General features: G+C 40.9%; 104 protein-coding genes, 2 tRNA genes, 1 pseudogene and 2 other annotated features (1 of these 109 running past the window's edge). Of the genes and pseudogenes, 34 read left to right on the top strand and 73 right to left on the bottom strand.

The genetic code is table 11. The features are described from left to right. Window positions 1-426 precede the first annotated feature (426 nt). Genes AAEY97_RS11060 through AAEY97_RS11070 form a run of 3 tightly spaced genes read right to left on the bottom strand, consistent with a single transcriptional unit; the run spans window position 427 to window position 4,282 of the window. The gene (locus AAEY97_RS11060; protein WP_350998853.1) at window positions 427-2,172 is read right to left on the bottom strand and encodes a sugar phosphorylase; all 1,746 of its coding nucleotides are present in this window, start codon (window positions 2,170-2,172) and stop codon (window positions 427-429) included. Between the two features lie 27 nt (window positions 2,173-2,199). After that, window positions 2,200-3,420 (bottom strand): glycosyltransferase family protein, encoded by a 1,221-nt coding sequence (locus tag AAEY97_RS11065; protein ID WP_101086416.1) that lies wholly within the window; start codon window positions 3,418-3,420, stop codon window positions 2,200-2,202. Window position 3,421: 1 nt separating this feature from the next. Further along, window positions 3,422-4,282, bottom strand: a complete 861-nt coding sequence (locus tag AAEY97_RS11070; RefSeq protein WP_157822787.1) for an HAD-IIB family hydrolase — start codon at window positions 4,280-4,282, stop codon at window positions 3,422-3,424. Window positions 4,283-4,960: 678 nt separating this feature from the next. On the opposite strand from AAEY97_RS11070, the pseudogene AAEY97_RS11075 reads away from it, so the two are divergent. Beyond that, window positions 4,961-6,121 (top strand): annotated as a pseudogene (locus AAEY97_RS11075) (IS3 family transposase). A 707-nt stretch (window positions 6,122-6,828) separates the two neighbouring features. Here the strand turns inward: AAEY97_RS11075 and ruvX are convergent. The 8 genes from ruvX to AAEY97_RS11115 form a co-directional block, all read right to left on the bottom strand. Next, the gene (gene ruvX / locus AAEY97_RS11080; RefSeq protein ID WP_102036446.1) at window positions 6,829-7,248 is read right to left on the bottom strand and encodes a Holliday junction resolvase RuvX; all 420 of its coding nucleotides are present in this window, start codon (window positions 7,246-7,248) and stop codon (window positions 6,829-6,831) included. Window positions 7,249-7,606: 358 nt separating this feature from the next. Beyond that, window positions 7,607-8,167: a YqgE/AlgH family protein gene (locus tag AAEY97_RS11085; protein WP_101086414.1), complete on the bottom strand. Its 561-nt coding sequence runs from the start codon at window positions 8,165-8,167 to the stop codon at window positions 7,607-7,609. A 33-nt stretch (window positions 8,168-8,200) separates the two neighbouring features. After that, window positions 8,201-8,530 (bottom strand): stress response translation initiation inhibitor YciH, encoded by a 330-nt coding sequence (yciH, locus tag AAEY97_RS11090; protein ID WP_059744130.1) that lies wholly within the window; start codon window positions 8,528-8,530, stop codon window positions 8,201-8,203. A 354-nt stretch (window positions 8,531-8,884) separates the two neighbouring features. Beyond that, the gene (hemH, locus tag AAEY97_RS11095; protein WP_162023652.1) at window positions 8,885-9,898 is read right to left on the bottom strand and encodes a ferrochelatase; all 1,014 of its coding nucleotides are present in this window, start codon (window positions 9,896-9,898) and stop codon (window positions 8,885-8,887) included. Between the two features lie 263 nt (window positions 9,899-10,161). Further along, the gene (locus AAEY97_RS11100; RefSeq protein WP_350998856.1) at window positions 10,162-10,695 is read right to left on the bottom strand and encodes a glutathione peroxidase; all 534 of its coding nucleotides are present in this window, start codon (window positions 10,693-10,695) and stop codon (window positions 10,162-10,164) included. Window positions 10,696-10,822: 127 nt separating this feature from the next. Further along, window positions 10,823-11,926: a putative porin gene (locus tag AAEY97_RS11105; protein WP_192115839.1), complete on the bottom strand. Its 1,104-nt coding sequence runs from the start codon at window positions 11,924-11,926 to the stop codon at window positions 10,823-10,825. Between the two features lie 281 nt (window positions 11,927-12,207). Next, window positions 12,208-13,320, bottom strand: coding sequence for a PilT/PilU family type 4a pilus ATPase (locus AAEY97_RS11110; RefSeq protein WP_192115838.1), 1,113 nt, complete (start codon window positions 13,318-13,320; stop codon window positions 12,208-12,210). Between the two features lie 12 nt (window positions 13,321-13,332). Continuing rightward, on the bottom strand, window positions 13,333-14,370 hold the full coding sequence (locus tag AAEY97_RS11115; protein WP_059744125.1) for a type IV pilus twitching motility protein PilT: 1,038 nt from the start codon (window positions 14,368-14,370) through the stop codon (window positions 13,333-13,335). A gap of 27 nt (window positions 14,371-14,397) precedes the next feature. On the opposite strand from AAEY97_RS11115, the gene AAEY97_RS11120 reads away from it, so the two are divergent. The 8 genes from AAEY97_RS11120 to AAEY97_RS11155 all read left to right on the top strand — a co-directional run bounded on the left by AAEY97_RS11120 (window position 14,398) and on the right by AAEY97_RS11155 (window position 21,974). Then, window positions 14,398-15,084: a YggS family pyridoxal phosphate-dependent enzyme gene (locus AAEY97_RS11120; protein ID WP_350998860.1), complete on the top strand. Its 687-nt coding sequence runs from the start codon at window positions 14,398-14,400 to the stop codon at window positions 15,082-15,084. Window positions 15,085-15,487: 403 nt separating this feature from the next. Further along, window positions 15,488-16,306: a pyrroline-5-carboxylate reductase gene (gene proC / locus AAEY97_RS11125; RefSeq protein ID WP_350998863.1), complete on the top strand. Its 819-nt coding sequence runs from the start codon at window positions 15,488-15,490 to the stop codon at window positions 16,304-16,306. 235 nt (window positions 16,307-16,541) lie between these two features. Next, on the top strand, window positions 16,542-17,090 hold the full coding sequence (locus tag AAEY97_RS11130; RefSeq protein ID WP_350998866.1) for a YggT family protein: 549 nt from the start codon (window positions 16,542-16,544) through the stop codon (window positions 17,088-17,090). 20 nt (window positions 17,091-17,110) lie between these two features. Next, on the top strand, window positions 17,111-17,410 hold the full coding sequence (yggU, locus tag AAEY97_RS11135; protein WP_101086406.1) for a DUF167 family protein YggU: 300 nt from the start codon (window positions 17,111-17,113) through the stop codon (window positions 17,408-17,410). 113 nt (window positions 17,411-17,523) lie between these two features. After that, a complete protein-coding gene (locus tag AAEY97_RS11140; protein WP_242445147.1) occupies window positions 17,524-17,922 on the top strand; it encodes a DUF4426 domain-containing protein in 399 nt (132 codons plus the stop codon). A gap of 167 nt (window positions 17,923-18,089) precedes the next feature. Further along, window positions 18,090-18,776, top strand: a complete 687-nt coding sequence (rdgB, locus tag AAEY97_RS11145; RefSeq protein WP_350998869.1) for an RdgB/HAM1 family non-canonical purine NTP pyrophosphatase — start codon at window positions 18,090-18,092, stop codon at window positions 18,774-18,776. Continuing rightward, on the top strand, window positions 18,777-19,916 hold the full coding sequence (gene hemW, locus AAEY97_RS11150) for a radical SAM family heme chaperone HemW (RefSeq protein ID WP_101086403.1): 1,140 nt from the start codon (window positions 18,777-18,779) through the stop codon (window positions 19,914-19,916). It abuts the gene before it with no gap. Between the two features lie 201 nt (window positions 19,917-20,117). Then, the gene (locus AAEY97_RS11155) at window positions 20,118-21,974 is read left to right on the top strand and encodes a DUF885 domain-containing protein (protein WP_101086402.1); all 1,857 of its coding nucleotides are present in this window, start codon (window positions 20,118-20,120) and stop codon (window positions 21,972-21,974) included. A gap of 454 nt (window positions 21,975-22,428) precedes the next feature. Here the strand turns inward: AAEY97_RS11155 and AAEY97_RS11160 are convergent, their stop codons facing one another. From AAEY97_RS11160 to trmB, 5 genes are all read right to left on the bottom strand, one after another. Continuing rightward, the gene (locus tag AAEY97_RS11160) at window positions 22,429-23,370 is read right to left on the bottom strand and encodes a LysR family transcriptional regulator (RefSeq protein WP_192115832.1); all 942 of its coding nucleotides are present in this window, start codon (window positions 23,368-23,370) and stop codon (window positions 22,429-22,431) included. Between the two features lie 410 nt (window positions 23,371-23,780). Then, window positions 23,781-24,593, bottom strand: a complete 813-nt coding sequence (locus AAEY97_RS11165) for a YggN family protein (protein WP_101086400.1) — start codon at window positions 24,591-24,593, stop codon at window positions 23,781-23,783. Window positions 24,594-25,067: 474 nt separating this feature from the next. Next, a complete protein-coding gene (gene glsB / locus AAEY97_RS11170; RefSeq protein ID WP_101086399.1) occupies window positions 25,068-25,982 on the bottom strand; it encodes a glutaminase B in 915 nt (304 codons plus the stop codon). 6 nt (window positions 25,983-25,988) lie between these two features. After that, the gene (locus AAEY97_RS11175) at window positions 25,989-26,315 is read right to left on the bottom strand and encodes a YggL family protein (RefSeq protein ID WP_101086398.1); all 327 of its coding nucleotides are present in this window, start codon (window positions 26,313-26,315) and stop codon (window positions 25,989-25,991) included. Between the two features lie 35 nt (window positions 26,316-26,350). After that, on the bottom strand, window positions 26,351-27,067 hold the full coding sequence (trmB, locus tag AAEY97_RS11180) for a tRNA (guanosine(46)-N7)-methyltransferase TrmB (protein ID WP_101086397.1): 717 nt from the start codon (window positions 27,065-27,067) through the stop codon (window positions 26,351-26,353). Between the two features lie 234 nt (window positions 27,068-27,301). Between trmB and mutY the strand changes: the two genes are divergently transcribed. After that, window positions 27,302-28,375, top strand: coding sequence for an A/G-specific adenine glycosylase (gene mutY / locus AAEY97_RS11185; protein ID WP_350978658.1), 1,074 nt, complete (start codon window positions 27,302-27,304; stop codon window positions 28,373-28,375). Window positions 28,376-28,409: 34 nt separating this feature from the next. Further along, window positions 28,410-28,688, top strand: a complete 279-nt coding sequence (locus tag AAEY97_RS11190) for an oxidative damage protection protein (protein WP_101086395.1) — start codon at window positions 28,410-28,412, stop codon at window positions 28,686-28,688. 90 nt (window positions 28,689-28,778) lie between these two features. On the opposite strand, the gene AAEY97_RS11195 is transcribed toward AAEY97_RS11190, so the two are convergent. Both AAEY97_RS11195 and AAEY97_RS11200 read right to left on the bottom strand, forming a co-directional pair. Beyond that, window positions 28,779-29,354 (bottom strand): YceI family protein, encoded by a 576-nt coding sequence (locus AAEY97_RS11195; protein ID WP_101086394.1) that lies wholly within the window; start codon window positions 29,352-29,354, stop codon window positions 28,779-28,781. Window positions 29,355-29,472: 118 nt separating this feature from the next. Next, entirely contained in the window at window positions 29,473-30,030 is a 558-nt protein-coding gene (locus tag AAEY97_RS11200) for a cytochrome b (RefSeq protein ID WP_182745080.1), read from the bottom strand. 1,009 nt (window positions 30,031-31,039) lie between these two features. On the opposite strand from AAEY97_RS11200, the gene AAEY97_RS11205 reads away from it, so the two are divergent. Both AAEY97_RS11205 and AAEY97_RS11210 read left to right on the top strand, forming a co-directional pair. After that, window positions 31,040-31,115, top strand: a tRNA-Phe gene (locus tag AAEY97_RS11205). Window positions 31,116-31,121: 6 nt separating this feature from the next. Further along, window positions 31,122-31,197 (top strand) — tRNA-Thr (locus AAEY97_RS11210). A 157-nt stretch (window positions 31,198-31,354) separates the two neighbouring features. Here AAEY97_RS11210 and AAEY97_RS11215 read toward each other — a convergent pair. The 3 genes from AAEY97_RS11215 to glnB form a co-directional block, all read right to left on the bottom strand. Continuing rightward, window positions 31,355-32,056, bottom strand: coding sequence for a SapC family protein (locus tag AAEY97_RS11215; protein ID WP_011638325.1), 702 nt, complete (start codon window positions 32,054-32,056; stop codon window positions 31,355-31,357). A 240-nt stretch (window positions 32,057-32,296) separates the two neighbouring features. After that, window positions 32,297-33,583, bottom strand: coding sequence for an NAD(P)/FAD-dependent oxidoreductase (locus tag AAEY97_RS11220; protein ID WP_101086391.1), 1,287 nt, complete (start codon window positions 33,581-33,583; stop codon window positions 32,297-32,299). A gap of 78 nt (window positions 33,584-33,661) precedes the next feature. Further along, on the bottom strand, window positions 33,662-34,000 hold the full coding sequence (glnB, locus tag AAEY97_RS11225) for a nitrogen regulatory protein P-II (protein WP_101086390.1): 339 nt from the start codon (window positions 33,998-34,000) through the stop codon (window positions 33,662-33,664). 424 nt (window positions 34,001-34,424) lie between these two features. Here glnB and AAEY97_RS11230 point away from each other — a divergent pair, with 424 nt between their 5' ends. Together AAEY97_RS11230 and AAEY97_RS11235 are read left to right on the top strand one after the other, a co-directional pair. Further along, a complete protein-coding gene (locus tag AAEY97_RS11230; protein ID WP_350998874.1) occupies window positions 34,425-34,946 on the top strand; it encodes a GspH/FimT family pseudopilin in 522 nt (173 codons plus the stop codon). 128 nt (window positions 34,947-35,074) lie between these two features. Beyond that, on the top strand, window positions 35,075-35,599 hold the full coding sequence (locus AAEY97_RS11235) for a GspH/FimT family pseudopilin (protein ID WP_350998877.1): 525 nt from the start codon (window positions 35,075-35,077) through the stop codon (window positions 35,597-35,599). Between the two features lie 49 nt (window positions 35,600-35,648). Here AAEY97_RS11235 and AAEY97_RS11240 read toward each other — a convergent pair whose 3' ends face one another. The 12 genes from AAEY97_RS11240 to murJ all read right to left on the bottom strand — a co-directional run bounded on the left by AAEY97_RS11240 (window position 35,649) and on the right by murJ (window position 49,585). Further along, window positions 35,649-35,954, bottom strand: coding sequence for a TapY2 family type IVa secretion system protein (locus AAEY97_RS11240; RefSeq protein WP_350998879.1), 306 nt, complete (start codon window positions 35,952-35,954; stop codon window positions 35,649-35,651). Beyond that, the gene (locus AAEY97_RS11245; RefSeq protein WP_502959456.1) at window positions 35,951-36,358 is read right to left on the bottom strand and encodes a type IV pilin protein; all 408 of its coding nucleotides are present in this window, start codon (window positions 36,356-36,358) and stop codon (window positions 35,951-35,953) included. Before AAEY97_RS11245 ends, AAEY97_RS11240 begins: the two co-directional genes overlap by 4 nt. 2 nt (window positions 36,359-36,360) lie before the next feature. Next, window positions 36,361-39,879: a pilus assembly protein gene (locus AAEY97_RS11250; protein ID WP_192114420.1), complete on the bottom strand. Its 3,519-nt coding sequence runs from the start codon at window positions 39,877-39,879 to the stop codon at window positions 36,361-36,363. A gap of 11 nt (window positions 39,880-39,890) precedes the next feature. Then, entirely contained in the window at window positions 39,891-40,310 is a 420-nt protein-coding gene (locus AAEY97_RS11255; RefSeq protein ID WP_192114457.1) for a PilX N-terminal domain-containing pilus assembly protein, read from the bottom strand. A 64-nt stretch (window positions 40,311-40,374) separates the two neighbouring features. After that, window positions 40,375-41,340 (bottom strand): PilW family protein, encoded by a 966-nt coding sequence (locus AAEY97_RS11260; protein WP_192114419.1) that lies wholly within the window; start codon window positions 41,338-41,340, stop codon window positions 40,375-40,377. Next, window positions 41,337-41,894, bottom strand: a complete 558-nt coding sequence (gene pilV, locus AAEY97_RS11265; protein ID WP_192114418.1) for a type IV pilus modification protein PilV — start codon at window positions 41,892-41,894, stop codon at window positions 41,337-41,339. Before pilV ends, AAEY97_RS11260 begins: the two co-directional genes overlap by 4 nt. Before the next feature lie 259 nt (window positions 41,895-42,153). Next, on the bottom strand, window positions 42,154-43,083 hold the full coding sequence (ispH, locus tag AAEY97_RS11270) for a 4-hydroxy-3-methylbut-2-enyl diphosphate reductase (protein ID WP_182744784.1): 930 nt from the start codon (window positions 43,081-43,083) through the stop codon (window positions 42,154-42,156). A 42-nt stretch (window positions 43,084-43,125) separates the two neighbouring features. Continuing rightward, window positions 43,126-43,569, bottom strand: coding sequence for an FKBP-type peptidyl-prolyl cis-trans isomerase (fkpB, locus tag AAEY97_RS11275; RefSeq protein WP_192114417.1), 444 nt, complete (start codon window positions 43,567-43,569; stop codon window positions 43,126-43,128). 2 nt (window positions 43,570-43,571) lie between these two features. Beyond that, entirely contained in the window at window positions 43,572-44,075 is a 504-nt protein-coding gene (gene lspA, locus AAEY97_RS11280; RefSeq protein ID WP_192114456.1) for a signal peptidase II, read from the bottom strand. A gap of 22 nt (window positions 44,076-44,097) precedes the next feature. Further along, window positions 44,098-46,920: an isoleucine--tRNA ligase gene (ileS, locus tag AAEY97_RS11285; RefSeq protein WP_350998885.1), complete on the bottom strand. Its 2,823-nt coding sequence runs from the start codon at window positions 46,918-46,920 to the stop codon at window positions 44,098-44,100. Between the two features lie 33 nt (window positions 46,921-46,953). Then, window positions 46,954-47,889 carry a bifunctional riboflavin kinase/FAD synthetase gene (gene ribF / locus AAEY97_RS11290; protein ID WP_101086379.1) on the bottom strand — a complete coding sequence of 312 codons (936 nt, stop codon included), beginning with the start codon at window positions 47,887-47,889 and terminating at the stop codon, window positions 46,954-46,956. Window positions 47,890-48,025: 136 nt separating this feature from the next. Continuing rightward, entirely contained in the window at window positions 48,026-49,585 is a 1,560-nt protein-coding gene (gene murJ / locus AAEY97_RS11295) for a murein biosynthesis integral membrane protein MurJ (protein WP_350998888.1), read from the bottom strand. Between the two features lie 261 nt (window positions 49,586-49,846). On the opposite strand from murJ, the gene rpsT reads away from it, so the two are divergent. Continuing rightward, on the top strand, window positions 49,847-50,113 hold the full coding sequence (gene rpsT, locus AAEY97_RS11300; protein WP_059744082.1) for a 30S ribosomal protein S20: 267 nt from the start codon (window positions 49,847-49,849) through the stop codon (window positions 50,111-50,113). A 526-nt stretch (window positions 50,114-50,639) separates the two neighbouring features. On the opposite strand, the gene AAEY97_RS11305 is transcribed toward rpsT, so the two are convergent. Beyond that, on the bottom strand, window positions 50,640-50,936 hold the full coding sequence (locus AAEY97_RS11305; RefSeq protein WP_011638342.1) for an ArsR/SmtB family transcription factor: 297 nt from the start codon (window positions 50,934-50,936) through the stop codon (window positions 50,640-50,642). 132 nt (window positions 50,937-51,068) lie between these two features. Here AAEY97_RS11305 and AAEY97_RS11310 point away from each other — a divergent pair, with 132 nt between their 5' ends. Beyond that, window positions 51,069-52,514, top strand: a complete 1,446-nt coding sequence (locus AAEY97_RS11310) for a M20/M25/M40 family metallo-hydrolase (protein ID WP_350998891.1) — start codon at window positions 51,069-51,071, stop codon at window positions 52,512-52,514. 92 nt (window positions 52,515-52,606) lie between these two features. Here AAEY97_RS11310 and yaaA read toward each other — a convergent pair whose 3' ends face one another. Together yaaA and AAEY97_RS11320 are read right to left on the bottom strand one after the other, a co-directional pair. Further along, complete coding sequence (gene yaaA, locus AAEY97_RS11315) at window positions 52,607-53,383, bottom strand: peroxide stress protein YaaA (protein ID WP_162023674.1); 777 nt, start codon at window positions 53,381-53,383, stop codon at window positions 52,607-52,609. Window positions 53,384-53,484: 101 nt separating this feature from the next. Continuing rightward, complete coding sequence (locus AAEY97_RS11320) at window positions 53,485-54,921, bottom strand: alanine/glycine:cation symporter family protein (RefSeq protein WP_101087192.1); 1,437 nt, start codon at window positions 54,919-54,921, stop codon at window positions 53,485-53,487. A 522-nt stretch (window positions 54,922-55,443) separates the two neighbouring features. Here AAEY97_RS11320 and AAEY97_RS11325 point away from each other — a divergent pair. The 5 genes from AAEY97_RS11325 to AAEY97_RS11345 all read left to right on the top strand — a co-directional run bounded on the left by AAEY97_RS11325 (window position 55,444) and on the right by AAEY97_RS11345 (window position 62,591). Then, on the top strand, window positions 55,444-57,810 hold the full coding sequence (locus tag AAEY97_RS11325) for a phosphoketolase family protein (protein WP_101086375.1): 2,367 nt from the start codon (window positions 55,444-55,446) through the stop codon (window positions 57,808-57,810). A 395-nt stretch (window positions 57,811-58,205) separates the two neighbouring features. After that, window positions 58,206-59,324 carry an OmpA family protein gene (locus AAEY97_RS11330; protein WP_192114412.1) on the top strand — a complete coding sequence of 373 codons (1,119 nt, stop codon included), beginning with the start codon at window positions 58,206-58,208 and terminating at the stop codon, window positions 59,322-59,324. A 295-nt stretch (window positions 59,325-59,619) separates the two neighbouring features. After that, complete coding sequence (tal, locus tag AAEY97_RS11335; protein WP_101086373.1) at window positions 59,620-60,573, top strand: transaldolase; 954 nt, start codon at window positions 59,620-59,622, stop codon at window positions 60,571-60,573. Window positions 60,574-60,588: 15 nt separating this feature from the next. Next, window positions 60,589-62,226, top strand: coding sequence for a glucose-6-phosphate isomerase (gene pgi, locus AAEY97_RS11340; RefSeq protein ID WP_350998896.1), 1,638 nt, complete (start codon window positions 60,589-60,591; stop codon window positions 62,224-62,226). Window positions 62,227-62,405: 179 nt separating this feature from the next. Next, the gene (locus tag AAEY97_RS11345; RefSeq protein ID WP_101086371.1) at window positions 62,406-62,591 is read left to right on the top strand and encodes a DUF3545 family protein; all 186 of its coding nucleotides are present in this window, start codon (window positions 62,406-62,408) and stop codon (window positions 62,589-62,591) included. A 132-nt stretch (window positions 62,592-62,723) separates the two neighbouring features. On the opposite strand, the gene AAEY97_RS11350 is transcribed toward AAEY97_RS11345, so the two are convergent. The 4 genes from AAEY97_RS11350 to thrA all read right to left on the bottom strand — a co-directional run bounded on the left by AAEY97_RS11350 (window position 62,724) and on the right by thrA (window position 68,204). Continuing rightward, window positions 62,724-63,266 carry a hemerythrin domain-containing protein gene (locus AAEY97_RS11350; protein WP_101086370.1) on the bottom strand — a complete coding sequence of 181 codons (543 nt, stop codon included), beginning with the start codon at window positions 63,264-63,266 and terminating at the stop codon, window positions 62,724-62,726. 183 nt (window positions 63,267-63,449) lie between these two features. Continuing rightward, window positions 63,450-64,733: a threonine synthase gene (gene thrC / locus AAEY97_RS11355; protein WP_350998899.1), complete on the bottom strand. Its 1,284-nt coding sequence runs from the start codon at window positions 64,731-64,733 to the stop codon at window positions 63,450-63,452. Between the two features lie 46 nt (window positions 64,734-64,779). Beyond that, entirely contained in the window at window positions 64,780-65,739 is a 960-nt protein-coding gene (gene thrB / locus AAEY97_RS11360) for a homoserine kinase (RefSeq protein WP_350998902.1), read from the bottom strand. Further along, window positions 65,736-68,204 carry a bifunctional aspartate kinase/homoserine dehydrogenase I gene (thrA, locus tag AAEY97_RS11365; protein WP_350998905.1) on the bottom strand — a complete coding sequence of 823 codons (2,469 nt, stop codon included), beginning with the start codon at window positions 68,202-68,204 and terminating at the stop codon, window positions 65,736-65,738. The genes thrB and thrA overlap by 4 nt, the downstream gene beginning before the upstream one ends. A gap of 62 nt (window positions 68,205-68,266) precedes the next feature. Beyond that, window positions 68,267-68,389 (bottom strand) — a sequence feature (Thr leader region). Window positions 68,390-68,932: 543 nt separating this feature from the next. Here thrA and slyD point away from each other — a divergent pair. Further along, the gene (gene slyD / locus AAEY97_RS11370) at window positions 68,933-69,487 is read left to right on the top strand and encodes a peptidylprolyl isomerase (protein ID WP_350998908.1); all 555 of its coding nucleotides are present in this window, start codon (window positions 68,933-68,935) and stop codon (window positions 69,485-69,487) included. 246 nt (window positions 69,488-69,733) lie between these two features. Further along, entirely contained in the window at window positions 69,734-70,111 is a 378-nt protein-coding gene (locus AAEY97_RS11375) for a hypothetical protein (protein WP_182744774.1), read from the top strand. Between the two features lie 273 nt (window positions 70,112-70,384). Here the strand turns inward: AAEY97_RS11375 and trpR are convergent, their stop codons facing one another. Continuing rightward, a complete protein-coding gene (gene trpR, locus AAEY97_RS11380; RefSeq protein WP_350998910.1) occupies window positions 70,385-70,663 on the bottom strand; it encodes a trp operon repressor in 279 nt (92 codons plus the stop codon). Between the two features lie 314 nt (window positions 70,664-70,977). On the opposite strand from trpR, the gene AAEY97_RS11385 reads away from it, so the two are divergent. Continuing rightward, window positions 70,978-71,427, top strand: a complete 450-nt coding sequence (locus AAEY97_RS11385) for a c-type cytochrome (protein ID WP_182744773.1) — start codon at window positions 70,978-70,980, stop codon at window positions 71,425-71,427. Window positions 71,428-71,530: 103 nt separating this feature from the next. On the opposite strand, the gene AAEY97_RS11390 is transcribed toward AAEY97_RS11385, so the two are convergent. Then, window positions 71,531-72,196: a cytochrome b/b6 domain-containing protein gene (locus tag AAEY97_RS11390; RefSeq protein ID WP_182744772.1), complete on the bottom strand. Its 666-nt coding sequence runs from the start codon at window positions 72,194-72,196 to the stop codon at window positions 71,531-71,533. A gap of 496 nt (window positions 72,197-72,692) precedes the next feature. On the opposite strand from AAEY97_RS11390, the gene hpf reads away from it, so the two are divergent. Then, on the top strand, window positions 72,693-73,046 hold the full coding sequence (hpf, locus tag AAEY97_RS11395; RefSeq protein ID WP_350998913.1) for a ribosome hibernation-promoting factor, HPF/YfiA family: 354 nt from the start codon (window positions 72,693-72,695) through the stop codon (window positions 73,044-73,046). Window positions 73,047-73,169: 123 nt separating this feature from the next. After that, window positions 73,170-73,291: a sequence feature (Phe leader region), on the top strand. Between the two features lie 58 nt (window positions 73,292-73,349). After that, on the top strand, window positions 73,350-75,296 hold the full coding sequence (gene pheA, locus AAEY97_RS11400; RefSeq protein WP_182744771.1) for a prephenate dehydratase: 1,947 nt from the start codon (window positions 73,350-73,352) through the stop codon (window positions 75,294-75,296). 106 nt (window positions 75,297-75,402) lie between these two features. On the opposite strand, the gene AAEY97_RS11405 is transcribed toward pheA, so the two are convergent. From AAEY97_RS11405 to ffh, 8 genes are all read right to left on the bottom strand, one after another. Next, window positions 75,403-75,747, bottom strand: a complete 345-nt coding sequence (locus tag AAEY97_RS11405; protein ID WP_011638362.1) for a hypothetical protein — start codon at window positions 75,745-75,747, stop codon at window positions 75,403-75,405. Window positions 75,748-75,877: 130 nt separating this feature from the next. Continuing rightward, window positions 75,878-77,017 (bottom strand): bifunctional chorismate mutase/prephenate dehydrogenase, encoded by a 1,140-nt coding sequence (gene tyrA / locus AAEY97_RS11410; RefSeq protein WP_162023684.1) that lies wholly within the window; start codon window positions 77,015-77,017, stop codon window positions 75,878-75,880. An 11-nt stretch (window positions 77,018-77,028) separates the two neighbouring features. Then, window positions 77,029-78,120 carry a 3-deoxy-7-phosphoheptulonate synthase gene (locus AAEY97_RS11415; RefSeq protein ID WP_011638364.1) on the bottom strand — a complete coding sequence of 364 codons (1,092 nt, stop codon included), beginning with the start codon at window positions 78,118-78,120 and terminating at the stop codon, window positions 77,029-77,031. 696 nt (window positions 78,121-78,816) lie between these two features. After that, the gene (gene rplS / locus AAEY97_RS11420) at window positions 78,817-79,170 is read right to left on the bottom strand and encodes a 50S ribosomal protein L19 (protein WP_011638365.1); all 354 of its coding nucleotides are present in this window, start codon (window positions 79,168-79,170) and stop codon (window positions 78,817-78,819) included. 33 nt (window positions 79,171-79,203) lie between these two features. Further along, window positions 79,204-79,950 carry a tRNA (guanosine(37)-N1)-methyltransferase TrmD gene (gene trmD, locus AAEY97_RS11425; RefSeq protein ID WP_350998916.1) on the bottom strand — a complete coding sequence of 249 codons (747 nt, stop codon included), beginning with the start codon at window positions 79,948-79,950 and terminating at the stop codon, window positions 79,204-79,206. A gap of 15 nt (window positions 79,951-79,965) precedes the next feature. Then, entirely contained in the window at window positions 79,966-80,496 is a 531-nt protein-coding gene (gene rimM / locus AAEY97_RS11430) for a ribosome maturation factor RimM (RefSeq protein WP_011638367.1), read from the bottom strand. A gap of 21 nt (window positions 80,497-80,517) precedes the next feature. Then, the gene (rpsP, locus tag AAEY97_RS11435; RefSeq protein WP_011638368.1) at window positions 80,518-80,769 is read right to left on the bottom strand and encodes a 30S ribosomal protein S16; all 252 of its coding nucleotides are present in this window, start codon (window positions 80,767-80,769) and stop codon (window positions 80,518-80,520) included. Window positions 80,770-80,998: 229 nt separating this feature from the next. Further along, window positions 80,999-82,372, bottom strand: coding sequence for a signal recognition particle protein (gene ffh, locus AAEY97_RS11440; protein ID WP_101086359.1), 1,374 nt, complete (start codon window positions 82,370-82,372; stop codon window positions 80,999-81,001). 281 nt (window positions 82,373-82,653) lie between these two features. Here ffh and AAEY97_RS11445 point away from each other — a divergent pair, with 281 nt between their 5' ends. Next, window positions 82,654-83,442: a cytochrome C assembly family protein gene (locus AAEY97_RS11445; RefSeq protein ID WP_101086358.1), complete on the top strand. Its 789-nt coding sequence runs from the start codon at window positions 82,654-82,656 to the stop codon at window positions 83,440-83,442. Between the two features lie 152 nt (window positions 83,443-83,594). Beyond that, a complete protein-coding gene (locus AAEY97_RS11450) occupies window positions 83,595-84,875 on the top strand; it encodes an HlyC/CorC family transporter (RefSeq protein ID WP_101086357.1) in 1,281 nt (426 codons plus the stop codon). A 61-nt stretch (window positions 84,876-84,936) separates the two neighbouring features. Here AAEY97_RS11450 and AAEY97_RS11455 read toward each other — a convergent pair whose 3' ends face one another. The 12 genes from AAEY97_RS11455 to rpoE form a co-directional block, all read right to left on the bottom strand. Continuing rightward, on the bottom strand, window positions 84,937-85,461 hold the full coding sequence (locus AAEY97_RS11455; RefSeq protein ID WP_162023685.1) for an Mpo1 family 2-hydroxy fatty acid dioxygenase: 525 nt from the start codon (window positions 85,459-85,461) through the stop codon (window positions 84,937-84,939). A 304-nt stretch (window positions 85,462-85,765) separates the two neighbouring features. Next, window positions 85,766-86,146 (bottom strand): holo-ACP synthase, encoded by a 381-nt coding sequence (gene acpS / locus AAEY97_RS11460; protein WP_350998920.1) that lies wholly within the window; start codon window positions 86,144-86,146, stop codon window positions 85,766-85,768. Further along, window positions 86,146-86,883, bottom strand: a complete 738-nt coding sequence (gene pdxJ, locus AAEY97_RS11465) for a pyridoxine 5'-phosphate synthase (RefSeq protein ID WP_162023686.1) — start codon at window positions 86,881-86,883, stop codon at window positions 86,146-86,148. The genes acpS and pdxJ overlap by 1 nt, the downstream gene beginning before the upstream one ends. 109 nt (window positions 86,884-86,992) lie before the next feature. Next, entirely contained in the window at window positions 86,993-87,706 is a 714-nt protein-coding gene (recO, locus tag AAEY97_RS11470; RefSeq protein ID WP_350998970.1) for a DNA repair protein RecO, read from the bottom strand. A 45-nt stretch (window positions 87,707-87,751) separates the two neighbouring features. Further along, on the bottom strand, window positions 87,752-88,756 hold the full coding sequence (gene era / locus AAEY97_RS11475; protein WP_101086352.1) for a GTPase Era: 1,005 nt from the start codon (window positions 88,754-88,756) through the stop codon (window positions 87,752-87,754). After that, complete coding sequence (gene rnc / locus AAEY97_RS11480) at window positions 88,753-89,433, bottom strand: ribonuclease III (RefSeq protein ID WP_101086351.1); 681 nt, start codon at window positions 89,431-89,433, stop codon at window positions 88,753-88,755. The genes era and rnc overlap by 4 nt, the downstream gene beginning before the upstream one ends. Then, complete coding sequence (lepB, locus tag AAEY97_RS11485; protein WP_101086350.1) at window positions 89,433-90,347, bottom strand: signal peptidase I; 915 nt, start codon at window positions 90,345-90,347, stop codon at window positions 89,433-89,435. Before lepB ends, rnc begins: the two co-directional genes overlap by 1 nt. Before the next feature lie 465 nt (window positions 90,348-90,812). Further along, the gene (lepA, locus tag AAEY97_RS11490) at window positions 90,813-92,603 is read right to left on the bottom strand and encodes a translation elongation factor 4 (RefSeq protein ID WP_101086349.1); all 1,791 of its coding nucleotides are present in this window, start codon (window positions 92,601-92,603) and stop codon (window positions 90,813-90,815) included. A gap of 417 nt (window positions 92,604-93,020) precedes the next feature. Next, the gene (locus tag AAEY97_RS11495) at window positions 93,021-93,491 is read right to left on the bottom strand and encodes a SoxR reducing system RseC family protein (protein WP_335692754.1); all 471 of its coding nucleotides are present in this window, start codon (window positions 93,489-93,491) and stop codon (window positions 93,021-93,023) included. A gap of 199 nt (window positions 93,492-93,690) precedes the next feature. Then, on the bottom strand, window positions 93,691-94,623 hold the full coding sequence (locus AAEY97_RS11500) for a MucB/RseB C-terminal domain-containing protein (protein ID WP_350998923.1): 933 nt from the start codon (window positions 94,621-94,623) through the stop codon (window positions 93,691-93,693). A gap of 40 nt (window positions 94,624-94,663) precedes the next feature. Continuing rightward, the gene (locus tag AAEY97_RS11505) at window positions 94,664-95,281 is read right to left on the bottom strand and encodes a sigma-E factor negative regulatory protein (RefSeq protein WP_350998926.1); all 618 of its coding nucleotides are present in this window, start codon (window positions 95,279-95,281) and stop codon (window positions 94,664-94,666) included. Window positions 95,282-95,307: 26 nt separating this feature from the next. Further along, window positions 95,308-95,886 (bottom strand): RNA polymerase sigma factor RpoE, encoded by a 579-nt coding sequence (gene rpoE / locus AAEY97_RS11510; protein WP_011638383.1) that lies wholly within the window; start codon window positions 95,884-95,886, stop codon window positions 95,308-95,310. Between the two features lie 234 nt (window positions 95,887-96,120). On the opposite strand from rpoE, the gene nadB reads away from it, so the two are divergent. Further along, window positions 96,121-97,737 carry an L-aspartate oxidase gene (nadB, locus tag AAEY97_RS11515; protein WP_101086345.1) on the top strand — a complete coding sequence of 539 codons (1,617 nt, stop codon included), beginning with the start codon at window positions 96,121-96,123 and terminating at the stop codon, window positions 97,735-97,737. A gap of 30 nt (window positions 97,738-97,767) precedes the next feature. On the opposite strand, the gene AAEY97_RS11520 is transcribed toward nadB, so the two are convergent. From AAEY97_RS11520 to nhaA, 5 genes are all read right to left on the bottom strand, one after another. Continuing rightward, the gene (locus AAEY97_RS11520; RefSeq protein ID WP_350998929.1) at window positions 97,768-98,241 is read right to left on the bottom strand and encodes a protein YgfX; all 474 of its coding nucleotides are present in this window, start codon (window positions 98,239-98,241) and stop codon (window positions 97,768-97,770) included. Next, complete coding sequence (locus AAEY97_RS11525) at window positions 98,222-98,470, bottom strand: FAD assembly factor SdhE (protein WP_192114398.1); 249 nt, start codon at window positions 98,468-98,470, stop codon at window positions 98,222-98,224. Before AAEY97_RS11525 ends, AAEY97_RS11520 begins: the two co-directional genes overlap by 20 nt. Before the next feature lie 29 nt (window positions 98,471-98,499). Then, window positions 98,500-99,423, bottom strand: coding sequence for a transcriptional activator NhaR (nhaR, locus tag AAEY97_RS11530; protein WP_101087191.1), 924 nt, complete (start codon window positions 99,421-99,423; stop codon window positions 98,500-98,502). A gap of 183 nt (window positions 99,424-99,606) precedes the next feature. After that, window positions 99,607-99,993 carry a hypothetical protein gene (locus AAEY97_RS11535; protein WP_101086342.1) on the bottom strand — a complete coding sequence of 129 codons (387 nt, stop codon included), beginning with the start codon at window positions 99,991-99,993 and terminating at the stop codon, window positions 99,607-99,609. Continuing rightward, window positions 99,990-101,165 (bottom strand): Na+/H+ antiporter NhaA, encoded by a 1,176-nt coding sequence (nhaA, locus tag AAEY97_RS11540; RefSeq protein WP_101086341.1) that lies wholly within the window; start codon window positions 101,163-101,165, stop codon window positions 99,990-99,992. Before nhaA ends, AAEY97_RS11535 begins: the two co-directional genes overlap by 4 nt. 216 nt (window positions 101,166-101,381) lie before the next feature. Here nhaA and AAEY97_RS11545 point away from each other — a divergent pair, with 216 nt between their 5' ends. After that, a complete protein-coding gene (locus AAEY97_RS11545) occupies window positions 101,382-102,233 on the top strand; it encodes a thymidylate synthase (protein ID WP_101086340.1) in 852 nt (283 codons plus the stop codon). Between the two features lie 81 nt (window positions 102,234-102,314). Here the strand turns inward: AAEY97_RS11545 and AAEY97_RS11550 are convergent, their stop codons facing one another. From AAEY97_RS11550 to rppH, 3 genes are all read right to left on the bottom strand, one after another. Next, on the bottom strand, window positions 102,315-103,115 hold the full coding sequence (locus tag AAEY97_RS11550; protein ID WP_101086339.1) for a sulfite exporter TauE/SafE family protein: 801 nt from the start codon (window positions 103,113-103,115) through the stop codon (window positions 102,315-102,317). An 87-nt stretch (window positions 103,116-103,202) separates the two neighbouring features. Next, window positions 103,203-105,443, bottom strand: coding sequence for a phosphoenolpyruvate--protein phosphotransferase (ptsP, locus tag AAEY97_RS11555; protein WP_350998933.1), 2,241 nt, complete (start codon window positions 105,441-105,443; stop codon window positions 103,203-103,205). A 24-nt stretch (window positions 105,444-105,467) separates the two neighbouring features. Beyond that, complete coding sequence (rppH, locus tag AAEY97_RS11560; RefSeq protein WP_011638393.1) at window positions 105,468-105,986, bottom strand: RNA pyrophosphohydrolase; 519 nt, start codon at window positions 105,984-105,986, stop codon at window positions 105,468-105,470. A 762-nt stretch (window positions 105,987-106,748) separates the two neighbouring features. Here rppH and mutH point away from each other — a divergent pair. Together mutH and AAEY97_RS11570 are read left to right on the top strand one after the other, a co-directional pair. Continuing rightward, window positions 106,749-107,417, top strand: a complete 669-nt coding sequence (gene mutH, locus AAEY97_RS11565; protein ID WP_350998936.1) for a DNA mismatch repair endonuclease MutH — start codon at window positions 106,749-106,751, stop codon at window positions 107,415-107,417. Window positions 107,418-107,941: 524 nt separating this feature from the next. Continuing rightward, window positions 107,942-108,964: an adenylate/guanylate cyclase domain-containing protein gene (locus AAEY97_RS11570; protein WP_174839649.1), complete on the top strand. Its 1,023-nt coding sequence runs from the start codon at window positions 107,942-107,944 to the stop codon at window positions 108,962-108,964. A 201-nt stretch (window positions 108,965-109,165) separates the two neighbouring features. On the opposite strand, the gene oxyR is transcribed toward AAEY97_RS11570, so the two are convergent. The 3 genes from oxyR to mnmL all read right to left on the bottom strand — a co-directional run bounded on the left by oxyR (window position 109,166) and on the right by mnmL (window position 111,908). Continuing rightward, a complete protein-coding gene (gene oxyR, locus AAEY97_RS11575; RefSeq protein ID WP_101086335.1) occupies window positions 109,166-110,083 on the bottom strand; it encodes a hydrogen peroxide-inducible genes transcriptional activator OxyR in 918 nt (305 codons plus the stop codon). A 194-nt stretch (window positions 110,084-110,277) separates the two neighbouring features. Next, window positions 110,278-110,643 (bottom strand): Hpt domain-containing protein, encoded by a 366-nt coding sequence (locus tag AAEY97_RS11580; RefSeq protein WP_101088857.1) that lies wholly within the window; start codon window positions 110,641-110,643, stop codon window positions 110,278-110,280. Between the two features lie 296 nt (window positions 110,644-110,939). Further along, window positions 110,940-111,908 (bottom strand): tRNA modification radical SAM protein MnmL/YtqA, encoded by a 969-nt coding sequence (gene mnmL, locus AAEY97_RS11585; protein WP_101088856.1) that lies wholly within the window; start codon window positions 111,906-111,908, stop codon window positions 110,940-110,942. A gap of 522 nt (window positions 111,909-112,430) precedes the next feature. Between mnmL and gltB the strand changes: the two genes are divergently transcribed. Next, window positions 112,431-115,343 carry the 5' portion of a glutamate synthase large subunit gene (gltB, locus tag AAEY97_RS11590; protein WP_101088855.1) on the top strand. It continues 1,536 nt past the right edge of the window, so the window shows 2,913 of its 4,449 coding nt (coding positions 1-2,913); its start codon is at window positions 112,431-112,433; its stop codon lies beyond the right edge, outside the window.

A 115,343-nucleotide genomic window follows, 5' to 3' on the forward strand; every position in this document is an offset into this window, starting at 1 on the left:
CTCTGGCGAACCTGCGAGCTGCTAGGACGCTACGCGGCTAGATGCTATAAAATCAACAGCCTAGTCGCGCAGCGAGTTAATCTGAGCTGCGAAGCTGTTTTAGCAGGACGTAGTCCGTCCTCTGGCGAACCTGCGAGCTGCTAGGACGCTACGCGGCTAGATGCTATAAAATCAACAGCCTAGTCGCGCAGCGAGTCAATCTTAGCTGCGAAGCTGTTTTTAGCAGGACGTAGTCCGCCCTCTGGCGAGCCTGCGAGCTGCTAGGACGCTACGCAGCTAGATGCTATAAAATCAACAGTCTAGTCGCGCAGCGAGTCAATCTTAGCTGCGAAGCTGTTCTAGCAGGACGTAGTCCGTCCTCTGGCGAGCCTGCGAGCTCCTAGCACCTAGCACCTAGCACCTAGCACCTAGCGGACATAGTCCGCCCTAGATACGTACATTACTAATCCACACGGTTTGGTAGGGTTGCAGTGACATGGTTTGGGTGATGTCTTCTATTGGTTGTCCGCTTAATAGATCAACCCAGTTTTCTGCAATAATAAGATTCAGTTCGTTAATGGGCAGATCGGTGATTTGGTCAGATACGTTACTGATACAAAAGATACTTTGTTTACGATTACGACTTTGACGCCAAAAACCAAATAGCTGTAATCCTAAATGTAAGGTGAATTGAGTGGCATTGGGATGAAATGCAATTTGCTGAGTACGGATATTGATTAAATTAGTCAGCTCGGTTAGCACTTGGTTATGATCGCTGTTGGCATCATTTAGTTGTTCAGTTAGTTGATTGAGATCCCAACGGTGACGGTTAATGGCTCGATTATGGGAAGTATTGGCCAGTTTTTCATAGTCGTTGCGGGTTCCCAGTAAACTGTGAATATAAATACCTGGAATTCCTTCAAGCGCTAACATGATGGTATGAGCACACACAAAACGTTGCATTCCCCATAGGTCTTTACCTTTGGTGGTTCCTTGTAACGCATCAAACAAGGCTATGTTCATTTCGTAAGGTTTTTGCAGGCCATCTTCTGTGGTTCTTGATGAAATTTGGCCACCGAACTGCTTCATGGTATCGACCAGAGTTTCAATCTCATCTTCATCGAGTAAGCCCTCTGCCGGGCGTAAACCAATACCATCGTGAGAAGCGATAAAATTAAAGTAAGTGGTGCCGTCTTGTGCGGGTGGCATACTCATAAGCCAGCGCTTTAAGTATAAGCAACTGCCGGTAATCAGGCTGTTGATCAACAAAGGCGGCAACGAGAAGTTATATATGCAATGTGCCTCGTTTGCATTACCAAAATAAGTTAAGTTTTGGGTGTTGGGAATGTTAGTTTCGGTAATGATAATGGCATCTTGTTGGGCGTGTTCAATTAATGTCCGCAATAAACGTACAACTTCATGGGTTTGCGGTAAGTTAATTGATTTATTGCCGACTATTTTCCATAGAAAAGCCACTGCATCGAGACGAAAAATACTCACCCCCGCATCTAAATATTGACGAATGATGCGGACAAACTCGATTAATACTTGTGGATTACGAAAATCAAAATCAACTTGATCATGACTAAAAGTACACCACACATGTTGAGTTCCGTTAGGTGTCTCTGTTGGTCTTAATAGTGCTGACGTTCTTGGCCGAACCACCGCACTTAAGTCATCATTTGGATTGGCAGTAAAGAAATAGTCATGGCCTACACCCTCACCTTTACAGAAATTATCAAACCATAAGCTTCGACTAGAACAGTGATTAATCACTAAATCTGACATCAATCGTCGTTTACTGGCGATTGCACTGATGTCTGCCCACGACCCAAGCCCTTCGTTAACACTTGAATAGTCGATAACCGAGAAACCATCGTCTGAACTGTAAGGGAAAAACGGTAAAATATGCACAGCATTGATGCAACTTAAATAGCTGTCGATAAATTGTGCCAGCGTGGTGAGTGGCCGCTCACCTTGTTGGATCACACTGTCACCATAAGTGATCATAATAATGTCTTTTTCAGACAAATGATTTACAAAGGGTTCGGGCACTTGACAATACTCGGTGATACGCATGATATCGATGAGCTGATCAGCCAATGCTGGCACACTTATGCTAATGTCGATATCGTTGTAAATACAGCTAAGTTGTTGCTGCAGCTTTTGCTGTAATCCTTCCATTACTGACATAGGGTGTCCTCTTGGTCGATTTTGATATTAGCTAAACTCGGCATTATCGGCTTCAACAGCAGCTTTAAGCTGTTCAAGCACGTCGGGCATGGCACTCACGACTCGGCTCCATGTTGGCATAAACGGGGTTTCCATTGGATTATCTAAAAAGCGTTGCCCTGCCGTGACAATATTTTGGGCAAACATTTCAACCGCTTTTTCTTCTAAATGTATATCGGTGGTTAAGCCATTCATTAATGCATCATTATGATAGGTTTCGACATAATCGAGGGCAATACGGTAATACGTTGCCTTAAGGGTTCGAAACGATTCGGTGCTAAAAGTATTACCTTGAGTGGCTAATTTTCGGAAAAATGCTTTGGTGATATCAATCGACATTTTAGACAAGCCCGCTTCTTCATTATCCAATGATAAGTCTTGATGTTTATGATCGTAATTGTCGGCAATATCGACCTGACAAATGCGATTATGGGCATAATTACGCTGCATTTCTGATAACACCCCAATTTCTAAGCCCCAGTCACTTGGAATACGTAGGTCGTTGAGCACGTCTCGTCTAAATGAAAACTCACCCGCTAATGGATAACGAAAACTGTCCATGTATTCTAAATATTCGTTGTAACCAACCACTTTTTTAAGCGCTTTAATTAACGGTGTTACTAATAGACGTGACACTCGGCCATTAATTTGCCCATTAGACACACGTGCATAATACCCTTTGCTAAATTCATAGTTAAACTGTGGATTAGCGACCGGATAAAGCAGTCTAGCGAGTAATGATTTTTCATAGGTCACGATGTCACAATCATGCAATGCAACCGATTCTGTTTTGCCTGAAGCCAAAATATAGCCCATGCAGTACCAGACATTTCGACCTTTACCCAGCTCTTTAGGGGCTAACCCTAACGCTTGTAGCTTTGCATCCAGCGCTTGTAAGCGCGGGCCGTCATTCCATAGTATTCGGTGGTGCTGCGGTAACTCACCAAAAAAGCTTAGCGCGTGTTTGTACTGCTTCAGATCGGCCCTATCTAATCCAATTACAATTTCGGATAAATACGGCACCTGTTTTAATTTACTGACAATATCTTTAAGTGCGGCGCCTTCTAGCTCTGAATACAGAGATGGCAAAATTAATCCTAACGGACGCGTTTTTGAAAACTTGATTAAGTCTTGCTCAAGCTCTTCATGGGTACGTCGGGTTAAATTATGCATTGTGGTGACAATGCCATTTTGATAAAAGTCGGCCATGTTACGCCCCTCCAAATGGTAGTTGGTTTAGCTGCGATTCAGCCGATGAAGACAATAGAGTTTGCTTGATGCATTCGGCCCAACCTTTAGGGCCGCACTCACTGCTTTGAATACTTTGTTTTTGGGTCGTTAATATGGGAAATGGATGAACAGGTGACTTAATTTGTATTGCAAGATCAGCGGCTTCGAGCATGGCATTATCATTACCACTGTCGCCGAGTGCAATAGTAGTCACTGGAGCGCTATATTGCTTGGAATAGATATCGGCTAACCATTTCATTGCCTTGCCTTTATCGCTATCTCCGCCCACATGTAGAAAGCGTCCCCCCTGCAGGGTATGTGCACCAACGCTTGTCATCAACTCAATAAAGGCTTGTTTATTAGCTTCATTGCCTTGCCAAAGTACTGGCTCTGCATAATGCCTAATCAAAGCCAATTTGGCATTATCGGGTGACAAATCGGTTATCTCACATAACTCTTCAACTGATAAAGATGAAAAACCAATAAAGTCATCGTTAAATGCCTGTGCATGTTGGTTTAATAATTCAAGCCAGTATTGTCGCGGCTGACAAAACTCTTTTATCCAATAATATCCTTGGGTAAATGTCCCCTCTGGCTGTTGGTCAAAGTACCCAATTGGAATATAAACGACTGCACCATTTTCAGATATAAACGGTGAGTTAAACCCGATGGTTTGTTGTAACTTCACCATTTCAGCAAAGGTTTTACTGGTATTAGCGATAATAGGAATATGGCGTTCATTCAATGCTTCAATCACTTCAATTGCATGACTAAAACTATAGTCAAAATGGTCCAGTAAAGTGCCATCTATGTCGGTAAAGATAAGTGGTCGTGTTGTCATATCGTATCCCTTTTCAATCATTGAATGCTGACTATCAAGAACGGTTATCTAGCGGTATAAACGATAACGAGCGGTGACGAGCGATATCAAGCGGTGACAAGCTTAAAGCCTAGAAGCTAATTCGCTGCGCGGCTAGATTCTATAAAAGTTGAAAGACAACGTTCACCCGTTTCCACACCATCCGTTTGTTATCGCCCTCACTTGTTATCGCCTCTCATGGCTCTATTCGTAAGCGCAGCGTTCGCTTGTTATCGCCCGTCATAGCTCCATCAGTAAGCGCAGTTCGCTTGTTATCACCTGTCATAGCTATTTCTGTTGTTGCTGTTACTCAATTAACTGATTAGGTAGATTCAGGATATGTGCCAAACGTAATAACTTTGCACCTTAATGGCACAAATAGCGTTTACCCATTGATATTTTTGATATTATTTTCAGAATAAAAACGATGATGTGAAAAGGTGTATTGACCAGGATAAGAAGATATGTGCAACAATGAATAAAAATCGCACCATTTTGGGGCGAAAAGAAAAGATGATGAGCGGTAAAGTGTGGTAACAAGCGATAGAAAGAGATGGCGAGCGATTGAAAGCGATTGAGCCTAGATGCTAGAGTGTAATGGTCTAATGAAACTGTAGAGATTTATAGCTTAAAATAAGCAAAATCTTAAAGGTATTTATCATGATTAGAAAAACGAAAATCACTGTCAGCCCTCTTCAAAAATTAGAATATGCCAAGCTGATGGTCGAACAGGGTTACACGAACAAGCAAATTGAAGATATGTCAGGTGCGGGTAAATCTGCTGTGTCTCGATGGAAAGTGCAGTACCAAGCTGAATTAGCCGGTAAAACACCAGAAAATACCAAAGCATTAACTGAAGACCAACGAAGAATTCAACTCCTAGAAGCCCAACTAAAACAAGCAATGAGGGATAATGATATCTTAAAAAAGGCTGCAGCTTTCTTCATTCGAGACAATCAAAACTTAAAATGATGCGCGAAGTAAAGAAAGCAAACCCAGGCTTTAGAATGAGTGAGTTGTGCCGCGTATTCGAGATCAGTTGCAGTAGTTTTTATTACAAACCGATACCACAAAGTGTTGAAAAACAGACTCTGATACAATTTGTAGAGCAAGCCTTCTCTGATTCAAATGCGACGTATGGCAAACGTCGAATACAGGCCGACTTATTAGATTTAGAGTGTAAAGTCGGGGTTTACGCCATTGCTACAGTAATGAAAAATTTGGGATTAAAAGCGATTAGACCAAAGAAAAAGCATTACTATCCTAACACTGGTGACGAACATGTTTACGCACCCAATTTGCTTAAACGGCAGTTTAACCCTACGACTTATAACACTCATTGGGTGGGTGACATTACCTACATAAAATCACATCAAGGATGGAGTTATTTAGCCTGTGTACTTGATTTAGGAACGAAAGAAATCGTTGGGTATGCCTTATCAAGCCAACCCAATGCCGCGTTAGCGACAGCGGCATTAAATAACGCGATACAACGTCAGAGGCCAAATACACAGGAGTTGATGTTTCACTCAGACCAGGGTTGCCAGTACTCTGCTAACGTGTTCAGAGAAAAAGCTAAAGCACTTAGGCATTGAACAAAGTATGAGTCGTAGAGGAAATTGTTGGGATAATGCCGTGATGGAACGATTCTTTAGGAGTTTAAAGACTGAAAGATTGAACCATTTAGCCTTTATCAATCACAGTTCTGTAGTCAATGTGGTTGAACAATATATCCAGTTCTACAATTACAAACGCAGACATTCAGCAATAGATTATAAGACGCCACATCAAAAATATAATGAGTTAAAAAAAGCGGCTTAAAATCTCTCCAGAAATACTTGACCATTACAGAGCGCTACGCTGCTAGATTCTATAAAATCTTAACAGCGAAGCTGTTCCTAGAAGCGCAGCGCTCTATCCGCGTAGCGGCCTAGTACTTAGAATCTAGATCACTAGAGCGCTAAGCTGCTAGATGCTAGATGCTATAAAAGCAATAGACCTAGTAACTCGAACGGTACTGGAATCTGGTGATTAAATCTTAGCAGCGAAGCTGTTCCTAGAAGCACAGCGCTCTATCCGCGTAGCGGCCTAGAATTTAAAATCTAGATGACTAGAGCGCTACGCTGCTAGATGCTATAAAAGCTAAAAGACCTAGTAACTCGAACGGTACTGGAATCTGGTGATTAAATCTTAGCAGCGAAGCTGTTCCTAGAAGCGCAGCGCTCTATCCGCGTGGCGGCCTAGTACTTAGAATCTAGATCACTAGAGCGCTACGCTGCTAGATGCTATAAAAGCTAAAAGACCTAGTAACTCGAACGGTACTGGAATCTGGTGACTAAATATTAGCAATGAAGTTGTTCCTAGAAGCGAAGCGCTCTATCCGCGTAGCGGCCTAGAATCTAGCATCTAGATTAATACTGGAATCTGGTGACTAAATCTTAGCAGCGAAGCTGTCCCTAGAAGCGCAGCGCTCTATCCGCGTAGCGGCCTAGAATCTAGCATCTAGCATCTAGCATCTAGCATCTAGATTAATACTGGTTTTCGAAATAGCTTTCAATAATTAACACCGCTGACACCGCATCAACTTGACCTTTGGTTAACGCTTTAAAACCACCCAATTCAAATAAGCGGGCTTTAGCATCTGCAGTGGTTAAACGTTCGTCTTGGGTGGCAATTTTAACGCCAAAACGACCGTTAATTCGATTAGCAAATTTTCGAGCCCGTTGAGTCATCTCTTGCTCGGTGCCGTCCATATTTAACGGTAAACCGACGACGACAAGATCTGGTTGCCATTCTTTCAATAATTTGTCGATATCATCCCAATTAGGGATCCCATCAACCGCTTTAATTGATAATAAAGGTGTGGCGCTAGCTGTAATGGCTTGACCTATAGCGACACCAATACTTTTGGTGCCGTAGTCGAACCCTAAAACGGTTTGTGGTTGCATGTTTATCTCTTGGTTTAATCTTTAGAAGACGCTTTAAAAGCAACAGCCTAGAGCGCTACGCTGCTAGGACGCTTCGCGGCTAGATTCTATAAAATCTTAGCAGCAAAGCAGTTCTTAGCAGCGCAGCGACCCTAGCAGGACGCAGTCCGCCCTAGAAGCGCAGCGACCCTAGCAGGACGCAGTCCGTCCTAGAAGCGCAGCGACCCTAGCAGGACGCAGTCCGTCCTAGAAGCGCAGCGACCCTAGCAGGACGCAGTCCGCCCTAGCAGCGCAGCGACCCTAGCAGGACGCAGTCCGTCCTAGCAGCGCAGCGACCCTAGCAGGACGCAGTCCGCCCTAGCAGCGCAGCGACCTATTTTTAAGCATGACCGACTTGGCTCGACATTTGCCAAATATCAAACCCGAGCTGTTGGGTAGCCATTAGCCACATTTGTTCAGGCTCAACGTTAAATAATAACTCTGGTGTCGCTTTAATCGTTAACCAGGTGTTGTCGGCAATTTCTTGTTCAAGCTGGTCTTTACTCCAACCGGCATAACCTAGCGCAACAATAAAATTTTCGGGTGATTTATCAGAACCAATCGAGGCTAATATATCTCGCGAGGAGGTTAACATAGTCTCTTCGCTAATTTCAGTGCTGTTAACCCAGTGCTTTTGAGGCGTGTGTAATACAAAACCACGTTCGGGGGCGACAGGGCCGCCAATGAGCACTTGACTGTCTAAGGAGAATAAAAACTCAGGCGACAGATAGAGTTCCATTTGTTCAAGCAGATCTTCAACCTCAACACCGATTGGACGGTTAACCATTAAGCCCATGGCACCTTTTTTATCATGCTCACAAATGTATATCACCGAGCGCTCGAAAAATGTGTCATCTAATGATGGCATTGCAATTAAAAAGTGGTCTTTGAAATTATCCATATGCTATCCCCAATAGTGTTTTAGCGTTTTGTATTATCCACCCGCTAATTTCACAGTGAAATTTAACTTTTCTAATATGGATTTTATTTGTTCGCGATTGTCAGTTTGTACTTCAATGCAGAAGTCTTTCACTGTACCACCGCAGCCACATTGTTTCTTCAATTTTTGCGCAAGGTCTTTTAAGGCTTTTTCATCTAATTCGAGCCCTTTGATCACACTTACGCCCTTACCTTTACGCCCTTTACTGTCTTTATGGATCCGCACTATACCGTCGCCAGTGGGTACTTCAGCTTGTGGCTTTGGCTGATCAATACGACCTTTATCAGTGCTATAAACTAATGCGATATTGGGATCTATTCTCATATTATTTCTTTAGCAGTAAAACATTATTTGAGTTTAACAAATCATAAAAGCAGAGGCGAGCAGTGAAAGGCGAAAAAGCCTAGAGCGCTGCGCTGCTAGGACGCTACGCGGCTAGATTCTATAAAATCAACAGCCTTGCAGCCTAGGATCTTAACAGCGAAGCTGTCCCTAGCAGTGACGAAGTCACGACCTAGAAGCGCAGCGCGCTATCTGCGTAGCGGCCTAGGATCTTAACAGCGAAGCTGTCCCTAGCAGTGACGAAGTCACGCCCTAGAAGCGCAGCGCACTATCCGCGTAGCGGCCTAGGATCTTAGCAGCGAAGCGCCCTAGCAGTGACGGAGTCACGCCCTATAATTATAGAAAAGGTTTAACAAGATTTGCCATCATATTGATGTGGTCGTCGTTGTCATTTAGACATTCAATGTATCTGAAGTTTTTGCCGCCGGCATCTTCAAATACATGACGATTTTCGCCTTTGATTTCTTCTAGGGTTTCTAGGCAATCGGCGCTAAATGCTGGGCAGATGACGGCGATGTCGGTGATACCTTTGGCTGGTAGGCTGGCGATTGTTGCGTCGGTATAAGGTTGTAACCATTTAGCCTTGCCAAAGCGAGACTGGAATGTTGCAACGTAATCGTCTTCACTTAAGCCTAATTTTTCGACCACTAAACGAGTCGTTTTCAAGCAGAAACAGTAATAGGGATCGCCTAAATGCAAATTACGCTCAGGCATACCATGGTAAGACATCACTAGTTTTTGCGGTTTACCGTGCTGATCAAAATCTTTTTGGATAGATGCTGCAAGCGCATCAATAAGATCTGGGTTGTCATGGTAGGTGTTTATAAAATGCAGTGCAGGGATATATCGCCATTTCATTAATTCTTTAGCTAAAGCATCAAATGCTGAACCCGTTGTTGGCGCAGCATACTGCGGATATAAAGGCAGAACAACTAGGTTATCTACGCCTTGTTTATGCATAGCTTGTAAGGTGCTCGACGTTGATGGCGAACCATAACGCATCGCTAAATGTACACTTGCATCGTACCCTTGCGCTTGAAGATGTTTGGCTAGTTTGGCTTGTTGACGTTGGCTGATAGCCAGTAAAGGAGAGCCCTCGTCGGTCCAGACTTGTTTGTATAAGGCTGCTGATTTAGCAGGACGAATACGTAAAATAATCCCATGAAGAATAATCATCCATATCAGCTTTGGAATTTCGACTACTCGAGGATCCGCCAAAAACTCAGCTAAATAGATGCGAACAGCTGATGCAGTAGGTGCATCTGGTGTACCTAGATTCAATAATAATACACCAGTTTTGCCACGAGCTTTGTGGCCGGTGTCTTTATCTAACCCTGAAAATCTAGCCAAAGTATCTTCTCCGTTATTGATATGGTTTTATAAATACAGCTCACTTTGGATATCTCATGAGCTTAAATCAAAATTGTATCGCATTCATTTAAAACAAAAAGAGCGCTAGGTATCGATTTTATCATCAAATTAACCCGCACTCGGCAAATATTTATTTACCCTAGCTAACTCGCTTAGGTCATTCTATTAAGCAGCTCTATCTAGTCGCTTTATTTATCCGCTTTATTTAGCCACTAAGCTAAACAACTCTGTTTAGCTAACGATTACAAAACTGATTCAATCGCTTTTTTCAATTCTTCGCTATCAGGTTTCACACGAGAACTGAATTGTTGTACGGTTTGGCCATCAGCGGAAACTACGTATTTGTAGAAATTCCATTTAGGTTCGCCAGTTTTGTCGCCTAAGTATTTAAATACTGAGTTAGCCTCATCGCCTCTAACAGGTGATGTTGCCACCATGGTAAACGTAACACCATAATTAATGAAACAAACATCGGCAGTTTTAGCTTCGTCTTTTTCTTCTTGGAAAAAATCATCTGACGGAAAGCCAATCACCACTAAACCTTTGTCGGCATATTGTTTGTGTAATGCTTCAAGTGACTCAAACTGAGGGGTAAATCCACAATGGGATGCGGTATTAACGATTAATACGGCTTTGCCTTGGGTGAGTTCACATAAATTGACGTTTTCTGTTGAATGTAATTTACGAGCGTCAACATTGAGATAATCAGGACAATTTGCAGCCACGGAGCCAAAACTTAATCCCAATAAGCCAATTGCCGTTAGGTATTTAATCATTGTTAGTTTGTCCTTTACTCAAAGTTTATAAGAATAGATAGAAATAGGCACCGATAAACGAATTTATCGATGCCTATTAGGTATCACAGGACTGTACGAAGTACTGCTTTTTTCAGATCATAAATGATTAGAAATAAAAACCAATATTAATATTTAAACGTGAATGCCATGATGTATCACCGTTATCGATACCAACACCTGCACCATCAACAAACCACATATTTTTACCGGCAATCCAATCTACATAAGAATAAAATTTACCTGCAGTGATGGCAACACCAGTCACATTCTGGATAGAATCATCAAGACCTTGACCCGATGCCATTACCTGGCTGTAATCGTTGTAAAAATTTAAATTAGTGATTGGTCCCCAATCAACGTCAAACGATTTAGCAATGTTAACGGTAGCAACATCGGCTTCAGCAGCAATTTCAAATGGATATTGAAATGCACTCAACGCAATACGTTCACTGTTGTCTATATCATAGTCATAATGAATATATTGTAATTGTAATTGCCATTGTTTCCAGTCAAGTTGCCAATGCGCTGCAGCGGCAAGGCCATTGGTGTCTTCACCTACTACGGTAGCTGCATCAGCCATAAAATCTAATTGACTGTATTGTAATGAACCACCTAACTTATGAGTGACTTCACCAGAAGTAAATTCACGTTCAACTCGAGCGTTGATTTGTCCTGCCTCTTCATATGGTGAATCGGCTGTTGTGGCAGCATCAAATGAGTAACGATCATAATTAGAACCGTCGCCAATTTCGTCATTAACAAAATAAGCTAAATCATAGCGCCAACCATCTTGTTCATTTTTGTAATGGATACCAGCATCGTAATCATCTTCAAAACCAAGATAATAGGTTGCGCCGAACCAAAATGAATGAGCAGCATAAGGCAATAAACCAAATGGGACCTGGGTTACACCCACTTGCACTGATTGGGCGTCATCAAATTGATAACCCATGTAGGCATGATGCACTACGTCCATGTTTTCGTACCAACGATACTGAGCTGAGGCGAATAAGCCATCTTTGCTCTTGTAATTAACGTCAGCACGGAACAATTCAAACTCAAGCTTGGCGTTGTCGTCGTAATCTTTCCAACCGTAGTTCACCCGAACTGCACCGCCAATATCAACTTCATCGGTGACAGGTACAGCCGATGCCGAAAGCGGGAGTAAGATTAACGAAGAAAAGACGGTGATTTTTTGCCATAACTGCATGAAACATCCTTGAAAGAACAATGTTATAAAGCGTGATAAAAATGAGTAACGTATAATGTGTTTATACGGATAAGGTTACTAAATAAAGGTTTTAATGTACTTTTGTCATCGAAATGTCCACGACAACAGGAGTAATTATAACAATGATAACGACCATGATAACAAAAAAAGGCCGTAAGATGTTACTTACGACCTCTCATAACCAATGGTTCGATTGATAATCCACTCATTTATAGGCTCAAAACATCACTAATTCACTCATTTATTGCCTCAAAACATCACTAATCCATGTCGAGAGTAATGCCTTCCATTGATCCTGAAGAAGCCGCTTCATTATTTCGCAATTTAATCATTAAACGTAAATCGTTTGGCGAGTCGGCATGATGTAATGCATCGGCGTAACTAATCTCACCCTCTACATATAAATCTAGCAATGCCTGGTCAAAAGTTTGCATGCCTTGTTCGCGTGACTTACCCATGGTTTCTTTCAGTAAATGCAACTCATTTTTAGCAATCAAACTGGCCACTCGAGGGGTATTAATTAACACCTCAATGGCGGCGCGGCGCCCGGTGCCGTCTGATTTCGGAATAAGCTGTTGCGCTACGATGCCACGTAAATTTAACGACAAATCAAACAACAGTTGATTGTGCTTACTTTCCGGTACTAAATGCATAATGCGATCGAGTGCTTGGTTAGCGTTGTTTGCATGCAAGGTTGCCATGCATAAATGACCCGTTTCAGCAAATGACAACGCAAACTCCATGGTTTCTTGAGTACGGATTTCACCAATCAGAATGACATCTGGTGCTTGACGCAAAGAGCTTTTAAGCGCGGCATCAAATGAGTCGGTATCAATACCCACTTCACGCTGAGTAATAATACTTTTACGATGGTTATGCACAAACTCAACCGGGTCTTCAATGGTCAGAATATGTCCGCGAGCGTGAGCATTTCGATATCCCACTAGCGCAGCCAACGAAGTCGACTTACCAGTACCGGTACCACCCACCATAATGATAAGACCACGCTTACTCATGACCAAGTCTTTCAAAATAGGGGGTAGCTTTAGGTCATCAACTTCAGGTATTTGGGTTTCGATACGGCGCATAACACAACCGGCTGATTCGCGTTGCCAAAAGGCACTGACACGAAAACGACCTAAATCTTTGGCTGCAAATGCAAAGTTACACTCACTAGTGTCGTGAAATTCTTTCTTTTGAACGTCACTCATCAACGACTCAACAAACACTAATGATTGCTCTGGTGTTAATCGATTATCGGATAGTTGACGTAGCTCTCCGTCGATTTTGGCACTGGGTGGAAAACCAGCAGTGATAAATAAATCAGACGCCTTTTTTTCCACCATCATATTTAAAAACGGACGAACATCCATGATCCCAGTTCCTTAGAAATTAGCTTGTTTATTCGAACTCTTCTGCATCGCATCTTCACGGGTAATTAACCCACGATTAACTAAGTTTTGCAGACATTGATCAAGGGTTTGCATACCGTGAGACATACCCGTTTGAATAGCTGAATACATTTGTGCGACTTTATCTTCACGAATAAGATTTCGAATCGCTGGGGTGCCCATCATGATTTCATGAGCCGCCACTCGCCCACCACCAATTTTCTTGATCAATGTTTGTGAAATAACCGCCTGAAGTGACTCTGACAACATGGTACGAACCATGCTCTTTTCACCTTCAGGGAATACATCGACTATACGGTCAATAGTTTTGGCAGCTGAAGTGGTATGCAAAGTACCGAATACTAAGTGACCCGTTTCAGCGGCGGTCATGGCTAAGCGAATGGTTTCGAGGTCGCGCATTTCACCCACAAGAATAACATCCGGATCTTCACGTAATGCACTTCTTAGGGCTGCATTAAAGCTATGTGTATGTTTGTGAACTTCACGCTGGTTGATTAGGCATTGCTTGTTTTGGTGTACGAATTCTATCGGGTCTTCAATGGTTAAAATATGGTCATGTCGGTTTTCATTTACATAATCGACCATCGCAGCCAATGTGGTTGATTTACCCGAACCAGTAGGCCCGGTTACTAATACTAAGCCACGTGGGAAACTGGCGATTTTTTTAAATATTTCTGGCGCGCCAAGTTGCTCAAGCGACAAAATGTCAGACGGAATGGTACGGAATACCGCGCCAGCGCCACGCGACTGATTAAAGGCGTTAACACGAAAACGCGCTAGATTAGGCACTTCGAATGAAAAATCGATTTCTAGATGTTCTTCATAGTCTTTACGTTGTTTATCATTCATGATGTCATAGACAAGACTATGAACGCCTTGATGATCTAACGCAGGTAAATTAATTTTTCTTACCTCACCGTCAACGCGGATCATAGGAGAAACGCCTGCTGAAAGATGTAGATCTGATGCTTTGTGTTTTACACTAAAGGCGAGTAATTCAGTGATTTCCATTGTAGAGACATCCATTTAACCAACATTATGACAACAATAGCAGACAGAATATCAATCGCCCAGAGTAGAATTAGTCAAGCGGCGCAAAAGTGTTCACGTTCATCGGCCGAAATAAGCCTATTAGCAGTGAGCAAAACCAAACCGATCAGCGACATCATTGCCGCTTATCAAGCGGGGCAACGTCTATTTGGTGAAAACTATGTCCAAGAAGGCGAAACTAAAATTACTGCCTTGCAGGCTGATTACCCAGATATCGAGTGGCATTTTATTGGCCCGTTGCAATCGAATAAAAGCAAAATTGTTGCCGAACATTTTGATTGGATGCATACCTTAAGTCGCGCCAAAATTGCTCAACGTTTGCATGAGCAACGTCCAAATAACAAGCCGCCATTAAACGTGTGCATTCAAGTCAATATTAGCCAGGAACAATCTAAATCGGGCGTTAATCCTGAGGATGTCGCCACGTTAGCACTTACTATCGCCTCTTTAAGCAATCTTAAGCTGCGCGGATTAATGGCTATCCCAACCGCGACTGATGACGTACAACTTCAACAACAAGAATTTAGCCAATTAAAGCAACTTTTTGACCAACTTAAGCAGCAATATCCAAGCGTCGACACCTTATCAATGGGTATGAGCGGCGACATGGACATCGCCATCGCCAACGGATCAACCATGGTACGCATTGGCAGTGCGATCTTTGGTGAAAGATAAAATCAACAGCCTAGAACGCTTCGCTGCTAGGTCGCTATAAAATCTATAGCAACAGCCTAGAACGCTTCGCTGCTAGGTCGCTTCGCGGCTAGATGCTATAAAATCTATAGCAACAGCCTAGAACGCTGCGCTGCTAGGTCGCTTCGCGGCTAGATGCTATAAAATCAACAGCCTAATCGCGAAGCGACTCAATCTTAGCAGCGAAGCTGTTCCTAGAAGCGAAGCGACTCAATCTTAGCAGCGAAGCTGTTCCTAGAAGCGAAGCGCTCTATTCGCGCAGCGGCCTAGCAGGACGCAGTCCGCCCTAGAACCTAGAACCTAGAAGCGTAGCGTCCTAGGGCTGAATTAGGTAACATACACTGCAGTTAGACATAAATTCACTCTTTAATTGGATACAGACTTAATGACTCAAGCAAAAGTATGTTTTATCGGTGCGGGCAATATGACTCGTAGCATTATTAGTGGCTTAGTTAAGCATGGCTATCCTAGTGACCTTATTCATGCAACCAATCCAAGCAAGGGTAAATTGGATGCGTTGCAGCACGATTTTGCGATTCAAGTTTCCCACGATAATCATGCAGCGGCACAAACTGCCGATGTCATCGTGTTAAGCGTAAAACCTCAATTAATGGCAACGGTTTGTGAAGACTTAAGTTCACTGGATTTAGCCAATAAGTTAATCATCACTATCGCTGCAGGTATTCCAGCATCTCGTTATCAAGTCTACTTTAAGCAACCTATTAAACTTATTCGCACCATGCCTAATACTCCAACCCAAATTGGCTATGGTATGACAGGTATTTATGCCGATGACAGTATTTCTGCCGAGCACAAAGGGATTTGTGAAACTTTAATGCAAAGCGGCGGTAAAGTGGTTTGGGTTGATAAAGAAGCGGAATTAGATCAAGTGATAGCCCTTGCAGGCAGCTCTCCGGCTTATTTCTTCTTGTTTATCGAGTCAATGATCGCCTCTGGCGTCAACATGGGGATGGCTGAAGACAAAGCAAGACTCCTTGCCGAGCAAGCCGCTTTGGGGGCCGCGCAGATGGTGATACAAAACCAACAGTTATCGGTAACCGAACTGCGTCAAAATGTTATGTCAAAGGGCGGAACTACAGCTAAAGCCGTTGAAACGTTTCAACAAGGCGGTTTAGTCGAATTGGTCGATAAAGCCATGACAAACTGCGTTGCTAGAGCCCAAGAAATGGCTAAAACATTCTAACGTTATGAGATGAACGATTATTTAACTTACGGTTAACCTCTTTGGTGTAAAATAGTTGCGTAAAACTAAGCTTATAAACACCAAATCTGAGTGATAATCCGTTATATTGTTTACTCAGTTAGTCGTACAGTTAAATATTGACGCAGTTAATTTCAGTGCTAATTCACACTCTAATCTGCGCTCTAATGTAAGTACAAGATTAAGCACTAAATCACATCAACGTAAGGCAACATACATGAATGCAATGAGTTTTTTAGTCAACACTCTGTTTGACTTATACCTAATGATCGTCATTCTTCGTTTTTGGCTACAGCTTGCAAGAGCGGATTTTTATAATCCATTTAGCCAATTTGTGGTTAAAGCGACACAACCGATTATCGCACCAATGCGTCGACTATTACCGTCTGTAGGACGTTTTGATACTTCATCAATGGTACTGGCACTGATTGTCGTGTTGGTCAAAATGTTAGTGCTTACTTTCATTGCAGGGGCAACTGTAGATATTGTTACCTTGTTATTATTCTCAGTGACCTCTGTCGTAAAACAAGCTGGCGTGTTACTTTTTTGGATGTTACTTATCCGCGCAGTATTGAGTTGGTTCAACCAAGGTTATAACCCAATTGTGATGGTGATGACCCAATTAACAGAACCTATTTTAGCGCCAGTACGCAAAGTGCTACCCGCTATTGGTGGCTTAGATCTATCTGTATTAGTGGTATTTATTGCGATGAATTTCATTAATATGTTGTGCGCGCAATATATCCCGTTTTGGTCAATTATTTAGATGTCGAACAAATCTAACTAATGAATCCAGTCAGCTATATTAACGATGAGCAGCAAGGTGACTTGCTGCTTTTTGTGTATGTACAACCCAAAGCCAGCCGCGATCAAATTGTCGGTTTGCACGGTAACGAATTAAAAATAGCTATCACAGCGCCACCGATTGACGGTAAAGCAAATGCTTATCTGTCTAAATACCTTGCAAAAGCCTGTAAAGTGGCTAAAAGTCAGGTTCATATCCTTAAGGGTGAACAAGGTCGTCATAAGCAAATTAAAATATGCCAACCGCAGATTATTCCGCCTGAAATAGCCGCCCTTTTGTGACTGTTTCTCCTATAATAACGTTATAGCTCATGCCCGCTAAGGACTAAATTATGTTCCAATCATTGCGTTTATGTCGCCCATTATTACAAATATTATTGTTGTCACTGATAACGATGACCAGTATCGGCTACGCTCAAGCAGAACAAAAACAACAAGTTGGTAATTTTGATATTCATTACATGGCGCTTAGTAGCACCTTTATTACCCCAGAAATAGCAAAAACCTACGGAATAGAACGCAGTAGTTACAATGGATTGGTGAACATTACCGTGCTCAATACTAATCTAGAAGGACACCCAGCTGTCCCAGTTGAAATATCAGGAATCGCCAATAACTTAATTGATGCCCGCGTAACTCTGGATTTTAAAGAAATTCGCGAAGGGAAATCCATCTATTACATCGCAGAAGTGCCTTATCGTGATGATCAAGATGTCAATTTCACCATTGCCATTAAGCACGGCAACCAGCTAAACACCTCATTGAAATTCAAACAAAAATTCTATGTAGATTAAATCATCGATAAAAAGCCTAGAGCGCTGCGCTGCTAGGACGCTTCGCGGCTAGATCCTATAAAATCAACAGCCTAGTCGCCCAGCGACTCAATCTTAGCAGTGACGAAGTCCGTCCTAGAAGCGAAGCGCACTATCCGCGTAGCGGCCTAGGGGCTAGTTAGAGTATAATGACGGCAAATTTACTCTCATCTAAAAAACTTATGCATACCTTAGTCAAACAACAAATTGTTCTTGCCAGTGGCAACAAAGGCAAACTTGCCGAATTTGATCAAATGCTGACTGCATTTAATATTGAAGTATTACCACAGAATCAATTTAACGTGACAGAGGTTGCAGAGACAGGCACGACATTTGTAGAGAACGCCATCATTAAAGCTCGCCATGCCGCTGAAATAACAGGTAAAGCTGCAATTGCAGATGACTCAGGTATTGAAGTTGATGCACTACAAGGCAAACCAGGGATTTACTCTGCCCGTTATTCTGGCGCCAATGCAACTGAAACCAGCAACTACCTCAAGCTACTTGATGCATTGCAAGGCGAAACTCTTCGAAGTGCCCGTTTCCAATGTGTACTGGTTTATATGCGTCATGCAAAAGATCCTACACCTATTATTTGCCAGGCTTCATGGGAAGGGACAATCAACCATGCTCCACAAGGCGAGCAAGGCCATGGTTATGATCCCGTATTTATTCCGCAAGGTTTTGAGTGCTCGGCAGCAGAGCTAACTCGTGAACAGAAAAATGCCCATAGCCATCGAGGCAAAGCACTTGAGTTATTAGTGAGTGCCATGAAAGCTCAAGGTATCATTTTATCGAACAGTACATCGAACAATACTTCTGGCGGCCACCAATAAATGATATTGCAATTACCCCCACTTAGCTTGTATATCCATATTCCTTGGTGCGTGCAAAAATGCCCTTATTGCGATTTTAACTCCCACGGCCAAAATGGTGAGTTACCACAGCAACAATATGTCGATGCATTATTAGAAGATTTAAAACAAGACTTGGCGTATGTTCAAGGTCGAAAGGTGCATACCATTTTTATCGGCGGTGGCACGCCATCGTTATTTGATGCTAGTCAAATTCAACGCATACTTGAAGGCGCGCAAGCGTTAATCCCTTTTGAAGATAATATTGAAATCACCATGGAAGCCAATCCTGGCACATTAGAGCACGACGACTTTAGTGCTTACCGAGCAGCAGGTGTCACGCGCTTATCTATTGGGGTGCAAAGTTTTTCAAAAGAAAAACTTAATCTGCTAGGACGTATCCACAATGAAGATGAAGCTAAAGTGGCGGCTGAAAAAGCCAAACAAGCAGATTATTTAAGTTTTAATCTCGACTTAATGCACGGTTTACCAAACCAAAGCTTTGACGAGGCCATGCATGATATCGACACAGCAACGGCTTTAGCTCCACCGCATCTTTCTTGGTATCAACTCACCATTGAACCCAACACCTTGTTTCATTCAAAACCGCCACAATTACCAGACGATGAAAACCTGTGGCAAATATACGAGCAAGGTCAGCAGCGCTTAGCGGCATTAGGTTATGAGCAATACGAAATATCAGCCTATGCAAAACCTGGATTCCAATGTCGCCATAATCTTAATTATTGGCAATTTGGCGATTACCTTGGCATCGGTTGCGGCGCCCACGGTAAAATCACCCTGCCCGGCTCAAATCGGATTGTACGTACCGTAAAAATAAAGCACCCTAAAGGCTACCTAGCTGCAGATAAATATACCTTTGAAACCACAGATGTCGTTGAAGAAGACCGCCCATTAGAATACTTAATGAACCGTCTAAGGTTGATGACTCCAATCCCTAAAACTGAATTTGAGCAGCGTACAGGCCAATCAGCTGAGGTAGTAAAACAAGGAATGCAAAAATCAATTGAACGGGGATTATTGACAGAAACCACAACGCATTGGCAATTGACGTCTAAAGGCCACATGTTTGTAAATGATTTGCTGTCTCAGTTTATTTAATTTACCAGTCGATTGAATAAAATAATATGACTCGCGGTTTTCTTTTTAAACCGTTAACTGCGAGTCAATAATCAAAAACCTGCTTCTAGCGCCACAATTTACTTACCTTAAATACACACTTTCTAACATTTCTATTCACACATTTAGGCAAAGCTTGATTAGGATATGCGCTTATAACTTAGGTACTTTGGGAAGATATCAATGTCTATTAAAACTAAAACAACTCTCGTTGCTGTCGCGTTATCAAGCTTATTAAGCGCATCAGCCATTGCGAACTTGCACAACATGCCGCAATTGAGCCAACAAGAAAGTACAGCGACATCAAGCCAACAAACTGAATCAGAAAAAGCCAACGTATTGTTTGAAGCCATTTTTATGGAAAATGTGATGGCAAATCCGGTTAACCAAACTTACCTGGGCATCAAACAAGATTACGGCAAGTGGAATGACTTGTCTGATGCTGCTGCAGATGCTGATTTAGCCCGCAGTAAACAGCAACTAATAAGATTAACTCGCCTTGATGCCAATAAATTAAATGAACAAGCTGCGCTCAGTTATGAACTGTTGAAGGCCAGCTTAGAGCACAGTATTAGCGACGATAAATGGCGTTATCACACCTATCCGATTAACCAAATGTATGGCGTCCATTCTGTGGTGGCTTCATTATTGATTAACCAACATCAAATAACCGATGAAAGTGATGCTAAAGCTTATATTAGTCGTTTGAACGGCATACCAACACTACTTGCACAATTAGAGACCTCATTAGAAATTCGCGCTAAAAAGCATATTATCGCGCCAAAATTTGTTTTCCCATATGTAATTTCCGATAGTAAAAACATTATCACTGGCGCCCCATTTACAGATACAGGAAAAGACAGCGCGTTATGGGCTGACGCGAACCGTAAGATAAATAAACTCGATATAACCGATGGCAATAAACAAGCCTTATTAGTCGAAGTAAAACAAGCTCTACTGACTAAGGTAAAACCTGCATATGAGCAGTTAATCACCTATACCAAGTCACTTGAAGCTCGAGCCGATACTCAAGATGGAGCTTGGAAACTGCCTGATGGAGAAGCGTTTTACAATAACGCCCTCGCCCGCACCACTACAACCGATATGACCGCAGACACTATCCATGATCTTGGCTTATCTGAAGTTAAGCGTATTCATGATGAAATGCGGGTCATTATGAAAAAGGTACACTTTGCCGGTAGCTTACAAGAGTTTTTTGTGTTCATGCGCGATGATAAGCAATTTTATTACCCAGAAACTGATGAAGGCAAAACGGCATATCTCGCCCAAGCAAAATCGCTGATCGATACTATGGAGTCTCGTTTAGACGAAGTGTTCACGATTAAGCCTAAAGCCGAATTAGTAGTACGAAAGGTAGAAGCGTTTAGAGAAAAGTCAGCAGGTAAAGCATTTTACGACCAACCTGCACCAGATGGTTCTCGCCCAGGAAGCTATTACGCTAATTTATACAAAATGGAAGCGATGCCAAAGTATCAAATGGAAGCACTTGCTTACCATGAAGGCATTCCAGGGCATCACATGCAAATTGCTATTGCACAAGAACTGCAAGGTATTCCAAAATTCCGTAAATTTGGTGGTTACACGGCTTATATTGAAGGTTGGGGACTTTATTCAGAATATTTCCCGAAGGAAATGGGCTTATATGCCGACCCATACTCTGACTTTGGTCGTTTATCGATGGAGCTATGGCGCGCATGCCGTTTAGTGGTTGATACTGGGATACACGCTAAAAAGTGGACTCGTGAGCAGGCTATTGCCTATTACGTTGAGAATACTCCAAACGCTGAGTCTGATGCGATAAAAATGGTCGAACGCCATATTGTTATGCCATCACAAGCGACTGCGTATAAAGTTGGTATGATTAAAATATTACAACTACGTGAGCAGGCTAAAAAGGCGCTAGGAGCCAAGTTTGATATTCGCGAATTTCATACTGTAATCCTTAAAAATGGACCATTGCCATTAGACATACTTGAAGAGCAAGTAAATAAGTGGATTAAGCAGGTTCAATCGCTGTAATTTTAAATCATTAATCCACTCGAAACATAAAACGGCAACCTCAGGTTGCCGTTTTGCTTTATCAATTTCCACAAAAAAATAACCCCAGAACAAAGTCTGGGGTAAACCAAATAAATTAGGATGATGGTTTTAAGGTTGGCATTATTTTAGTTCGAAAACCATTGCCAACACTGACTCAAAATTTGCTACCTTGCCGATTTGTACATCTAACTGAAAAGGGGTCATTTCTCAGAAAAACGTAGGGTTCAAATCATTTCGAATCAACTGAGTACTATTGTATTGATATCAGAACAGAGTTCAACTAGTTAACAAATGTAAATTGCTAAACCCTTGATTAGCAACTTACTAATAAACTAATCAATCAACACCTTAAGCACTTTAAAATCAGCCGCTTAATACAAAGCCGCAAGGTAAGTTGCGGCTTTGTTCTAAATTTGAAATAATGTTTCCACTTTTACTTACGAAGTTTATACAAATGATCGAACTTAGCATCCCAATAAGGTGGGCTGCTGATGTGCGTTTTAATAAAATCAATGAACGCACTGACTTTTGGAGCTAGATGTTTACGACGAGGATACACAGCTTGTAATGGAAGATTGTGAGTCAACTGCCAATCAGGTAACAAAGGAATCAATGTTCCTTGAGCGATTTCATCTTCCATTAAGTAACTGGCTAAATAGACAATGCCTAAACCACTTACTGCGGCCGATTTCAATGCTGGCGCATTATCGACACGAAAATTGCCTGATACACCTATTTCGCAATAATCGTCACCCTTTTTAAATTGCCACATGCTGTGCTCATGCCACTCGCCTTGATACACCAAACAATTGTGTTCAACCAATTGCTCTGGGCGGCTAATGTTACCATGTTGGGCAATATAACCCGGTGATGCGACTAACAAGAACTGACATTTCATTAACGGTCTTGCCACCATACCCAGCGGCAATTGCTCAGACATGGTTAACAATAGGTCTAAGCCTTCACTGACAACATCGACTTTATGATCAAGTAAGCTCACTTGTAGTTCAAGCTCTGGATGCCTTGCCATAAATGCTGGTAAAGCTGGAATAATGTGCATGGTGCCAAATGATTGTGATATCCCAACTTTTAATACACCACGAGTTGCATCATTTAAGTTGTGAACACTTGAAACGGCCTGCTCTGCATCACGAAGAAGTTCTTCGCCTTGTAGATACAATAAATTACCGGCTTCAGTAAGGCTTAAACTGCGGGTTGTACGCTGAATAAGTTGCACACCAAGTTTATGTTCAAGATCTGCAACTTGAGTACTTACTTTAGATTTAGAAATGCCAAGACGTCTGGCTGCAGCACTAAAACTTCCTGCACGTGCAACATGAGTAAAAATTGCGATAGGTTCTAACAGTTCTAACATGAAAGTCGCCTTAAGCTGGTTACGACATTAATAAAAATTTCAGATATCTGTTAGCCATTGCTGGTAACTAAACCTTGCTTAGCATCAATATCGACACTCAGATATTATGATTGTTGCTGCCAAATGAGCATCAAAACAAACTAATATCTTTAATCAACACTAACAAATGAAGATTCTGAAATATAACCACATCTAAAGTAGAGTGTAATTTTGTAATAATTCTCACGAGTATAACAAAAAAAGCCTCTATGGCTCTATATTTATAATTGACAATTTTTTTATCAGAACAAAGCAACACGAGCTATAGCGGTAAACCAGCTAGAATTGGCCCCAAAAAAAAGCCCCTGTGTCTTCAAAAAGAGCACAGGGGAAGGTCAGGTGTCCGGGAAGACAGGTTGAACAAAATAAATTTACTCTTTTAGCTCGCCTAGCTTGGCCAATGTATAAGGTGCAAGTTCTGGTATGGATTTACGCACTTGGCTTTCTAACACTAATAATCCTTCGAAATTATCACAAATTTTATCGGCTCGTTGTTCAAGGCCTTGTGATTGCGACTCAAGTTGTTGCTCGATGTCTTTACCGACATTGTCCATTTTTTGTGAAAAGGTATTCATTTTTTCTTCAAATGAACCGCCTTCAGAAGACATGATCTGGCTACCTAATGTCATCATTAATGATCCCATTGAGTTGGTGACCATTTGTTCTATCTCTTGTTCAAACTCTTCATTAAATGCATGTTCAATTGAAGAGTCTGTTGAACCTAAATAAAACTTATCGCCTTGCTGATACGCCATGGTGTCAATGCGTGTTTGAATCCCTGTCATTAGCTTATCAATTTGGCTACCAGTGGCGTCGCCAAATATTGGGGTTAATGCCATATTGACTGCTTGAGATGCCATTACGACAACATCACCAACCAAATCAATTACCTCAGGTACTTGACGAGATAGCTCATCAGAATATTGAGTGAGTAACGTTTGTTGTTTAGCGGTTAAGGTGACTTTTTTACCGTCTACATATAGTTGATCGAGTTCAACGCGATATTTCTCGGATCCATTATCACTAATCTGCAATTTTTTTGGTTCAACAGTAACGTCATAGTTTAATGTCACATTGCACTTTTCATCATTAATGGACATTTTTGCCATGGCGGGAGTTAGCGCCCCTACTGTGAATAACATGCTGGTTAACGCTACACTACAAATCAACTTCTGTTTGGTCATGATAAAAATCCTTTTGCTATACATATATCAATAATTAGCTCGTATATGAGCTTTATAAAGCACAAGCTATGCCAATAGTTATAACTACATGACTTTTAATAGATTAATGATAAAATAAGACAATATATAAGCTAATGAATATACAATAGCGGAAGTGTATTCGTAAAATAAACCAATAAATAGTCTATTTTACCAATCTCAATAATAATTAATCTATCTAGGGCCAGCTGAGCTTCAGGATGAATTTTACTGCAGTTTGTATTTTGCTAGACAAGTAAGCGTATACGACGTGTGGCTGTTCTAGATAAGTAAGCAATAACCTAGGCGAAAAGAAGCCACTAAAACTGCCCAAGTGGGCAGTAAAATGACTTTTAAACGTTTTGAGTCAATATTATAGATTCAGATTTGATATACAAAGAGTGAGTACGTTAAGGTCGAACAACGTTAACCGCGAAAGATTAGCCCTTGTATAAACTAAAAAATTGAACGGCCTAACTGTTGGCTTAAATGTTCTAACATGGCTGTGCCCGCAAGCGAGTTACCATTATTGTCTAGCTCAGGTGACCACACACAAATAGACATATCACCAGGAATAACCGCAATAATGCCGCCCCCCACGCCACTTTTACCGGGCATACCTACTCGATAAGCAAACTCTCCTGCGCCATCGTATAATCCAGATGTCGCCAGTAATGCATTGAGTTGCCGAGTTTGCACCGGCGAAACTAAGCTGTCACCATCGAGTGTCTTACCGCGATTAGCCAAATAGAACATCGCACGGGACAAGTCAGCGCAATTCATTCTTAATGCACAATAATGAAAATAACTTTTAAGTACGGTATTGACGTCGCCTTCAAAATTACCAAATGACTTCATTAAATAGGCAATAGATGCATTACGTGCACTGAACTGGAACTCAGAATCCGCCACAACTTTATCGTAGGCTAACGTCGGGTTCTGGCTCAATTGACGCACAACCTCAAGCATACGATGCTTAGGCGCCCCTAAACGGGCTTGCAACAAGTCAGCAATAACTAGCGCACCGGCATTAATAAAAGGGTTGCGAGGTTTACCGCGTTCTAATTCGACCTGTACCAGCGAGTTAAATGAATGCCCTGAGGGTTCTTTACCCACACGACTCCAAATTTCATCTTCAGTATATAAATTAAGTGCCTGAGTAAGGCTAAAGACTTTAGAAATACTTTGAATTGAAAAAGGCTCAAGGTAATCACCGGCACCAATTGTTTGGCCATCAAGGGTAGTAACGGCAATCCCTATTTTGTTAGGGTCAACGCAGGCAAGCGCAGGAATATATCCTGCAACCTTGCCTTTACCCAATAGCGATCTTACTTTATCGACGGCTTGTTGAAGTAATAATTGCTCAGGCAATTTAGCTTAACCCCACCAGATATCGTACAAATCACTCACTTCGAGGTTAGAAACTGGCTTGTCTTTCCAGAATGCATTCACTGCTGCGGTATCTTCATCAGTACATTTACCGATAGCTTGGGTAGCAATAATACCTTCCCATTGCTTGTGTCCACCACCGTGGAAACCTAATTGACGAGGTTCAATGACCTCAACAAGAAACTGATCAACTAAGTTATCAATATCTTCTTCAGATACCGACTCATCAAAAGTCCAGTTGATTTCAAAGCCTAATTCTTGAAACTCATCAACTCGTAATTTTTTACGTAAACGACGACTACGATTTTGCGCCATGGTGTATTCTCCGATTGCTGAAAGTATAGTTGTGATTAAGCAGTACGCTCAAACATGATATCCCATACGCCGTGACCGAGTCTGTGGCCTCTTGCTTCAAACTTGGTAAGCGGACGATGCTCTGGACGTTCGACAACTGTACCAGTTGTTGATTGATTTTTATAACCTTCTGCTGCATTCATTATTTCTAACATATGCTCGCTGTAATTTTCCCAATCGGTTGCCATATGAAATACACCACCGATTTTAAGCTTACGGCGGATAAGTTGTACAAATTCAGCTTGTACAATCCGGCGCTTATGATGACGTTTTTTATGCCATGGGTCAGGGAAAAACAATTGTACGCGCTCAAGTGAACCATCAACAATGCTGTGCTCTAGCACTTCCATTGCATCATGATGATATACACGTAAGTTAGTCACTTCAGCTGCACCGGCATCAGAAAGACACGTACCAATACCAGGTTTATGAACTTCTATGCCAATAAAGTTTTGCTCTGGGGCAGCTTTTGCCATTTGGACTAATGATGCCCCCATACCAAAACCGATTTCTAACACGGTATCTGCATCGCGACCAAACACTTGAGTTAACTCCAATGCTTGTGGAGTATAATCAAGTCCCATTGCTGGCCAATGTGCTTCAATTGCTTGAGATTGGCCTTTGGTTAAACGGCCTTCGCGTAAAACAAAACTTCTGATTTTACGAATATACTTACCGTCTTCGTTAAATTCAGCTGTGGTAACGTCGCTCATCTTTGCCTCATTGTCTGCGTACTTTGTTGTGCTGTGTTACTAAATGTCTAACCGTTAGGCTGCCACTCTTTATCAACACATTACGCATTTGCTATCTGTGATAGATCAATTTTAAAATCAGTTGGGCATTATACCTAAACTCATTGCACATGTTTACGCTAATTTAGTGCAAACGTGTGATTTAAAATAGCAGTGCCACTTGTGTAATAAAATGGCTATGGCTACACTGCGCCCATGAAAAATCTGACTCCATTTTCTGAGCGTATCATCGCTTGGTATGACCTACATGGTCGTAAATCACTGCCTTGGCAGATCAATAAAACGCCTTACCGTGTTTGGGTGTCGGAGATCATGCTCCAGCAAACCCAAGTCGCGACGGTTATTCCCTATTATGAAAAATTTATGGCGCGTTTCCCCAGCGTGGTAGATCTTGCTAATGCTCATCAAGATGAGGTGCTGCATTTGTGGACTGGCCTAGGTTATTACGCCAGAGCACGCAATTTACATAAAGCAGCCCAACATATTCGTGATGCTTTTAATGGCGAGTTTCCTACTCAGTTTGATGATGTGCTCGCGTTATCTGGAATCGGTAAATCAACTGCGGGTGCTGTGTTATCGTTGTCGCTCGGGCAACACCACCCTATTTTAGACGGTAATGTAAAGCGCGTATTAGCCAGACATGGTGCTATTGAAGGTTGGCCAGGACAAAAAAATGTTGAACAACAATTGTGGCAATTAACCGATACGTTCACACCTGCCAAAAACGTTGAAAAGTTTAACCAGGCAATGATGGATATTGGTTCAAGTGTTTGCACTCGCAGTAAACCTAATTGTGCAGCCTGCCCTGTAGCAATTGATTGTGTGGCTCAACAGACGGGTCATCAAAGTCTATATCCCGGTAAAAAACCTAAGAAAGTGACGCCAGAAAAATCAGCTTTTATGCTGGTATTAGTCGACAACAGCGGAGATTCTGTAAAAGTTCAGCTTATCCAACGCCCACCAGCAGGTATTTGGGGGGGGTTATGGTGTTTTCCGCAATTTGAACAGCAAGCAGAATTAGAAGATTATTTAACGCTGCATAATTTGACAGAGTCAGAACAAGGGCTTGCAGGGTTTAGGCATACATTCAGTCATTTCCATCTTGATATTCAACCAGTATTAGTTGAACTATCTGTCGATCAAGCAACAGGCATCATGGAACAAACCTCGGCTCTCTGGTATAACATAGAGCAACCTGCGAAAGTCGGGTTGGCAGCCGCCACAGAACGTATTTTGGCTAATTTAGCCGTACTTTTCGCGACATATTAGTTTTTAGTGTAATTAAAGTTAGTAAGGAATCATCATGGCTCGCACAGTTCACTGTCAACACCTAAACAAATCAGCTGACGGCTTAGATTTTCAGCTTTACCCAGGCGAATTAGGTAAGCGTATTTTTGACAATATCAGTAAAGAAGCTTGGGGCTTATGGCAAAAGAAACAAACCATGCTCATTAATGAGAAAAAGCTCAATATGATGAATGTTGATGACCGCAAATTTCTTGAAGAGCAAATGACTCACTTTTTATTTGAAGGTAAAGACGTTGAAATTGAAGGCTATGTTCCACCTGCTGAAGATGAATAACCTAGTAATATAATAGATAACTATATTAAACAACAAAGCCGCTTAACTTAGCGGCTTTGTTTTTGGTTATCAATGACTAAATCCGATAGATTATTGTTTAACGCCTTCCACTACCAATGCTAATTCAACGTTAGCAGAAGCTGGACCTAAATCCATTTTGACCCCAAAATCTTTCATCGCAAAAGTGGTTGTGCCGCTAAAACCAGCACGATATCCACCCCATGGATCTTTACCTTCACCAATAGCAACGGCATCAATGGTTAACGGCTTTGTCACACCATTTAAGGTAAAGTCACCATTAATCACAAACTGGTTATTGCCTTTATCAACAATCGAGGTTGATGAAAAAGAGGCTTCAGGGAATTTACTGGTATTTAAAAAGTCTTCGCTGCGTAAATGCTTGTCACGCTCGGCATGATTAGAATCAACACTGTTAGTATTAATTTTAACATTCACTTTGCCATCTGCGACTTTGTCAGCATCGAAACTGAAGTCGCCAGAAAACTCATTAAAGCGCCCAACCACAAAGCTATAACCCAAATGGCTTACACTAAATTGAATTGATGCATGCGCACCTTGAGTGTCGATAACATAGTCGGCAGCATTAACAGCAACAGGTAACATAAACGTTGCACTGATAAGTGCTGCTATAAGGTGTTTTTTCATGGTTTTTTATTCCTTTAAGTTAATAACAAGTAGATATATAAAGAGGTATTGATATATTCATCAAACATAACGGTTAATATATTCAACGGTTAAACAATTCAACGGTTAAACAATTCGATTATTTGCTAATACGATTTGGCATCAGCATTCTTTTAAGGGTGTTATCTTTATCAATAAAATGATGCTTAATCGCACCAGCTGCATGCAACACAACCAAGCCAATTAAGCTATAGGCAAGGTATTGATGTATTAACCCCGCTATATCAGCTTGATCATCAATAAAAGCATTAGGAAATGGCACGGCAAACCAGTCAAAAATCCAAATATCTCGACCATCGGCTGTCGAAATCATAATTCCTGAACTCATAATGAGTAACATTAGCGTATAAAGAACAGTATGAGCCCACTTTGCCAAGCGTTTTTCCCAAGGCTGATGATTCGATAATGGGCTCGGAGTGTGTGATATCCCTCGCCAAACTAACCTTAATAGCGTTAACCCAAGTAAAAGCAAACCGACACTTTTATGCAGATGCGGCGCAGTTTGGTACCAACTACTGTAGTAGGTAAGATCTACCATCCAATAACCAGCACTAAATAGACCAATAACTGCGATGGCGGACAACCAATGGAAAAAAATGGTTACTAAGCCATAGCCAGCTGAAGTGTTTTTTAACATATCTTACTTTCCTCTAAAAAAGTCACAACATTTTAACGTTAATTTTAGGAAAGAAAATCAGTAAAAATAGCCGAAATCGTTCTATAAAATAGAAGTAACAGGTATTAAAATAGCGAACAACCAAATAATTAAGCAACTACTTATTAAACATGTCTCAATTGTAGTCACTAATTATCAAATAGCATCTAGGATGTATTGATCTTTCTTGGCTAAATATTTTCAAGATAAACGGCTTAGTTTTTTATATTAAAAGACAGCGCAGTGTTAGACATTAAGTCTCTAACTACGCTTATGCACTGTAACAAACATATTCTATAAAGATTAAACTGAACTCTTCGGGCAGCGTTTGTGGCTTCTTTCTACTGCGTTATCGCTTACTGTTTACTGCTTAATGCTTACTGCTTACTGAATAACGAATAACGACATACCATAGCTCTGTCTGGTATCAATAGTCACCACAGTTAACGGTAAAATTGAGCTTGAAAGATCGTATGGCCTTAAATAACCATATCCGAAGCACCTCTATCCCGTTGAGTAAATGCCCTAGCATTTCAGCTCACATAAATTAAGATCAACGACGCTACAAAAAGTTCACTCATTTACATGTAAATAAGTTATTCATCAGCCTAACAACTCAAACTTACCGTTCTTGAACTTGCAATTAAAGCGAGGACACTAACCATAAGTTAAAAATCAAACGGGTCTAGTGCTGAGCAAAAAACAAATGACGAATTCAATTTTCTGGTTTCTCTTTCGTTATTTTATTTAATCGTCAGCAAACTTCTACGACTTTATTCTTACCGATTAACACTTACAAACTACTTTTAGCGTTAAAAATCGATAAAAAACCACCAGTTTGCACATTAACTAGCCGAACGAGTAAAAACATTTGAAAAACCACTTGCACGATAAAAACCATCACTATACTATGTGCGCACTCCAGACGAGACGGGCATTGATTACCAAGTTAATACCTAGTCTGCAGTGATTAACTAACGCTTAGTTAGTTGCCCGAATAGCTCAGTCGGTAGAGCAGAGGATTGAAAATCCTCGTGTCCCTGGTTCGATTCCGGGTTCGGGCACCATATTTAGCCGGCATAGCTCAGTTGGTAGAGCAACTGACTTGTAATCAGTAGGTCCCGAGTTCGACTCTTGGTGCCGGCACCATAAAAACAAAAAAGCCACTCAATGAGTGGCTTTTTTGCATCTGCTATTTAGTCAAATCTAAACATCTTAATTCAGATATTGTATTTATTGAATTTAACTTCCCCAAACAAAACAGGCACTCAATTGAGTGCCTGTTTTGTTTGGGGAGGCCCGAAGATTATCTACCGAGTACTTCAACACGGGCTAAACGATTAACTTGGTTTAAAGAACCCAAATGACCATAAATTGGGCCTAGTAGACCGCGCTTTTTAAGCTCGATAAACTCTTCGTCGCTTAGTGCATTTAATTTAGCTTCATCAATAAGGTATAAACCATTGATATTACGCTTCTCACCCGCTACATCAACAGTGAGAGTCTGATTAATCAACAGCCCTTTTTCATCTAGAAACCCTAAAATACCGCGAGTAGCTTGATCTTGTTCATAGTGGCTAATCAAAGCTTGCTTACGCGCTTCTAAAAATGGAGTTTCTTTACCATCTTCAAATAATGCTTGGCCGTCTGTTTTAGTCACTTCTTTGGCATCTTCGCGTATACCAATCCATACTTTATCTTTAACGTCTGGATTAACCACTAAACCAAGGGGATAGTCACGAACAACAGCTGGAATATACAAACCTTGCCACTTACCATCTTTCACACTTAGATTTTGACCTGGTTTTAGGCCTAACATCGCAACTGACTGAAATTCGTTAGTGTCACTGTTTTTAACAAATACGATTGGATACTCAGTGGCAGCACGGTTAATTTCATGCAAGGTAACCGGCACGATGTGCTGCTCCGCCACGTGAGAAAAATCACTTGGAGTCAGTTTTAAATCACCATGCTTGGTTTGTTCTAATAATGTAATCTGGTTAGGCATCTTGGCTCCTTGAAGCACTGATTATCTTTTATGGTATAAGTACAACATCATTGTCATACGTTGTGTTAACAAATAATTAATAACTGAAACTACCAAGTTAAATCTTAAATTCAAGTAGATTTAAGTTAAATTGCGTCAATAAACGTCAAATGGCCAATTCTTGTGCAAAATAGGCTTTGTGTTTAACAAAGCCTATTCGTTTATATTGATAGTAGCTCAACTCTCTATGTGATTACTCGCCTAGTGTAACTTGAGCTTAGGGCGTTGCCAGCGCAGTAGCTTTTGGGCAATACGATATACAGAAGCCGAGAACCAGCCATACAAGCTGGCTAAATGACGCTGATACAGAGAGATGTACATCAGACGAGCAATGTGTCCTTCAACAAAAAAATCTCCTGAGCGGAGGCTTCCCATTAAGTTCCCAACCGCCGAAAAACGACTCAGTGATACTAGTGATCCATAGTCTTTATAAACGAAAGGCTTTTCTGGCTGCTGTTTCATCTTCAAACAAATATTGGCATAGAGACGATCTGCCATTTGAGCCGCTGCTTGGGCTCTTGGTGGTACCGGCTTACCTGATGGTAAGATTAATTGAGCACAGTCGCCTAAAGCATAAATATCATCAATGCCTTTTACACGCATGCAATCATCTACATCAATTTGATTACGTGGAGTGACGGGAAGTTGAGTGAAATTTTCAAATACTTTGGGACCTTTAACACCTGCCGCCCACACTTTGATATTGGCTTTTATCGTCTCCCCTGTCGCAGTAACAAAGCCTTCTTTGGTTACTTCTTTAACCTGCACACCTAAATGCAATTTAACCCCTAATTTTGACAGTACAGTTTGCGCTCTTGTACTGACTTGCTCTGGCAATTGAGGGAGTATTTTTGGGGATGCTTCTATTAAATTTATATCTAAATGATCTTTAGAGATGTTTTGATAACCGTACTCTCTTACTGATTCAATAACATGATGGAGCTCAGCGGCAAGCTCGACACCTGTAGCACCCGCACCAACAATGCCGATACCTAATTGATCTTGGGTTTCATTAAGCTGTAACAGTGCATCCATCAGCTTATGATGAAACAGATTAGCACTGTCTAGACTGTCTAAAAAAATACAGTGTTTTTCGGCTCCTGGTGTATTAAAGCTATTTGATACGCCCCCTAAGGCTAGAACAAGAGTATCGTATTCAATATTGCGCGCGGCAATGATCATCTCGCCTTCATCGTTATACACAGGAGCAAGTTGAATTTTCTTAGTCGTCGGATCGCATTGCTCAATGGCACCTCGAATATACCGGTAACCATTCTTTAATCCGTGATCTCGATATTGCAGGCCTTCGATTGATTGATCAATTACACCAACAGCGACTTCATGTAATTTAGGTTTCCATATGTGGACGGTATTTTTATCAATCAAACTAATGTCGATTAACGGATTTTTACCAAATTTCCGGCCCAATTTTGAAGCCAATGCTAGCCCTGCAGCCCCACCACCCACGATAACAATTCGTTGCACCATACACTACCTCGGAATTACCTTATACCAACAACATAATCACACAATATTTACAGTTATAAAAAAAGGCCCTTATGGGCCTTATACTGCTTCTTCATTTTCTTCGCCAGTGCGAATACGAATCACGCGTTCGATATCAGTTACAAATATTTTACCGTCACCAATTTTACCTGTTCTGGCTATATCAACGATAACATCAATCGCACGTTCCAGAATGTCATCTTGGATCACTAATTCAATTTTTACCTTAGGTAAAAAATCAACCATATATTCTGCACCACGATAAAGCTCTGTGTGGCCTTTCTGACGCCCAAAGCCTTTAACCTCTGATACCGTCATACCCGTAATGCCAATTTCAGCAAGTGCCTCACGCACGTCATCAAGTTTAAACGGTTTAATAATCGCTTCGACTTTTTTCATTAAATACTCCTGTCATCGGCTAAGTTTTTGATTAACCTCAACTCGGGATAAGAGATGGGATAAATCGATAAGAAAATGGTTTATTTCAAATCTGCAATATCGAATTTGCCATTTGTTTTACTAACAAGTCACCTTTGCACGTCAATATGGTGCCTATTGCAAGTCAATCCACGACAATAAACAGGACAAAAACAATTTAATAACCATTGATAACCCCATACTGAAGTTGATTAAGCACATGTCCTCATTGCAATTTATATACTCGCTAACATCGTCCAAATATCTTACTTGAAAGCGAAGCTAATTGTCGCGGCTATTTTACGTATTTATGAAAAGATATTTCTCAGCAAAGCTGCTGGTTATTTTCTATACTAATTTAATCTTACTGCAGGACGCAGCTAACGACGTTTAAGGATGAACAACAGTGAAATTTCCTATCCAAGCAAAAGGCTTTAGCCTGATTGAAGTTATAGTCACCACATTGATTGCCGCAATAATGTCACTCATCGCAATCCCCTCTTTTTCTGGAGTAATTGAACAAGTACGAGCAAAGAGTAATATTCAAGTTATTCAACAGACTATTCAGTTAGGCCGAAATATGGCCATAAGTTATGGTTCTAGGGTAACGGTTTGCCCTTTAATCGATAATCTGTGTTCAGCAGATTGGAGTATTGGATTAAGCGTATTTATTGATCATGGGCAAAAAAATCAACTTGATGCCAATGATCGCTTACTTCAACAAACGGCTCCTTTTCATGAAAATGACTATATTGATTACAATCGTGAAGCGATTAGATTCCAACCCGATGGATTAGCTTCTGGTACTAATGGCACATTAACGTACTGCCCAGGAAAATTTGACAGTAAATACTCAAAAGCCGTCATTGTAAATCAAGCAGGAAGGGTAAGAATGTCGAAAAAGAAAAATATTAAATGTAAGCTTTAACAAAGTAGGAATTAAATAGGGTATTTGAATAAATATCGAATCAGTAGTTCGGTCAAAATGGTCAATAAAACACTGTAATTCATGCTGCGCTTAGTTATACTCTGCTTTATATAGCAGAGGATTTATGCATGAAAAAATTAACGTTTGGGTTTACTTTAATAGAGGTGATGGTCACTGTTGTGATAGCAGCAATACTCATGACCGTTGCAGTCCCCGCATTTAAGTCGCTTTATGAAGGCATTAGAGCGAGAAGTGTGATTAGCACTATTGATTCATCGTTTGTCTTTGCCCGCAGCCAAGCGGTTAGTTACGGTAGCAGAGTTTCTATTTGCCCTATGACATCTACAACTTGTGGCAGTAATTGGGCCCAAGGTTTTAGTATATTCATCGATAATGGCGTTACTGGAACAATGGATACAACCAATGGAATTGCTGATGTGATCTTACGTAAAGTCGATGCATTTAATAGTAACGATATTATAAAATCTGACTTATCAATATACAGTTTTACCCCTGATGGCATGATGGCTAATGGTAACAGTGGTACTTTTCGATATTGCCCTGGCAGCGCAGACAGTAGTTCATCTGAGGCCGTAAATATAAATTCGTCAGGCAGAATGTCTAAAGTTAGCACCACCGTTACTTGCAGTTAGTAAAAAGGCTTACATAGGTAAGCCTTTTTTATGTTAGCAATGAAATGAGTTAATAAGTTCTTTGCTCATCTAATTCCCGCACGTATGCATCTTTAAATTTTTTATCTTCTGCAATGCATTCGACAACTCGCTTAACCAATAAACGTTCGTTAGATATTGTTGGCACGTATTCCGCGAGTAGAGCACTTTGCTCTTGTATAACTAATTTTTTTTCCCATAAAAACACGGCAATATTTGGACCGTTGGGTGTTTCGATATGGCATTTATACGGAATATAATCAGCTTCTTCTTCCGCAAAAGCAGAAGATGTACTAAAAAAATATAAAATTGCTGTAAATATTATGCTTATTCTCATTTCCAACACTCCGAAGGTGACTTAGCACCCGTTGAGGTTAACGATATCGTTGCACAAGCCGTATCACGAGTCGCTTGTACTCCAACAGCAGTAGCTGTCACGGTGTAATCATCACCACTCAGCGTTGTATCAACCTTATAATAGGTATTTTCAACAATCCAAGGATCTGCTTTCAACCCAAGTTTAGTCATATCAGTTGCAAAGCTACGATGATCTAAATAATACTGTTCTTGCAAATTGGCAACATGCATCACCCCTGCCAAACCGTCACCACGAGCACCTTTAGCAACAAACTGAGTATAATTAGGATATGCTATTGAAGCTAAGATCCCCACGATCACAACAGTGATCATCACTTCAATTAATGTGAATCCTTTCTGATTTATCATTGCTTTTTTACTCATCTTTATTCATCAATATGATAATAAATTTTATTAACGCCTGGACCAGCACCGATACATTTATTATCACCAGCAGCACAGCCATCACCCTCATCATCCACTTTATCCATATCATCACCAGCAGAGCCAATACCAATTAAATACATATAACTATCTGATGTACCATTTGGTGGTATGACTAACTGAGGCGTATCAGGTACTCGTGCGCCCATTTCTAAATATTCTTGAGTATATGAACGAGTACCTTTGTGTAAATCAAAGCCGTATAATCGACCCTCACCAGATGCAAGACATTGATTTGATGATGTCACATCGCCTGGAACATAAGAGGTAAAGTACACTTTTCCTTGGATGATTGTAGATGCCGATAAACTTTTTTCTCCTTTCGCGGCGAAGTTATAATACCAACCTCGTTTTGCACCAAACTCAATATTTTGCTGTTCAGTTGTCGGAGGCGTAGAAGATACATTATAAAGATTTGCTAACTCCAACGGAGCAGGTATCTCTTTACCTGCAGCGCCAGTAAACGATTTAGTCACGACATTACGGTCTTGTAACACAAAAAACTTGTCTGAGCGCGTTGTATCTAAAGGATGTGGCCTGTGACCACTGCCTACGGTAACTGCATCATAAGGAATATTCTGGTACGTCAAACTAGTAGTAGTATTACTATCAGCATCCGTCACTGACACTTGAGAAATGTTAGTAAATACTGTTTGCGCCACTGCAGGTTCGGCAAAAAAACGTCTATCGGTTGCTTGTGTAGAACCACCTAGACTCGCAAACTTAAACGCCGTCCACGGACTGGTAGAACTCGTCGGTGAAGCACTGGGTAAATCCATACGCCAAATATTAGCCCCTGTGTCAGTTGCATATAATCTGTCAGTCAATCTATCACCGTTACTGTCTAATATTGCAATACTATTTGGAATGCTATCAACAATACCAGGTAATTGTGTTCCACTAGAACCTGTACCAAATCGATACACTAGGGCTCCAGTTTCAGCGTTTAAAATATAAACACTGCGACCGGTAGTGTCATCAGTACCAACCCCTGCACCATCTTTTGTTGAAGGGTTATATCCACCGCCAATAATCACAACTGGAGATGCGGTACCAGCAGAGGTATTACCCGCTGGCACTCCTGGAATAAACGTGACCACAGGCTCAGCCCAAGACTGGCCCATATCACTCATCCCTGTGGAGCTCGGGTCAACTTTCCACATAAATTGTGGTGAATCAGGATTGGTAATGTTGAGCGCATAATAAGATTTCCCACCGCGGCGCATACCCACAAATAACCAAGCTTTATCAATTGCACCTGATGCATTTCTTTTTACATATGCAACAGGCGGGCTATCCATTCCGTAAACAGAATGAACGCCTGTTGGTACGTTTGCCCTTAACTCACGAAGGTTAGGCAGTAACTCTTGCGGCATAAATGACCAGGACTCTTCAATACTCGAACCACTGTCTTTAAACATGTGTAAAAAGCCTGCATTGGTGCCCAGTAAAATACGTATATCTGGTGAGCTTTCAGTACCATAGTTAATGGCTAACGGTTTAGAATGCAGTGGGTCGCCCATAATATCTGAGCGCTTATCTGTTGTTGAACCGTCTTTGTCTTCATCATCAACATCAATGCCGATCGCCCAATCGAATAATTTAGTTAACTCAGATGTGTCTACGCCCATAAAGGCAGCCAAGGCAGCTTCACTGCCAATACCTGGACTGGTTACAGCTTTTGATTTAGTGAAAGCTTCAATAGCGCCACCTGTACCAAAGTTCCCGTATAACGTTCGACTTGGCGTTGATTGAAGCTTAGTTAATGCTCCACCGATTTCAACATTATTACCATCACCGCCGCCGCTTGTGGCACTGCAGACAGCATCCGATGTCCAATAAGAACATGCCGACGAGGCCAAATTACCATCACCATCAATGGCATCATTACCATTTTTATCGACAACATCACCAGATCCAGTCACCTTAAATTTTTTCAAATTACCAATCCAACGAGGACCTTCGTTAGGTAAAAACATCGCGTAATAAACCGAGTCTAATGTTTGGGTTCTATCAAAGTTATTACTGGCAACTGATGGTGAAGTGAAACTTGAATTAGTTTCTAGAATATTAGAGAAGATAGATTGTAAAGCCTCTTGCAATCTTGCAGCATCGGATGCTGGAAAATATGCACCGCCGCCACGATTTGCTGTTTCTTGCAGAAGTGTTGCAACACTCGTTGCACCAGAACCATAACCAATGGTATAGGTCGATACAGTTTGTGTTCCATCAAGGCTAGTATTAACATCATTTGTGTTTAACCAGCCTGCTAGCGCAGCTAAATAACTACTTGAGTATCTATTACTGGTAGTTACACCTGAGAGACCTAAAACTTTACTATCTGCATCATTATCACTAACAGGAGCACCATCTGTAACATATATAATATAGGCCTTATCTTGACATTGTTTACCGACAAAAGGGGATGTGTAGACACCATTAACCTCTACAGTCAGGTCTCTAAATGGAGTTCGAGTAGGATCATCGTCACCATAATCAACACCTAAACCTGCAAAATAGCGGTAGGCTTCATAAAGGTTTTCGCATAAAGGGGTATTACCGCCAGCGGTAAAACTACCGATGGTGGTGAGTAAGTTGGATTTATTAGCATCATTATTCGTTGTTATGCCATATACAATTCTACCACCGTTTGTACTGCTACTAGTATTTCGGTTAAACACACTCAAACCGAAATCAACACCAGGTGTTGTAACAATTGTATCTTCAATTACCCGTTGGGCAACTTGTAGTCGAGAATAACTACTCTGAGTTTTAGTACTATGATACCAATCAACATACCTTTCGGTATATATTGTAATCGGTTGACCAATGCCAAAATTGGTTAATTTAGCTTTTGCGACGGCAGCATCAATTTCGGTTGAAGTCGATGAGTTATCGATAGCAGTATAACGAACAGGGTTTGAACTCACCCCTAAGCCATCGACAGGAAAACCGTTTGTTTCCTGACGGTTAGCATAATTCAATTCAGCTATATCTTCATAACAATCAACATATTGAATACCAGTTCCGTCAGTCAGAGGGAATTCAGACCATTCACCATTTTCACCAATATATTTGTGCTCACGAAGATATCCGGTAAACATACCATAATCTTTTAGATAGCGATCACTGACACCGCAACCATTAAACTTAGCTTCGAAATATTGGTTACTTGAAGACAAAGGAATATTACTACTGCTACGAGTAAAAAATAACTTAGTTGTTCCTCTTAAGCGAACGCCATTATTATTGACATTTTCATTACCACGGCTATAAGGATCGTCAGTCGAAAAACTGGTGCTCATACTGCCGGATGTATCAAAAATAATGAGTACCTGCGGTTTTGAGCCTGTACGTGCGGTAGACTCAAGTACATACAACTCAGTATCATCGGCAAAGCTGATGGATGAGTAAGCCAAAATTGCAAATAGCAATGTATAAGATAATTGTTTAAAAAACATGACTAACTCCTTCAGTACACTTCTTGTTCAATACCAGCAACCACTGTCACTAGCCCCATATTATTGCGGCCAAATGTTGCAGCGCTCGAAATTTCAATTCGGCGACAAAATATAGGAATTGAATTGCCTTTTACATTTCGTTGACATTTCACATCACCTACAATCAATGGCGTTATGGTATTTGTAACACCTAATTCATTATCAATTGTTTGAGAAATAGCTGTCATACTTGTGAAAGTGTTGCCTGTATTCGCCAAAATAACTTTATCTTGTCCGCCTTGAGCTGAAGCCATCGCTTCAATTCGTTCTGAACCAGCACCAGACATTCTCAATGACTGTGTCGAATTGACTGCCAATGCCACACCAATCAAGGTCATTAACACTAGGACGATTAACGAAAAAAACAACACAATTCCCTGCTGCGTCTTTATTGATGTGATCATTTACCTACCTTTCCTGCATCCACTCAAAAAAATTACGAAATGAGCTGTGATATTATTGGTTGATTAAAATTGGATTTTCTAAAACAATAGTGCTTGAAACTATTTTTCGACGAAAGTTATCATTAAGTGGTCCAATGGTCTTGTCACCTAGCTTATAAGTATTATCATTTGTATAACTTCTGTCTTCTTCGCTTGAACGAACCAATAAAAATACCCTTAAAGCAACTAAACGCTGAAACTGTTCATTATCCCACATTAACGTTGTTACGTTTTGCGCAGGCATATAACTGTCTGCTGTGCCATCACCATTACTATCAAAACCATATAAAATACGCATATTTTCTATGCCTTCTACGAGCTGTTCTTCGTTATTCATGCCGTTATTTATTGATAACGTCCGACGCCTTAAAACGGGAGTGGTGCCGTCATTACGAACAAAGTAGACATGATGCTGGTATTCCCAAATGCGGCTATTCGCTAACCCAGGGGCAGCGGCACTGCCATTGAAAAATATGATTTCATTTTGCGTAGATGCTGCGTAATAGCGTGTTGCGGTGAGAACTGTTGCAGGTGGTCCCATTAAGCGTTTAATTTGGATAACATCTGTGGCGTTATTAGGTGTAATACACGCTAGTGATTCTGCACTTACGCCTTGCTCGTATCCCCACAAGCGCCTGAAATGAGAAAGTTGTGTATTAGGAAAACTGGCATTATTCAATCCTGCACCCACGCAATCAGCCGTTACTGCGGTGGCAGATAACGTTGTATCAGTGCCAACAATCAAATCAGCACCCGTAATGTCACCCATAAAACCAAGCTGGCTTAAGTCGCGTTCCATAATCGCTAATGCGATTCGGCCATTTTCTTGTAATTGATTAAATTGGCTGGTTGTTGTTACATTACTTGAAGACATGCTAAACATAGTAAAAAGGCCTGCTGTTAAAAACAAGCTAATCAACATCGCGACCATTAACTCAACTAGCGACATTCCTCGCTGGATTACTGATTTCTTCATCATCTTAATATCGCCGTATTAACCACTAATGCACGTCGCCTGTCACTACTCGTTCCACAACCTTGTACAACGCTAGATTGTCCTGAAGCGCCATCTGAAGATGATCTAACGCCCTTCCAAGTGATTACGACCATGACATTATTATTAGCGTCTATATTTATACAAGCTGTTGGAGAATCTAATCCACCCACATTATTATTGTCAGATGATTTTTCATTTTCACCTAAAAACGCGCGTTCCCACTGATATAAGTCCCAGTTTCTTGTTTCAATGTTGGTACATAGAACATTACCACCCACAGCAACATCACAAGATTTGGCCGATGATATAGATGAACCAGTATAAGTCCCTGCATAGGTGGCTAGTTGACTACTGTTTATACGCATTCGATTAATGATGTCGTTAGCATAATACGAGGCTTGAGTTTGTTGAAAAGATTCGAAACTGCCTTTCTTGGCAACTAAATGAAGATTAAAAATCCCAATAAGGCCAATCACTAGAATAACCAGTGAGACCATTACTTCAATTAAGGAAAATCCATTCCTTTTGCATGACATGAACGTAAAACCTCCAGATAAAATCAAAAGTAGATATTTTCACTCTTGAATATCGATATTTTATACAGCACAACTATTTAACCAGTCTAAACATTCAGCATAGATAATAACTGACTTAAATGTAATCAGATAGTATCAATTTTGTATGATTAATAGAACAACATATTTTATCCGTATTATACTCGGTTTACTTTGTAAGCACAAAAAACCCGCAACTTAAATTAAGTTGCGGGTTAATATTTATAGATGATTGAAATTACTAACGTAATTCAGCTGGAACTGCAAATACAGTGTCTTCTTTACGGCCTTCAACTTCAGTAATAATACTTGGAGCAAGTTTAGCTATCGCGTTAACAACTTGTTGCACTAACACCTCAGGCGCTGAAGCACCAGCAGTTACTGCTACTTTTTTCACACCATCAAACCACACAGCCTCAACGTCAGCAGCGGTATCAACGAGATAAGATTGCGTACCTGTTTTTTCAGCCAGCTCACGTAATCGATTTGAGTTAGAGCTATTTTTAGAACCGACAACAATCAATAAATCGACTTCGGAAGACATACTACGTACAGCATCTTGTCGATTTTGCGTCGCGTAGCAAATATCATCCTTACGCGGCCCCTCAATTGAAGGAAAGCGCTTTTGCAATGCAGTAATAATATCTAAGGTGTCATCAACAGAAAGTGTTGTTTGAGTGACAAAGCATAAGTTGTCTGGATTATTGACCTGAAGATTATTAACATCCTCTGGAGACTCAATAAGATAAACACCACCTTTAGGATTATCATATTGTCCCATAGTGCCTTCAACTTCTGGATGGCCTTCATGACCAATCAAAATGCACTCAATACCTTTACGACTTGCACGAGTCACTTGTAAATGTACTTTTGTCACTAAAGGACATGTCGCATCGAAGACTTTTAAACCACGATTTTTAGCTTCTTTACGCACAGCTTGTGATACACCGTGAGCACTAAAAATAACAATACTGTTGTCTGGCACTTGGTCAAGTTCATCAATAAAAAGAGCACCACGCTGTTTTAGATTTTCAACCACATATCGGTTATGTACCACTTCATGGCGTACATAAATTGGTGGTTCAAATAACTCTAAAGCACGCTCAACAATACTGATAGCACGGTCAACACCGGCACAAAAACCACGAGGGTTGGCCAATAAAATACTCAGTTCTGGAGACGTCGGATCAACTTTTAGCATGTGATACCTTTTTTACTCAGTTATGACACTGATCACTTCAAGTTCAAACGTAAGCGTGCGTCCTGCGAGTGGATGGTTTAAATCGACGGTAATTGAATCACCAGCAGTATCGCGAACGATACCCGGTATTTCACTGCCACCAGGACCCGCAAAACTCACAATAACACCGTCTTCAAGCTTCATATCTGCAGGAAATCGACTTCTGTCCATATAGTGAATCGCATCAGGGTTTGACTCACCAAAAGCGTCTTTTGCCGCTAAGGTAAATGTGTGCTTATCACCTTCTTTCAAGTCTTTTAGTTCGTTTTCAAAAGCCGGACTTAGACTACCGTCACCAATATTTAAACGTGAAGGTTTGCCAGATGATTTTGTACTGTCGGCTGTGGACCCGTCTTCCAGTACAATATTCATATGACATATTAATGAATGACTGTCTTGCTTATTTAAATCTGTCACAGTTAATCTTGCTCCTTCGGTGGCTTTGCTTCGGGTCTGAATGATTCCCAAATGATCAGTACCGCACCAATAAAGATGCCTGCATCGGCAATATTAAATGCAGGGTAATGGCTGGTATTCCAGTAAAAATCGACAAAATCAATTACAAAACCATGCATTAAACGATCAACCAAATTACCTAATGCGCCGCCAATAACTAAGGTAAAGGCTAAATTACTGCGCCATAACGCATAAGATTGTTTACGCAACCAGATTGTTAACAAGGTACTAAAACCGACAGCAATGATGGTAAACAACCAACGTTGCCAACCACCAGCTTCACTTAAAAAACTGAACGCGGCACCGTAGTTTCGCACGTAAGTGAAATTGAAAAATGGTAAAAGCTGTATAGACTCATACAATTCAAAATTACTCAGGACCCATTGTTTAGATAGCTGATCGGCTAAAAACACCAATGCAGCTACCCAATACCAACGTAAGCCACTGTCTTTCCATGTTAATGGCACAGTACTCATTATCAATGTTTCCTTAAGCGAATTCGCGTTGCTCGCCTTCACCTTCAATATTGGTCACACAACGCTGACACAATGTTGGGTGAGCTTCAATGGTGCCAACCTCTTCACGATAGTGCCAGCAACGCTCACACTTCTCGGCAGCACTTTTGGCAACCACTAGTTTAAGCGAACTTAATTCGGTTTCGATGGCATCGCTACCCGCTTGTGACATATCCGCAACCGCTGCTTTAGAGGTGATAAGGATAAATCGTAACTCATCACCCACTTTAGCTAACTCAGCCGCTAAATCAGCATCGGCGAACAATGTCACTTCAGCTTCTAATGAACCACCAATACGTTTATCACGGCGTGCTTGTTCGAGTACTTTATTAACTTCATTACGGACAGTTAATAGTTTTTCCCAATAATCATCGCTTAAATCACTTTCAAGAGTGACGGCTTCTAAGCCTTGATACCATTCTTGGGTAAACACATACTTTTCACGTTTACCGGGTAATAATTGCCACACTTCATCAGCGGTAAAGCTTAAAATTGGCGTCATCCAACGAACCATCGCCTCGGCAATATGATAAAGCGCAGATTGACAGCTACGACGTGCATGCCCTTCTTGCTTAGCGGTGTACTGGCGATCTTTAATAATATCAAGATAGAAACTGCCTAACTCTACAGAACAGAACTGCATCAGTTTTTGAGTCACTAAATGGAAATTGTATTGATCATATGCTTCAATGATTTCTTGTTGCAGCACTGCTGCACGACGAACAACCCAACGATCTAACGCGACCATCTCTTCAGATGCGATCATGTCTGTTTCTGGGTTAAAGCCATTCAAGTTAGCAAGTAAGAAACGGGCAGTATTTCGAATACGACGATATGCATCAGCACTGCGATTTAAAATCTCGTCAGATACCGTCATTTCGCCACTATAATCGGTTGCGGCAACCCATAGACGTAAAATGTCAGCACCAAGCTTATTGATTACTTGTAAGGGAGCTATCACGTTACCAACAGATTTTGACATCTTACGGCCTTTACCATCAACGGTAAAACCATGGGTCAACACTTGCTTATAAGGTGCTTTACCATTCATAGCGGTTGAGATCATCAATGATGACATAAACCAACCACGATGCTGATCGCTACCTTCTAGATACAAATCTATGTCATGCCCATGAAACTCTGGACGCGCTGCGACAACAGATGAGAATGATGAACCTGAGTCAAACCATACATCCAATGTATCAGTCACTTTGCGGTATTGATCGGCCTCATCACCTAACAATTCGCTGGCATCTAAATCCCACCAAGCTTGAATACCTTGTTGTTCAATGCGATGCGCTACACGTTCCATTAATGAAACACTGTCTGGATGTAATTCATCCGTTTCACGATGTACAAACAACGTAATAGGGACGCCCCAAGTACGCTGACGTGAAATACACCAGTCTGGACGGTTTTCTACCATTTTTTCAATACGGCTTTGGCCCCAATCAGGGATCCACTTCGTTTGTTCAATTTCTTTTAACGCTTGTGAACGCAAACCATGATTATCCATAGAGATAAACCATTGTGGCGTGGCACGGAAAATAATTGGTGTTTTGTGGCGCCAGCAATGTGGATAGCTATGGCGTATAGCAACATGCAGAAGTAATGCGCCCTTTTCTTCTAACAGCGCAACCACATTGGCGTTGGCTTTAAATACATGCTGACCAGCAAAAAACTCAGTGTCTGGCTTATAAACACCATTGTCGCCAACAGGGTTAGCGACTTCCAAACCGTATTTTTGGCCGACAATAAAATCGTCCTGACCGTGGCCTGGTGCTGTATGTACAATACCGGTACCTGCGTCAGTAGTCACGTGATCGGCTAAAATAGCAGGCACGTCAAACGCATAAAATGGGTGATTAAAACGCATTAACTCAAGTTCTGCGCCTTTTACTTCACCTAAAATAGTGTGTGACTCTGCACTGTAACGCTCAAGACATGACTCAACCAGAACTTGAGCTAATATCAAGGTAGTCGTTTCACCATTCTTAACAAATTCAACCAGGCTGTAATCTAACTCAGGGCTTAACGCTAATGCACGATTTGCAGGAATCGTCCATGGGGTCGTGGTCCAAATTGCCATAGCTACTGGTTTAGCATAATTTTCTACGCCAAATTTAGCTGCAACAGCTTGGCTATCAACCGCCACAAAAGCGACATCGATTGCTGGAGATGTTTTATCTTCGTATTCCACTTCAGCTTCAGCAAGTGCTGAACCACAGTCGGTACACCAATGCACAGGTTTAACACCTTTGTGTAAATGACCGCTTTCAATTACTTTTGCCAATGAACGGACAATATTCGCTTCGGTTGAAAAGTCCATGGTTAGGTAAGGGTTTTGCCAATCACCTAATACACCTAAACGAATGAAGTCATCACGTTGGCCATCAACTTGGATAGCGGCATATTTACGACATTCTTCACGAAACTCTGCCGCAGAAATTTTGACACCTGGCTTACCGACTTTTTGCTCAACTTTAAGCTCAATCGGTAATCCATGACAATCCCAGCCTGGAATATAAGGCGCGTCAAAACCTGACATGGTTTTAGACTTAATAATGATGTCTTTAAGGATTTTGTTTACCGAGTGACCAATATGAATGCTGCCATTGGCGTATGGAGGGCCATCATGAAGAATGAAAGGTTTACGGCCAGCACGGCTATCACGGATCTGTTGATACAGTCCGTCTTGCGTCCAGCTATTTAACATTTCTGGCTCGCGATTTGCCAAATTACCGCGCATCGGAAACTCTGTTTCCGGCAAGTTCAAAGTAAATTTATAGTCGCTCATTGATCCCATACCATTATTTAAAGCTGATTCATTTCAGCTAGCATCGTTGCTAAATAAAGCGCGAGCTTCATTTGCATCATTTAAAATCTGTTTTTTTAGCGCGTCCAATGACTCAAAAGGTTGTTCATCACGGATCTTTGCTACTAATTCTACTTCCACTCGTTTGCCGTATAAATCACCGCTAAAATCAAACAAATGGACTTCTAATCTGCAAGTTTGACCATTTACAGTGGGTCTAAAACCCACATTAGCCACACCGTCATAAATATCGCTGCCATCCCAGTACAAACGAACCGCAAACACCCCTCTTACAGGTACTACGTGTCGTTTTAAGGCAATATTTGCTGTTGGAAAACCAATTGTACGGCCTAATTTTTGCCCGTGTGCAACCTTACCACTTAAAATGAAAGGATGACCCAATAACCGCCTTGCTTGCTCTAAGTGCCCTAACGCTAGTTGTTCTCTCACTGCAGTAGAGCTTACTCGCAACGAACCAACAACAAAGCTTTGTGTACTGACCACAGTAAAGCCAAATTCTTTACCCGCAGCAACGAGCATATCGAAGTTACCTAAGCGACCTTTACCAAAACAAAAATCATCTCCAACAACGAGATATTTAACCCCGAGTTTTTTAACCAGTAACTCTTCAATAAACGCTTCAGCAGGTTGACTAGCAAAGGCTTCAGTAAAATTGATACAAAGTAGCTGATCAATTTTAAGCTCATCTAACAATCTAATTTTATCACGTAGAAGACTCAGACGCGCCGGCGCATCTGTACCACGAAAACGTTCTTGCGGTTGCGGTTCAAAGGTCATTAACATTGCAGGCAGTTGAAAATGATGCGCTTTATTAACCAAGCTGCTGATCACCTGTGCATGGCCACGATGGACACCATCAAAATTCCCAATGGTCAAAACGCAACCATGATGAGAAGGTAAAATATTGTGTATACCGCGGATTAATTCCATTACGCTCAATACTGCCTATTGCAAATCGGCAGATTATATACCCAAACCAATGTCAGATGCGAGTTTCAACCTCAGATTATTACAGCGAATTTTGGATAATCAGCCGAATATGCCTAAGTCTCTCACGTAGGATAAATTATCCCTGACGTTTAATTTTCCAAGGCCGTACACCCAATGCGAGTAAACTCAACAAATAAATAACCGCGCCACCAACAATGAGCTCAATCAACATAAACATCCGTTCGAAGGTGTGCCATTCGAGCCATATGCTTTGTTGCGGCATAAAATAAACAATGCCAATGGCCATTAAGGCTGTAGAAATAATCACTTTAAACGAGAAAAATAACGTTTGTCGGCTCATTTGATAAACGCCCGCTTTATGCAAACCTCGATACAACAAACCCGCATTTAATAGCGCAGACATTGATGTCGCAATGGCTAAGCCCACATAACCAAATGGAATGGCAAAAATAAGGTTAAACACCATATTACTAACCATGGCAATAATGCCATATTTAACCGGAGTTTTAGTGTCTTGACGCGAATAATATCCTGGAGCTAACACTTTAATCATCATGAAACTTAACAAACCACAGCCATAAGCAACCAGGCTATACGAAGCCATTTGAACGTCATTTAGGCTAAATGCACCACGCATAAACAACACCATCAGCATTGGTTTAGCGAGAATAATCAGTCCTAACATAGCCGGAGTGCCTAAGAGTAAAATGGCTTTTACTCCCCAATCCATCGTTTGATTAAAGCCACTGCCTTGGGCATTAACATGTTTTTGCGATAATGCAGGCAAAATCACTGTCGCGATGGCAATACCAAATAATCCTAAAGGGAACTCCAATAGGCGGTCTGCGTAATACAACCAACTAATCGATCCCGTCATCAGGAAACTGGCTATAAAAGTGTCGAACAATAAATTAATTTGCGACACAGACACACCAAATAAAGCTGGGATCATCAAGGTTCTAATTTTTACCACACCAGGGTGATGCCATCCCCACGTAGGCCTAACGAGTGCTTTCTCACGAATTAAGAAAGGTATTTGGAATAAAAACTGAATCAATCCACCAACAAATACCCCCCAAGCCAAACCAATTTCAGGGTTTTCTAATGTGTGCGCATACCATAACGCCACGGCAATAATCGCCACATTCAAAAATACTGGCGTAAAGGCTGAAACCGCAAAGCGTCCACGAGTATTAAGGATTGATCCTGCTAGGGCTGTGAAGGTGATAAACCATAAATACGGAAAGGTAATTTTTAACATGACAGAAGCCAGTTCAAATTTTTCTGCATTAGGCCCGTCATTTAACCAATCGACAAACCAGCCACCACCAAAAAGAGCAGCTAATACTGGAGAACCAACAACACCAACCAAAGTAACAATTGTCACTAGTACACCTAAGGTACCAGCGACTTTACTTAATAACTCGCGTGTATCTTCTGGGGTCATTTTTTCCTGGTACTCGGTCAGTACCGGCACAAATGCCTGCGCAAAAGCCCCTTCGGCAAATAAACGCCTTAAAAAATTAGGTATCTTATTTGCAAAAAAGAACACGTCAGCACTACTGCCTGCTCCCATTAGGTTCGCAATCACTACATCTCGAACTAAACCTAATACTCGTGAAATCAGCGTCATAACGCTGACAATCAAGCCTGATTTAAATAATTTTTTGCTCAAACAGCCCCCCAGGCACAAACACACTTCAACGAAAATTAATGGGATATATTAATAAATATTCTATTATGGCCCTGTCACACAGACCAAAGAGCTGGTAGAATTGCGCCACATATTACACGAGTGGGTTGAAGTTAGGCATGTTAGGTTGGATTAATTTATCTTTATGATGATTATTCAACTGTAGTCGTTGACAAGACGACAAAAAGCAGGCATATTCCTCGGCCTTTAAAAGTATCAAATCCAGTTTTTAGGAGTTGCACCTTGGCTAATAGCAAGTCTGCAAAGAAGCGCGCGCTTCAGTCTGAAAAGCGTCGTCAGCATAATGCTAGTCGTCGCTCTATGTTACGTACATACGTTAAAAAAGTCATCGCTGCTATCAAAAGTGGTGACCATAAAGCGGCTACAGAAGCGTTCGCTATTGCACAACCAATTGTTGACCGTATGGCGACTAAAGGTCTTATTCATAAGAATAAAGCCGGTCGTCAGAAGGCTCGCTTAAATGCAAAAATCAAAGCTATCGCAGCTTAAGTTTTTGTAGATTAAGATTCAAAAAACCGGCTTAGGCCGGTTTTTTTATCACTAAATTTTACCTATCTATCTTTTTCATCTGCAACTTCCCCTATCTCAATCTCAACTCAACTCAACTCAACAGATTAGTATCAATATAATAATGTCAAAATTATTAATGATCTGACCCTAAAAAATAGTCTGATTAAAGGCAAGTTGCGCTTGAGAACTGTTTTAACGTTTAATTTAATACTATTAATATTGGCGACTAACTAAGCCTGTAGAAAGACAGTATGGAAGCTTTCACTCATTTCAACGGGAGAACGATCAATTTTATGAAAGTTGAAAGTTGAAAGTTGATTGTTGATTGTTGATTGTTGATTGTTGGTGGTTTTGAACATATTGATATATTGCAGGTTTGTGGTTTGAAGTGTCTTAATTGCGGCCAGTAAGCGGCATATTGCGTGTATATAATTTACAGAACTAAACGTCTTAACTTAAGACATCATCAATGAGATGCATCAGTTAAGACGTTTGTGGAGTCAATTTAATAACAATACATATTATTTAATACTTGAATTAACTCTTTTACCTCATTACTTTTTAATGAATAAAAAACGGTTTGTGCTTCTTTTCTAGTACAGACTAAATTGTCTTTACGAAGCCATGCCAAATGTTGAGATAATGCCGATTGACTCAACCCCAACTTCTTATTCATTTCACCAACACACATTTCACCTTCATTAAGAAGATGACACAAAATAAACAATCTACGTTCATTTGCTAATGCTTTTAGCAATACAACCGCATGATCTGCTTGCTGCTGCATTTTTTCTATATTCATCACGCGCTCTTCTCCTCATCTAACCCCGCTCTAATATAGCGTTCCCTTACAAATAGAGTCGGGACATAAAGCACACTTTTTGGTAGATTGTTGTAAAAAATGAGACTTAGCTAAAATAATCAAAGGAAACTCATGAAAAACTATCAAAGAGCCACTCTCGTCGGTGCCATTTTTGCAGCACTTATTGGCTGTCAAACAACGTCACCAACTAAAGCCACTGCACCACAATTAGTGATTAATGATTCTGATGATGCAAAAATCAGTCAACAATTAGCTAAACAAGCTTTATCGTCTCGCTTAAGTTATGACATAGTCGAATCACTCACCGTTGAAGTTGGACCAAGATTAGCTGGCACGGATAAAGATATAGTTGCGGTTGATTGGGCAATGGAAAAATTGTGGCTGCTCGGATTTGATAAAGTGTACAAGGAGTCTGTTCAAGTTCCTGCATGGTCAAGAGGTAGCGCCCACGCAAGTATCGTGGCGCCTTATGATCAGCCATTAGTCGTTACCGCCTTAGGTGGAAGCGTGGCAACACCGGTTAACGGTATTCAAGCATTAATTGTACGCTTTGACAGCTTAGAAGAGTTATCTAATGCATCACCTGGACGCATCGAAGGCAAAATTGTATTCATCGACCACAAAACTGAACGCCATATTACAGGTAAAGGTTATGGCGAAGCTGTAGGTGGTCGCTCTCAAGGAGCTATAGTTGCTGCACAAAAAGGAGCGGTTGCCATCGTTATCCGCTCTATTGGGACGGATCATGACAGAATGGCCCATACTGGTATGATGCGATATGAAGAAGGAACGCCTAAAATTCCTGCGGCAGCAATGTCGAATCCAGATGCCGATTTAATTAATGCGATGTTAAAGCGCAATCCTAACATCACACTATCATTAAATTTGACCTCAGAAAATCTAGGGATAGCCACATCTTATAATGTCATTGCAGAAGTCACAGGTAGCAGTAAGCCTGACGAAATAGTCCTTATTGGTGCTCATCTTGATTCGTGGGATGAAGGTACAGGTGCGATTGATGATGGCGCTGGTGTGGCGATTGTCACCACCGCTGCTAAACTTATCCAAGACTTACCACAAAAGCCAGCACGCACTATTCGAGTAGTATTATACGCTGCAGAAGAAGTCGGTTTAGTTGGCGGTAAAGCCTATGCGGCACAACATGCTGATGAATTAGATAAACACTATATTGCCGCAGAATCTGATTTTGGTGCAGGACCAGTATATAAAATTGATTTTAACGTTAATGCCGCGACATTTGAGCAGGTCAAACAAGAACATTCAGCTATGACCTTAAACGGCGTTGAGCTAGGCAATAATGAAGCGTCTGGTGGCCCAGATGTTTCAATTCTACCAGCATTAGGCGTTCCAGTAGCGTCGTTAAATCAAGATGGTTCAGATTATTTTGATTATCATCACACTCCTAACGACACCTTGGATAAAATTGATCCCAAGAAACTAGCGCAAAGTGCCGCTGCTTATGCACAATTTGCTTATATGATGGCGCAATCAGAAATCGATTTAAGGCCTGTTACTCAGCAAAAAGAACAACACTAATCGGTTTATCTCAATCGAGCTTAACACTCAGACATTAAAAAGCCCTTATTCAAGGGCTTTTTATTAAGCTGGTTTTATTATTTTAGAGAGCGTTATTTTTGTTCATCTCGTAAAAACACTGGCGCTGTAGGGGTCGATTGCACTTCATTATAATAATAACCTTCAAGATCAAACTCGGTTAATTGTTCAACACTAGTAGGTTTAGTATCCACAATGTAACGAGCCATCAATCCGCGCGCTTTTTTAGCATAAAAGCTAATCACTTTAAATTGACCTTTTTTACAGTCTTTAAATACTGGTGTAATCAACTGTCCTTCAAGCTGCTTAACGTTGACCGATTTGAAGTATTCATTCGACGCTAAATTGACAATGATATCGTCACCCTGCTCTTTCAAGGCCTTATTCACTTCAGCAGTGATAGTCTCGCCCCAAAAAGCATATAAATTGCTGCCCTGTGAGTTTGCTAGTTTGGTACCCATTTCTAACCGGTACGGTTGAATTAAATCCAACGGTTTAAGTAAACCATACAAACCAGACAAAATACGCAGATGCTTTTGACTAGAAGCTATTTGTGACTCAGATAAATGATCTGCATCAAAACCGGTGTAGACATCACCTCGAAATGCGAATATAGCTTGTTTAGCATTATCAAGGCTAAACGGTGGCTGCCAGTCAGCAAAACGAGCAGCATTAAGCCCGGCAATTTTATCGCTTACTTTCATTAAACTGGCAATATCCATTGGTGTTAATTCACGGCATACATCAATCAATGCTTGGCTTTGTTTAAGTAAACACGGCAGAGAATGGGTGTTAGTTATAGGTGGATTTTCGAAATCTAATGTTTTCGCGGGTGAAACTAAAACCAGCATAAGTACGCTCCAGGTAAAATCATAATGTCATCATACTGAACTGATAAAAAAAAACCATGCTGCTGTAGCATGGTTTTTTCGATTACCCTAATAGGTAAATGCTATTTTTTTACAGGCTCTGCTGAGTTAGGCCAAATTTTTTCTTCTAATTGGTCGGCTAGCTCCGGAAACTTACTAGTATCAAATACCGGATCAATACCAGCGTCTATCTGTTCACGGTAGTCATTGATCACTCTAACCGCCAAACCAGACAACAAGACTAATGCCACTAAGTTAACAATGGCCATTAGCCCCATCGACACATCCGCTAAATCCCAAACCAAACTAATTTTAGCGAGAGAACCAAACATCACCATACCTAAAACCACTAAACGAAATAAAGGTAAGGCTTTTTTACTATTGCCAGACAAGAACATTACATTGGTTTCTGCATAAGAATAGTTGGCAATAATAGACGTAAAGCAGAAGAGTAAAATGGCAAAAGCAATAAATGCTCCACCCCAATCACCCACATGACTGGTTAATGCACTAATGGTTTTGGCAATACCATCCGAGCTAGAAGCTGCATCTCCAGATAATAAAATAATCGCTGCGGTTGCGGTACAAATAACAATAGTATCAACAAACACGCCCATCATTTGCACAAAACCTTGCGATGCTGGATGGTTAGGATTTGGAGATGCACTTGCAGCAACATTTGCGGCACTCCCCATACCCGCTTCGTTTGAAAACAATCCTCGGGCAATACCAGCTTGCATTGCTTGCGAAACACTAAATGCAACACCACCAGCAGCAGCTTCTTGCCAACCAAATGCACTATTGATAACCAACATGAATATGTCGGGTAATTTTTCAATGTTCATACCCACAACGACAAAAGCAATGGCAATATAAGCAATAGCCATCACAGGCACAATTAACTCAGATGCTTTAGCAACCTTCTTAAGGCCTCCAACAATCACAAAGGCACTGCAAATAACAATACCAATTCCAATATAGACAGGCTCAAAACCAAACACCTGAGTCATAGCACCAGTTATGGTGTTAGCCTGGACTGCATTAAACACTAAACCAAAGGCTATAATTAAAAATATCGAGAACAGCACACCCATCCAGCGTTGACCAAGACCTTTCTCCATATAATAAGCAGGCCCGCCACGGTACTGACCATCACCATCTTTCACTTTATAAACTTGGGCAAGGGTCGACTCAATCATTGCGGTTGCCATACCAAGTACCGCAATAGCCCACATCCAGAACACGGCACCTGGTCCTGCGGTACCAATTGCAACAGCCACACCGGCCATGTTACCAGCACCTACACGTGCTGCCATACTGGTACAAAAAACCTGAAATGATGATAAGCCATGCTTACCTGGACGACGGCTAATAGCCAATACTTTAATGCCATGAACAAAATGAGTGGCTTGAATAAAACCGAGACGAATGGTGAAAAATAACCCAGCGCCTACCAGTCCATAAACTAATAGCTTGCCCCAAAGTAGGCTATTCATAAAATTAATAATCGTTTCTAACATTGCCATATTGTCTAATCTTCCCCGTTATAAGGTTATTTTTTTGTATCAGGCTATTGCGCTGAATGTTAAAGCACATAATGGACAGACCTGGCACTTCATATGCAAGCTGCTATGTGTCAAACGGTAAAACAAATAAAAGTGCCAAATAAAGGCGCCATTATAAAAGCTAATGATGGTGGATTAATAGGTATAGATCACCAAGGGCTGTGAATGCTAAAACAACGTTACCTACCTGATACATTGCCTAAGTAAATAACACGTTGAAGCAACACAAATAAAACAAAAAGCAACAAGTGACATCCATCACACTTTATCACTTCTATTATTAATGCTCTATGCTTAAAGCACTGGCAAATCGTTATTAAATTTCAAGTAATTATCGACATATCAACCAAAAATGCGATCTGAACTAAAAGTGACTCGTCAAAAATCAGATAAAGGCCACATTATTGTAATAAAATTACAGATACAGTGTTCTCAAAGAAAGTTAAATAATTATTTTCACTTTTAATCGAGGTCACAATGACTAACTCAAATGAAATAACTGCACTAAAAAAATACGTACGAGCGACTAACTTCTTGGCGACATCGCAAATTTATCTGAAGCAAAACGTACTTTTTAAGCGTCCTTTACAACATACTGATATCAAGCCTCGTTTACTTGGTCACTGGGGAACGTGTCCTGGTATCAACTTTGTCTACGCTAACGTTAACCGTCTTATTGTTAAGCATAATCGTGAATTCATTTACCTTGTTGGCCCTGGCCACGGTTTCCCAGCAGTACAAGCTAACTTATTTGTAGAAGGTTCATTAAGCCATTTCTACCCAGAGACCATACCTTATACAGAAACGGGTATCGAAGATATCTGTAAAAAATTCTCAGCAGCTTACGGTTATCCATCACATGCGAATCCTGAAGCACCAGGTCAAATATTAGAAGGTGGTGAGCTTGGTTATTCACTTTCAGTTGCTTGGGGCTCTGTATTAGATAACCCAAATCTTATTGCCGCCTGTTTAATTGGTGACGGTGAAGCAGAAACAGGTCCATTAGCTGCATCTTGGTATGCCAACCGTTTAGTCTCACCAGATAACAACGGTGCAGTGCTACCAATCGTACATATTAACGGTTACAAAATTTCAGGCCCTACTCGTATGGGCCGAATGAGCCATGAAGAGCTAGATTTAGAATTCCGTGGTCTTGGTTATCACCCAATCATCGTTGATGATGAAATGGAAACCGATATTTTTGAACAAATGACCGCAGCAATGGACTTGTCATATGACATGATCAATGACATCCAACGTCGCGCACGTTCAGGTGAAGATGTCGTTAAACCACGCTGGCCAGTTATTTTAATGAGAACCGCAAAAGGTTGGACTGGTACTTCTGAATACGATGGTAAGAAACTTGCTGGTAACTGTGAATCTCATCAAGTAATAGTGAGCAACTGCGCCAAAGATAAAGGCCATCTTGAAGCACTTGATAAGTGGTTGGCTAGCTATAAGTTTGACGAATTAGTGCAAACCACTGAAAGCGGTGAATTGATATTTGATAAAGACATTATGTCTTTGATGCCGCCAAAAGAGTTATGTTGTGGTCGTCAACGTCTAAGTTACGGCGGTGAAGTTGTACGTGCTTTAGCAAATCCAGATTTAAACAAATTGGGTTACGGTTCAGAAACAGCTCGTGGTCAACGTGGTTTCTCAATGTTGAAAATGGGTGAGTGGATGCGTGATGCTTTCAAACTAAACCGCGATCAACGTAACTTACGTATCTTCAGCCCTGATGAAACATACTCAAACCAACTACAAGCTGTGTTTGAAGAAACCGACCGCGCATGGCAGTGGCCAATCGAAAGCTGGGATCAAGATATGTCTCGCGATGGCCGCGTGATTGAGCTCCTATCTGAAAATTTACTTTTCGGTATGTTACACGGTTACACAGTAACAGGTCGTCACGGCATGTTCCCTACCTACGAATCTTTCTCTCAGGTAGTGTCATCAATGGCGGATCAATATTGTAAATATGTTCATGCAAGCCAAGGTATCCATTTCCGTAAGCCTATCCCTGCATGTAACGTCGTATTGTCTTCACTATTAGAACGTCAAGATCACAACGGTTATTCTCACCAGAATCCGTCTTTCCTAGGCGCTATGTTAGAGAAACATCCGAACATTATTTCTGCTTATTTACCTGCAGATGCTAACAGTACCTTGGTTTACACTGAACGTGCTTACGCTGATCGCGATAAACTGAACATTATTGTTGCGGGTAAAAAGTCGTTACCACAGTGGTTATCACTTGATGAAGCCCGTAAGCAAGCTAAAGACGGTATCATGGTGTGGGATTTCGCCTCTGATGACAAACCAGATGTAGTACTTGCAGGTTGTGGTGACTACGCGACGCAAGAATGTATGGCCTCACTGGTATTAATTCGTGAGATTTTACCAAGAGTGCGCATCCGCTTTGTAAGTGTCTCAGAACTTCACAGCAGCGGTTTAGGTAGTCTTAAGTTTCAAAGCAAGCCTTGGATGATGGATGAAGTCTTCACTGAAGATAAAGGTGTGGTATTCAACTACCATGGCTACCCAAACACCATCAAAAAGCTTGTATTTGATTATAAAGGTAACCGTCGCTTCCGTATTAAAGGTTATGAAGAAGAAGGTTCAACGACTACACCATTTGATATGGGTGTGCGTAACGGTACTTCTCGCTACCATTTAGTTATCGATATGGCATACAAGTTGTTCCAGCAAGGCGTAATTGATGAATCACAACATGTGACCATCACGACCGATATGTTACAACGCTTGGTAGACCACAAAAACTACATCAAAGCGAACGGTGTTGACCCTGAAGAGATCGAAAACTGGGTGTGGACACGTTAAGTTAAGCCACTTTTAACAATAAAAAATACGCCTTCAGGGCGTATTTTTGTTTTTATAATCCCCAAAAGTGACCATTTCATAAAAATCAAACTAACTTATTAAAAAAAGAGTTGATATTCACAATTCATCTTTAATCATTTATGAATTAAAACATACATGCTTAGCTTATGTTTTAATTAGTTATTTTAATTAAAACAAATTTCATCCTGAGTATTATCTAATCTAGCATTACCAAAAATTAATCCTTTTTACTATGGAAAAACATCTAATTACCAACCATAATTGCGCCGCTGACTAAAATACAAAGAAACACCACATTAAGCGTCAGTAATGCATGACAATAACAACTCCGTTACATGCATATTTGGTGGAGTAAAATAACAATGGATGTAAATATGATGAAGAACACATTAAAAGTAGTATTACTCACCTCTATGTTGCCTTTCGCTGCATCAGCTGCACAAGAATTAACACCTTGGTATGTTGGTGGTGGTTTAGGCGTCAACAACTATGAACCTAGCTGCGACCAAAAAACCATGAAAGTATGTGGTGAAGATGACCCATATGCTTGGGATGTATTTGGTGGTTATTTATTTAACGAATACGTCGGTATTGAGCTAGGTTATCGTGACCTTGGCCGTGCAGAATGGACTGATTATTCTAACAAGCGCAATGATGTTGGTGCTCGTGGAATGTCATTAGGTTTTGTTGGTTTTTACCCACTAGCAGACAAGTGGAGCTTATCAGCTGAAGCTGGTGCGCTTAACTACCTAATCTCGAACAAAAAAGAATACAACACTGAATATTACAGTGATAGCGGTATTGCACCATATTTAGGTGCTGGTATTGGTTATAACTTTACTGACAATTTAAAGTTACAAGCTAAATACCGTCGTTATGAAAATCTTGACGAAGAAAAGTGGAATACACTTTCGATGGAAAGTAACTATTGGGGTCTTGAGCTAAGCTACCGTTTTGGTACTAGTACTCCAGCTCCAGTTGCTGCACCAGTTGTTGTTGCACCAGTTGTTGTTCCACTTGGTGATGATGATAAAGATGGCGTAACAAACAACATAGACAAATGTCCAGACACACCATCAACTCACAAAGTTGATGCGACTGGTTGTAGCGTTTATGAAAACGTTACAACTAAGTATGACTTAGGTGGTATTTTATTTGCTAATGATTCAGCTGAAATCCGTGCTGGTTCGTTTGCTGATTTAGAAAAACTTGCTGACCACTTAACTAAATACCCACAACACACTGTATCTGTTCAAGGTCATGCGTCTAACGTAGGTAAAGCAGAATACAACATGAAGCTTTCTGAGCGTCGTGCGGTAGCAGTTGCAAGTGCACTAAACAAAAAATATGGCATTAGCATCAGCCGTATCAGTTCTGTTGGTTACGGTGTCACTAAACCAGTTATGCAAGGTAGCTCAGCTGAAGCTAACCGTGTTAACCGTCGTATCGAAGCTATCGTGACGGGTACTGAAAAGCGCGTAGTATTACGTTAATTGTAATATAGATACGCTATACTTTAGAAGTCGCTGCTTGCAGCGACTTTTTTATTTTAAGAACAACGTAAAACTAGTACACCAGTGACTGCCACTGACGTAGCGGTAATAGAATTGGAAGTATGTACCGTATAAACTGACCAATTCTGTCTATTTAGCAACAATAATGGCTTTAAATAAGCGAAAACAGCGGATAATTTCGTAATTTTTTTACAAATAAAGTTGGAATAATTCCTAAAATCGCTTCTAATAAAGGCATTGATCTATATTCATTGCTTAACGAGAGGAAATTTCCATGGCCAATGCACTCGCGCAACTCAAATCATTCACGACCATCGTTGCTGATACCGGCGACATAGAAGCTATTAAGCGTTACCAGCCTGAAGATGCAACAACCAATCCATCACTCATTTTAAAAGCTTCTCAGATCCCTGAATATGCTTTTCTTATCGAGAATGCAATTGAATGGGCTAAAACTCAAAGCCAAAGTATTGAACAACAGATTGAAGATGCAGGCGACAAACTTGCAGTCAATATTGGCGTAGAAATTTTAAAGCTAGTACCAGGTCGTATCTCAACAGAAGTCGATGCTCGCTTATCATTTGACAAGCAACGCTCAATCGACAAAGCTCATAAGCTAATCAAATTATATAAAGAAGCCGGAATTGATAAATCACGAATTTTGATCAAACTAGCTTCGACTTGGGAAGGTATTTGCGCAGCAAAAGTACTTGAACAAGAAGGCATCAACTGTAACCTAACATTGCTATTTAGCTTTGCTCAAGCAAGAGCCTGTGCAGAAGCTGGCGTATACCTTATTTCGCCTTTTGTGGGTCGCATCCTAGATTGGTATAAAAAAGACACAGGCCAAGATTACACTGCAGAAACCGATCCTGGTGTGGTCTCTGTTACTGAGATTTACAACTACTATAAGCAACATGGTTATAACACTGTTGTAATGGGTGCGAGTTTCAGAAATATTGGTGAGATTATTGAATTATCAGGTTGCGACCGTCTAACCATTGGCCCAGCATTACTAGAAGAATTAGCCAATACTGATGTAGAAATTATCCAGAAATTGGTTGCGACGCCAGCAACACAGTCGGCACCAACAGCACTCACTGAAGAACAATTCCGCTGGGCATTTAACGAAGACCCAATGGCAGTAGATAAGTTGGCAGAAGGCATTCGTAATTTTGCCATCGATCAAGGCAAACTAGAAGTTATGCTAAAAACAAACTTAAGCTAGTTGGAGGCTTTACTCGTGACTACACTGACTCAAAGCACGACTTGGAAGGCGCTACAAACCCATTCAAGTCAACTACCTCACATGCGCGAATTATTTGCCCAAAACCCACAACGTTTTGAGCAAATGAGCGTTGCGGCTTGTGGTCTGTTTTTAGATTACTCTAAAAACCGTGTGAACGATGAAACACTTAAGCTGCTATTCTCTCTCGCTAAAGAAGCAAAACTGAGTGAAAAAATTACTGCAATGTTCAATGGTGATGTAATTAACAACACCGAACAGCGCTCAGTATTGCACACTGCATTACGCAGTAAAGCAACTCAAACGGTTATTGCTGAAGGAGCGAATATCGTTCCCGAAGTGCAACAAACATTAGCCAAAATGGCTAAGTTTGTTGGCACGGTGCAATCAGGTGAGTGGAAAGGTTATACCGGTAAAGCGATTACAGATATCGTCAGTATCGGCATTGGAGGTTCTTTTCTTGGACCTAAAATTGTTTCACAAGCGCTTAGACCATATTGGCAAGCAGGGCTTAATTGCCATTTTGTCGCCAACGTTGATGCAACTTCAATCTGTGAAAAATTAAAAAATCTCAATGCTGAGACCACATTGTTTGTGATGTCGTCAAAATCATTCAGTACTCAAGAGACTCTTACCAATACCCTTAGCGCTAAAGATTGGTTTTTAGGCCAAGGTGCAAGTCAACAAGATGTGGCGAAACACTTTGTTGCTGTAACATCAAATGTGGCTAAGGCAACTGAGTTTGGTATGGACGCTAACAACATATTCCCAATGTGGGATTGGGTTGGCGGACGCTACTCATTATGGTCAGCCATTGGTTTACCAATCGCGCTACTTATTGGTATGGATAACTTTAAAGACTTGTTAGATGGCGCGCATCAAATGGATGAGCATTTTACTAACACGCCTATCGAACAAAATATGCCCGTCATCATGGCTATGTTGTCTGTATTGTATGGTAATTTTCATGGTGCTCAATCACATGTCATTTTAACCTACGATCATTACTTACGTGGTCTTCCGGCTTATTTTCAACAACTCGACATGGAAAGTAATGGTAAATCAGTGACACTCGATGGCACTGACGTCGATTACAGCACCGGTCCCGTCATTTGGGGCGGTGAAGGTACCAACGGTCAACATGCCTATCATCAGTTGCTACATCAAGGCACAGCACTTATTCCTGCCGACTTTATTATGCCGTTGCAAAGCCACAATCCGTTGGGTGAACATCATGACCAACTTGCATCAAACTGCTTTGGGCAAACCCAAGCCTTAATGCAAGGTCGTACCTACGATGAAGCACTGGCTGAACTAAGCAATGGCCAGCTTGATGAGCAACAAAAACCGCTTATAGCCAAACATAAGGTAATGGTTGGTAACAAGCCAAGTAATACCTTATTGATGGATAAGCTCACGCCAACAACATTAGGTGCGTTAATCGCGCTATATGAGCACAGAACCTTTGTTCAGGGTGCTATATGGCAGATAAACTCATTTGATCAATGGGGTGTAGAGCTAGGTAAGCAATTAGGCAATGATGTGCTTGAACGAATTGGTGCCGACCAAGATGCTACCGATTTAGATGCATCGAGCAATGCATTAGTGAACCTGTATCGTAAAGGTAAGCTATAGAACAAATACTAGCCTTAAATAAAAACCTCAGCTTGCTGAGGTTTTTTTATGCGTTTTTGATATCAAATTCACTAAACTGTGATTTATTAGTAACGTAAATGCAACACAACTATTGCACCCTATAGCTGAAATATGGTACTTATTTGTGCAGAGACATCATAATAACAAGGGAGGTTACCATGGATCGATTAGACTATGGTGGTGCGCTAGACGAAGTTGTTGAAAGACCAACCCGCTCAAAAAGCTCGTCAAAAAAACGCAAATGGCGTGAAATTGAAACCATTAAGGATAAACAGCGTTTACTCAAGGAATTGCAAGATATTGATGATTCATTCGATTTTGATGTTAATACATTAGTGCTTTAATTGGATCCCACCACATTTAACACTTAACGATAAAATCGATTAAAAGAGCGCATAGAGCGCTCTTTTTGTTTGCCAAAATTTATAGGTTGGCTATGAATGTACATCACAACCCTCTAGCCCAGAATAATCACATCATTTGTTATCTGAATGTTCAATATAGGTCCGTAAATCTTCAAAAATCGTTTTATCATTATCATTAAATAACGGATCTTCAATTAAGCGATTTTGACATAACACGTTGATTTTTTGCCAATCGTTATTGTCTAATGCCTTAACAAAATTCGGAAAGACTTCCCGTTCTTCATACTGCATATGCAATTGTTGTAGGTCAATATATTCTTGCAGATCGTTAATCAACTTGTCGCGCGAGATAACCACATCCGAAAGAATCATATTCAAGCTATAAACTAAAGCACCCGATGCCTCAGCTAAACGATGATGTTCATTATAAAGTTGGCCACAATTCGCTAAACCCGTCTTATTACTGTAATAATCAAAAATAATATCTTCCAACGGATGATGACTATGCTCAGCATAGCCTTGCATATACTCAACGATATCCCTAACCAGATTAAAATTAACTCCGTTACCTTCAGCCAATCGAGTCAATTTATTCGAAAGGATATTCAACAAAATGGCAATATGCTTATGATCGCGCATTAAACGTTGCAACATAACCTTCTCCCGTCATCTATCTAAAAACACCAATGTATAAATAATAGCCAATAATGCATCTTTTACTAATCTACACTGGGATAAGCATTATGAGGTATGACCAAGATCATAATATTGAAATATAAAAAAACACCTAATGCCAATCTCATTGATATTAGGTGTTAGATATTTGAAGCTAAGGGGTTACTTTAACACAGCAAACATATGAGCCTTAAGCTGACCAAAATCAGCATCTAATTCTGCTGACAGAATCGTTTTGTGTGCCACTGCAGCTAATTCAGGAGGTAACGGCAAATTAATGGCCAACTCACGGTCAACCACATCTTTAAACTTCGCAGGATGCGCTGTACCTAGAAAGACCCCAGTTTCTTTACCTGTTAGGCCAAGCGTTAATGCATGAGCCGCAATCGCCGCATGAGGCTCTGATTGATAACCCAACTGATAAAGTTCTGCTAAAGCGCCAGCGGTATCATCTTCAGAAAGAGCTACGCCAGTTACCAATGACAACGGCCAGCCCATTTGCTCACAAATCGCTTCAACACGAGGCCAATTACTTGGCTCTGACACATCCATAGCATTTGACATAGTCGCCACGGTTTTATGTGGTTGCCATTCACCACCAGTGAGATAACGCGGTACCGTGTCATTACTATTGGTTGCAGCAATAAAACGTTTAATAGGTAACCCCATGGCTTTAGCAAATAACCCGGCCGTTAAGTTACCAAAATTACCGCTGGGTACAGACATCACAAGCTCATTATGTCCAGCTTGCTTTGCTTGCGCTACCGCTTCAAAGTAATAACATATCTGAGCTAATAAACGGCTGATATTAATCGAATTAGCAGAATTTAACGCTAAGCCATCGCGAACATCACTGTCATCAAAAGCTTGTTTTACCAGATGCTGACACGCATCAAAGTCAGACGTTACTGCCACAGTATGAATATTTTTACCTAAGGTGGTAAACATCTTCTCTTGTAGTTCGCTAATTTTACCTTTTGGGTATAACACCATTACATTAACGTTATCTAAACCGTAGAATGCATCCGCTACTGCAGCGCCAGTATCACCCGATGTTGCGGTTAAAATGGTCAGTTTTTTATTGCCAGCAAGTAAATCAACACATTGGGCCATAAACCGTGCGCCAAAATCTTTAAACGCTAATGTCGGGCCATGAAAAAGCTCTAAACAAGCGCGTTTATCATCAACCTTAACGAGTGGTACATCGAAGGTAAATGCCTTATCAACGAGCTTATCAACACTTTCCTGCCCTAGTTCATCCGCTAACCAAGCACCCAAGACTTTTTTGCTTCGCTCAGCAAAGGGTAATGCCAGTAATGCATCTATATTGGATAGTACAGGAATGGACTTTGGGAAAAACAATCCTCTATCTTTACCTAAACCCAGCTGAACCGCTTGACTGAAGTTAACTACCTGCGATGGGTGTTTTAAATTATATAATTCCATTGCGACTGCCTTTTAAATTTCAATATCAATAATGTGAAAGAGAGCGTTACACGCAGCGCGTGCCAAGTTTATCTAATTTACAAACGTGAGCAAAACCACCTTGCTCCGAAATATAATGTTGCATCAGCCAGTTTTTGGCTTTTTCTGCGGTGGCTAAATCGTCGGTTACACTAAACAATGTTGGGCCGCTGCCAGAAATACCACTAGTCAGCATGCCTAATTCAGCTAATGCTGATCGCGCTTCGGTATAACCAGGAATTGCGGATGCACGATAAGGTTCAGCCAAAACATCTTTTAGCATCTCAATCGCTAATGCGGCATCTTGCTGATAACTCGCGTGAACAAATGCACTTAAGTAACGTCCAAAATCGATGGCTACAGACTTATCATATTGCTGCGGCAGCAATTCGCGCATTTTGGCAGTAGATAATGAAATTCCCGGGTAAGCGATAACCCAATACCAGCTATCAAAACTTGGAATAGCAGCACATGCTTGGTCACGAGAGTTTAGCATTAGCTGCATGCCGCCTAAATAGCATGGCGCTACATTGTCATAATGCACGCTGCCAGATATCTTCCCTTCAAACTCGCCCATCAATGCTAATAAAGCTTGCTGGTTAAAAGGCTGTCCAAAATGTTCATTTAAAGCATATAACGCGGCGACAACTGAACTGGCACTAGAGCCTAAACCACTGCCGACTGGAAGGTTTTTCTCTAGACAAACAGTGACACCATCTTGTCGTTGTAATTTATCTAAAAAAAACTCAGCGCATTGGTAAACAATATTGTCCTTACCATCGCTTGGTAATTTATGTGCCCATTCACCTGTTTGGCTATATTCAACCCCGCTGGCAGCAGCGCTAATCATCACTCTATCGCCCAATAATGAGCCGTCAATCGGCGCCAATGCAGCGCCTAGCAAATCAAAGCCAACACCAACATTACCCATAGACGCTGGAGCATACACAGTAAGCGTGTCTTGGCTTACTTTTAACGTTTGATTCATAACCCAACCTCACGAGTCCAGTTTAAGGTTCTTAATACGTCAGCAAAAGCCCCAGCAGCAGTAACATCGGTACCGGCACCATAGCCTCTTAATACAAAGGGAATTGGTTGATAATAACGGCTATAAAATGCCAGCGCATTCTCGCCACCTTTTACGCTGTATAATGGATCAGTTGCATCGACTTCAATAATTCTGACATGGCATTGCCCATCTTCAATTTGACCAACATAACGCAGCACTTTACCTTCGGTTTTAGCCGCCGCGACTCGAGCAGAGATAAGGTCATCTAATGAAGCAAGATTGGCCATAAATTGATTAACATCGCCTGAGTCATCAAAATCAGCAGGCAATACAGATTCAATATTAATGTCGTCTAACTCCAAAGGTAAACCCACTTCGCGAGCAAGAATGAGTACTTTACGAGCGACATCCATACCACTTAAATCATCACGAGGATCGGGTTCAGTAAAACACTTGTCACGCGCAATCGCAGTCGCTTGCGATAAGCTCATACCGTCATCTAACATACCAAAAATGTAGGATAATGACCCAGACAAAATACCATTAAACTTATGTAGCTTATCACCGGCGTACATGAGTTTTTTCAAATTATCGATAACCGGCAAACCAGCTCCTACCGTCGTTTCATACAAAAACTGTCGACGCTGAGTTAAAGCCGTTTTACGCAATGCTTGATAGTAAGCATAATCACGAGTGTTCGATTTTTTGTTTGGGGTGACGACATGGAAACCGGCATTCATCACATCAAGGTAACGGTCTGACACTAACTCGCTTGAAGTACAATCAACCAGTACAGGATTAAGTAATTGCTGCTCTTGCCCCCACTCAAGTAGCTTAGCTAAATCATACGCTTGACCCTTCTCGGCCAACAATGACTGCCACTCACTAAGTTCAATGCCTCCACTATTCAACAACATTTGGCGTGAATTGGCGATACCACAAACTCTGATACTAATGTGCTGCTCTTTTAACATCGCACTTTGCTGTTTGATTTGATCGAGTAATCCAGCCCCCACATTACCGCTACCGACTAAAAAAACATCAAGATACTGCTGAACATCGAAAAATGCTTGATGGCATGCTCCAATAGCATGTTTGGTTTTTTTCTGTTGAATAACAGTAGAAATAGAACGCTCAGATGACCCTTGCGCAATGGCAACGATGTTGACACTGGCTTTAGCTAGCGCAGTAAAAAACTTAGCCGCTACGCCCTTGTGGGTTTTCATGCCATCACCGATCAAAGACACAATCGACAGGTCATGACGTAACTCAATCGGTTCAAGTAATTCACTCTTAATTTCTAGCTCGAACTCCTGCTCTAATGCCCATTTCGCTTTATTGGCATCTGAAGTTGCCACACAAAAACTGATACTGTACTCAGATGAGCTTTGCGTAATAAGAGAAACCGAGATACCACTACGAGAAATAACCGCTAATGTTCGGCTTGCCATACCGACCATGCCTTTCATACCAGGGCCCGATACGTTAAACATGGTTTGATTATCTAGATTGGAAATTGCTTTAACTTGTAAACCGGTTTTATCATCGTCATTAGACACTAGCGTGCCGGGAGCGGATGGATTAAAACTGTTTTTGATGTAACAAGGAATATGATACTGAGCAATCGGCGCAATCGTTTTAGGATGCAACACTTTGGCGCCAAAGTACGAGAGCTCCATCGCTTCTTGGTAGCTTAATTGTGACAATAATTTAGCATCAGCAACCACTCGAGGATCTGTGTTATAAACCCCATCAACGTCAGTCCAAATTTCACAACTTGAGGCATCTAAACATGCCGCCAGTACCGCAGCTGAATAATCAGAACCATTGCGGCCTAATGTGACGATCTTGCCCTGAGCATCTGCAGCAGTAAAACCAGGCATAACCCACACTCGATATTGATCAAGCGGTAGTAAGGTAAAGCGAGGTTTGCTCACCGCAATATCAACGACCGACTCCAACGGCTGACCATGCGCTAAAAATAACACCACTGGATCTAATTGTGCTGAAGTGATGTCTTTCGCCAACATAACTTGTTCCATTAATGCCGCAGATAAACGCTCACCCGTCACCACTATTTCAGCACGAACACTATCAGGGCATTCGCCTAGCAGTTTAATACCGTAAAGTTTATCTTTCCAAACTTGCATTTGTGCCGTTAATTTTCCAATCAGCAGCTCATGTTGAAGAGCCGTAATAAGTGATGCCGCCGCGTCAGAAAACAGCCCGCTATAGACCAAATGAATATGATCTAATACCGGTTGATAATCATGTTGTTCAACTGCTACATCTACCATTTCTAAAAGCGCATTGGTCACTGTAGCAGGAGCTGAAAGCACTGTAGCAACAGATTCTGTCAAAGCCGTATCAGCAATAATATCTGCCGCCATCGAAAAACGAGGCCAATTCGCTAGCGATGTTCCACCAAATTTCATTACTTTCATGTCGCTCTCCTTGTCACTCATAAAGTGACAACATTAAATTAAAATCAAATGATTAGAATAAAAACAAAAAAGCCCGCTTCAGTTGTTAGAAGCGGGCTTTTTATGCAAAATCTTTTAGGGTGTAATCAGCCCGCCCCCACTATGGTAATAGTGGTGGTTGTAATGGTTGTAATTACAACGAGCATGAGGGTAAACATTTGATGATTCTCTTCGTTAAGTTAAATGTTAACTGCCGATAATATTTAATTAGATTAAATAGCTGATCCACGTTGGCTAACAGAATTGCTTTTTTAACCCAAGGTTGTCAACCCCTCATTACAGTTTATTTACTAGTTATTTTTTAAGTTGAGTTGATTTTTTTAATAATTAAGTTATTAAAAATCAATAATGAGTAGTGATAACCATTATTGATTGCCTTATCCAACGTTAACGTAGACGTAAGAGTAATAAATAAAGTTAAGTAAATACAACAATTTCATAATGATAGAAGTAGTAACTTAATATGTATTCATAAAAAGATTGCCAATAAATGTGTAACCAAGATGATTTATCCGCCTTAGCTATTTCCTACACCAATTAAATGATTTATTTTCACCATCAGTCGATGTAAAACATGCAGCATAAGACAAAACAAAAAAAGCTGTGATTCAATAACCAAAAACTGATGTTAGTCATCGCAGACTTATATCAAAATACGGTATGATACTCACATCACAATTGGAGGCGATATGAAAATTACAAAACATGCGGCGGTCACTATTCATTACCGCTTATCTGATGAGCAAGGTCTATTAGTAGAAAGTTCATTTGAAAGTGAACCAATGGTTTACTTACATGGCACTGAAAATTTAATTCCTGGACTTGAATCAGTTTTGGAAGGTAAAACTGTTGGTGAAAATATCGAGGCAAAGATCCCTGCGGAACAAGCCTATGGCGAATATCACCCAGGTTTAAAGCAAGAAGTTCCTGTCAGTGCATTTGGTGATGTCGAAGATATCGTTCCAGGTATGCGTTTTATCGCTGAAACTGAAATGGGTCAACGCCCTGTTCAAGTAATTGAAGTGAAAGATGATGTCATCGTTGTTGATGGTAATCACCCTCTAGCGGGTCAGTCACTGCATTTTAGTGTCGAAGTTATTGCTGTAAGAGAAGCAACAGCAGAAGAGCTATCTCATGGACATATCCATGCTGAAGGCGGCTGTGGTAGCCATGGACACGACCATGAATCATGTGGCACAGAGAAACCTGGCTGTGATGGGAATGGCGGCTGTGGCTGTCGTTAATTCATTATTGATTAAATAGATAAGTGACTCATTCTATTTTTAATGTCTATTTGTCAGTAAAAAGGTTGAAACATCGTAAGGCACTGTCTAGTTACTAGGCAGTGCCTTTTTGTTTAGGTTATAGTTAGTTCGTTAGTCACATCAATTAGTCAGATTTATTGTATCGACCGTTAAGGATAACTAGGCGGTACAATCCTCACTAATTGACAACCAATATAATAATTAATACCTAGCGACGGAGTGCTTATGTTAATTAAACCGCTGTATGAATTACTGCCGTTCACTTACATGCTTGTAGGCAGTGTCAGTATTTTTCTTCTTGAACCTAATTATGCACTTATTGCTTCAATTGTAGTGTATTTATATGGTGCACATATTTACAACTTACGTTCCAAGAACCGTAGAACCGATCCCAAACGTAAACGCAAATCAGGATTCATTCCCGAAACGATTTATGGTTTATTACCCTTTATTTACGTATTAAGTGCCGTGAGCCTTTATCGTTTTTACCCTAGAGATTCGAGCACACTTTTTGCTCTGTGCCTAACCACGTATGGTGGATACCTATTTTTAAGACGCTTAAGTTATCGTCATCACAGATTACCGCGTGGAGTTAGCCAATAGTCAGATTTATTATTGCTATGAGGATGAAAAAGGTTAACTGAACAAAACAGCATAATGAATTGATTAGAAATTGTTAATAGTGAACCTAATTTAATTAAAATCGATGGGTGTCTATTTGATTTTATGAGCAATGCTTTAGGCTCGATAGGTAACAAAAGACACCTATCGAGTCAGTTATATTGGTGATTTATCAGCACTGAATTATCAGCACTGAGGACTGAAATATTGTGTCGATGCGAATTGATGACCAATTGCTTAGCCTAAAATCAATTGTTAACCTAGAATCAATTTTTTAACTAAGTCCCTTTGATTTACTGGCATATTTTTTAAATAATTTGAACACCGTGTAATCGTTGCAATACTCACTTGATGTTCTGCAGCAATTTGTCTCTGACTCAATTCCCCTGCTAATAACGTTTGGAACACCTGTAAACGCCCAGAAACTGCACTCCGCTCTTCTTCGGTTAATAATAAATGAAACAACACCGACAAATCATCTTCATTTGCATGGGTTAATATTTTTTCTACCACTAAATTCCAATTGGCACGCATTATTTTTCTCTTTTTAGTAATGCCCAGACATTACAAGTGTACCAAGGAACGACGTCGATTAGCAAAATTGCTACCGATAAACTTGTAATGAAAAATGAAAAATAACTGCTGGATGCTATTGATGAAAGATATCGCAAAGTGCTTATAAAATTGTGTAGAATGAGATGTAATACCCTCATAACTAAGCGCTAAAAACTCGACTAAGCAGTAGGCTGAACATTTAATGGTTAGCACTTTAGTTAAAATTTAGCATAATTATGTGGATATCAGTGCTTATGGAACCGGTACCACCCACAAAAAAGTGAAGGATGACGATGAAAAAGATATTACTAACGGTTGCGGCAACCGCAATGATGATCCCTGCTGTGTTTGCGAATAATTTTGAAGAACCTGCAGATGCCATTGAATACCGCCAAGCTGCTTTCGGCTTAATTGCTTATAACTTTGGTGATATGGGCGCTATGCTAAAAGGTAAAAAACCTTTTGATGCTGCTGTATTTAGTGCTCGTGCAGATAATGTTGCAGCGCTATCAAAAATACCACATGAAGGTTTTATTGTTGGATCAGATAAAGGCGATACCGAAGCACTAGCTAAAATTTGGCAAGATAAAGCCGATTTTGATAGCAAAATGACTGCATTTCAAGATAATGCCGCGGCATTAGCTGTTGCAGCTAAATCAAGCGATAAAAATAGCATTAAACAAGCTTTTGCTAACACTGGTAAAAGCTGTAAAGGTTGTCACGACGTTTACAAAAAAGACTAATTTGATTAGTTAGCTCTGGTGAGTATAAGTAGCTCTACTCAATAGTGAAAATGATAAAAGCCCATCTTTATGGGCTTTTTTATTGGCTTTAATTAACCTGGAATTATAAAAAACTGACCACAGGTTCGAGTAACAACCACCAAATAGCAGCAAAAATAACTGACACGATAACTAACGCCATCCAAGGCGAACGCAATGTAGGTGAAGTGACCTGCTCGGTAACTTGTTTATAACCGCTGAACATGGCTTTAAGTACATTGTCACCCTTAAAAACATGCACTAACACGGCAATAATATGTACCGCAGCCAAAACCAAAATAAGATTGAAATTAGTTTTATGCAGCCAGGTTAGCCACCCCGCAGTATCTGACGAAACGAGATATATCAGCGGACCTTCAGTAAAAATATCATCTGTTGCAAATAAACCGGTACTTAACTGCAACACAAGCGATCCCAGCAACACAATCACCATATAACCACCTAGTGGATTATGCCCAAGTGACGAAGGTTTAGGCTGGGCTTTCGCGTAAGCGATAACTTTTTTAGGTGCAACAAAAAAATGTGTAAACTTAGCGGTGTCACTTCCGATAAAGCCCCAAATTAATCTAAATGTAATCAGAGTCATCAATAGATACGCCAATATCTGATGCCACTGCATTTCACCTATTTCGGCTGTCCACCATAATCCGCCAATTAAACACACCATAGCCCAATGGAAAAAACGTGTTGGAAAATCCCATACCTTTATTTTTTGTTGTTCTATACTCATTAATAACCTGCTTATTACTATTCTTTACTGACAAATTATAAACTCATCAGTAATAAATAAAACAAGAAGGTTTACAAACTAATACAAATAAACATGCTTACGCAGCTAAAAAAGACAACCAAAGAAGCTTTGCTTTATAAAGAGGATGAACCTAACCGAGAAATAATAAATCAATGTCAGCTAAGTAACCAGTAACATAGGATAAAGGAGCATGCTTGTAGAGCGTTTATGAATAAGACAACCCCATACAAAATCGTGCTTGAAATTGTATGAAAAAACCTCAGCAAAGCTAATTAAGTATTAACTTATCCATACAAATATGAGCCTATATTGACAGTATTACAAGCATATTTAATGGCTTTTTTGTTTAAAACGTCTAAGAGATCAAATATGCAGCACTCGACATATAAAGCCGGTAAAAGTGTGATGTAGATCACGAATTTTATGGTTAACCTTGGTAATCTGGAGTTAAGCAAACAACAAGAAGGTTCTAAATATGCTGAAAATCACTAGCAAACAACTTGAAGTCACTGCCCTTATCCGTGAACGTATTGAAGGACGATTAGAAAAATTAAGTCGACATGATATTCAATTAATTAACCCGCACGTCATTATTACTAAAGAAAAGCAGTTGTTTAAAATAGAGGCATCAGTTGGATTACCTAGTGGAGATTTATTCGCCCAGGCAAAAAGTGAAAACCTATACGCAGCAATTACTGCAATGGGACAAAAGCTGGAAAAACAGCTAAATCGCCTGACCCACAAACCCCAGGCTCAACGCCATGTATCATTACCAAATGACACAGAAAGCGAATTTGAGTATGTTTATAAGGAGGAAAACGCCGCTTGATATTATTTATCTCTCACCAGCGCACCTTCGGGTGCGCTTTCTTTTGTCTATAATCCAATACTCGAGCCTTGATGAGTAAATTTACGTTGACAGTCGCCTGTCAGAGCTTTAGTTTTACTCCATGAACAAAAAAATATTCAGCCTTTTTATTTTCTTTTTTATTCAGCCCACCTCTGGAGGCGGATTTTCTGTGTAAAAACGAAAATGAAAATTCTAAAGCCTCCCAACTGGGAGGCTTTTTTGTCTTATAAACTCTGCCGTATCTAGTCATGCGCCAGTATGTAGCGTCACATTGAGGTCAATATGCAAAAACCACCTGAGTTAAGTCAAACTCGTGAACAGATAACTGCCTTGGATAAATCCTTATTAGCGTTATTATCTCAGCGCCGCCAATTGAGCCTAAATGTTGCACGCAGCAAAGAAGTTGATGTTAGACCTATACGAGATACACAACGAGAAAAAGAACTACTTGAAAGACTGGTACAGCAAGGGCGTGACCAAGGACTTGATGCACATTTTGTGATATCACTTTATCAAAGCATTATTGAAGACTCGGTTTTATTTCAACAAACGTATCTTCATGGTAGAGCTAACCCAGACACTCAAAAGCAGCAATATACTGTGGCTTATTTAGGTGCTAGGGGTTCTTACTCTTACTTAGCTGCAAGCCGTTACTGTTCACGCCGTCAAGTCGAAATGCTTGATTTCGGCTGCAAAAGTTTTGATGAAATTGTTAATGCCGTTGAATCTGGTCATGCCGATTATGGTTTTTTACCGATTGAAAATACCTCTTCAGGATCTATCAATGAAGTGTATGACGTACTGCAACATACAACGCTGTCAATTGTTGGCGAAACAACTATTGAAGTGAGTCATTGTTTACTCACTAAACCCAACAGTAAACTATCTGATATCAAGACTATTTACGCTCACCCGCAGCCGATCAGTCAATGCAGTCGCTATTTAAGTCAACATCCTCATATCAAACTTGAATATTGTTCTAGTAGTGCTGAAGCCATGACAAAAGTTGTCGAGGCGGACAGCAATACTGTCGCAGCCATAGGCAGTGCTGAAGGCGGAGCCCTGTATCAGTTAATTGCGATGGAGCAAGGTTTAGCTAACCAAAAAATCAATCAGAGTCGTTTTATTGTTGTCGCTCGAAAAGCCTCTGCGGTGCCTTCTCAGCTGCCAGCAAAAACCACCTTGATCATGGCGACAGGACAGAAGCCAGGAGCATTAGTAGAAGCATTATTGGTACTTAAAGCTCATAATTTGAATATGAGTAAGTTAGAATCTCGTCCAATACCTGGAACACCATGGGAGGAGATGTTTTACCTCGATATTGATGGCAACTTGGCTACTACCGAAGTACAACAAGCGATTAAAGAGTTAGAGCGCCTTACTCGTTTTATCAAAGTATTAGGTTGTTATCCATGTGAAACCGTTAAACCTACACAACTATCGCAAGCTCAATTATTAATTGAACCCGGTAGCTCTAAACAAGAGCCAATAAAACCTATACCAAATAGCCAAGCTAAGCATTCACGCGACTATAAATCACAAGATACTCAATTGTTCTGTCAGCACTTACAAATAGGCGCCGGACAATTTAGCGCATTACAGCAAATTAACTTACCGATAGATAATACCGAACTGGCTACGCAAGCAAAGCACATCAAAGAATCAGGCTTTCAAGCCATTGTGCTCAATGATTTAAAACAACAACTCAATGAACAACAATTAAAACAGCATGCACAGGTCATCGAACAAGCTGGTTTATTATGTGTAATGCAAATAGATCAAGAACAAGAGTTTATCGTTGCTAGCCAATTAGCAGATATGCTGATATTAAGTGGTAAACAAATGTACAACCCGGACATGTTAACCTTAATTGGTTCCGTCAATTTGCCGGTAATATTAGAAAGAAACACCATGGCTAGTATCGATGATTGGCTACAAGCTGCCGATGCAGTCCTTAGTCACGGTAATCAACAACTCGGGCTATGCGAATCAGGTGTACGTAGTTTCACGCACCCAGAGCAGTTAAGCCTCGATTTAGCCGGATTGGTTGAAGTGAAATCCCGCAGTCATTTACCTGTAATCGTTAACACGAGCTTCTGTATTAATGCTGCACTGTTAACTACTCATGCAAATGCCGTTAAGCAACTTAATGCTGACGGAATTATATTGTTACATCAAGATGGTGTATCGCAAGCTGATATTATTCATGGTTTATACCAAGCAAAGTAACGATTAAATAACCGGGAATGACACACATAAAAATGCCGAGAATATTCTCGGCATTTTATTACTCGTAATTGTAAAAGGTAATTAGTTATTCAAGGCTATTCAATAATCATACTGCTAGGCCATCATTTAAACTTATCCAGCCTTTAAAAATACGATAACTGAACCAACTAACACCCAGTAAGTACATGGGTAAACTCAGCCATAAAGGACTAAGCCAATATCCTGCAATAAAAAATGGGCATAGGCCAATAATACTCATACGTTGCCAACGTAGATGACTACCCAACACAGAGTCTGGGTTGACGTTCTTTTGGATCAAATTAAGCCAAAAACTCAATAATACAGGCACAAAAAATAATGGAAAAGCACTCATTAAGCCGTAAAGAAAATGCCCTAAGGAATTATCTTCAACCTGTTGAACAGGTAGCATATTCGATGGCATCATCGACATGGGGTATCCTCCAAAGGTAACTAAGTTTACTGAGCTAACACAGCGTTATTTGGCTACCGTATTAACTAAACATAAGCTTTGTGTCACTATTTCGCAATAATTAGTTCAATTAATAATGCTTCATTTAGCGTTATCCAGCTTTCATATCATTAACAGATTGCAACATGGCGCGACTTTCATGTTGGAACTGCGGCGCAAAGTCACCAAACCATTTAGCGACACGCTGGAACTGCTCCACAAAGGCTTGCCTATTACCAGTTTGCAACATTGTTAATGCATCACGATAATTATCTAGATAATCACTAATCGCGTGTTGGCTGCCAGGTTGGGCAAAAATAATATCGGCATAAAGCTCGGGATCTTGAGCAAATAAACGACCAACCATGGCTAACTCTAAACGATAAATCGGTGAGCTAAACTGTAATAAGTTACCAATATCAGCTTCTTCTTTGCACAAGTTGACGCCATATACGAATGTTGAAAAGTGACGCATAGCCTGTACAAGTTGCATCGCTTTATCATGACGCTCTGCTTCAGCTTCAACTATTCGCGCCCCCCAAATTTCAATCTGTTGTAGTAACCATTGATACGCTTCTTGATGACGGCCATGACACACCACCACCACCTGTTTAGCGAGACTACCAACATCTGGGCCAAACATAGGATGCAGACCCACTACAGGGCCTTTATGCGCAGCTAGCATTGCCGCTAAAGGTGCTTCTTTAATCGAGGTGAGATCAGCTAGAATACAATTTTCAGGTAGCTGGGTTAACTTGTCACGGATCACTTCGCAGGTCACATTTATGGGTACGGTAACAATCACTAATCCTGCACCATCAAAAATGGCAGCGGCATCTTGCCAATCATTTTTATCTATACTTTTAACTTCATAGCCAGAAAGAACCAACATTTGACTAAATAACTGTCCCAGTTTGCCCTGACCACCCACAACGACCACATGACCCAGATCTTGCTTAATCTGCTTAAACCCAACATCTTTTTCATTTAGGTAAGATTCGCGCATAAGTCGACGTAAAATATCTTCGATTAACTGTGGTGAGACATTCATTTTTTGTGCTTCGTCTCGACGTTTAGCTAACATCGATGCTTCACGTTGTGGGGCATAAATAGGTACTCCAGCCGCATGTTTTACGGCACCAACTTGCGCCACTAAATCGAGACGTTTACGTAATAAATGCAGTAATTGTTGATCCACGCCATCAATTAAATCACGAAGATGCTCTAAGCCTGCTGTGGTTTTTTCATTCATCTGTTTATCCATTAACCGTTAACAACCTGCAGCGTCTCAAAACGCGTTGGTAATACTGCAGACAACTGGTTAGCGCCTTGTCTTAAAATGGTTTCAGTAGTTTCCCAATCAATGCATGCGTCAGTGACAGAAACACCATATTTTAGCTCTGCTAACGGTTTATCTGAACTCTGATTACCTTCATTGAGGTTACTTTCAAGCATAACACCGATGATAGATTTATTACCTGCTTCAATTTGGTTAAATACATCTTCGCAAACGTTTTTTTGACGTTGATGATCTTTTGATGAATTACCATGACTGCAGTCAACGACTAAACGAGCACTGAGTTTCGCCTTATGAATTTGGGCTTCACTCTGAGCAACACTGTCTGCATCATAGTTAGGTGCTAAACCGCCACGTAAAATAATGTGTCCATCTGGATTACCGGCCGTTTGCAACAAAGAAACTTGACCTTCTTGGTTAATGCCCATAAAGCGGTGGCTGCTGGCAGCTGATTTTAATGCATTAATAGCCACTTCCAACTTACCATCTGTGCCATTTTTAAAACCAACAGGCATCGACAAACCTGAAGCCATTTCTCGATGAGTTTGCGATTCTGTGGTTCTTGCGCCAATTGCAGACCAAGTAACTAGCTCGGACAAATATTGCGGACTGATCGGATCCAGCGCTTCTGTCGCGATAGGTAATTCAAGTTCAGCAAGCCAAATCATGAGTTCTCGAGCCATTCTGAGTCCTTTCTCGACATCAAATGACTCATCCATATCAGGGTCATTAATCAACCCTTTCCAACCGACAGTTGTGCGAGGCTTTTCAAAATACACGCGCATTAAAATGTAGAAATCATCACTGAGTTCATCATGTAACTTTTTCAGCTTTAATGCATACTCTTTTGCCGCGGCAATATCATGAATAGAACATGGCCCCGTCACCACAAGCACCCGATTATCACGTTTATGGACTATATCTGAGACTTGCTTACGAGCATTTAGAATATATTGATAAGCATGAGTTGATAATGGAAGTTCTTGCTTTAACTCTGCAGGAGTCACTAGCACTTGTTCTGAACTGATGTGCACATTATTAATGGTATCTTGTTGCATACTTATCACTCTCTTTTGACGACAGACCAAAGGTCACTAATAGATTTATTTTTTAGGTATTGGATAGTACAATCTGTATTTTTGTAACGCTACACCATTACACTTTAAAAGCAACTATGCCTGCGCAAAGGTCCTAGAGCAAGGCTTATTTACACAAAGTGTAAAAAATCATATAACCGATGATATTTCGTACAAAAAAATAACCCCAGTCATACATCTTGTACGCGCTCTGCTCACTGTTACCGCTCTACTCGTCGTTACCGCTCTACTCGTCGTTACCGCTCTACTCGTCGTTACCGCTCTACTCGTCGTTACCGCTCTACTCGTCTTTACCGCTCTACTCGTCTTTACCGCTCTACTCGTTGTTACCGCTCTACTCGTCGTTACCGCTCTATTCGCTATTACCGCTCTATTCGCTATTACCGCTTTATTCGCTGTTACCGCTCTGTTCGCTATTACCGTTCTATTCGCCATTACCGCTCTACTCGTCGTTACCGCTCTACTCGTCGTTACCGCTCTACTCGTCGTTACCGCTCTACTCGTCGTTATCGCTCTACTCGTCGTTACCACTCTATTCGCTATTACCGCTCTATTCGCTGTTATCCCTTTATTATTTTTAAAAGCCCCACAAACAAAAACCCGCCTTTCGGCGGGTTGTTGTGCGAACACTGCATCTTTATTCTGTATTGGTAACTATTACTTAGTTGCCAATTTTTCACGGATACGTGCAGACTTACCTGAACGCTCACGTAAATAGTACAGTTTAGCACGACGTACACGACCGCGACGCTTAACTTCGATGCTAGCAATTAGCGGGCTATGCGTCTGGAAAGCACGCTCAACACCTTCGCCATTAGAGATTTTACGTACTGTGAATGCAGAATGCAGACCACGGTTACGCTTAGCAATTACCAAACCTTCAAAAGCTTGAAGACGCTCTTTTTCGCCTTCCTTAACACGTACTTGAACTACTACTGTATCACCAGCACCAAAATCAGGCACATCTGTTTTCATTTGCTCATCGTTGAGCATTTTAATGATGTTGTTCATAATTACTCCATCCTAGTAATAACTGAGCGTTGACTATGCGGACTTGTCCGTTTCATTCACGAACTGCGCTAATAAAGTCGTTTGTTCGTCAGTCAGAGCTAGATTTTCAAATAATTCTGGTCGTCTCAAAAAAGTTCTTCCGATACTTTGTTGTAAACGCCAGAGTCTAATTTTTTCGTGGTCACCGCTTAGCAGCACTGCGGGTACGTCAAGACCATCCAATTGTTCAGGGCGCGTATAATGAGGACAATCCAGTAAACCATCAGAGAAAGAATCTTGCTCTGCTGACGCTTGCTTGCCCAGTACACCAGGTACTAAACGAGCCACTGAATCGATTAACGTCATTGCCGGTAACTCACCACCCGAAAGTACGTAATCACCGATAGACCATTCTTCATCAACTTCTGTTTGAATAATGCGTTCATCAACACCTTCGTATCGACCACACACTAAAATCAAACACTCTGATTTAGCTAACTCAGTAACGCCATGCTGATCCAGCTTGCGTCCCTGAGGAGATAGATAAATCACTTTTGCCCTATCACCTGCAGCTGCTTTAGCTGCATGGATAGCATCACGCAGAGGTTGCACCATCATTAACATACCGGGCCCACCACCATAAGGTCGGTCGTCCACAGTATTATGTCTATCATGGGAGAAATCTCGAGGATTCCACGTTTGCACCTCTAGCAGGCCGTTTTTCACGGCTCGACCCGTAACCCCAAAGTCTGTAACAGCACGAAACATCTCTGGAAACAGGGTGATTACCCCTAACCACATATGTTGTACCTCGACTTAGAAGTCAGGATCCCAATCCACTAAAATCTGTTTCCCTTGCAAGTCCACCTGTTTGATGAACTGCTCAGGGACAAAGGGGATCATACGTTCCGCTTTGCCGAAGGCATCTTTGGCATTAGCTTTAATCAGTAGTACGTCGTTTGATCCTGTTTCCACGATCTGGTCAACAATACCCATGTTATAGCCGTTTATATTGGTCACTTCGCAGCCGATAAGATCACGATGATAGAATTCACTATCATCCAAATCTTTCATTTGCTCAGGCATGATCGCAATTTCACAATTTGTGAGCATTTGCGCATGTTCTCTGGTAGCGACACCTTCTAGTTCAGCCACGACAGCTTTACCTTGAAAACGCCACTGAGCGACCTTAACTTCACGCCAAACGCCTTGTTCTTTTATAAGCCAAGGCGAATAATCGAAAATACCTTCAACAGAATCGGTATAGGAAGTGATTTTTAGCCAACCTTTAATACCATGACTGGAACCTAACTTACCCAGTACAACTAGCTCTTGGTTACTACTCATCTATCTATACCTTATACGCAATTAAGCAACAGCTTTACGCGCGTCTTTAATCAGTTTTGCAACACGCTCAGATGTTGCAGCGCCAGTAGCAACCCAGTGCTCAACACGATCAAGATCTAAACGTAAAGTTTCTTCTTGGCCACGGGCCAATGGATTGAAGAAACCTACACGTTCGATGAAACGACCGTCACGAGCATTGCGGCTATCAGCAACAACGATATTGTAAAATGGACGCTTTTTTGCGCCGCCACGAGCTAAACGAATGGTAACCATGCGTTTTATTCCTCTAATGATTTGCTAGAAGCAAAAATAAAAACTGGAACTCCGTGTTCGCGAAGAGTCCCAGAAAGAAAGCCGGAAGATTTTACCTGACTTTTGAACTATTGCAACCAAATCTGATGATTTTTAGCTCACCCATTTTGTTGCAATAAAGTCAAAAATATAACCTAACCAACTGATTGAATTTAAAAATTACTAGTTTTTCTCTTGAAAGATGCTGTTATTATCGACCAGGAAACTTCATTCCTGGTGGTAACATTCCGCCCATTCCGCGCATCATCTTCTTCATTCCACCCTTGCCAGACATCTTTTTCATCATTTTCTGCATTTGGGTAAATTGCTTCAATAAACGGTTTACATCTTGAATTTGGGTACCTGAACCGCCAGCGATTCTACGTTTACGAGATCCTTTAATCAAATCTGGATTCTTACGTTCTTTAGAGGTCATTGAATTAATAATGGCTTCCATTTGTCCGGTCATTTTACCGTCTTGAACCTGGGCCAATGCTTCTGGTGGTAATTGTCCTACACCTGGAAGCTTCTCAAGCATGTTCATCATTCCGCCCATGTTTTTCATTTGCTGCAATTGCTCACGAAAATCTTCTAGGTCGAAACTGCCGCCGGATTTAACTTTTGAAGCCAGCTTCATCGCTTTGTCTTTATCGACGCCACGTTCAACTTCTTCAATTAAAGACAACACATCACCCATTCCGAGAATGCGCGAAGCAATACGGTCTGGATGGAAAGGCTCTAATGCATCGGTTTTCTCACCAACACCTAAAAATTTAATTGGCTTACCTGTGATACTGCGAATCGATAACGCTGCACCACCGCGAGCATCACCATCAACTTTGGTTAAAATAACACCCGTCAAAGGTAACGCTTCATTGAATGCTTTAGCTGTGTTGGCCGCATCTTGCCCCGTCATCGCGTCAACAACGAATAAGGTCTCAATCGGATTTACAGTAGCATGCAGCTGTTTGATTTCATCCATCATAGCTTCATCAACGTGCAGGCGACCTGCTGTATCGACAATCACCACATCAATGAATTTTAATTTTGCATAGCTTATTGCGGCTTTAGCAATATCAACTGGCTTTTGGCTCACGTCAGACGGAAAGAATTCAACCTCAACTTCTGCAGCCAATGTTTCAAGTTGTTTAATTGCCGCAGGACGGTATACATCCGCACTGACGACAAGGACTGATTTTTTATGACGTGTACGTAAAAATTTACCTAATTTGGCTACCGAGGTTGTTTTACCCGCGCCTTGAAGACCCGCCATCATGATCACAGCCGGAGGTATTGCCGCTAAGTCGAGGGCTTCATTCGCCTCACCCATGGCTTTTTCAAGTTCGTTTTGGACAATTTTGATAAAGGCTTGCCCTGGGCTTAAGCTTTTTGACACCTCTTGACCCACAGCGCGTTCTTTTACGCTGTTAACGAAGTCTCTAACAACAGGTAAAGCTACATCCGCCTCAAGCAGCGCCATACGCACTTCACGCAGGGTTTCTTTAATGTTGTCTTCTGTTAAGCGACCACGGCCACTAATGTTTTTTAGTGTGCGTGAAAGTCTGTCAGATAAATTTTCAAACATTGAGCGGCTCTTTTAAGCATATCGATAATTGAGCCCATTATACCCAAGCCACTCCAAATTACGATACTTGCAACGCGAAGAACGTAAACACTGACTCATTTTGAGTAAATTATTGTAGCTAAAGGTAGGAAACTGTTAAATTTTGGGTCTTAGGTCACTGCCATATTAGGCCCTGATCATGTTAATCTAATAAAATAATGAAAATGTGATGCTTTGATAGTATTGTTCAACACTCACAGCGCAGTTTTTCAGCATTAATTACTATGATAGGTTGAGTCTCAATGGTTATTTTTTCAGCGGCAGCCATGCTGTTTTATTGTTTAGCTTTGGTTTTAGTAACAAGCAGACTTTTTCATGTTGAAGGGCCTAATCGTAAGGCCGTTATGCTGGCTTCTGGTATTGCCGTCATCATGCACGGGTTTGCACTTTCGAATGCGGTTTTTACTGTCGATGGACAAAACTTTAGTTTAACCAACGTAATTTCATTGGTTAACTGGATTATTGCATTAACGTTCACGATTACAATGCCTCGACTTAAAGTCATCATTGTAGTGCCCGTTGTGTATGCCTGCTCAATATTGTCAGTAGCACTTCTATGGTTAGTGCCGCCGCAGTTTATTACTCATTTTGAAATACACCCTGAACTTCTGGCACATGTAGTGTTATCACTCATGGCCTATAGCGCATTGATGATAGCGGCTATGTACGCCATTCAATTATGGTTTATCCAGAATAAACTGAAGAAAAAGCAAATGATGATGAGCCCAGCAATGCCGCCATTAATGACGGTTGAAAAGCAACTTTATCACCTCATCATTATTGGATTTATTTTACTGAGTTTATCGCTCGTAACTGGATTTGTATTTTTAGAAGATATGTTTGGCGACGGTAAAGGCCATAAGGCAATATTATCAATAATAGCTTGGGTGGTTTACGCTGCGATGTTGTGGCAACAATATACTGTTGGCTGTAGAATCCGTACCGCAGTGATTTATAGCTTATCGGGTGCAGGCTTACTATCTCTCGCATATTTTGGTGCTAGAGTTGTTAAGGAATTGATATTAAACTAATTTTAATATCTTTACGCTGAATATGCTTTTCTATTCTGTTGAAAAATAACCAAGATTACTTGACACTAACGGCCAATAATAAATAATGGCCGTTAAATTTATGACAATTTGGCCAATAGGTCAATTTCACACCACTTTATGGGGCCCCTTTTTTGGACGCTATATCTACCAGCGCACTCCTTATTTTCCTTTTGGTTTTAATCGTGATTTCTGCTTATTTTTCTGGTTCAGAAACCGCAATGATGAGCCTCAATCGATACCGCTTACGACATCTTGCATCCAATGACCACAAAGGTGCACAGCGCGCCTTAAAGTTACTCGACCGCCCAGATCGACTCATTGGGTTAATTCTCATCGGTAATAATCTGGTTAACATTCTTGCATCTGCAATTGCGACTATTATCGGTATGCGCTTGTTTGGTGATATGGGTGTTGCTATTGCAACCGGTGTTCTGACTATAGTGGTGTTAGTGTTTGCTGAGGTCACACCAAAAACGTTTGCGGCTTTGCACCCTGAACGTATTGCATTTCCATCGAGTATTTTATTAGGTTGGTTATTAATATTGCTGTCGCCATTAGTGAAAGCAATCAACTTAATTACCTCAATGTTTTTACGTTTAATGGGCATTAAAACGGTCAAAACAAGTGACGCGTTAAGCCAAGAAGAACTGCGCACAGTTGTTCATGAAGCTGGAGCACTAATCCCACAGCGTCACCAAGAAATGTTATTGTCGATTTTAGATTTAGAAAAAGTCACAGTCGAAGACATTATGATTTCGCGCTCAGATATTTATGCTATTAACGTCAATGACGATTTTAAATTGATAAATAAGCAAGTGGTTCAAAGTCCTCATACTCGAGTTTTAGTCTATCGCGACAACATCGATGATGCTGTCGGGTTTATTCACTTACGTGATGCTTTGCGCTTACAATCCAAAGAGCAATTCAGTAAGTCATCATTATTAAGGGCTGTTAAGGAGTTATACTTTATTCCTGAAGGCACACCACTAAACGTTCAATTGACTAATTTCCAGCAAAATAAAGAACGCATAGGGTTAGTTGTTGATGAGTACGGTGATATTCAGGGCTTAGTCACACTTGAAGATATTTTAGAAGAGATTGTCGGTGACTTCACAACCTCAATGCTGACCACGGCAAGTGAAGACATTAATATCCAACAAGATGGTAGTTTCTTAATTGATGCCACGATTAACATTCGTGACCTTAATAAAGAAATGAAATGGAATCTTCCGATTGATGGCCCTAAAACCTTAAATGGCCTGATCATTGAATTTCTGGAAGATATTCCTGCAGCAAACACCAGCTTACGCATCGTTGATTATCAAATAGAAGTCATCGATGTTGCAGATAATATGATTAAAACAGTCAGAGTTTTACCCAGCAATTTAACGTTAATTGATGATAACGAGTAGATTTTTACACATAAAAAAGGCGCTGCAAGCGCCTTTTTTATTGCCATGAAATGGTCATTCATTACGATGCACGACGCTTAGCCTCTAAAGCACGGCGTTTATCACGTGCTATTGGGGTAATTTCTGCGGCTAAGTCTTTTTCCAAGCCTAATATGAAATACAACTCTGCCATCAAAAAGAATGGCCCAATCAGAAGCTGATTGAGATCATCCATAAAAGCAGGTTTAGCCTTTTCATATTTATGGCCAATAAACTGAATAACCCAGCCAATAATAAAAATACTAATGGCAATGATAAAAGGATGTGAGGTATGAACAACCAGCTCTGTGGTGTATAACACCGGCACAATGAACAATACTAATCCAAACGCCAGGCGCATATGAAGTGCCATATAGTAACCCAATACCACCACAGCTAATATCATCGCAACACTCACTTGATAATCTTGCCATGCAAAGCGAAGAGTCCCCAGCATCAAAAATGCCGACCAAATAATCATAGGAACGCCGACAAAATGCGTCTTTATATTTTGTGGATTTAAGTGCACGCTTTTATAAGTTGAAAGTTGTTCTACTGCCGATTTCATTTTTGATTCTCTCTAGTTAACCTCAGCTCAAAAGAAGGAATGAGGTAGGTAAACTGGCATCATGATATTCGATCTAATTCATATCTAGTGGATCATTTTTGCTAACAATCCGTATTGATTTACCAATATTAATCTAGTGTGATGTCGTCGTATTAGTATAGAAAAAGACTGTTTGATGTCAGTTATCATCTCGTTCTGAGATGAGTTGTTTATATCTTGTTAATCTACCCCACTTACGGCCATTTTAAAAGCTCACAAAAAAGGCGCTAATGCGCCTTTAATAAATAGCCTAATATGGTTCTCATCAACTTTCTAACACCACAGTGGCTACAGCATAATGTTTTTCATCTGCAATACTGATAAAACCATGCTTGCCCGCTAATTGTTCAAGCCGTGCTAGCGCGCCATCGGTAAAACGTACCTGGGGCGCGCCATTATCATCATTGTCGATATGGATATGTTGAAACGACACACCTCTGCCAATTCCTGTGCCTAAGGCTTTTGCTGCAGCTTCTTTGGCGGCAAAACGCTTAGCTAAAAATCGCTCAGGCTGTTTTGATTGCAAGTAAGTAGTAAACTCAGACTCTGTCAGCACTCTTCTGGCTAACTTGTCACCTAGGCGCTCTCGCTGCTCACTGATGCGGGCAATCTCAACAATGTCTGTTCCTATCCCTACAATCGCCATTATTCGCCTCTGCGGCCTTCAAGCATCAACTTCTTCATATCCCGTACTGCAGTGTCCAAACCATCAATAGCGGCTCGAGCAATCACAGCATGACCAATATTAAGCTCATAAAGCTCAGGAATAGCCGCGATAGCCTTAACATTGTGATAATGCAATCCATGCCCAGCATTAACCACTAAACCTTTACTGTGAGCATATTGTGCCATTTCAGTAATACGAGCTAATTCATTTGCCTGCTCAGCATCGGTGATGGCATCAGCATAACAACCAGTATGGATCTCAATATAAGGTGCGCCAGATAACACTGCTGCATCAATTTGAGTTTTATCAGCATCAATAAACAATGACACTTTAATACCTTCTGCAGCCAAACGTGTTACGGCTGAGCGGATTTTTTCTAACTGACCAGCAACATCAAGACCGCCTTCAGTTGTTAGCTCTTCACGCTTCTCTGGGACTAAACATGCATACGCTGGTTTGATATCACAGGCGATAGCGATCATTTCTTCAGTGACAGCAAACTCGAAGTTCATTCTGGTCTTCAATGTCTTTGCCAATAAATACACATCACGATCTTGAATGTGGCGACGATCTTCACGTAAATGTATGGTGATACCATCGGCGCCGGCATGCTCTGCTACTGCAGCTGCGTGTACGGGATCAGGATAATGAGTACCGCGGGCCTGACGCAATGTCGCGATATGATCGATGTTAATGCCTAATAGTATTCCGCTCACATCGAGCTCCTTAAGATAATAAATAACACAATGAGGCACACGATAACCAAAGTTATGCACTAATTTACAAGTGTTTGGTCCATGTGTTGGGTTTAAAATAGATTATATGCTAATCCGATTTGTTACTGAATAACTGCCTACTTAATAACGGCTTATTACCCAACAATGGTGTGAGTAAATAACGCATTAATCCTTTAGCTTGATTAAACTGTTCAGGTTGCAGGTTTTGTGATGCCAATGCTAGCAACATTGCCCCAGATAAACAGCCTTTACCATGAGAAAAAGAGCTTTCTTGAGTGGTTACTACAGGGATAAAACCACTCTCTGCAATAAACCGATAGTGGCAACTGTCATCTAACGAGTCACCTTGGGTGTCATAAGCAAGAGACGGCAACGCACCTAACTCGAGTAATAATGCTATTTCAAAATAACGTAGGTGGCTTGAACAAAACTGTTTCGCTAACGCCAGTAGTGCACGATGATAATCGAGAAAGAGACCTTCAGCTTGGTGATCGACTGACAATAGGCGAACTAATATTTCGTTTAGGTAAAAACCAGAATAAAGACTATTACCGCTCAGCGGCATAGCAGGTGCAGCGGCTTCAATTTGGGTAATATTTTTCAATCCTAAATTTCTGGCTTCGGATTGGGCACTAAATTGGATAATCAGCGGCTGAAAAGGTTGTAAGATACTTTTAATCGACCGTTTACCAGAACCGACTCGAGTAATGGCATCAACACGCCCAACACCTTCTATCAGCAAATTAACGATCACGCTCGATTCACGAAATTGTCGATGATGAAGCACATAGCCACGTTTCATAGTGGCCATGCCTATAAATACTTAATCAATAACGCTAAAGCCAATTTAGCTTTCGCCATAGCCTAAACTTCTCAATGCACGTTCATCATCAGCCCAACCTGATTTCACTTTCACCCACACTTCAAGAAATACTTTATTGTCAAATAAGGTTTCCATATCCAGACGGGATTGCGTTGCAATCGTTCTAATTCGCTCACCCTTATTGCCAATCACCATCCGTTTTTGGCCTTCACGCTCAACCAGAATTAACGCATTAATTTGATAGACGCCATTTTCCATCATTTTAAACTGTTCAATCTCTACCGTTGCGTCGTAAGGAAGTTCATCCCCAAGGAAGCGCATTAGCTTTTCACGGACAATTTCAGATGCCATAAAGCGTTGTGAGCGATCGGTAACATAATCTTCTGGGAAATAAAATGGTGCTTCTGGCAATGATTCACGTGCCATATCCAAAATGCGTTGCACATTGGTGCCTTTACTGGCTGATATTGGCAAAATTTCATCAAAATCAAACTTTTTAGCCAATTCCGTTAAATAAGGGAACAATGATTCCTTATCTTTAATGTTATCAACTTTGTTGATGGCTAAAATGATTTTTCGATCATCATTACGATGTTGAATTTTTTGGAGCACCATCTCATCATCGGCAGTCCACGTCATACCATCAACAACAAAAATAACCATAGCAACATCAGCTAATGAACTGGCAGCTGCACGGTTCATCAAGCGGTTTATCGCACGCTTTTCTTCGATGTGTAGACCAGGTGTATCAATAAATATAATCTGGCTTGGGCCATCGGTATGAATACCCATGATACGGTGACGAGTTGTTTGTGGTTTTTTTGAGGTAATACTCACCTTTTGACCAAGTAACTTGTTCAAAAGCGTTGATTTACCCACATTGGGACGACCGACAATAGCCACCATGCCACAATAAGTTACATCGTATTTGGCTGTGGCCGTTGGTGCTGCTTGGTTCATCCTTGCCAGCAGTTCATCTAAGCTAGGCTCTTGGTTATCACCTGCTGGCAAGTCTGTTTTTTTGGTCATTTATTCAGTAGCTCCAATACCTGAGCAGCGGCAAGCTGTTCAGCTTTTCTTCTTGAACTTGCCACACCGGTGACAACTTTATCTAATTCACTAATTTTACATTCTACGGTGAATGTTTGATCATGCGCTTCACCTTCTACCGCAACAACTTGGTAATCTGGCAATGGCTTTTTAAAACCTTGCAGGTATTCTTGCAAAATTGTCTTCGGATCTTTTTGATTAATACCCGGTTTTATCTCAGCTAAACGCTCTTGATACCATGATAATAATAGCTTACGGCACACTTCAATATCGGCATCAAGGTAAACTGCACCAATAATAGCCTCTACGGCATCCGCTAAAATAGATTCGCGTCTAAAGCCACCGCTTTTGAGTTCACCAGGGCCTAAATACAAATAATCACCTAGCTTGAATTCTTGAGCGATGATTGTCAGTGTGTCACCTTTGACTAAAGTAGCGCGCATACGGCTTAAATCACCTTCAGTCGCCTTTGGAAACTGATGATATAAGGCATCTGAAATAGCTATCGATAAAATCGAATCGCCTAAAAACTCTAAACGCTCATTATGTTTATTTGCTGCGCTGCGATGTGTTAAGGCCTGAATGAGTAATTCAATATTATTAAACTCATACCCTAAAGTACGGCACAACCGCGGCAAATTTTTAATGGGTTCCATCAATGTATTCCACCTACTCTATCAAAACGTACTCCGGTCGGTACCCACGTTGGTAACACATCACTCGGTTTACGATCAAATTCAAAACTAATCCAAATTGCAACGGCTTTACCGACAAGATTCTCTTCCGGTACAAAGCCCCAAAAACGACTATCGGTACTATTATCACGGTTATCACCCATGGCAAAATACATTCCTTGAGGGACAACGAACTCACCAGCAGGAAGACCCGCTTGAGGATAAAAGTGCTGTCTAAAATCAGGGCGCGATGGATTAAGCAAAATATCGTGTTCTACATCGCCTAATTGCTCACTCAAACGAATTAATGGCACGTCATTTTGGCTAAACTCACCACGATTAATTTCTACATGCTCAATCGTATGAGCAGCTGGGCAGTCAGATTTATTGACACACGCTTCTTGGATCATCAGTTGTTTATTACGATAAAATATCTTGTCACCTGGTAAACCAACCACACGCTTTATATAGTCAATTTTTGGGTTTTCAGGGTATTTAAATACAAATACGTCTCCGCGCTCAGGTTCACCGGTTTCAACTAGTTTGCTGCGCCATACAGGATCGCGTAACCCGTAACTAAACTTTTCAACCAGAATGAAATCACCCACTAAGAGTGTCGGCATCATCGAACCAGATGGAATTTGAAATGGCTCATAGATAAAAGATCGTAAAATCATCACAAAGGCGATAACCGGAAAAATCGAATGTGCAGTTTCAACTAACACAGGCTCACGAATGATTTTATCTATCGCATCTGCACTTAACTGAGTTGAGTTAGCTTGTGCTGCTAATAAGCTTTCACGGCGTTTAGGCGCAAAAAATACCACATCAATTAACCAAATAAGTCCACTGACTAAGGTTACGAGCACTAAAATGAGCGAAAAATAGGCTGCCATTACTGATTTATCTCCTGCTAGGTGTGTTGGATCCATATGGCTTGAGCAAAGGCTCAGAATAACTCAATCCAGTATGGTGATTAACGAATAAACATTCACCCAGTTGAGTGTTACAAAATATATAGTAAAAATAACGATAACGCCGCAATACGCGGCGTTTAGTGTCGGTTAATCTTTCAAGGTTGTTTTGGCAGCGAATTGTTGGTCATTTATACAAGGCAGAGGCTTTGTAGTGTAGTTATTCTACATAAAAAGCCGATAACGCAGTAAAAATGGCCAACAAACGTTGCCCGAAGGGTTCGGCTAAAAACGTTTTACTCTTTATTGAGTGATTCTTTGTGAATCAAGTGGTGCTTAGATTACTAGGCAGCAATCCACTCGCCTCGATTAAAACGTTTTTATCTCGAACAAAATTTAACCAGCAAAGATCAACAGGCACTAGCAAACTAAAACAATTAATTATAATTAATCGTTAAGTTTCAATACCGCTAAGAATGCCTCTTGTGGCACTTCAACGTTACCGACTTGCTTCATGCGTTTTTTACCTTCTTTCTGCTTGTTAAGTAGTTTCTTCTTACGTGAAACGTCACCACCATAACACTTAGCGGTTACATCTTTACGTAATGCTTTAATACTTGAACGAGCAATAATCTGACTACCAACAGCAGCCTGAATAGCAATATCAAACATTTGGCGAGGGATCAGTTCTTTCATCTTTTCAACCAATGCCAAACCACGATGACGAATATTACTGCGATGAATAATCATCGCTAATGCATCAACTCTGTCGCCATTGATTAAAATGTCCAGTCGCACCATATCAGCAGGATCAAAACGAATAAAGTTATACTCTAATGACGCATAACCACGACTCGTTGACTTAAGACGGTCAAAGAAATCCATGACCACTTCAGCCATCGGCAAATGATAAGTCACGGCCACTTGATTACCGTGATAAACCATATTGGTTTGCGAACCGCGCTTTTCAATACACAAGGTAATCACGTTACCTAAGTATTCTTTTGGCACTAATATATTGGCTTCAACAATCGGTTCACGAATTTCTTCGATATTATTCAGCGCAGGTAGGCCTGAAGGATTATCGACATAAATCGTTTCACCATTGTTCATGATAACTTCGTACACCACTGTGGGTGCCGTCGTGATCAAATCTAGATTATATTCGCGCTCTAAACGCTCCTGGACAATCTCCATGTGCAGAAGGCCGAGAAAACCTATACGGAAACCAAAACCTAACGCTGATGAAGTTTCAGGTTCAAAAAACAGTGATGCATCATTCAAACTTAATTTATTTAACGCATCACGGAAGCTTTCATATTCATCGGTAGAAATAGGGAATACACCGGCATAAACCTGAGGCTTAACACGTTTAAAGCCTGGAAGAGGTTTGTCCGCGCCATTTTTTGCATGGGTCAAGGTATCACCTACTGGCGCACCGTGAATTTCTTTAATACCAGAAATCACATAACCCACTTCACCTGCACGAAGCTCTGTTTTGTCTTTTTCTTTTGGGGTAAAAATGCCTACGCGATCGGCGTTATAGTTTTGTCCAGTGGACATCACTTTAAATTTTTCGCCTTTCTTAAGTATGCCATTCTTAATACGTACTAAAGAAACAACACCAAGGTATGCATCAAACCATGAGTCAATAATCAACGCTTGTAAAGGCGCAGACTCATCGCCCACTGGCGGAGGAATTTTTGCGATAATTTCCTCTAGTACTAAATCAACGCCAACACCTGTCTTTGCTGAACAACGCACAGCATCCATGGCATCAATGCCAACGATATCTTCAATCTCTGCTGCTACACGGTCTGGTTCAGCCTGAGGTAAGTCAATTTTATTTAATACAGGAACTACGTCTAAATTCATTTCTAGTGCGGTATAGCAGTTTGCTAATGTCTGAGCTTCTACGCCTTGACCAGCATCAACGACTAATAGTGCACCTTCACATGCAGCCAAAGAACGTGATACTTCATAAGAGAAGTCAACGTGGCCTGGTGTATCAATGAAGTTGAGTAGATAAGTGTTACCATCTTTTGCATGGTAATCTAAGGTGACACTTTGGGCTTTGATCGTAATGCCACGCTCACGTTCTAGATCCATTGAATCTAAAACCTGTGCAGCCATTTCACGGTCAGTTAAGCCGCCACATACCTGAATCAGGCGATCGGATAAAGTTGATTTACCATGGTCGATATGGGCAATAATCGAGAAGTTTCTAATGTGTTTCATTATGCTGCAATGACTACTACTAAAATGATGAAAATTAAGGTGGCAAATTGTACCTGATTGGGGGGGTAATACCAATCAGATTAAACAATAGTATCCATTTTGGGGCGATTATTAACCATTACAGGAGGTTTTCGAGGCTCTGTACACACATTTTCAGGTTAAAAGAGATGGTTAAACATGTTACACGGCATCATAGGTCATCAGCATAAATGTGGAAAATATTCACTAACCTGAATTCGGGATAAGAGATGAGAATATGATTATAAAGATCATAAACTTAGAAGTTAACCACTATCAAAATTGTCATTTTTTACTAACAAGGCCAATTGACGCGCGTATATCTGGCCTATTGCAAGTTCATTCAACGCAGTTAGTAAAACAAAGGGCGAGCAGTTTGTTATCCCGAGATCAGGCTAACTAATGACTGGCACTGATAATGCCCACTTCTTGGCCTAAATAGGTAATGATAACGGGTGTGGCGTGAGCCTCTAGTTCAGTGGCGAAGTGCTTACCAATAAAACAGGCAACCAATGCGCCTAATGCACCAAAAGCCATAGCAAAACCATTGGTACTCAATCCTATTCCAGCAGCCAGCATATGCCCTATCATTGCCGATAAAAACAACCCAATTAACGGCAATAAATACACCAATGCAGCCGCTTTAATGATGACGCTTTCAGGTAAACCTATTTTAAGCAAATCACCGCTATGGCAAGGTCTTTCACTCGGTAATGAAAAACGTTGTGTATGAACCGAAAAAGCTTTAGCGATCGTCGATGTGCCACAATTTTCACTGCTGGCACAATGGTTACATGCACTTTTTAATTCAACCTCAACAGTTACCCAGCCTTGTTGATAATCAACCACGCGGGCAATTTCTTCCATCATAGTGGATGTGGATGACTCGGACATGTGGCTCTTCATTTAATCAGCTCAAACCATAAATAAGGATTCAATTTTAGCACAATGCCGCTCATTGGCTAAGCAAGTTTACCGCTAAGCTATATCATTTCTAATTTGCCACTAGAAACACGAAAGCCGTGACACAAAATATTGTTGTCACGGCTTGCTTGTTAACGAGCATTGTTTATTTTAATACTAAACTATTAGCTATCCTGTCTAACGTTTCAGAAGGCACCTTACCGATAGCTACAACCTCAAGCGTACCCACTTTAACAACTACCATAGATAAACCATTACGAATAAGCAGTTCATTGGGCATCGGATTTTCTCCCGCTCGCGCGACATAAACAGAAATATTGGCTAATCCATCCGTTAACGCCACATATTCAACCGGCTCGTGAATACCTATCAAGCGATGATGATCGCGAACAACCACATCAAACCCTTCTGGTAACCAAGTAAATTGCCAGTTTTTACCATCCGTGCGTTCCGCTTGGTTCATCACTGCTGGCCACTCTTGCTTTGCGGCTTCAATTAAAATGTTCGCAGGTTCGGCTAATTCAATCAGCTCAATGACCATGGTTTGTTCAAGTAATTGTTTTTCTTTATTGAGGGAGTCAAAACGTAATGGCAAATAAGTGTCCATATCAATCCACACTTGAGCATCATAACGATTGTCATCATTGGCGAGTAAACGGATCATTTGTCCAGGACGTCCAGCAATACGCCCTCGACCACCAATAACAAACTGATAGCCTTTTTCAAGCTGGCTTAAATCTCCCGCTAAAGCTGCTGGCCAAATTCCCTGAATACGAGGCGCGACCACACTGTAAGCCGGTTGGTCATGTTCTATAAACGTAACCGTATTACCCACTCGCACTGCATTTTTCGGCGGACCATTAAGGTATTCAAGTAAAGCGACTTCTTTATTATCGACAATGCCATGAATGTAAACAAGCGGACGGATATGGTCGGCTTGTAGCTGAATAATAGAGGTTTTGTATTGTTTATCGTGCATTGCTTGGCTCATATTCTTAAGCCAAGCTTTAGCAGATAAATCTTCTTCAGCGTGTGTTGGAAAGGTTAACACTAACAGTGCTAGCAGGATAAGGCGCAAGCTAACTCCTAACATGGTAAGACAAGGTTCTGCCGGCGGATTATGGATTTACCGCGGCATCTTGCACGCTATTATCATCAACAGCAACACCTGGATTCAAGCGTTGTTGTAACATGTGATCTTGGATATAAGCATTAATACGGCGACGCTGTTCTATAACTTGCTCATTAGAATAGCTTTGTTGATTTTGTACCGCACCAGTCTGATAGCTTACCGGTGACACACTCCCCACTAAAGGACGAGTCATTAATACCGGTAACGGTGACTCTGCATCACTGGTTTGGTTATAATTTTGCACCCCAACAATGGCCACCATAGCAACTGTTGCTGCAATAGCATATTGGCCAAACTGTTTGAAAAATGGCACCACGTTTGAACCCACTGCAACTTGCTTTGGAGTGCTAATTGGCTCGACTAATTCACTTTGCTTGGCTTGAGGCATAATAATTGTCGGTTCAAGCTCAATTGCTGCAGTGATGCTAGCAAAAAGGTCTAAGTCAATGGCTGTCGGCAACTCGCCGCGCATTGCATCGCCTATCATGTGATAGCGTTGCCATTCATCATGTGAATCAACGTCGGCAGAAAGCTGCGCCAATGTTTTATCATCGGCTTCACCATCAACTGCTGCAGATACCCACTCTTGACTTGATTTAAGCATTATTCACCTATCTAAGGTTAAGGCTGTTACTTTTCCAGCAAAGGCTGGAGCTGTTTGTCGATTGCTTCTCGAGCACGAAAGATACGCGATCTTACCGTGCCAACAGGGCAATCCATTATATTAGCAATATCTTCATAACTCATTCCTTCTAGCTCTCTGAGCGATATTGCCATTTTTAACTCTTCAGGCAGAGTGTCGAGCGTATCAAAGATCACTTTACTCATTTGATCTTTCATTAATAATCGCTCTGGTGATGCAAACTCTTTTAACGCATCACTGCCTTCATAATATTCTGCATCTTCTATATCAACATCGTTTGCAGGTGCTCTGCGCCCTTGCGATGTAAGATGGTTTTTTGCGGTGTTTACCGCAATACGATACAACCAAGTATAAAATGCACTTTCACCACGAAAATTTGCTAACGCTCTATACGCTTTAATAAAGGCTTCTTGTGTCACATCCGCTACATCCGCTTGATTGCGTACATACCTAGAAATCAAACTCATCACTTTATTTTGATACTTCAGCACTAACAGGTTAAATGCATTTTTATCGCCTTGCTGTACTCGCTCAACTAATTGTTGATCACTATATTGTCCACTCATCCGAGCCGACTACTCCTAAATCTGTAATACTGATTTCTCAGTCGCTCGAATCCTGTTCATATAAGTAGACCTACTGATATGAAGAAAGTTCGATATTGAATTAAAAAAAATTAATTTATTTTACATATAAACAAAATATCTAAGCAAAATCACAATAAAATACGCTGTAAAAGTACCCTGTCGTAGTAATTTGATTTACTATGATCAAACCACATAGCCACACCATGATACCTGATGAAACAAGCAGTTGAACACCAATCTGACATTTTGGTCATCGGCAGCGGTGCTGCAGGACTAACTTTAGCACTACATCTTGCTGAAAAATCAAAAGTAATTCTTCTTTCTAAAGGCCCATTATCAGAAGGGTCAACATTATACGCTCAAGGTGGAATAGCCTCTGTTTTCGATGAAGGCGACACAATTGAGTCCCACGTCAACGATACCTTAATCGCTGGCGCCGGATTATGCGATAAATCAGTTGTGACCTACACCGCAGAAAATGCCAAAAGTGCAATGCAATGGTTAATTAATTGTGGCGTGGCATTTGATAAAGAAGAAACCTTAGCTGGAGTCGATAATAGTACAGCCCCCTACCACCTAACCCGTGAAGGTGGACATAGCCATCGTCGTATTCTGCATTCTGCCGATGCTACCGGTAAAGCGGTACAAACTACATTACAAGAACGTGCAATCGCTCACCCAAACATACAAGTGCTTGAACGTTACAATGCGATTGATTTAATCACCACGCGTAAATTGCATCGACCGGGTAACCGTGTGCTTGGTGCTTATGTGTGGAATCGCGATGAGGAACATGTAGAAACCGTCAGAGCCAAATTTGTTGCGTTAGCAACTGGCGGCAGCTCAAAAGTGTACCAATACACCTCGAATCCTGATATTGCCAGTGGCGATGGTATTGCAATGGCATGGCGCGCAGGTTGTCGAATTGCCAATATGGAATTTAATCAATTCCATCCAACGTGTTTATTTCACCCTAATGCCAGAAACTTCTTGTTAACGGAAGCATTACGCGGTGAAGGAGCTTATTTACGTCGTCCTGATGGCAGCCGTTTTATGCCCGATTTCGACGAAAGAGCTGAACTCGCTCCTCGCGATATTGTTGCTCGCGCCATTGATTATGAAATGAAACGTTTAGGTGTTGATTGTGTGTATTTAGATATCAGCCATAAACCTGCTGACTTTATCATTAAACACTTTCCAACCATTTATCAACGTTGTCTTGAATTGGGTATTGATATCACCAAAGACCCAATTCCAGCGGTTCCAGCGGCACACTATACATGTGGTGGTGTGATGACTGACCTTCATGGTCAAACCGATATTAATGGCTTATATGCTATTGGCGAAGTGGCTTACACAGGCTTACATGGCGCTAATAGACTGGCGAGCAATTCACTACTGGAGTGTTTAGTCTTTGCCCGTGCGGCCTCACAAGATATTGAAGGTTTGTTGCATAAAATACCGATGCCTTGCCCAATACCTTTATGGGACGAGAGCAAAGTAACTAACTCTGATGAAGAAGTCGTTATTGCCCATAATTGGCACGAACTGCGCCTATTTATGTGGGATTACGTCGGTATTGTCAGAACAGATAAACGATTAGAACGAGCACTACGAAGATGTTTGATGCTTCAACAAGAGATTGAAGAGTACTATTCAAACTTCCGTGTCAGTAACAATTTATTAGAGCTGCGTAATTTGGTGCAAGTTGCAGAATTAATTATTCGATGTGCAATGGAACGTAAAGAAAGTCGAGGCCTTCATTATAATATTGATTATCCTGAACAAATCGACAATCCTAAACCAACCATTTTACAACCGAGCAGTTAAACGCTGTCAACGTCACTCAACTTCACGTCATTAATGGCTTAATAATAGACGACACAGATTACGATATGCTGTGTCGTCTAACATATCACTCCATACCAGCAATACTCTGTTCTCGCCCGTTTGAAGATGTTGTAAATAAATAATGCACATTAATGGACTAATAAACGGTTTTTTAGTGAGTGTTATTTTATTGAGACTTCCATTTTCACCTTGCAATAATGTACCAGCCCCCTTGTCACCTAAAGTAAGCAAACAACGCCAACTAGATACTCTGCGCCAGCTGTAAAAAAAAATGATGATAATGGTAACGAATAACAACATTTGAATGGCGTGGTATATCAAGGAAGGATAATAAGGCCAAGCTAAAAAGCTCGTTAATACAACAGCAAACGATACCACTAAGGCACCACGCTGCAAAAATGAAGCACTCAATGCAAATTGTTGCATATGAGTGCTAGTACTGACCAATACATCAACAGGCGGGTTAAGGTGCTGCTCTTCCACGGACTTTGATTATCATATTGGCGAACAATGGATCTGAACATTGTTCATGGCCCATAAACCAAGCAAATAACTCCGGATCTTCACACTCTAATAAACGAATAAAAGTGTTTTTATCATCATCGCTCATGGCTTCGTATTGGGCTTCGACAAAGGGTTGAAACAATATATCTAATTCTAACATTCCGCGGCGGCATGCCCAGCGTACACGAGCTATATTCATTAATTCCAACACAAATCTCCTGATGTCTATATCACAAGCTAGCTTATACGGTTTTCAAAATCTTGTACTTGTAGATCTCGTCCTGCAAATAAATCACTAAAATCCGTTGCCAGTAATGATTTTACCGCCGGATGTTGGATCATTCGCTCAGCGAACATCACATGGTACTCTTCTTTAATATCGGTGGTTTCACCAAGTAACACCATACCTTGAGAGAGTATATCATGACGATAAATAGACGGTGCGACAAAAATTCCCTGATTAAAATAGCCGAATGCTTTCATCATTTCGGCATCGTCAAATTCACCCAAGATACTAACATTAAGACTTTTTTCAGCAAACCAACCGTGTAACTGTTGTCCTAATGATGTCCGCTTACCCGGTATGAGTAATTTACGCTGCTCAAGACAAGCGGGAAAAGGGACTGGAATCGCTTCAGCCGAGAAGAAACTGACACCACATTCACCAAGCTTTTTCGATAAAATTTCAGGGAATTTCAACGAGCCGCCAGCGCAATCAGATAAAATCATGTCAAGCTTATGCTCACGTAAACGCTCAATAAGGCTATCGTGGGTTGATTCATAACACGCCAAATGAACCGAACCATCATCTGGAATAACAGTTAACAACACTCTACTCACTAAAGCTTTAGATAAAGCATCGGCAATACCTACCTCAAACAGCAGTGAATCATCTTTTTGATAATTAAGTATATCGAGCATTTCATAGCTCAAGCTAAACATTTTATCGGCATAACGAAATACTAATTCGCCCAACTCTGTAGCAACTAAGTTACGACCAACACGCTTAAATAACGTGCCTTTTAATCGCTCTTCTAATGCACGAATTTGTCCCGTTATGGTTTGCGGGGCCAAACACAATGCTTCAGCCGCTTTAGTCACTGAGCCTTTTTTTTGTACCATCCAAAAATAATATAAATGGTTATAATTTAAATGCTGCATATCAATCATTAACCTAACAAAATTTACTCACACTACTATAGCAAATAAACCGCTACTTCTATTGCTCATTAATCTATACCAATCAACGACAATATTAGTTCACCATAGATAGTTCACCATATGATTAGCCAAGATTAGTCATAAAAAAACGCAGCCAAATGGCTGCGTTAAGTAAAGACGTAGTTACTGACTCCGTCGGCAATCCATCAAACTAGTGATCACTGACTCAAGCTCATCACTGTTATTGACATTGTTCAACGACACCTGCTCTGTGAGTGCTGATACAATTTCAGATTTCACCGGTATATGACTAGCGCAATAATTCAAATTCGCCGATTGATAACGTTTTCCTGCTCGGTATTTTAGTGCTCTTGACTCGTAATCGTTAGGATCTATTCTTTTCTTTGCCAAATCATCACGATACATTAGTGCACCATCTACCACACCTTCTAGATAACTTTGGCAAGTCGGTGAATCAGATGATTCTAAACAAACATTAAATGATTCAGCCGATACAGGAATAACAAAACTGGTCAGTAGTATTCCAAAGGTTAATTTATTCAATTTCATGATTTTACTCCATTTTCAGGCAGTACCTTGGCCAACCAAAAGTAGCCAATCACAGCCGCAAATAACGATCCTGTTAAAATACCTAGTCTTGCATAATCACCAAATGCAGCGGGTGAGTTCTCAAATGCTAACGAAGCAATAAACACCGACATGGTAAAGCCGATACCACACATAACAGCAACCGGTATGATATGCCTCCAACCAATCCCAGGTGGTAGTTCAGCTAACTTAAGTTTTACTGCTAAATAACTAAATAACAGCACCCCGATCGGCTTACCCAACAACAGACCCATGATGATACCTAGGGTGATAGGTTCAGCAAATGTATCAAATGACATATTAGTTAATGACAGACCAGCGTTGGCAAAAGCAAATACCGGCAGGATCATAAAGGTGCTCCAAGGGTGCAACTTATGCTCTAAATGCTCAGATGGCGAGGAACCATCTTTTGCTCTAAGTGGAATACAAAATGCAATAATCACTCCGGCCAATGTCGCATGTACTCCAGACTTCAATACAGCAACCCAAAGAATAAAACCGAGTAAACCGTAAGGCAGAATTGAACTGACTCCTTTCCTGTTCAGTGCGACCATCAGCACGATCGATACCGCGGCAATAACCAAACTAAGCATTGATAAATCAGTGCTGTAAAACAGAGCAATAATAACAATGACTCCTAGATCGTCAATAATTGCCAGTGCTAACAAAAACACTTTTAACGCCACGGGCACACGACTACCGAGCAGTGCCATAATACCTAGCGCAAAGGCGATATCAGTAGCAGCAGGAATAGCCCATCCGATCTGAGTTTCTGGGTTTGAGTAATTAAATGCTAAGTAAAATAATGCCGGAAACACCATGCCACCAATCGCAGCAAAGCTGGGCAATGATGCCTTAGCTACGCTCGATAGCGCACCTTCAAGTAATTCACGCTTTACTTCTAAACCGATTAATAAAAAGAATAATGCCATCAAGCCATCATTGATCCACAGTAAAAGCGGCTTATCGATATCAAGATCACCTACTCTAAGCTGCACTTCGGTGCCTAAGAAATCTTGATATACACCCGCTAACGGTGAATTGGCTAAAATCATCGCCAATGCGACGGCAACGATTAATAAAATGCCACCCGCAGACTCTTGGCTTAAGAAGTTCTTAATTGCTCGTTCCATATAACACTCCTAAAAAAACAATGGGATCAGTCTATCTGATATGTTCAAACAATAATAATCGATTGTTTCTTGATGTTAACTCGGCTTAACCGAGGTGTCGATCGTAAAGTTAGCTCTAAAAGTAAAAATAATTAATTGAACCTGCATTTCATTTGGCAATGATTTGCCGGCCTTGATTAGGTATAATCGATAAAAGCAAAAAAGGAATTGGGACCAATGAAACAGTATTTAGACCTGTGTAAACGCATTGTCGAAGAAGGCGAATGGGTTAATAATGCACGAACAAACAAAAAGTGCCTAACTGTCATTAATGCCGACTTAGTTTATGATGTTGGTAACAATCAATTCCCTTTGGTGACCACACGTAAAAGCTTCTGGAAGTCTGCCATAGCGGAGATCCTCGGTTATTTACGAGGCTACCAAAATGCGGCCGATTTTAGGGCATTAGGCACTAAAACATGGGACGCTAACGCCAATGAAAACCAAGCATGGCTAGATAACCCAAACCGTAAAGGGCCCGATGATATGGGACTGATATACGGAGCGTTAGGGCGTGCATTTCCAAAGCCTGATGGTGGTCATGTCGATTTACTGCAACAAATCGTCGATGATCTCAGTAACGGTATAGATAATCGTGGTGAAATTTTAACCTTCTTGCACCCTGGCGCATTTGACTTAGGCTGCTTACGACCATGTATGTACGAGCACCATTTTTCATTACTCGGTGATACTTTATACCTTAACAGCACACAACGCAGTTGTGATGTTCCACTAGGGTTAAACTTTAATATGGTACAAGTATATGTATTGCTTGCGTTAATGGCTCAGATTACTGGCCATAAACCGGGTAAGGCATACCATAAGATAGTCAATGCTCATATTTACGAAGATCAACTCGAACCAATGCGAGATGTTCAGCTCGCGCGTGAACCCTTTGCATCGCCTAAGTTAATCATCAATCCAAAGATTAAAACCCTAAAAGACATCGAAACCTGGGTAACCTTGGATGACTTTAGCGTTGAAGACTATCAACATCACGATGCGATTAAGTATCCTTTCGCTGTGTAATAGCTGTTAGGTTAACTAAAAACGCCTTTGTTCAACTACTTGAACAAAGGCGTTTTTGTAATCATTTAGAACAATTTAGAATTAACTTAATAGTAGTTTTAGCCCTACCACAACAAGCAAACAAGCAAATATTTTTTTCAATACTGGTGTCGGCCAAGAACTCGCCGCTTTTACGCCAATAGGCGCACACAACATGGAACTAATGATAATGCCGATTAATGCCGGCAAATAAATAAACCCAACCGAGCCCTCGGGTAAATTGGGTACATCGAAACCTGCGATAATATAACCAATGGTACCGGATACTGCGATAAGCATCCCGGTTGCCGACGAAAACCCAACAGCTTGACGCATTTGCAAACCGCAATAACTTAAAAATGGCACCAGCAGAACCCCGCCACCAATGCCCATTAAACCAGCAATTAACGCTATCGCTGTCGATATCACCAGTAACACGGCAAAATTTGGCATACTGCCACCCGTTTTGACTTTAAACGGAAATGCCATTTGTACAGCCATTAACACCACAAAAATAGCAAAAGCCTGTTGCAAATCATCTGATGCAATTTGCTCAGACACAAAAGCTGATGCTAACGACCCTATTACAATACCCGGAAATATAGGCTTAAATAGCTCCCAAGGTATATTTCCACGTTTGTGATGCGCGGTGGCTGATGACATAGACGTTAAAATAATCGATGCCAGTGATGTAGCGATAGCGACATGAGTAATTTGGGTTGAACTGATACCTACTGAAGGTAAAATATACAATAGCGCAGGGACGATAATTAACCCACCACCAATACCTAACAGCCCAGCCAAAAAACCCACGACAGAACCTAAAACAAGGCAAATTAAAAATACCTGCAGTAAACTATCCACGATGACATCCTTAAAATGACGCTTGATTATGTTACGAACCACTAGGAAAATCATTTAAGGTTTTCCGAAGCAGATTCAATCGTACTGCTAATCGATGTTGATTAAATCTAAAAGGTTATGTTTTCGCAAGAAACTGGCTAACAAACCGCGAACCTGGTTTCCATTTGACTGTTGTAAAATAGATTCTAATAACTCAGTGAGCTCTTGCTTTGATACACGCCTGAGTAAAAAACTGATTCTGGCTAAGCTGCCTTGGTTCATACTAAGTTTGTTATAGCCCATTGCGACTAAAAGCAGTGCACCATAAGGTTCACCCGCAAGTTCACCACAAACACTCACATCTAAATCATACAATTTACACTCATCGACAGCTCGTTTAAGTGCTCGAAGAATACCTGGATGATAACTGTCAAATAACGAACTCACACTCGGATTATTACGATCGACGGCCAGTAAATATTGCGTTAAATCGTTACTGCCCACCGACACAAAGTCGACCCGTTTTGCCACATCTTGCAATTGATACAACAATGCAGGAACTTCAAGCATAACGCCGACCTTCGGCCTCACTAAAATAGTCTTTAGTTCTTGGCTTAGTTCGGTAAACGCTTGCTCTAAATATTTTAATGTTTGATCTATCTCATCCAGATTACTCACCATTGGTAGTAATATTTGCAATTGATTGCCGTTTCCAGCAGCTTGCAGCATCGCGCGCAATTGCACTAAAAACAACTCAGGATGATCAAGCGATAAACGAATGCCACGCCAACCTAAAAACGGATTGTCTTCTTTAATTGGAAAATACGGTAACGGTTTGTCGCCGCCAACATCCAATGTACGCATGACAACAGGTCTATCACCAGCGGCACTCAATACCTGACGATATACATTGATTTGTTCACTCTCGCTCGGAAAGCGTTGATGGAGCATAAAGGGAATTTCAGTTCGATACAGCCCAATACCATCTGCGCATTCAGCAATTTCAGAAGCGATACCACTCAATAAACCTGCATTTAAATACAAATGGATCCGCTGACCATCAGTAGTCACTGATGGTAGGTTTAATTCGGCAGAAAATTGCTTTTGCTTTTCAACATCGGCATCAATCAGTAATTGGTACTCTTCAATCACTGCTGGCGATGGCGACACCAATAGCTGGCCACGATTCGCATTGAGGACTAATAGTTTTTGATCGATGTCGATTGATAACACATCATCAACGCCAACAATGGCAGGTACACCCAGGGCTCGCGCTAAAATAGCCGCATGAGCATTAACCCCACCACGCTCAGTGACAATACCAGCGAGCTTTTGCCGTGGAAACTCAGCCAATAAAGTGGCATCCACTTCTTTAGCGACTAAAATAACCGGTTTATCTGGCTCTAACTCTAACCGACCCGGTTCAATAAGCTGTCGAAGTAGTTTTTGCCCAAGCTCACGAATATCACTGGCGCGCTCTTTTAGATATGGATCTTCCATTTCTAAAAACTGTTTGATATAGCGCAATGACACTCGGCTTACCGCAGACTCAGCCTGCCAGCCTAAAGCGACTTCACGGGCATATTCACCACCAAGGCTAGAGTCGTCTAGCAATAATTGAAATGCGGTAAAGATAGAGGCCACATCAGCAGACTTTTCACGCTCAAAACGTTGCGATATAGACGACAACATGTCTTTACAACGCTGCATGGCCAATTTTAAGCGCTGAATTTCAACATCTATATCGAAGCAGCTGACCTCGGGTTGTTCCAGAGAAATAACACCGCCTAATACCAGGCCATGAGCAATCGCAATACCACTTGATGCATTAACACCACTGAAAACCACTTGCTGTTGCACATTAGTAACAGCCGCTTTGTGTTTCAAGCTGCGCACAACCACCGCCAACTGAGCGGCTAAGGTCATTAAAAATGCTTCTTCACTTTCACTGAACTGACGGGCTTCTGGCTGTTGCACCACAATAACGCCCACAACCTGTTTTTGAAAAATAATCGGCACAGCCAAAAATGCACGATATTCTTCTTCTTCAGCTTCGGGAAATAATTTAAAACGAGGATGAATACGGGCATCGGCAAGATTAACGGCTTCTTCACGCTCAGCAACTAAGCCTACTAAACCTTGCGATAATGGCATGCTCACTCGGCCAACGGCAGATTGCTGTAAACCTTCGGTAGCGGATAACACTAGATGTTGTTGTTCAAGGATATAAATAGAACAGCAATGGGTAGCCATCGCTAATCGAGTTTGTGACACTAATATATTTAATGCACTTTCAAGGCTGCTGGCTCTGGCAACAGCTTGAGTGATATCCCTGAGCATATTTAACACTGTTTCAATCCTCTTTGAAATCAGTTAACTCCGTTGTTTGCTTCGTTTTTTACTAAACTCGCGCGTTTGCAGCGCTAATGTCGTCGATGCGAACTCTTTCATTACCTTTCTATATACGTCGCGCTTAAAAGACACAACCTGACGAACAGGATACCAATAACTCACCCAACGCCAATCATCAAACTCAGGATGACCAGAAGAATTCAAGTTAATAGTATTATCGTGACCTTTCAATTGTAGTAAAAACCATTTCTGTTTTTGGCCAATGCAAACAGGTTTGCTTTCTTGGCGTACCAAACGCTTGGGTAACCGATAACGTAACCAAGATCGAGTGGATGTTAAAATTTGAACATGCTCAGGTCTGAGTCCCACTTCTTCGTAAAGTTCGCGATACATGGCTTCTTCTACTGATTCGCCATCATCTAACCCACCTTGTGGAAACTGCCATGAATGTTGACCAAAACGTCTGGCCCACATAACTTGTCCAAATTTATTACAGATAATGATGCCCACATTTGCGCGAAAGCCGTCGCTATCAATCACATGGACTCCAAAAATAACAAATTTTATATCGTCTGATTGTTTCACAAAGCATGCCTATCGGCAAACCTCTATTTACTGTGGATAATTGAATAACAATGTTAATAAATCAAAATTATCAACAATTAAACCAAGCTACCCTGTGGATTATCCACAAAATCTGTGGATATCTCTGTTCGAAACTTTGCTAAAGCTTGATAACAGGCTAAAATTTAGTTGCACCCTTTCTAAGGTAAACTGCTTTTTATTATAATATACTACAATATAATTAGTAACTTAAAAAAAATTGTAAATTAACATTATAGCAAATCGCCGCTATCGTACAAAAAACAAACAACACCAATTAAGATAGCCAATCACTCATTTAGCAACTTAAGTTATACACAAATAACAAGGCTTATTTTAAATTAAACCCGCTAAAAAGCTGTTTTATTGCGTTGACTTGGTGTTTTTAATCAGTTAAAGACAGGTTTTATTACACTTATCCATTAAATCTGTGGATAAGTATGTGTGAAATGTAGGGGAAAAACGAGTGTAACTCGGGACAAGTATAATATAAAAACAACCACAACCTAAAAAGAACTTTTAAAACAACCGATTACAAAGGAATTCAATCAAATAACTTTAACCAACTAAAACATGGTCGTTTTTCAACCACATCGCAAATAACTAACTAAACTTGTTCTCGACGAATATTACTTGATAGCATAGCCTGTTGATTTTGATCGTCTATTCATTCTTTTTTCCAGAGGAAAATACTCATCCATGGCTAAATCATCGCCATTAGATATAAGCGAATTAATGCAAAGAGCGAACAATATGGCTGGCATTCGTTTAGCTGATATTGCGGCCGATAATGACATCATTGTACCAGCCGATTTACGCCGAGATAAAGGTTGGGTAGGCCAACTGATTGAATCTGAATTAGGCGCGCTGGCAGGATCAAAGCCTGAACAAGACTTTTTACATTTAGGAGTTGAACTCAAAACGATCCCGATTGATCGCAAAGGCAAACCGCTTGAGACCACCTATGTCACCGTGGCACCGCTGACAAACATTCAGGGTATGACTTGGGAAAACAGTTTGGTTTATCATAAATTGCAGAGAGTGTTATGGGTTCCTATTGAAGGCGAACGTAGTATCCCAGTCGGTGATCGTCGTATAGGCACCCCCATATTGTGGCAACCGAATACGGCACAAGCCAGACAGTTGCAACAAGATTGGGAAGAGATAATGGAGTTAATTGCACTAGGTCAAGTTGATAAAATTACTGCTCGTCATGGTGAAGTACTGCAATTACGTCCAAAAGCAGCTAATAGCAAAATACTCACCGAAAGCATCGCCGAAGACGGCAGCATTCAGTTATCTAATCCCCGAGGCTTTTACCTTAAAATTGATTTTACTCAACAGATATTAACCAATGCCTTTTCATAATCTGCCATTGTTACATTGCTTGCTATCTAGGGTCTGTTGATCATTAACATCAATTTTTCAGTGGTACATGGCAATGTTTTACAAGGCAGAGCTAACGACATATCGTGATACAACATGAGTAAGCGATAACACACAGAAACAAACCAAAAATGCAGCTCAAACGAACCGGCTAAAAGGTATTTTTAATCTTTATCGAATAAATTGGTGACAAACCGTTAGCCTAATTGGAAGTTTCGTCTCTAATATTTATGCCGCCTTATTAAATAAATAACAAGCCGTTTATCTCGAACAAATTTCAGCCACTAAAGTTCAACAAGCCCTAGTAATGTTGAAAAAACTTTGCGTTAGTGCACATATTTCTTCACTTCTATTGATCTAAATCACAAATAAACTATCACATGTAAGCAAATTTTCTATAGACTACCCCTCTTATATACTAAGTCATTTGGGCAACCACATCCTCCGTGAAAGCACGCCGTCAAACTCAAAAATTATTGTTCGCTATTTTTGCCTGGTGTGTAGCAATGGCTTCTTTCGTTTTTTTTCGCTACTCACAATCATCGCAACTGCCTGAATGGGCTGTTGGCAATGCCGATCTCGCCACGCTTGCCATAATGATGGGTGTTGTATTTGGCGGCTTGCATTGGATGTCCAATCTCATTGCAGATTTTAGCGCCATCAGCCGTTTACCTTATTTATTTTCAGTGGTGTTTAAAGGATTGTTTTTGCTCCTTGGGGCAACAACCTTGGCGTATGTGACACAATTTTTAAACATGTGGGCCATAGAGAACCACATGGTGACATTACGACAAATGCTCACAGTGCAGATTATTTATAGCCCATCGTTTCAGGCATTAGTGGTTTATCTTGTTGTGGTAAGGGTCAGCTTAGCTTTTATCGAACAAATGTCGCTGTTGGTTGGCCCTAAAGTCTTGCTCAATATAGGCCTTGGCAAATACCACAAACCACGTTACGAGCAACAATTATTCTTATTTATCGATATGGTCTCATCAACAGCTCATGCAGAAACCTTAGGTGATTACCGCTTTAGCCGCCTAATTCAAGATAGCTTTAGCATGTTAGCGGACACAGTAACCGATAATGAAGCTGAAATTTATCGTTACATGGGTGATGCCGTACTTATCCACTGGCCATTAGAGCAAGGTATTAAACAAGACCGTTGTATGAATATCTATTTCGAATTTTGCCAGCAATTGCAGTGGCAAAGGCAATACTTTGAACAGCAATATGGTTTTGTGCCAAAATTCAAAGCTGCAGCGCATTGTGGCCAAGTTGTAGCTGCGGTAGTCGGCGTACATAAGCAAGAGATTAGTTTTTTCAGTGATGTATTAAATACCTTGGCACGGCTACAAGACCAATGTAATCCGCTCGGTCAACGAATGTTGCTGTCTGGAGATGTGGTACATCGACTTGAGCAACAAAATAGTCAATATGACCTGACTGATTTAGGCCCCATCATGCTTAAAGGTAAAAAACATCCGACTGAAGTGTATGGTGTTGCCCCAAGAAAATTGACCAACGCCTAAAACTGAGGTTAATTGAGTTTAGTTAAGCTCAATTTCAATCATAAACATGCCTGAAACGCACAGTGCTACGCGACAGATAACAAAAAGGCTATTGACGCTTCAATAGCCTTATTAACGACACTAATCGCACCTTTGATATTGCTAACCTGAAATAAACCATTTTATCGATTCATCCCATCTCTCATTTATCCCAAGTTGCGGTTAACCTGGTAACGATTGTGCTAGCAGCTTTTGTTGAATCGCTAAGCCTAAGGTTCTAAACGTTGAAATACGGCTGGTAGTTTGACGCCAAACTAAGCCAATATCACGATAAGGAGCTTCACCTGGCGGATCCATTGCAACAAGATCAGTATCAGTTAAAATACCGGTATCAATGGCCATTTGGGGTAAGAATGTGGTGCCTAATTTACTGTTTACCATCTGCACCAAGGTATGCAAACTGGTTGCAGCAAATGGATTGATTTTGGCACTATCACCCAATTGGCATGCTGTTATCGCGTGACCGGTAATGCAATGTTCAGCTTGGAGTAAAAAGATGCTTTCGTCTGGCATTTTTTGATAGTCAATAGGTTGCAAAAATTGTTGCGATACCTCTTTATGCATCACCATTTTAAACGGATCGATGCCGACTTTCATGCTATGAAAACCACTGGTGTCGACAGGTAACGCTAATATTAATAAATCCAACTCACCTTTTGCTAAGGCATCTAATAGACGCTCGGTCGTGTCTTCTTTTAATAACAAACTGAGTTTGGGGTAGTCTTGCTGGCATAACTTAACGACTCGGCTAAGTAAGAAAGGCGCGATAGTGGGAATACAGCCTAAACGAATTTCTCCGGTCATCGGTTCGCCTTGATTTTTCACTAATTCAACTAAGTCATCAACATTAGTTAAAATATTTCGAGCACGCTCAACCACTTCTTCACCGATAGCGGTAAACATAAATGATTTATGATCACGTTCAATCAACTGATAACCCAGTTGTTCTTCAAGGTTTTGGATACCACTAGATAAAGTCGATTGACTCACAAAGCACATCTTAGCAGCACGATTAAAATTTTGCTCTTGATGTAAATGAACCAAATAATAAAGGTTCTTGAGGCTAGGAAGATTTTTCATATAAACGATTACCCTTATCCATATTAATTCAAATAATGAATTAATTTAGCCAAAATAACAAGACACTGATGGTCAATATTGAACAAACGGCCATAAAAAATGCCTCTTCAAAAAAGAGGCATTTCAACAAACCGATTGTAGGCACTAATGTAGATGTTAATCTAAACTGATTATGCTGCCTACTCTACTCGTAATTACGCTTTCGCTTCTAAGTAAACTTTCAGTTGTTGTAAATCTTGTGCAGCATGCGCAACGATTTCAGCAAGCCATACTTTATGTTCTGTTTCCCATTTAGCTTCTTCACCGTGTTGTAGTAACTGTGAAAATTGCTGAATGCGTTTAAGGCCAACAGATCCTGCTGCACCTTTAAATTTATGAGCTTCTGCACATAACGTTTCTTTATCATTTGCATCGCCAGCTTTCACTAGGCTACTGACATACTCGGGCATTAACTGCTCGAATAACACTACGCTTTTCAATAACGTTCCAGCACCAATGGCACTGATATATTGCTCAAGCGTATTGAGATCCAATATTGAGTCTAACTGCGTTGTGGCCATAAAGGCACCTCTATCAAAATCTAACTCTATAAAATTACAAATATGATACCGAGTAAAATACCCTATGCAAGGCTTGCTAATATTTAGCCGCTATTTAATGGTAAAAAATCACATTTTTACAACATAACTACTCAACTGGTATTACCAATGTTTAAAAAACACTCACTTTGGTAATGTTTCGTCCAATTTATAACTAATAATAGCGATTAGTCTGATACATCTTCACAAAACCTAGCGCTATCTTTACTTTGTCCATATTCAACAGAGACATAATATATCTGCCTAAATACACCACACTAGGCCGTTTTACTTTGGCTAAACATTAATGCACTGCCTTGGCCACCGTATTCTTTAAGCTCATCCACAATGGCCACTAGTCCATCCCATCTAAATGCGCACCAATCAGGGGCGAGTAACATTGGTTTTTTGGCATAGGCGGTTACGCGGTGAAAGATAATCTCTTTTGGGGTGTGGCGGATAAGTTTTGCCGCCTCATAGGCATACTCTTCAAGACTTATTAGCGGCATAGGATGATAGCGCCATTGTTTCGCCATAATACTGCCTTCTACAATATGCAAAGGGTGCAGTTTTAGTCCGTCAACGCCAATTCCTAATACGGTTTGTAAACTATTAAAATAATCAGCAGATGTTTCACCCGGCAGCCCTAATATTAGATGGGTACACACCTTAATACCTTTAGCGCGAGCCTTTTTAACTGTCTGACGATACTCACACAATTGGTGACCACGATTAATCCGTTTTAACGTGTGATTATTGGCCGTTTGTAGGCCAAGTTCCAACCACACCTCAATACCTCTTTGTTGATACTCAACGAGTAAATCAAGTACTTCATCGGGTACACAGTCAGGACGAGTACCTATATGAAGCCCTACAATATCGGCATCTTCAAGTGCTTGATCATACTTTTGCTTTAGCACTTTATACTCGTCGTAAGTACTGGTATAAGCTTGAAAATAAGCGATATATTTAGCGGTAGGAATAGAATTAATATCCGCAGAGGTAGTACATTTTTTTGCAGATTGGGCGCGTACTTTACCTTCGGTTAACTGCATCGCAATCGGCTGTTCTCTACCTTGTTCGCCACTAAATGAAACAACATTACAAAAAGTACAACCGCCTACCCCTAACGTGCCATCTCGATTGGGACAGGTAAATTGGCCATCAATAGTTAATTTTTTTACTCTTTGGCCATATAAATGTTTGCAATGTGCCCCAAACGTATTAACGTAATCATCTAAACCCACAACTTACTCTCATCATCATTCCAAAGTTCGCCAGTGTAGTCAGACGATAAACATCTGTCTTGGTGCTAAATCAATAAATGCTCTATCAATTCAAGCGCTCGCTAAAGTTGTGCACAAACTCAAAAAACGTTTAAAACAATTTAAGTAATTTATACATCTCCTAAAATGAATATTTAGTCATTTAGAATAATTTTTTACCCAAAGACTGTATTTGAAATAAAATTCACTATTTTTATTTCAAAAATAATTCCCTGTTGTTGTTGCAAAAAGGTAAACAATTGTTTGAATATTTTCTAAAATACTTTTTATTCAGAACGTTATAGGTGATATATCACAGTTTACGTTAACGTAAGGTTGGTGGCTTATAACGTTTTTTTAGTAATAATATTTCAGTTTGTTGCATTTTTTTGGTTTGACCTTTATTCATTCTCAGTTTAATTTGAATGGTTCGGGTGCATATCTATGGATATTCTTCAAATTTACCCCGAGTCGTATCAAGTAGAGGTTTAGGGGGTTTTTTGTATGAGCTTGTATCATCCCAGTTTTGAGCGTGACAATTGCGGATTTGGTTTGATTGCACAAATGGACGGCGACGCGAGTCACCGCATTGTGCGTACCGCGATTCATGGTCTCGATCGAATGAAGCATCGTGGTGGTATTGCAGCTGACGGACGCACAGGTGATGGCTGTGGTTTATTAATGCAAATGCCTACAGATTTTTTTGAAGCTATTGCGGCAGAAAACGATTGGCATTTAAGCCGAAAGTTTGCCGTAGGTATGCTATTTCTCAGCCAAGATGAGCAACGCGCTGATGAAGCGAAGTTTATCTTAGAAAAAGAACTACAACGAGAAACACTCAGTGTCGCTGGCTGGCGTAAAGTACCGATTAATCCGGATGTCTTGGGGGAGATTGGCCGGGAAAGCTTGCCACAAATTTATCAAGTATTGATCAACGCGCCGGTAGGCTGGCGGGAAAAAGATCTTGAGCGTCGCCTATATATGGCTCGTCGCCGTCTTGAACAACAGATCACCGATGACAAAGACTTTTATGTCGCCAGCCTTTCTGGACAAGTCATTGTCTATAAAGGCTTAATGATGCCAGCAGATCTGCCATCATTTTATACCGACCTAGCAGATATTCGTTTGAAAAGTGCGATTTGCTTATTCCACCAGCGCTTTTCAACTAACACATCGCCAAAGTGGCCATTAGCTCAACCGTTTCGATACCTCGCTCATAACGGCGAAATCAATACCATTACCGGTAACCGCCAATGGGCAAGAGCGCGCGCCTATAAGTTTAATTCGCCTTTACTACCAGATTTACAACAAGCCGCCCCTTTTGTTAACGAAACAGGTTCAGACTCGTCTTCTTTAGACAATATGCTTGAAATGTTGTTATCTGGAGGGATGGATTTATATCGAGCCATGCGCTTGCTTATTCCACCTGCATGGCAATCAAATCCTGAAATGGATGACGAGTTAAAAGCCTTTTATGATTTTAACTCAATGCACATGGAGCCGTGGGACGGCCCTGCAGGCATTGTAATGACCAATGGTCGCCATGCTGCCTGTGCGGTAGATCGTAACGGTCTACGCCCTTCTCGTTACGTTATAACCAAGGATCGTATCCTCACCTTAGCGTCTGAAGTCGGTATTTGGGATTATTCCGCCGATGAAGTGATTGAAAAAGGCCGCGTTGGGCCCGGTGAGTTACTAGTACTCGATACCTTGAATGGTCGTTTGTATCATTCATTTGAAATTGATAATGACTTAAAGCGTCGTCATCCTTACAAAGAGTGGATGGCTAAAAACAGTCAGACATTGATCCCTGCTGAGGATATGGCTCCAACCAAACAAGGTTCAAGTGGTTTTGATAGTAAAACATTACTGCAATATCAAAAACAGTTTGGTTTTACCCGTGAAGAATTAGAACAAGTTATTTGGGTACTTGCGAGCAAAGGTGAAGAAGCCATTGGCTCAATGGGTGATGATACGCCTATGGCAGTATTGTCGAAAAAGTCGCGTTCACTATACGACTATTTCCGTCAAAAATTTGCTCAGGTAACCAACCCGCCTATTGATCCATTACGTGAAAAACACGTGATGTCGTTAGCCACTTGCGTCGGTCGCGAGCAAAATCTATTTAGCGAAACCACCGGTAATGCTTACCGAGTGATGTTCAATTCACCGATTTTGTTATTCAGTGATTTTAATCAGTTACTGGGATTAGACAGTACTAACTATCGCGCCAACACAGTTGATTTAAACTATGATGCCAATGAAACACTAGAGCAGGCTATTCGCCGTATTACCGACGAAGCTGAACGCTTAGCTCGCAGCGGCACAACATTGTTAGTATTGTCTGACCGTGCAGTAGCGAAAAGTGCTCAAGTTATCCCTGCCGCTATGGCTGTGGGTTCTGTGCAAACTCGATTAGTCGATAAAAGCCTACGTTGCGACACTAACATTATTGTTGAAACCGCTTCAGCACGCGATCCGCATCATTTTGCGGTATTAATTGGTTTTGGTGCCACGGCTATCTACCCTTACCTCGCCTATGAATCTATTTCAGCGATGGCAAAACTGCATCAAGTCGATGATGTAACCCATTTAATGCTTAACTTCCGTTACGGCATTGAAAAAGGCTTACGTAAAATCATGTCTAAAATGGGCATTAGTACCGTAGGTTCATATCGTTGTAGCCAACAATTTGAAGCTGTGGGTTTAGCCAGTGATGTGATTGAGTTATGTTTTAAAGGCGTCATCAGCCGTATTGAAGGTGTCAGTTTTAACCATATTGCCGATGACCAGAAAATACTCCATACCGCCGCCTATCGAGCCCATGTACCGTTACCACAAGGTGGTTTATTAAAGTACGTTGAAGGTGGTGAATATCACTGCTTTAATCCAGACGTGGTGAATACCTTACAAGCATCATTAAAAGACAAAAACTACGCTGAGTACAAAAAGTTTACTCACTTAGTTGATGATCGCCCAGTGGCCACTTTACGTGATTTAATTGGTATTAAAGGTCAACTTAACGCCATTGAAATAGACACGGTAGAAGGCGCTGAAAAGCTTTACTCTCGCTTTGATAGCGCAGCCATGAGTATCGGTGCATTAAGCCCTGAAGCTCATGAAGCGTTAGCGGTTGCGATGAACCGTCTTGGTGGACGCTCAAACTCAGGTGAAGGTGGCGAAGATGCACGTCGTTTCAATAGCGAACGTAACTCGGCCATCAAACAAATTGCATCGGGTCGCTTTGGCGTTACTGCACATTACTTAGTTAACGCTGATGTACTGCAAATTAAAGTAGCTCAAGGTGCAAAACCGGGTGAAGGTGGGCAATTACCTGGCCATAAAGTTAGCGTTGAAATCGCAGGACTTCGTCATGCTCGTCCTGGTGTGACCTTGATTTCACCGCCGCCGCACCAC

Origin of the sequence: Shewanella sp. TB7-MNA-CIBAN-0143, from assembly GCF_040310065.1 — a bacterium.
In the GTDB taxonomy this organism is placed as follows: domain Bacteria; phylum Pseudomonadota; class Gammaproteobacteria; order Enterobacterales; family Shewanellaceae; genus Shewanella.

What these genes read in the sequence shown, in the direction of transcription:
- mutY (WP_350978658.1), top strand. Translation starts at nt 27,302, where the DNA reads ATGAAAAATCTGACTCCATTTTCTGAGCGTATCATCGCTTGGTATGAC.
- hpf (WP_350998913.1), top strand. Translation starts at nt 72,693, where the DNA reads ATGCTGAAAATCACTAGCAAACAACTTGAAGTCACTGCCCTTATCCGT.
- thrC (WP_350998899.1), bottom strand. Translation starts at nt 64,733, where the DNA reads ATGGAATTATATAATTTAAAACACCCATCGCAGGTAGTTAACTTCAGT.
- AAEY97_RS11390 (WP_182744772.1), bottom strand. Translation starts at nt 72,196, where the DNA reads ATGAGTATAGAACAACAAAAAATAAAGGTATGGGATTTTCCAACACGT.
- proC (WP_350998863.1), top strand. Translation starts at nt 15,488, where the DNA reads ATGACTCAAGCAAAAGTATGTTTTATCGGTGCGGGCAATATGACTCGT.
- oxyR (WP_101086335.1), bottom strand. Translation starts at nt 110,083, where the DNA reads ATGAAAAATCTTCCTAGCCTCAAGAACCTTTATTATTTGGTTCATTTA.
- rnc (WP_101086351.1), bottom strand. Translation starts at nt 89,433, where the DNA reads ATGGAACCCATTAAAAATTTGCCGCGGTTGTGCCGTACTTTAGGGTAT.
- yaaA (WP_162023674.1), bottom strand. Translation starts at nt 53,383, where the DNA reads ATGCTGGTTTTAGTTTCACCCGCGAAAACATTAGATTTCGAAAATCCA.
- AAEY97_RS11190 (WP_101086395.1), top strand. Translation starts at nt 28,410, where the DNA reads ATGGCTCGCACAGTTCACTGTCAACACCTAAACAAATCAGCTGACGGC.
- AAEY97_RS11455 (WP_162023685.1), bottom strand. Translation starts at nt 85,461, where the DNA reads ATGAAATCGGCAGTAGAACAACTTTCAACTTATAAAAGCGTGCACTTA.
- pilV (WP_192114418.1), bottom strand. Translation starts at nt 41,894, where the DNA reads ATGTCATGCAAAAGGAATGGATTTTCCTTAATTGAAGTAATGGTCTCA.
- nhaR (WP_101087191.1), bottom strand. Translation starts at nt 99,423, where the DNA reads ATGCAGCATTTAAATTATAACCATTTATATTATTTTTGGATGGTACAA.
- AAEY97_RS11570 (WP_174839649.1), top strand. Translation starts at nt 107,942, where the DNA reads ATGGCTTCTTTCGTTTTTTTTCGCTACTCACAATCATCGCAACTGCCT.
- AAEY97_RS11105 (WP_192115839.1), bottom strand. Translation starts at nt 11,926, where the DNA reads ATGCAGTTATGGCAAAAAATCACCGTCTTTTCTTCGTTAATCTTACTC.
- rpsP (WP_011638368.1), bottom strand. Translation starts at nt 80,769, where the DNA reads ATGGTTACCATTCGTTTAGCTCGTGGCGGCGCAAAAAAGCGTCCATTT.
- AAEY97_RS11200 (WP_182745080.1), bottom strand. Translation starts at nt 30,030, where the DNA reads ATGTTAAAAAACACTTCAGCTGGCTATGGCTTAGTAACCATTTTTTTC.
- slyD (WP_350998908.1), top strand. Translation starts at nt 68,933, where the DNA reads ATGAAAATTACAAAACATGCGGCGGTCACTATTCATTACCGCTTATCT.
- AAEY97_RS11385 (WP_182744773.1), top strand. Translation starts at nt 70,978, where the DNA reads ATGAAAAAGATATTACTAACGGTTGCGGCAACCGCAATGATGATCCCT.
- AAEY97_RS11215 (WP_011638325.1), bottom strand. Translation starts at nt 32,056, where the DNA reads ATGCCTAACCAGATTACATTATTAGAACAAACCAAGCATGGTGATTTA.
- AAEY97_RS11100 (WP_350998856.1), bottom strand. Translation starts at nt 10,695, where the DNA reads ATGATTAAATACCTAACGGCAATTGGCTTATTGGGATTAAGTTTTGGC.
- AAEY97_RS11345 (WP_101086371.1), top strand. Translation starts at nt 62,406, where the DNA reads ATGGATCGATTAGACTATGGTGGTGCGCTAGACGAAGTTGTTGAAAGA.
- AAEY97_RS11325 (WP_101086375.1), top strand. Translation starts at nt 55,444, where the DNA reads ATGACTAACTCAAATGAAATAACTGCACTAAAAAAATACGTACGAGCG.
- AAEY97_RS11320 (WP_101087192.1), bottom strand. Translation starts at nt 54,921, where the DNA reads ATGTTAGAAACGATTATTAATTTTATGAATAGCCTACTTTGGGGCAAG.
- AAEY97_RS11140 (WP_242445147.1), top strand. Translation starts at nt 17,524, where the DNA reads ATGACCAGTATCGGCTACGCTCAAGCAGAACAAAAACAACAAGTTGGT.
- AAEY97_RS11160 (WP_192115832.1), bottom strand. Translation starts at nt 23,370, where the DNA reads ATGTTAGAACTGTTAGAACCTATCGCAATTTTTACTCATGTTGCACGT.
- ruvX (WP_102036446.1), bottom strand. Translation starts at nt 7,248, where the DNA reads ATGCAACCACAAACCGTTTTAGGGTTCGACTACGGCACCAAAAGTATT.
- AAEY97_RS11120 (WP_350998860.1), top strand. Translation starts at nt 14,398, where the DNA reads ATGACAACAATAGCAGACAGAATATCAATCGCCCAGAGTAGAATTAGT.
- thrB (WP_350998902.1), bottom strand. Translation starts at nt 65,739, where the DNA reads ATGAATCAAACGTTAAAAGTAAGCCAAGACACGCTTACTGTGTATGCT.
- pheA (WP_182744771.1), top strand. Translation starts at nt 73,350, where the DNA reads ATGCAAAAACCACCTGAGTTAAGTCAAACTCGTGAACAGATAACTGCC.
- tal (WP_101086373.1), top strand. Translation starts at nt 59,620, where the DNA reads ATGGCCAATGCACTCGCGCAACTCAAATCATTCACGACCATCGTTGCT.
- AAEY97_RS11305 (WP_011638342.1), bottom strand. Translation starts at nt 50,936, where the DNA reads ATGAATATAGAAAAAATGCAGCAGCAAGCAGATCATGCGGTTGTATTG.
- AAEY97_RS11240 (WP_350998879.1), bottom strand. Translation starts at nt 35,954, where the DNA reads ATGAGAATAAGCATAATATTTACAGCAATTTTATATTTTTTTAGTACA.
- AAEY97_RS11580 (WP_101088857.1), bottom strand. Translation starts at nt 110,643, where the DNA reads ATGGCCACAACGCAGTTAGACTCAATATTGGATCTCAATACGCTTGAG.
- AAEY97_RS11085 (WP_101086414.1), bottom strand. Translation starts at nt 8,167, where the DNA reads ATGGATAATTTCAAAGACCACTTTTTAATTGCAATGCCATCATTAGAT.
- AAEY97_RS11405 (WP_011638362.1), bottom strand. Translation starts at nt 75,747, where the DNA reads ATGTCGATGATGCCATCGAATATGCTACCTGTTCAACAGGTTGAAGAT.
- tyrA (WP_162023684.1), bottom strand. Translation starts at nt 77,017, where the DNA reads ATGAATGAAAAAACCACAGCAGGCTTAGAGCATCTTCGTGATTTAATT.
- trmD (WP_350998916.1), bottom strand. Translation starts at nt 79,950, where the DNA reads ATGTGGTTAGGGGTAATCACCCTGTTTCCAGAGATGTTTCGTGCTGTT.
- AAEY97_RS11165 (WP_101086400.1), bottom strand. Translation starts at nt 24,593, where the DNA reads ATGACCAAACAGAAGTTGATTTGTAGTGTAGCGTTAACCAGCATGTTA.
- AAEY97_RS11415 (WP_011638364.1), bottom strand. Translation starts at nt 78,120, where the DNA reads ATGCAACAAGATACCATTAATAATGTGCACATCAGTTCAGAACAAGTG.
- lepB (WP_101086350.1), bottom strand. Translation starts at nt 90,347, where the DNA reads ATGGCAGCCTATTTTTCGCTCATTTTAGTGCTCGTAACCTTAGTCAGT.
- lepA (WP_101086349.1), bottom strand. Translation starts at nt 92,603, where the DNA reads ATGAAACACATTAGAAACTTCTCGATTATTGCCCATATCGACCATGGT.
- AAEY97_RS11375 (WP_182744774.1), top strand. Translation starts at nt 69,734, where the DNA reads ATGTTAATTAAACCGCTGTATGAATTACTGCCGTTCACTTACATGCTT.
- glnB (WP_101086390.1), bottom strand. Translation starts at nt 34,000, where the DNA reads ATGAAAAAAGTCGAAGCGATTATTAAACCGTTTAAACTTGATGACGTG.
- AAEY97_RS11445 (WP_101086358.1), top strand. Translation starts at nt 82,654, where the DNA reads ATGGTTATTTTTTCAGCGGCAGCCATGCTGTTTTATTGTTTAGCTTTG.
- rplS (WP_011638365.1), bottom strand. Translation starts at nt 79,170, where the DNA reads ATGAACAACATCATTAAAATGCTCAACGATGAGCAAATGAAAACAGAT.
- mutH (WP_350998936.1), top strand. Translation starts at nt 106,749, where the DNA reads ATGGCTAAATCATCGCCATTAGATATAAGCGAATTAATGCAAAGAGCG.
- recO (WP_350998970.1), bottom strand. Translation starts at nt 87,706, where the DNA reads ATGAAACGTGGCTATGTGCTTCATCATCGACAATTTCGTGAATCGAGC.
- ribF (WP_101086379.1), bottom strand. Translation starts at nt 47,889, where the DNA reads ATGGAATTAATCCGCGGTATACACAATATTTTACCTTCTCATCATGGT.
- AAEY97_RS11130 (WP_350998866.1), top strand. Translation starts at nt 16,542, where the DNA reads ATGAATGCAATGAGTTTTTTAGTCAACACTCTGTTTGACTTATACCTA.
- ffh (WP_101086359.1), bottom strand. Translation starts at nt 82,372, where the DNA reads ATGTTTGAAAATTTATCTGACAGACTTTCACGCACACTAAAAAACATT.
- AAEY97_RS11495 (WP_335692754.1), bottom strand. Translation starts at nt 93,491, where the DNA reads ATGATGGAAGAAATTGCCCGCGTGGTTGATTATCAACAAGGCTGGGTA.
- trmB (WP_101086397.1), bottom strand. Translation starts at nt 27,067, where the DNA reads ATGAGCGACGTTACCACAGCTGAATTTAACGAAGACGGTAAGTATATT.
- AAEY97_RS11155 (WP_101086402.1), top strand. Translation starts at nt 20,118, where the DNA reads ATGTCTATTAAAACTAAAACAACTCTCGTTGCTGTCGCGTTATCAAGC.
- AAEY97_RS11065 (WP_101086416.1), bottom strand. Translation starts at nt 3,420, where the DNA reads ATGGCCGACTTTTATCAAAATGGCATTGTCACCACAATGCATAATTTA.
- rpoE (WP_011638383.1), bottom strand. Translation starts at nt 95,886, where the DNA reads ATGAGTGGACAATATAGTGATCAACAATTAGTTGAGCGAGTACAGCAA.
- AAEY97_RS11195 (WP_101086394.1), bottom strand. Translation starts at nt 29,354, where the DNA reads ATGAAAAAACACCTTATAGCAGCACTTATCAGTGCAACGTTTATGTTA.
- AAEY97_RS11505 (WP_350998926.1), bottom strand. Translation starts at nt 95,281, where the DNA reads ATGCTTAAATCAAGTCAAGAGTGGGTATCTGCAGCAGTTGATGGTGAA.
- yggU (WP_101086406.1), top strand. Translation starts at nt 17,111, where the DNA reads ATGAATCCAGTCAGCTATATTAACGATGAGCAGCAAGGTGACTTGCTG.
- nhaA (WP_101086341.1), bottom strand. Translation starts at nt 101,165, where the DNA reads ATGGAACGAGCAATTAAGAACTTCTTAAGCCAAGAGTCTGCGGGTGGC.
- AAEY97_RS11260 (WP_192114419.1), bottom strand. Translation starts at nt 41,340, where the DNA reads ATGATGAAGAAATCAGTAATCCAGCGAGGAATGTCGCTAGTTGAGTTA.
- AAEY97_RS11545 (WP_101086340.1), top strand. Translation starts at nt 101,382, where the DNA reads ATGAAACAGTATTTAGACCTGTGTAAACGCATTGTCGAAGAAGGCGAA.
- AAEY97_RS11330 (WP_192114412.1), top strand. Translation starts at nt 58,206, where the DNA reads ATGATGAAGAACACATTAAAAGTAGTATTACTCACCTCTATGTTGCCT.
- AAEY97_RS11115 (WP_059744125.1), bottom strand. Translation starts at nt 14,370, where the DNA reads ATGGAAATCACTGAATTACTCGCCTTTAGTGTAAAACACAAAGCATCA.
- rimM (WP_011638367.1), bottom strand. Translation starts at nt 80,496, where the DNA reads ATGAGTAGTAACCAAGAGCTAGTTGTACTGGGTAAGTTAGGTTCCAGT.
- nadB (WP_101086345.1), top strand. Translation starts at nt 96,121, where the DNA reads ATGAAACAAGCAGTTGAACACCAATCTGACATTTTGGTCATCGGCAGC.
- AAEY97_RS11245 (WP_502959456.1), bottom strand. Translation starts at nt 36,358, where the DNA reads ATGAGTAAAAAAGCAATGATAAATCAGAAAGGATTCACATTAATTGAA.
- hemW (WP_101086403.1), top strand. Translation starts at nt 18,777, where the DNA reads ATGATATTGCAATTACCCCCACTTAGCTTGTATATCCATATTCCTTGG.
- rdgB (WP_350998869.1), top strand. Translation starts at nt 18,090, where the DNA reads ATGACGGCAAATTTACTCTCATCTAAAAAACTTATGCATACCTTAGTC.
- ileS (WP_350998885.1), bottom strand. Translation starts at nt 46,920, where the DNA reads ATGAGCGACTATAAATTTACTTTGAACTTGCCGGAAACAGAGTTTCCG.
- AAEY97_RS11220 (WP_101086391.1), bottom strand. Translation starts at nt 33,583, where the DNA reads ATGGTGCAACGAATTGTTATCGTGGGTGGTGGGGCTGCAGGGCTAGCA.
- acpS (WP_350998920.1), bottom strand. Translation starts at nt 86,146, where the DNA reads ATGGCGATTGTAGGGATAGGAACAGACATTGTTGAGATTGCCCGCATC.
- AAEY97_RS11070 (WP_157822787.1), bottom strand. Translation starts at nt 4,282, where the DNA reads ATGACAACACGACCACTTATCTTTACCGACATAGATGGCACTTTACTG.
- AAEY97_RS11350 (WP_101086370.1), bottom strand. Translation starts at nt 63,266, where the DNA reads ATGTTGCAACGTTTAATGCGCGATCATAAGCATATTGCCATTTTGTTG.
- AAEY97_RS11310 (WP_350998891.1), top strand. Translation starts at nt 51,069, where the DNA reads ATGAAAAACTATCAAAGAGCCACTCTCGTCGGTGCCATTTTTGCAGCA.
- AAEY97_RS11110 (WP_192115838.1), bottom strand. Translation starts at nt 13,320, where the DNA reads ATGGATGTTCGTCCGTTTTTAAATATGATGGTGGAAAAAAAGGCGTCT.
- AAEY97_RS11535 (WP_101086342.1), bottom strand. Translation starts at nt 99,993, where the DNA reads ATGAAATTGAATAAATTAACCTTTGGAATACTACTGACCAGTTTTGTT.
- AAEY97_RS11250 (WP_192114420.1), bottom strand. Translation starts at nt 39,879, where the DNA reads ATGTTTTTTAAACAATTATCTTATACATTGCTATTTGCAATTTTGGCT.
- AAEY97_RS11060 (WP_350998853.1), bottom strand. Translation starts at nt 2,172, where the DNA reads ATGTCAGTAATGGAAGGATTACAGCAAAAGCTGCAGCAACAACTTAGC.
- thrA (WP_350998905.1), bottom strand. Translation starts at nt 68,204, where the DNA reads ATGAAAGTAATGAAATTTGGTGGAACATCGCTAGCGAATTGGCCTCGT.
- yciH (WP_059744130.1), bottom strand. Translation starts at nt 8,530, where the DNA reads ATGAGAATAGATCCCAATATCGCATTAGTTTATAGCACTGATAAAGGT.
- AAEY97_RS11235 (WP_350998877.1), top strand. Translation starts at nt 35,075, where the DNA reads ATGAAAAAATTAACGTTTGGGTTTACTTTAATAGAGGTGATGGTCACT.
- AAEY97_RS11175 (WP_101086398.1), bottom strand. Translation starts at nt 26,315, where the DNA reads ATGGCGCAAAATCGTAGTCGTCGTTTACGTAAAAAATTACGAGTTGAT.
- trpR (WP_350998910.1), bottom strand. Translation starts at nt 70,663, where the DNA reads ATGCGTGCCAATTGGAATTTAGTGGTAGAAAAAATATTAACCCATGCA.
- era (WP_101086352.1), bottom strand. Translation starts at nt 88,756, where the DNA reads ATGACCAAAAAAACAGACTTGCCAGCAGGTGATAACCAAGAGCCTAGC.